70 protein-coding genes, 2 tRNA genes and 1 pseudogene are annotated in these 88698 nt (G+C 47.7%); 42 read left to right on the top strand and 31 right to left on the bottom strand.

What is annotated here, in order from left to right:
• Positions 1-1072: 1072 nt before the first annotated feature.
• The 5 genes from CIK89_RS12985 to rpmH all read right to left on the bottom strand — a co-directional run bounded on the left by CIK89_RS12985 (position 1073) and on the right by rpmH (position 5369).
• Positions 1073-2242 carry an acyltransferase gene (locus CIK89_RS12985; protein WP_094391777.1) on the bottom strand — a complete coding sequence of 390 codons (1170 nt, stop codon included), beginning with the start codon at positions 2240-2242 and terminating at the stop codon, positions 1073-1075.
• 10 nt (positions 2243-2252) lie between these two features.
• Entirely contained in the window at positions 2253-3242 is a 990-nt protein-coding gene (locus CIK89_RS12980) for a D-alanine--D-alanine ligase (protein WP_094391783.1), read from the bottom strand.
• A 15-nt stretch (positions 3243-3257) separates the two neighbouring features.
• Entirely contained in the window at positions 3258-4379 is a 1122-nt protein-coding gene (locus tag CIK89_RS12975; RefSeq protein ID WP_254046687.1) for an RluA family pseudouridine synthase, read from the bottom strand.
• Between the two features lie 33 nt (positions 4380-4412).
• The gene (locus tag CIK89_RS12970; protein ID WP_094391776.1) at positions 4413-5075 is read right to left on the bottom strand and encodes a PASTA domain-containing protein; all 663 of its coding nucleotides are present in this window, start codon (positions 5073-5075) and stop codon (positions 4413-4415) included.
• Between the two features lie 138 nt (positions 5076-5213).
• Positions 5214-5369, bottom strand: a complete 156-nt coding sequence (rpmH, locus tag CIK89_RS12965; protein ID WP_094391775.1) for a 50S ribosomal protein L34 — start codon at positions 5367-5369, stop codon at positions 5214-5216.
• Positions 5370-5561: 192 nt separating this feature from the next.
• On the opposite strand from rpmH, the gene efp reads away from it, so the two are divergent.
• From efp to CIK89_RS12935, 6 genes are all read left to right on the top strand, one after another.
• On the top strand, positions 5562-6128 hold the full coding sequence (gene efp / locus CIK89_RS12960; RefSeq protein ID WP_094391774.1) for an elongation factor P: 567 nt from the start codon (positions 5562-5564) through the stop codon (positions 6126-6128).
• Complete coding sequence (locus CIK89_RS12955) at positions 6129-7166, top strand: glycosyltransferase family 2 protein (protein ID WP_094391773.1); 1038 nt, start codon at positions 6129-6131, stop codon at positions 7164-7166.
• Between the two features lie 25 nt (positions 7167-7191).
• Positions 7192-7881 carry a DNA repair protein RadC gene (gene radC, locus CIK89_RS12950; protein WP_094391772.1) on the top strand — a complete coding sequence of 230 codons (690 nt, stop codon included), beginning with the start codon at positions 7192-7194 and terminating at the stop codon, positions 7879-7881.
• 524 nt (positions 7882-8405) lie between these two features.
• On the top strand, positions 8406-10745 hold the full coding sequence (locus CIK89_RS12945; protein ID WP_254046686.1) for a DUF3943 domain-containing protein: 2340 nt from the start codon (positions 8406-8408) through the stop codon (positions 10743-10745).
• Positions 10746-10863: 118 nt separating this feature from the next.
• Positions 10864-12867 (top strand): heavy metal translocating P-type ATPase, encoded by a 2004-nt coding sequence (locus CIK89_RS12940; RefSeq protein ID WP_094391770.1) that lies wholly within the window; start codon positions 10864-10866, stop codon positions 12865-12867.
• 96 nt (positions 12868-12963) lie between these two features.
• The gene (locus tag CIK89_RS12935; protein WP_094391782.1) at positions 12964-15282 is read left to right on the top strand and encodes a glycoside hydrolase family 3 N-terminal domain-containing protein; all 2319 of its coding nucleotides are present in this window, start codon (positions 12964-12966) and stop codon (positions 15280-15282) included.
• Between the two features lie 403 nt (positions 15283-15685).
• On the opposite strand, the gene CIK89_RS13660 is transcribed toward CIK89_RS12935, so the two are convergent.
• Entirely contained in the window at positions 15686-15841 is a 156-nt protein-coding gene (locus tag CIK89_RS13660; RefSeq protein WP_158215034.1) for a hypothetical protein, read from the bottom strand.
• 178 nt (positions 15842-16019) lie between these two features.
• Between CIK89_RS13660 and CIK89_RS12925 the strand changes: the two genes are divergently transcribed.
• Positions 16020-16340, top strand: a complete 321-nt coding sequence (locus CIK89_RS12925) for a metal-sulfur cluster assembly factor (RefSeq protein WP_094391781.1) — start codon at positions 16020-16022, stop codon at positions 16338-16340.
• Between the two features lie 97 nt (positions 16341-16437).
• The gene (locus CIK89_RS12920) at positions 16438-17202 is read left to right on the top strand and encodes a UDP-2,3-diacylglucosamine diphosphatase (RefSeq protein ID WP_094391768.1); all 765 of its coding nucleotides are present in this window, start codon (positions 16438-16440) and stop codon (positions 17200-17202) included.
• Positions 17203-17321: 119 nt separating this feature from the next.
• On the opposite strand, the gene CIK89_RS12915 is transcribed toward CIK89_RS12920, so the two are convergent.
• Positions 17322-18341 carry a sugar kinase gene (locus CIK89_RS12915; RefSeq protein WP_094391767.1) on the bottom strand — a complete coding sequence of 340 codons (1020 nt, stop codon included), beginning with the start codon at positions 18339-18341 and terminating at the stop codon, positions 17322-17324.
• 59 nt (positions 18342-18400) lie between these two features.
• Here CIK89_RS12915 and CIK89_RS13395 point away from each other — a divergent pair, with 59 nt between their 5' ends.
• The gene (locus tag CIK89_RS13395; protein WP_144007422.1) at positions 18401-18595 is read left to right on the top strand and encodes a hypothetical protein; all 195 of its coding nucleotides are present in this window, start codon (positions 18401-18403) and stop codon (positions 18593-18595) included.
• Here CIK89_RS13395 and CIK89_RS12910 read toward each other — a convergent pair.
• The 4 genes from CIK89_RS12910 to folP all read right to left on the bottom strand — a co-directional run bounded on the left by CIK89_RS12910 (position 18592) and on the right by folP (position 22503).
• Positions 18592-19782, bottom strand: a complete 1191-nt coding sequence (locus CIK89_RS12910; protein WP_094391766.1) for an acetate kinase — start codon at positions 19780-19782, stop codon at positions 18592-18594. The two genes, CIK89_RS13395 and CIK89_RS12910, sit on opposite strands and share 4 nt — an antisense overlap.
• Positions 19783-19802: 20 nt before the next feature.
• Complete coding sequence (gene pta / locus CIK89_RS12905; RefSeq protein WP_094391765.1) at positions 19803-20819, bottom strand: phosphate acetyltransferase; 1017 nt, start codon at positions 20817-20819, stop codon at positions 19803-19805.
• A gap of 89 nt (positions 20820-20908) precedes the next feature.
• On the bottom strand, positions 20909-21694 hold the full coding sequence (gene cdaA / locus CIK89_RS12900; protein WP_094391764.1) for a diadenylate cyclase CdaA: 786 nt from the start codon (positions 21692-21694) through the stop codon (positions 20909-20911).
• A gap of 11 nt (positions 21695-21705) precedes the next feature.
• Positions 21706-22503, bottom strand: a complete 798-nt coding sequence (gene folP, locus CIK89_RS12895; RefSeq protein ID WP_094391763.1) for a dihydropteroate synthase — start codon at positions 22501-22503, stop codon at positions 21706-21708.
• Positions 22504-22812: 309 nt separating this feature from the next.
• Here folP and murF point away from each other — a divergent pair, with 309 nt between their 5' ends.
• On the top strand, positions 22813-24138 hold the full coding sequence (gene murF, locus CIK89_RS12890; RefSeq protein WP_094391762.1) for a UDP-N-acetylmuramoyl-tripeptide--D-alanyl-D-alanine ligase: 1326 nt from the start codon (positions 22813-22815) through the stop codon (positions 24136-24138).
• Between the two features lie 90 nt (positions 24139-24228).
• Positions 24229-24304 (top strand) — tRNA-Pro (locus tag CIK89_RS12885).
• A gap of 81 nt (positions 24305-24385) precedes the next feature.
• Here CIK89_RS12885 and CIK89_RS12880 read toward each other — a convergent pair.
• A complete protein-coding gene (locus CIK89_RS12880) occupies positions 24386-25741 on the bottom strand; it encodes a sodium-dependent transporter (RefSeq protein ID WP_094391761.1) in 1356 nt (451 codons plus the stop codon).
• 88 nt (positions 25742-25829) lie between these two features.
• Complete coding sequence (locus tag CIK89_RS12875; protein WP_094391760.1) at positions 25830-27200, bottom strand: sodium-dependent transporter; 1371 nt, start codon at positions 27198-27200, stop codon at positions 25830-25832.
• A gap of 68 nt (positions 27201-27268) precedes the next feature.
• Here CIK89_RS12875 and CIK89_RS12870 point away from each other — a divergent pair, with 68 nt between their 5' ends.
• The gene (locus CIK89_RS12870) at positions 27269-27658 is read left to right on the top strand and encodes a VanZ family protein (RefSeq protein WP_094391759.1); all 390 of its coding nucleotides are present in this window, start codon (positions 27269-27271) and stop codon (positions 27656-27658) included.
• An 80-nt stretch (positions 27659-27738) separates the two neighbouring features.
• On the opposite strand, the gene CIK89_RS12865 is transcribed toward CIK89_RS12870, so the two are convergent.
• From CIK89_RS12865 to CIK89_RS12850, 5 genes are all read right to left on the bottom strand, one after another.
• Positions 27739-28221, bottom strand: coding sequence for a CYTH domain-containing protein (locus CIK89_RS12865; protein WP_094391758.1), 483 nt, complete (start codon positions 28219-28221; stop codon positions 27739-27741).
• Positions 28222-28224: 3 nt separating this feature from the next.
• A complete protein-coding gene (locus CIK89_RS13655) occupies positions 28225-28365 on the bottom strand; it encodes a hypothetical protein (RefSeq protein ID WP_158214658.1) in 141 nt (46 codons plus the stop codon).
• Positions 28366-28411: 46 nt separating this feature from the next.
• Positions 28412-29533 (bottom strand): peptide chain release factor 2, encoded by a 1122-nt coding sequence (gene prfB / locus CIK89_RS12860; RefSeq protein WP_094391757.1) that lies wholly within the window; start codon positions 29531-29533, stop codon positions 28412-28414.
• A gap of 35 nt (positions 29534-29568) precedes the next feature.
• Positions 29569-31377: a long-chain fatty acid--CoA ligase gene (locus CIK89_RS12855; protein WP_094391756.1), complete on the bottom strand. Its 1809-nt coding sequence runs from the start codon at positions 31375-31377 to the stop codon at positions 29569-29571.
• A 445-nt stretch (positions 31378-31822) separates the two neighbouring features.
• A complete protein-coding gene (locus tag CIK89_RS12850; RefSeq protein WP_094391755.1) occupies positions 31823-32356 on the bottom strand; it encodes a hypothetical protein in 534 nt (177 codons plus the stop codon).
• Between the two features lie 210 nt (positions 32357-32566).
• Between CIK89_RS12850 and CIK89_RS12845 the strand changes: the two genes are divergently transcribed.
• On the top strand, positions 32567-33634 hold the full coding sequence (locus CIK89_RS12845; protein WP_094391754.1) for a M20 family metallo-hydrolase: 1068 nt from the start codon (positions 32567-32569) through the stop codon (positions 33632-33634).
• An 879-nt stretch (positions 33635-34513) separates the two neighbouring features.
• Here the strand turns inward: CIK89_RS12845 and CIK89_RS12840 are convergent.
• Genes CIK89_RS12840 through dut form a run of 4 tightly spaced genes read right to left on the bottom strand, consistent with a single transcriptional unit; the run spans position 34514 to position 39202 of the window.
• Complete coding sequence (locus CIK89_RS12840; protein WP_094391753.1) at positions 34514-36130, bottom strand: murein hydrolase activator EnvC; 1617 nt, start codon at positions 36128-36130, stop codon at positions 34514-34516.
• A gap of 8 nt (positions 36131-36138) precedes the next feature.
• On the bottom strand, positions 36139-36990 hold the full coding sequence (locus CIK89_RS12835; protein WP_094391752.1) for a DUF4292 domain-containing protein: 852 nt from the start codon (positions 36988-36990) through the stop codon (positions 36139-36141).
• Positions 36987-38720 carry a tetratricopeptide repeat protein gene (locus CIK89_RS12830; RefSeq protein WP_094391751.1) on the bottom strand — a complete coding sequence of 578 codons (1734 nt, stop codon included), beginning with the start codon at positions 38718-38720 and terminating at the stop codon, positions 36987-36989. Before CIK89_RS12830 ends, CIK89_RS12835 begins: the two co-directional genes overlap by 4 nt.
• A 44-nt stretch (positions 38721-38764) precedes the next feature.
• Positions 38765-39202 carry a dUTP diphosphatase gene (gene dut, locus CIK89_RS12825; protein ID WP_094391750.1) on the bottom strand — a complete coding sequence of 146 codons (438 nt, stop codon included), beginning with the start codon at positions 39200-39202 and terminating at the stop codon, positions 38765-38767.
• A gap of 109 nt (positions 39203-39311) precedes the next feature.
• On the opposite strand from dut, the gene dgt reads away from it, so the two are divergent.
• A complete protein-coding gene (gene dgt / locus CIK89_RS12820; protein WP_094391780.1) occupies positions 39312-40652 on the top strand; it encodes a dGTP triphosphohydrolase in 1341 nt (446 codons plus the stop codon).
• Positions 40653-40821: 169 nt separating this feature from the next.
• Here the strand turns inward: dgt and CIK89_RS12815 are convergent, their stop codons facing one another.
• On the bottom strand, positions 40822-41826 hold the full coding sequence (locus tag CIK89_RS12815; RefSeq protein ID WP_094391749.1) for a GNAT family N-acetyltransferase: 1005 nt from the start codon (positions 41824-41826) through the stop codon (positions 40822-40824).
• 42 nt (positions 41827-41868) lie between these two features.
• Positions 41869-42693 (bottom strand): glycerol acyltransferase, encoded by an 825-nt coding sequence (locus CIK89_RS12810; protein WP_094391748.1) that lies wholly within the window; start codon positions 42691-42693, stop codon positions 41869-41871.
• A gap of 740 nt (positions 42694-43433) precedes the next feature.
• Here CIK89_RS12810 and mraZ point away from each other — a divergent pair.
• From mraZ to ftsZ, 13 genes are read left to right on the top strand one after another with little or no spacing between them, the layout of a single operon-like run.
• The gene (mraZ, locus tag CIK89_RS12805; protein WP_094391747.1) at positions 43434-43889 is read left to right on the top strand and encodes a division/cell wall cluster transcriptional repressor MraZ; all 456 of its coding nucleotides are present in this window, start codon (positions 43434-43436) and stop codon (positions 43887-43889) included.
• A 6-nt stretch (positions 43890-43895) separates the two neighbouring features.
• Positions 43896-44813 (top strand): 16S rRNA (cytosine(1402)-N(4))-methyltransferase RsmH, encoded by a 918-nt coding sequence (rsmH, locus tag CIK89_RS12800; RefSeq protein ID WP_094391746.1) that lies wholly within the window; start codon positions 43896-43898, stop codon positions 44811-44813.
• 12 nt (positions 44814-44825) lie between these two features.
• On the top strand, positions 44826-45314 hold the full coding sequence (locus tag CIK89_RS12795) for an FtsL-like putative cell division protein (protein ID WP_254046324.1): 489 nt from the start codon (positions 44826-44828) through the stop codon (positions 45312-45314).
• 8 nt (positions 45315-45322) lie between these two features.
• On the top strand, positions 45323-47467 hold the full coding sequence (locus CIK89_RS12790; protein WP_094391745.1) for a penicillin-binding protein: 2145 nt from the start codon (positions 45323-45325) through the stop codon (positions 47465-47467).
• 41 nt (positions 47468-47508) lie between these two features.
• Positions 47509-48963 (top strand): UDP-N-acetylmuramoyl-L-alanyl-D-glutamate--2,6-diaminopimelate ligase, encoded by a 1455-nt coding sequence (locus CIK89_RS12785; RefSeq protein ID WP_094391744.1) that lies wholly within the window; start codon positions 47509-47511, stop codon positions 48961-48963.
• 8 nt (positions 48964-48971) lie between these two features.
• Positions 48972-50243 carry a phospho-N-acetylmuramoyl-pentapeptide-transferase gene (locus CIK89_RS12780; protein ID WP_094391743.1) on the top strand — a complete coding sequence of 424 codons (1272 nt, stop codon included), beginning with the start codon at positions 48972-48974 and terminating at the stop codon, positions 50241-50243.
• The gene (gene murD, locus CIK89_RS12775; RefSeq protein ID WP_094391742.1) at positions 50240-51571 is read left to right on the top strand and encodes a UDP-N-acetylmuramoyl-L-alanine--D-glutamate ligase; all 1332 of its coding nucleotides are present in this window, start codon (positions 50240-50242) and stop codon (positions 51569-51571) included. Before CIK89_RS12780 ends, murD begins: the two co-directional genes overlap by 4 nt.
• A 33-nt stretch (positions 51572-51604) precedes the next feature.
• Complete coding sequence (locus CIK89_RS12770; protein WP_094391741.1) at positions 51605-52876, top strand: FtsW/RodA/SpoVE family cell cycle protein; 1272 nt, start codon at positions 51605-51607, stop codon at positions 52874-52876.
• Between the two features lie 33 nt (positions 52877-52909).
• Positions 52910-54025, top strand: a complete 1116-nt coding sequence (murG, locus tag CIK89_RS12765; RefSeq protein WP_094391740.1) for an undecaprenyldiphospho-muramoylpentapeptide beta-N-acetylglucosaminyltransferase — start codon at positions 52910-52912, stop codon at positions 54023-54025.
• Complete coding sequence (gene murC, locus CIK89_RS12760; protein ID WP_094391739.1) at positions 54015-55394, top strand: UDP-N-acetylmuramate--L-alanine ligase; 1380 nt, start codon at positions 54015-54017, stop codon at positions 55392-55394. Before murG ends, murC begins: the two co-directional genes overlap by 11 nt.
• Before the next feature lie 22 nt (positions 55395-55416).
• Positions 55417-56175 (top strand): cell division protein FtsQ/DivIB, encoded by a 759-nt coding sequence (locus CIK89_RS12755; protein WP_094391738.1) that lies wholly within the window; start codon positions 55417-55419, stop codon positions 56173-56175.
• A gap of 15 nt (positions 56176-56190) precedes the next feature.
• Positions 56191-57636, top strand: a complete 1446-nt coding sequence (gene ftsA / locus CIK89_RS12750; RefSeq protein WP_094391737.1) for a cell division protein FtsA — start codon at positions 56191-56193, stop codon at positions 57634-57636.
• A 19-nt stretch (positions 57637-57655) separates the two neighbouring features.
• Positions 57656-58969 carry a cell division protein FtsZ gene (gene ftsZ / locus CIK89_RS12745; protein ID WP_094391778.1) on the top strand — a complete coding sequence of 438 codons (1314 nt, stop codon included), beginning with the start codon at positions 57656-57658 and terminating at the stop codon, positions 58967-58969.
• 307 nt (positions 58970-59276) lie between these two features.
• Here ftsZ and recO read toward each other — a convergent pair whose 3' ends face one another.
• A complete protein-coding gene (recO, locus tag CIK89_RS12740; RefSeq protein ID WP_094391736.1) occupies positions 59277-60002 on the bottom strand; it encodes a DNA repair protein RecO in 726 nt (241 codons plus the stop codon).
• 105 nt (positions 60003-60107) lie between these two features.
• Between recO and CIK89_RS13650 the strand changes: the two genes are divergently transcribed.
• From CIK89_RS13650 to CIK89_RS12720, 5 genes are all read left to right on the top strand, one after another.
• Positions 60108-60179: transfer RNA gene (locus CIK89_RS13650), tRNA-Glu, on the top strand.
• 174 nt (positions 60180-60353) lie between these two features.
• Complete coding sequence (rpsT, locus tag CIK89_RS12735) at positions 60354-60608, top strand: 30S ribosomal protein S20 (RefSeq protein ID WP_094391735.1); 255 nt, start codon at positions 60354-60356, stop codon at positions 60606-60608.
• A 136-nt stretch (positions 60609-60744) separates the two neighbouring features.
• Positions 60745-62715: a DNA topoisomerase (ATP-hydrolyzing) subunit B gene (gyrB, locus tag CIK89_RS12730; RefSeq protein WP_094391734.1), complete on the top strand. Its 1971-nt coding sequence runs from the start codon at positions 60745-60747 to the stop codon at positions 62713-62715.
• 157 nt (positions 62716-62872) lie between these two features.
• Positions 62873-65302: a glycoside hydrolase N-terminal domain-containing protein gene (locus CIK89_RS12725; protein ID WP_094391733.1), complete on the top strand. Its 2430-nt coding sequence runs from the start codon at positions 62873-62875 to the stop codon at positions 65300-65302.
• Positions 65284-66162, top strand: a complete 879-nt coding sequence (locus CIK89_RS12720) for a helix-turn-helix domain-containing protein (protein ID WP_094391732.1) — start codon at positions 65284-65286, stop codon at positions 66160-66162. The genes CIK89_RS12725 and CIK89_RS12720 overlap by 19 nt, the downstream gene beginning before the upstream one ends.
• Before the next feature lie 41 nt (positions 66163-66203).
• Here CIK89_RS12720 and CIK89_RS12715 read toward each other — a convergent pair whose 3' ends face one another.
• The 3 genes from CIK89_RS12715 to gpmI all read right to left on the bottom strand — a co-directional run bounded on the left by CIK89_RS12715 (position 66204) and on the right by gpmI (position 69573).
• Positions 66204-66797 carry a DUF3109 family protein gene (locus tag CIK89_RS12715; RefSeq protein WP_094391731.1) on the bottom strand — a complete coding sequence of 198 codons (594 nt, stop codon included), beginning with the start codon at positions 66795-66797 and terminating at the stop codon, positions 66204-66206.
• Between the two features lie 16 nt (positions 66798-66813).
• Positions 66814-67479 carry a uracil-DNA glycosylase gene (locus tag CIK89_RS12710; RefSeq protein WP_094391730.1) on the bottom strand — a complete coding sequence of 222 codons (666 nt, stop codon included), beginning with the start codon at positions 67477-67479 and terminating at the stop codon, positions 66814-66816.
• Positions 67480-68052: 573 nt separating this feature from the next.
• Positions 68053-69573: a 2,3-bisphosphoglycerate-independent phosphoglycerate mutase gene (gene gpmI / locus CIK89_RS12705; protein WP_094391729.1), complete on the bottom strand. Its 1521-nt coding sequence runs from the start codon at positions 69571-69573 to the stop codon at positions 68053-68055.
• A 250-nt stretch (positions 69574-69823) separates the two neighbouring features.
• Between gpmI and CIK89_RS12700 the strand changes: the two genes are divergently transcribed.
• The 7 genes from CIK89_RS12700 to CIK89_RS12670 all read left to right on the top strand — a co-directional run bounded on the left by CIK89_RS12700 (position 69824) and on the right by CIK89_RS12670 (position 80593).
• Positions 69824-70657 (top strand): transketolase, encoded by an 834-nt coding sequence (locus CIK89_RS12700; RefSeq protein ID WP_094391728.1) that lies wholly within the window; start codon positions 69824-69826, stop codon positions 70655-70657.
• 33 nt (positions 70658-70690) lie between these two features.
• Positions 70691-71617: a transketolase family protein gene (locus CIK89_RS12695; RefSeq protein ID WP_094391727.1), complete on the top strand. Its 927-nt coding sequence runs from the start codon at positions 70691-70693 to the stop codon at positions 71615-71617.
• 8 nt (positions 71618-71625) lie between these two features.
• Complete coding sequence (locus CIK89_RS12690; protein WP_094391726.1) at positions 71626-73107, top strand: glycerol kinase GlpK; 1482 nt, start codon at positions 71626-71628, stop codon at positions 73105-73107.
• Positions 73108-73134: 27 nt separating this feature from the next.
• The gene (locus CIK89_RS12685) at positions 73135-74559 is read left to right on the top strand and encodes an L-fucose/L-arabinose isomerase family protein (RefSeq protein ID WP_094391725.1); all 1425 of its coding nucleotides are present in this window, start codon (positions 73135-73137) and stop codon (positions 74557-74559) included.
• A 173-nt stretch (positions 74560-74732) separates the two neighbouring features.
• The gene (locus CIK89_RS12680) at positions 74733-77072 is read left to right on the top strand and encodes a glycoside hydrolase family 3 protein (RefSeq protein WP_094391724.1); all 2340 of its coding nucleotides are present in this window, start codon (positions 74733-74735) and stop codon (positions 77070-77072) included.
• A gap of 5 nt (positions 77073-77077) precedes the next feature.
• Complete coding sequence (locus tag CIK89_RS12675) at positions 77078-78964, top strand: alpha-glucuronidase (protein WP_094391723.1); 1887 nt, start codon at positions 77078-77080, stop codon at positions 78962-78964.
• A gap of 3 nt (positions 78965-78967) precedes the next feature.
• Positions 78968-80593, top strand: a complete 1626-nt coding sequence (locus CIK89_RS12670) for a DUF5597 domain-containing protein (protein WP_094391722.1) — start codon at positions 78968-78970, stop codon at positions 80591-80593.
• 123 nt (positions 80594-80716) lie between these two features.
• Here CIK89_RS12670 and CIK89_RS12665 read toward each other — a convergent pair whose 3' ends face one another.
• Genes CIK89_RS12665 through CIK89_RS12655 form a run of 3 tightly spaced genes read right to left on the bottom strand, consistent with a single transcriptional unit; the run spans position 80717 to position 83654 of the window.
• Entirely contained in the window at positions 80717-81637 is a 921-nt protein-coding gene (locus CIK89_RS12665) for a DNA/RNA non-specific endonuclease (protein ID WP_094391721.1), read from the bottom strand.
• A 9-nt stretch (positions 81638-81646) separates the two neighbouring features.
• Positions 81647-82303: an HAD hydrolase-like protein gene (locus tag CIK89_RS12660; RefSeq protein ID WP_094391720.1), complete on the bottom strand. Its 657-nt coding sequence runs from the start codon at positions 82301-82303 to the stop codon at positions 81647-81649.
• A 58-nt stretch (positions 82304-82361) separates the two neighbouring features.
• Positions 82362-83654: a M18 family aminopeptidase gene (locus tag CIK89_RS12655; RefSeq protein WP_094391719.1), complete on the bottom strand. Its 1293-nt coding sequence runs from the start codon at positions 83652-83654 to the stop codon at positions 82362-82364.
• Positions 83655-83967: 313 nt separating this feature from the next.
• Between CIK89_RS12655 and CIK89_RS12650 the strand changes: the two genes are divergently transcribed.
• The 3 genes and pseudogenes from CIK89_RS12650 to CIK89_RS12640 all read left to right on the top strand — a co-directional run bounded on the left by CIK89_RS12650 (position 83968) and on the right by CIK89_RS12640 (position 88577).
• Entirely contained in the window at positions 83968-84882 is a 915-nt protein-coding gene (locus tag CIK89_RS12650; RefSeq protein WP_094391718.1) for a glutaminase, read from the top strand.
• An 81-nt stretch (positions 84883-84963) separates the two neighbouring features.
• Positions 84964-86766 (top strand): annotated as a pseudogene (gene recQ / locus CIK89_RS12645) (DNA helicase RecQ); the annotation flags it as partial.
• Positions 86767-88202: 1436 nt separating this feature from the next.
• Positions 88203-88577, top strand: coding sequence for a hypothetical protein (locus tag CIK89_RS12640; protein ID WP_094391716.1), 375 nt, complete (start codon positions 88203-88205; stop codon positions 88575-88577).
• Positions 88578-88698: the final 121 nt, after the last annotated feature.

Raw genomic sequence — 88698 nt, 5'->3', positions numbered from 1 at the left:
TCCTAAAAATCGACGGTTCGTAAATTCACCCAAGACTGTACTCATAAAAGTAAGTCTCGCTTCTTGTACTACTACTTCTCTGTTTTATGTAAATCTTTCAAAGAACTCTTCCTTCAGTGCTTGTCAGGTGTTGTATTCCTGAAAGCGGATGCAAAGGTACGGCTTTTTTCTGAACTACCAAACTTTTTCGAGAAAAAAAATGCAGATTGCATGAAACTTTTTTGCAGAGATTGATTTCTGTCAAGCCGCAAAACGGAAACTCCTTATTTATTATATATAAAGGACGTGTGGACGCGCACAAATCTTTTTCTTCATTTCCGATGGCTGAAAAAGCACCTGAAACGCACCAATGCCGCTATTCCTGAATTCCGTTTTTAGAGGGAAGCTTTGCGGAAATGTGCAAAAAACGGTGCGGTTGGAGAAGAGAAAATGAAAGTCATGATGATAAAATGATCAAGTCAGGGTTGCTTGAACGAAATGCTCATTTGACTTTGTAAGATGAGAATCTTGAGGCATTACGCACGCATGCACACACGCACGTGAGGTAGCAAAAATCGAACATTCGAACACCTTCGTTGGATAACAAGCTTTGAAACATGACGTTATCGTGGTGTTCGAAATGTATTGAGAAAGCGTTATAGAACATCAATTGAACAACAATCGGACACAAGCCGAACGGCAATCGAATACAAGCCGAACGACTATCGAATACCAATCGAACACGATCCGGATACTAATCATACGTCTGAAAGATGATATATAGAGTTGCCCAAGAGATCTGGAGACTACGAAAGAATATCCAGGGAGCTGTGAAAGACTATCCAGAGAGTTGTGAAAGAATATCCAAGAAGGTACATAAGAATATCCAAGAAACTGGGGAAAACCACTGAGAAGTCGGCGTTTGAATATCTGAAAATGACATTCAAACCATCTGGAAATCTTTTTCCTTCATTATATTGAAGTGATGGAGGTCGTATGATAGAAAAAAGAAATCTCTGAGGTTTTCTTCGGAAAGAAGCCCCAGAGATTTCCGTTTATTATATGTCATGCGCCAACTTATAGCTGCTGCAGTTTACTCCGCTTTGGCTTTGAGATAGTTGCGCAATGGATTTGCATACATGGTAAGCATGCGTTCCCGTAGGAATTTCTCGTCAGGATTAGCGATTTTCACCTTCTCCAATTGACCTTTGAGATAGTCTTCGAATCGTTTTTTGTCCGCCTCGGTATAATGTTGTGCATATTTTTTTGTTCCTTCCAACTCATCGAGTGCGATGTAATTGCAGGGGAACAGACAATAATTAGCATGTAGTTCACGGTCAATACGCTTACTGAGTGCTGCAAAAAACTCCGTTTTTGGCAGATCACCGAGTTCGTCGATCCATGTATTGATGGGTGCTGCACAATGATAATGCACACGTCCCTTATATCCAAAGATACCTGTTTTCATGTTATCGAGATCATCCTGGCGACTTTTCTTGAATGCCGGATTATCACGTTTCTGCTGAAATTCCTGTGCTTTAAGATAATCGCATGGGTCGAACTCATAGCTGATGGTGAGTGGAACGATATTGATTTCACGGAGGCTATCGATAGGTTTCCCCTCGCCTCCCATTGCCAACATCTTCAGTACAGAATCCTGCGTACGGTCGTCAGAATCCTTTGCTCTTCCTTCACGCTGTGCGATCCAGATATTTTCATGCTTTTGTGTTACCGCATAATGTATATATCTGCTCATGATTTGGCTAGAGCGCAACATCTCTTTTGGCGTGAGTCCCCGTCTGACCGTAAACGCCTTGTTCATGCGCACCAACCTTTTTATCCATGGGTAAATCAGGAGGTTATCGCCGATACCTATTTCCACGGTAGTAGGATATCCCGTTTTTACAAGCATGACGTCGAGTAGCGCCGAGTCGAGTACGATGTCTCTATGGTTGCTGACAAATGTATATCGGAGACTGAAATCGCGTGGCAAACAGTTATCATCGAATGTGCATCCGTCCGTATACTTCCGTATGATATGTCGCACGATAGGTTTCATAAACCTTTTCTGGAAGTCGAGTGGCGACTTAACCCCAATGAAAGCCATTTTCAGCACAGCGTTTCTCAATGATTTAGGCAGCCACGGCACGATGCCACGTAGCATGGTCGAGAATTGTCTGTCAGCAAGCAATTCATTGAAAGCCTGTTGCACTTCTCCCGTATCATAGGGTCTTATCTCGTCGAATTCAGCAGGAATAGCCATAATATTCGTATCAGAATTGGTTTTCAACAATATCGGTGAGCACGTCGCTCATTTTGAGTCCCGCAGCCTTAACCTGTTGCGGTATGAAGCTGGTAGGTGTCATTCCAGGAGTTGTATTCACTTCGAGCATAGAAATTTTTCCCTCCTTAGAGATGATATAGTCAATGCGTATGATGCCATTGCAGTGCAGAATATCATAGATATGACTGGTAATTTCTTTAACGCGACGTGTCACATCTTCTGACAGACGGGCAGGTGTAATCTCCTGTACCTGTCCATTATACTTAGCATCATAGTCGAAAAATTCGTTTGTTGTCACGACTTCTGTAGCAGGAAACACAACCGATTTCTCTTTAGTCTTATATACACCGATAGAAATCTCGGTACCTTCCAGATACTGTTCGACCATCACTTCCGAGCTTTCCATCATAGCTTTTCTGATAGCAGGAGCCAGTTGGTCACGGTTTTTCACTTTGGAGACACCGAATGACGATCCATCAGCAGCCGGTTTTACGAAGCATGGCATTCCGATACGCGCCTCAATTTCCTCGTCAGACACCAGTTCTTCATATTCTTGTCTGATGAGCAGGGAATCAGCCACGCTCACTCCGTATCCTTTGAGATACTGGTTGAGCACAAACTTATCGAAAGTCATAGCCTCAACGAGCACGCCACTTGTACTGTATGGCACCCCCACGAGGTCGAAATATCCCTGCATGATACCGTTTTCTCCCGGTGTTCCATGAATGGTGATATAGGCATAATCGAATGTTTTAGCCTTTCCGTTTTCCACAAAAGAAAAGTCGTTACGGTCGATGCGCGCAGTAGTTCCGTCGGGCAGTTCCACATTCCAGTTCTGTCCTTTTACATCGACGATATATACATTATACCGCTCTTTGTCGAAAAACGAAAAGAGTCCTTGTGCTGAGCGCAGCGATACGTCGTGTTCTGAAGAGTCGCCACCGCATACGATGGCGATGTCACGTTTCAAATTGTTGATCATTCGTGTATGTTGTTATATTGTTTGTTGTTCCGGTTTCATATATTTGCGCCATTTTTCAATCAGCGCCTCCATATCAGCTGCCAATGGCGAATTGAAGTCCATTTGCTGTTTGGTGACAGGATGCACAAATCCGAGTGTGCGTGCGTGTAGCGCTTGCCTTCCACATATTTTGAAGCAGTTTTGTATAAACGCCTTATAGGATGCAGAGCGTTCACCTCTTAGTATTTCCATTCCGCCATATCGTTCATCTCCGAAGAGCGGGTGTCCTATATGTTTCATGTGTGCACGTATCTGGTGTGTTCTCCCAGTTTCGAGTCTGCATTCGACGAGTGTCACATACCCGAATCGCTCCAGTACCCGATAGTGTGTGACCGCCGTTTTACCGATATCTCCGCCTGGTGTGAATACCGCCATGCGCAGTCTATCCTTCGGATCGCGTCCTATATTTCCCTCTATGCGTCCACTGTCTTCGGTAAGGTTTCCCCATACGAGTGCATTATAACTTCTGTGTGTATCGTGATTGAAGAACTGGGCACCGAGTTCTGTCTTTGCCTCTGGTGTTTTAGCCACGACGAGGAGTCCGCTTGTATCTTTATCTATACGGTGTACGAGTCCCACAGCGGGGTCGTTGGGGTCGTATGTCGGCAGATCCCGCAAGTGCCATGCTATGGCATTGACGAGTGTTCCTGTAAAATTTCCACATCCCGGATGCACCACGAGTCCTGCTGGTTTGTTGACCACCATCAGTTGGTCGTCCTCATATACCACATCGATTGGTATGTTTTCCGGCACGATTGACGTATCATGGTGTGGCCTGTCGAGCATCAGCGTGATGATATCACCCGGTCTGACCTTATAGTTACTTTTGACAGGATTGCCGTTCACATGTACATATCCCGCATCGGCAGCCTTCTGTATTCTGTTTCTGGACGAGTGCTGCACATGTTCCGACATATATTTGTCGATTCTCACGGGCACTTGTCCTTTATCGACTTCCATGCGCAAATGCTCATACAGTCCGTCGTCAGAAGGTCCGCCGTTGCTCCCTTGTTGGTCCGCATCGAGTCCGAAATCGTCATCCATTTCGATTTCGTCGTATCCTATTTCGTTTATTTCGTTGCTTTTATCTTTCATTACAGTCGTTATATCGGCGTTGGCGGTCAATGGTTATGGTGCTGTCACTTCTTGAAAATCATCGACATCTCCCCCACTTTGTGTTTCGTTGCCATATCCGGCATCGGGTCCCACATAGTTTATATCTACATCTTGGTCATCGTAGGTACCTTTTCCCACCATGAGTGTGAGTGGATATTCTATGGAGATGCGGTCTCCATTAGCCACTCTTCTTCCTCTGCAGAGTATGCCATAGACCCAATCTTTCTCTCCTGCTACTTTTTTTGCAGGCAGCACATTGAATCCGAGCGATTTGAGCTTCGCCTCAGCTTCTCTGTAGCTTGAGTTGTCAACAATGTCTGGTATTTCTATTGTAGGCGACGATGGCGAGTTGACCGTGACATAGATGACGCGGCCTTCTTTCACCTTTGTGCCATAGTCTGGGCTTTGTGCGAGAATGCAGTTGGCAGGCAGAGTCTTGACATAGCCAGAGTCGCTGACAGCAATTTTCAGTCCGTCTTGTTGCAGCAGTTGGTCTGCCTTGTTATAATCCATGTCTTTCAGGTCAGGCACGGGTATTCCCACTCCGTGCTTAGTATATATACTGAGTCCCACGTTGATGCCCACGACGATGAGTATGACCACTGCCGCCATAGCCAGCAGATGGAAGCACAGATAGGGACTGAACAGTTTTCCAAAGAATTCCTTGACGTTCATATATTATTAATAGGTGTAACCAATGGGCAAAAGTACGAAGAATAATCCATACTACCAAATGAATAAACAAAAAAAAGAGAGACAGCCTCATGGGTCGTCTCTCTATGTTCTTGTTTCGTCTCCTACTGAAACCGTCATTTACTTACCGTGATTCTCGTGAGATACGGTCAACTTCTTACGGCCCTTAGCGCGGCGTGAAGCCAGCACGCGACGACCATTCTTGCTTGCCATACGCTCGCGGAAACCATGCTTGTTCACGCGACGACGATTGTGAGGCTGAAATGTTCTTTTCATTGTCTTATTATATTTTTATTTTTGTTATTATTCCACAATTCGGGTTGCAAAATTACGCATTATTTTCGAAATACGCAAGTTTTATACGATTTTTAGCACATAAAAAGCCGTTTTTTTATATTTTCTTCGTAACTTTGCACCGCTTTTTACAAACTAAGCCATAAGAAGTTACAATTTTACAGATAAAACAATATGATTAAATCACAAGACATCAAGAAGGGCACCTGCATCCGCATGGATGGCAAGCTCTATTTCTGCATCGACTTCCTCCACGTGAAGCCAGGTAAAGGAAACACCATCATGCGTACTACTCTCAAGGATGTGGTAAGCGGTCGTGTATTGGAAAAGCGCTTCAACATCGGTGAAGCCCTTGAAGACGTTCGTGTGGAGCGTCGTCCCTACCAGTATCTTTATCAGGAAGGTGCTGACTACATTTTCATGAACCAAGAGACTTTCGACCAGATTCCCATTGCCAAGGATCTGATTACCGGTGTTGATTTCATGAAGGAGAGCGATATCGTAGAAGTTGTCAGCGACGCCGACACCAACACTATCCTCTTTGCCGAAATGCCTGTGAAGACCAATCTTCGCATCACTCACTCTGAGCCAGGCATCAAGGGCGATACCGCTACCAATGCTACCAAGCCTGCTACACTGGAGACTGGTGTAGAGATTCGCGTTCCCCTGTTTATTGACGAGGGTGACCTCGTACAGGTTGACACCCGCGACGGCAGTTACTTGAACCGCGTAAAGGAGTAAATGAAATATTCCATCATCGTCCCCGTCTATAATCGCCCCGATGAGATAGGCGAGTTGCTTGAGAGTCTTTGCTCTCAAACAGAGACCGATTTTGAGGTAATTGTAGTAGAGGACGGATCCCAAATCCCATGCAAGGATGTTTGCGAGAAATTCGCAAGCATCCTTGATTTGCATTATTACAATAAGGAAAACAGCGGTCCCGGCATGAGCCGCAACTATGGTGCTGAGCGATCTGCAGGCGATTATATCATCGTGCTCGACTCCGATGTGGTATTGCCCGACGGCTATCTTGCTGCCATCAACCGCGAGTTGAATCAGCATCCCGTCGATGCTTTCGGCGGTCCCGACGCTTCACATCCCTCGTTTACTGCCATCCAGAAGGCCATTTCCTACTCGATGACGAGTTTTTTTACCACCGGCGGCATCCGCGGTGGCAAAGCCAAACTCGACAAGTTCTATCCCCGTTCGTTCAACATGGGTATTCGTCGTGAGGTCTATGCACATCTGAATGGATTTGCCAAGATGCGTTTTGGCGAGGATATCGACTTCAGTTATCGCATAGTAGAAGCAGGCTATTCCACCCGACTCTTCCCCGAAGCATGGGTTTGGCATAAGCGCCGCACCGACTTCCGCAAGTTTTTCCGCCAGGTGTATAACAGCGGCATAGCACGCATCAATCTTGAGAAGCTCCATCCCGGCACGCTCAAATTAGTGCATCTGCTGCCTATGGTCTTCACCGTAGGCGTCATTGCCCTTATCCTTGCCAGCGCCGTAGGCCGTGCGCTGATGCACTATTGTCCCGAAGGCCAATGGCTGTGGCTGTTTGTCTGTCCGTGGATTCCCATCCTACTCTATTCACTCATCATTCTGATCGACTCCACCGTGTGCAACAAGAGTCTGAAGGTTGGCATCCTCAGTGTGCCCGCCGCCTTTGTCCAGCTTATGGGATATGGCTTCGGATTCATAGAGTCTTGGTGGAAGCGCTGTGTCAGAAAGCAAGACGAGTTTACGGCTTTCGAGAAGAATTTCTATAAATAAACTTACTCTGTCGAGTAGCATCCGTATGGACAAACTCAGCATCACCCAATGGGCAGAAGACGACCGACCGCGTGAAAAACTCATGCGACTGGGTCCCGAAGCATTGAGCAATGCCGAGCTCATGGCCATTCTCATCGGTTCGGGCACCCCTGAAGAGAGTGCCGTCGATCTGATGAAACGGGTGCTCAACGACTGTAACAACAACCTCAACACGCTGGGCAAGCGCAGCATTGCCCAACTCATGGAGTACAAAGGTGTGGGGCCTGCCAAGGCTGTCACCATTATGGCGGCATGCGAACTGGGCAAGCGCCGCCAGATGGAAAAGGCAGAAGTGCGTCCTAAGCTCGATTCGGCAGAGGCGATCTATCAATACATGCACCCCAAGATGCAAGACCTTGATGTGGAAGAGGCATGGGCATTGCTCATGAATCAGAATTTCAATCTCCTCAAGGCAGTGCGTCTCTCCCATGGCGGCATCAGCGAAACGGCGGTCGATGTGCGCATCATACTTAAAGAGGCCTTGCTTGCCAATGCCACTATAGTTGCCATCTGCCACAACCATCCCAGCAACAACCATCGCCCAAGTAGCAACGATGACCGCCTGACGGAACTGGTGAGAAAGGCTTGCCAGACCATGCGTATCTTCATGCTTGACCATATCATCATCACCGACGGACGTTATTATAGTTATCGAGAAGAGGGTCGTTTGTCTTGAATATCAGCCATATAGAATCATCGCGCAGCATACCTTTCTCAGCAATTTCAATGTATTTGCTCAGCAAATTCAATGAATTTACTCAGCAATTTCAATGAATTTGGTCAGCAAACTCAATGAATTTGCATCATCAACGAATATTTCGTTTACCTTCTATACATATCTTCAGACTACGTTGCGCAAGTTTCATAGCCTTGCAAAACAAATTACTTTCCTCAGCAAATCAATTTACTTTCCTCAGCAAATCAATTTACTTTGCTCGGCAAATCAATTTGTTTTCCTCGGCAAATCAATTTGATTTGCTAACAGATACGGCTTTCACATAACGGCAACGCGCTATTACTTAAAGATTTAGACTACGCTCTCAATACCTGTCATCGACTATGGTTAGTCGCATGATGCATATTCCCTTCCATGCAAAGCCTCATCAGCTTCAGCCTCAACGCTTAACCGCAATTACTAACAAAGTATAAAATGCGGAGGCAATCACGATGTTTATCCCGACAAATAGTTATATTTGCATCATGAAAACTACCATTTTCCATCACTTCAGCAAGATAGCCGCACTGGTCGTTGCCCTATGTGCAGCATGCGGGGCAAGCGCCCAAAACTATCCTATAGGTATTGTCAGTCACCAAGATTCCATGCGCTATGTGCAGTTTGGACTGGTGGCAAACATTGCCGACAGTTATGCCAACGGTGTGCAGTTCTCCCCCATTACCAATATGTCGGCGGCTCCTTTCCGAGGCATACAGCTCAGCGCCATCAGCAATATCGCTATGGGAGTGGAGAAAGGCATACAGCTGGGAGGTGCCCTCAACGTGTCGTCGGGATATATGCGCGGCATTCAGTTGGCTGCTGCCAACTATGCCGACTCGCTCAACGGTTCGCAGATAGGACTTATCAATGTGGCACTGGCACATCCAAGGGGATGGCAGGTGGGCATTGTCAACGTCACTCGCGACACCTTGGCACACAAGATAGGACTGGTCAATATCAATGCCAAGACCACCATCGACTATATGTTTTCTGCCGGATCGAGCACCAAGTTCAATGCTGCCGTGCGCTACCGCAACCGCAGCACCTATAACATTCTTGGTGCGGGAACCCACTATATGGGTCTCGACCGCGATTTCTCCGGTGCCATCTATTATCGCATCGGACAGTATTTCCACCTCACACCACGACTGACACTGAGTGGCGATGTGGGCTTCTACCATATAGAGACCTTCCAACACAAGGCCGACAAGCCTGAACGACTCTATTCCATACAGGCACGCATCAATGCCGACTACCAGTTGGGCAAGTATCTTGGTGCCTTTGTCTCCGTGGGTTATGGCGACACCCGATACTACAGCCACAACCGACACTACCGCAACCGCCCGCTCATCGAGGCAGGTCTGACCATACGCCACCAGCGTTCACAGCCGCAAGACATCTTCGACATCAGACGCAACGACGATGATATCATGGATCGCACAGATTCCATCATGGCACTGCCCCTCAAACCAAAACCTTGGCGAGCAGCTGTCGAAGCCACGGGCATCAACGTGTTTGTCCACTGTTTCGACCGTTTTGTGCTGGGCGAGGAATTTGCCAAAACCACGCTCAACTCCATTGGTCACAACATCCGCAACGGCTTTGTGTGGGACAACGACCAGTTTTCCACCAACCTTTTTGCCCATCCCTACCACGGCAACCTCTACTACAATGCCGCACGAAGCAATGGGCTCAACTTCTGGCAATCGGCTCCCTACTCCTTCTTTGGATCGCTCATGTGGGAAGTGGCAGGCGAGAAAGAACCGCCAGCCATCAACGATTTGATAGCTACAACCATGGGAGGCATCTGCATAGGAGAGGTGACACACCGCGTCAGCGACATCATTCTCGACGACCGCGCCTATGGTTTCCCGCGATTCCTGCGTGAGGCAGCAGCCACCATCATCAATCCCATCAAGGGTTTGAACCGCATCATCACGGGCGAAGCATGGCGCGTGAGGTCCACCCACTACCTGCACCACGACCGTGAGGCATTCCCCCTCGACTGTTCCATCAGTGTGGGCGACCGCTATCTGGCAGACAATGGTGCCATCTTCCGTGGCGAACACAATCCCTACGTCAATCTCTTTATGGAATACGGCGATGCCATGGATGGTGAAAACCACAACAAGCCCTACGATTTCTTTAGTGCTGAAGTGACCTTCGGACTCAGCAAAAACCAGCCCATCATCAACTCCTTGCACATTCTGGGACGTCTCTGGTCGGCACCGTTCAATTGGGGAAAATCCATGGATGTTGAGTTTGGCATCTATCAACACTTCAATTATTACGACTCGAAACCAGTGAAAAACGGGTCGGATCTCACCCCTTATCGCATCAGCGAAGCGGCATCGGTGGGACCGGGAGTCATCGTAGGATTTCCAAAGGTGGGAGCGCTGACGCGTCTCGAACAGCGCATTTTCCTCAGCGGCATACTGCTGGGCGGCACAAAGAGCGACTATTTCAATGTGATTGACCGCGACTACAACATGGGAAGCGGCTACAGCATCAAGGCCAAGACCCACATGGAGATAGGCAGGTTCGGCAGGTTCATCCTCAATGTGCATTATTTCCGCATCTTCACATGGAAGGGTTACGAGAATAAAGACCTCAGCACCATCGACCCGCTGTATCTCAATGCACAGGGAGACAAAGGCAATGCACACCTTCTGGTGGTCAGTCCGATGATAGAAATCGACTTGCCAAAGCGCTGGAGCCTATTGATGGCAAGTTCGTTTTTCGAGCGACAAACCCACTACAAATACTATGCCGACGTCAAGGCGAAGACCTTTGAAGTGAGAGCCGGACTTACCTATCATTTCTAATCCAACCGCCGTTTCTTGCAATCGGGTTGCAAGAAACAGCGGTTTTTCCATGTTTTCATATCATCGTGACACTGGTTTGTGTACCTTTGCCATCAGAAACAAACACGTATTATAATATATGGCACACGAACATCAACATCACAGTCACTGCAGCTGCAACTGTCATTCTGAGGCAGAAGCACACCATCATCATCACAATGAAGGTCAAGACCATCACCACCATCACGACCATAACAGCCTTCACCGACAACTGGCTGTCATCGCCACAACCATCATACTGCTCATCGGTGCGGTCTGCATAGAACATTATCTCACGTTGCCCACATGGCAACTGTTGCTCATTTATCTCGTGCCCTACCTCCTGGTGGGTCATAAAACGCTGGGCGAAGCCGCCGAAGGACTGCTCCATGGCGATGCGTTCAACGAGGATTTCCTCATGGCGATAGCCACTATCGGTGCGTTGTGTATCGGATTTCTGCCCGGTGCCGACACCGAATTTCCCGAAGCAGTATTCGTCATGCTGTTCTTCCAGATAGGCGAAATGTTTGAAGGCTATGCCGAAGGGCAGAGCCGCAAAAGCATTTCAAACCTCATGGACATACGCCCCGATGTGGCACACGTGGTGCGCAACGGTCAAACCGTCGATGCAAAACCGGAAGATGTGGCAGTAGGAGAAACCATCATCATCGCACCGGGCGAGAAAGTGCCCCTCGATGGAACGGTCTGCAAAGGCTCATCGGCACTCAACACCGTGGCACTAACGGGTGAAAGTGAACCGCGCGACATCCATGAAGGCGACGACATCACGTCGGGATGTATCAATCTCAGCGGTGTCATCAACGTCACTACGACCAAGACTTACGGCGACAGTACCGTGTCGAAAATCATCGATTTGGTGGAACATGCCAGCGACAACAAGTCGAAAAGCGAGGCTTTCATCACCCGCTTTGCACGCTATTACACCCCTGTAGTGGTCGTTGCTGCATTGATACTGGCGGTGGTTCCGCCACTCATTTCCGGCGATTTCATCGAAAACTTCCCCACATGGCTCTACCGCGCACTGATGTTCTTGGTGGTATCTTGCCCTTGCGCTCTCGTCATCAGCATTCCCCTCACCTTCTTTGGAGGCATCGGTGGAGCGTCGCGCCACGGCATACTGGTGAAAGGGGCATGCTATATGGATGCACTCGCCAACCTCCATACGGTGGTTTTCGATAAGACGGGCACCCTCACCCACGGTCAGTTTGCCGTAGAAGCGGTGCATCCCGACCATTTCAACGAGCGTCAACTGCTTCACCTCGCTGCCCACGTAGAGCATTTTTCCACCCATCCCATCGGAGCTGCCCTGCGTAATGCGTTCCCCGAAGAGGCTACCGACGGATGCCGCATCAGCCATGTGGAAGAAGTGGCAGGACAGGGCATTCGCGCACAGGTTGAGGACCACATCGTCTGTGTGGGCAATCAGCGCATGATGGAAGCCATAGGTGCACAGTGGCATCCATGCCATCACATCGGCACTATCATCCATGTGGCTATCGACGGACAGTATGCAGGCCACATCGTCATCAACGACCATATCAAGGACGACAGCATTGAAAGCATCAACAAACTCAAGCAGTTGGGCATCAAACGCACGGTCATGCTCACCGGCGACCGACAGGAAGTGGGACAACATGTAGCGGAGACACTTCATATAGATGAGTTTCACGCCGAACTCATGCCAGCCGATAAGGTGGCACATGTGGAACGGCTGATACAGGAAAAACCCGTCGATAAAGCCCTTGCCTTTGTGGGCGACGGTATCAACGATGCGCCCGTACTGGCACGAGCCGACGTGGGTATTGCCATGGGCGCACTGGGTAGCGATGCTGCCATAGAGGCTGCCGACGTGGTATTGATGGACGACCGACCTTCTAAGATTGCACTTGCCGTGAGCATTGCACGCCACACCATCGCCATAGCACGCCAGAATGTGGTGCTCGCCATTGGCATCAAGGTGGCTGTACTGCTATTGGCAACCTTCGGTATGGCTACACTTTGGATGGCTGTGTTTGCCGATGTGGGCGTCACCGTACTGGCGGTACTCAACGCCATGAGGGCACTGAGCGGAAAAAACAAATAAAAAAGAACGACTCTGTTTGGCACTCTGCCCACTATTTAGTAACTTTGCAGTCACTGAAAACATATTCATATATATAACTAACCATACTACACTATGATGAGAAAATACTTCTTGGCTGTGGTTTGCTGTTGCTCGGCATGGGCTGCTGCACAGACAGCTAAACCCGCCATTCCACGCGATGAACAGTTGGAAGCGAAAGTAGAAAAGACACTTGCCAAAATGACCCTCGATGAGAAAATAGGCCAGATGCTCGAACTCAACCTCGATATCATGGGGACATACGACGCATCGGGAAAATGGAAACTCAACGAGACGATGCTTGACACCTGTATCTCTAAATACAAAGTGGGATCGCTGCTCAATGCACCGGGAACACGCGCTGCTACCGTAGAACAATGGCAGGAGTGGATTCGGCTGATACAGAAAAAATCGATGAGACATATCGGCATCCCCGATGTGTTCGGTCTGGACCACAACCACGGAGTGACCTATACTCAAGGCGGAACGCTCTTTCCGCAACCTATCAATATCGCTGCTTCATTCAATACTGAGTTGGCACGCACCGGAGCACAGGTTACCGCATACGAAAGCCGCGCTGCCAACTGTCCTTGGGTATATAACCCTGTGACCGACCTCGGCAGAGATCCACGCTGGTCGCGCATCTGGGAGAGCTTCGGCGAAGACCCCATTGTCAATGCACGCATGGCTGAAGCTGAAATCATGGGCTATCAGGGCAATGACCACAACCACCTCTCACGCTATAACGTAGCTACCAGTTTGAAACACTATATGGGTTACGGCGCTCCCTTCACCGGCAAAGACCGCACACCGGCGTATATCGCTCCAAACGTGTTGAGAGAAAAGTATTTCGAGCCTTTCAAGGCTGCCGTACAGGCTGGCGCACTCACCATCATGGTCAATTCGTCAAGCATCAACGGTGTACCCGTGCACGCCAGCTACGAATACCTTACTCAATGGCTTAAGAAAGATTTGAACTGGGACGGAATGATTGTCACCGACTGGGCTGACATCAACAATCTCTTTACCCGCGAAAGAGTGGCAAAAGACAAGAAAGATGCGATCCGCATTGCTATCAATGCCGGTATCGATATGTCGATGGACCCATACAGCGTGGAGTTTTGCATACTGCTGAAACAACTCGTCAACGATGGCAAGGTGAGCCAAGAGCGTATCGACGATGCCGTGCGTCGCATCCTCAGACTGAAATACCGCATCGGACTGTTTGACGAACCAAACACCGGGGGCAAGGGCTATGAGAAGTTTGGATCGCAAGAACATGCTGATTTGGCTCTCCGTAGCGCCGAGGAAACTGAGATTCTGCTAAAGAATGAAGGCGTTCTGCCATTGGCAAAAGGGAAAAAGATACTGCTCACAGGACCTAATGCCAACCAGATGCGCTGCCTCAACGGCGGTTGGAGCTACACTTGGCAGGGTAGCAAAGCTGAAGACTTGGCAGAGAAATACAACACAATCTATGAAGCACTCTGCAACAAATACGGTCAGGAAAACGTGATTCTCGACCAAGGTGTGACCTACAACGAAAAGGGACAGTACTGGGAAGAAAATGAACCACAGATCGAAAAAGCTGTTGCTGCGGCTGCTCAGGCGGATGTCATCATTGCCTGTGTGGGTGAAAACAGCTACTGCGAGACACCGGGAAACCTCACTGACCTTTGGATGTCAGAGAACCAACGCAATCTGGTGAAGGCTCTGGCAAAGACTGGCAAGCCCATAGTTCTCGTGCTCAACGAAGGTCGTCCACGGCTCATCGCCGACATTGAACCGCTGGCTAAAGCCATTGTCCACATCATGTTGCCAGGCAACTACGGTGGCGATGCACTGGCAAACCTGTTGGCTGGCGATGCTAACTTTTCTGCGAAACTGCCCTACACCTATCCGAAAGAAATCAATTCACTGGCTAACTACGACTATAAAGTCAGCGAAGAAGTGGGCACCATGGCTGGTGCATACAACTACGATGCGAAGGTTTCGCTGCAATGGCCCTTCGGGTACGGTCTGAGCTATACTACTTTTGAGTATGCCAATCTAAAGGTGGATAAGGCAAACTTCACTGCCGACGATACGCTGACCGTTACGGTGGATGTGAAAAACACGGGTAGCCGTGCTGGCAAGGAGTCGGTATTGCTCTATTCGAGCGACCTCATAGCATCGATAGTGCCCGACAACAAGCGTCTGCGTTGCTTCACCAAGATTAGTCTCGAACCAGGTGAAACAAAAACTGTGACTTTCACTCTGCCGGCAAAAGACCTTGCCTTTGTAGGTGCCGACGGTCGCTGGACACTTGAAGAGGGTGATTTCCTGCTGCGCGTTGCACGCCTTACCGCTCCCACCACCTGCACCAAAACTAAGGTTTGGAATACGCCAAATAAATAAAAAGGCCTGATTTCAACGGAATTTCCCGTTCTCATACACAACGATTCAGCCGCATTTGAAAAATCAAATGCGGCTGAATCATTTTGATATCACAATGTCGTTTCAGTATAAGAGACAAACATATTCAACATGCCACGAATAGCCATTCTTCCCAAAAGTAGTCCGAGAATGCCCAATACAAACAATAATATCAAGGGAACAACTCCCCAGTTATCACAATAAGACAATATCACTGGAAACAGAAAAGACAACACCAAGAGACTATAAGACAAGAAGAACAGGCATCGAGGACGTTTCCATTCAACCTCCAGCTGTTGTTCTGTCCTCATCTTATCCACAAGCATAGGCACTACCGCCAACGACAAGAATCCAATGACATAAGTCAGAATGGCCAATATGAAAACTAAAGAATAGCCACACGATAATTATACGATTGGGCTGCCGTTGTTTCATAGGACTCCTGCATCACCTGCCCATCGATGATAATTCCAACTACCGCAATGATAAATCCTATTGCCATAAGAATGGCTAAATAGGATACCAAATTTCGCTTCTTCATAGGTTAGCAATATGTGACATAGTTAATATAGCTTATGTTCCTTCCTGTTCATCACTGCAAAGATACGATTTTTCTATGACACACCACTTGTTTACCCGTTCCTTTTTCATCCATGCACCCTATTTTTGGTGGTTTGGGAAAAAAGATATATCTTTGCAAGAAGAAAACAAATAAGACTATGACACAAGAAGAAAAGACACAAATAGAAGAACGCATCGTGGATGTGCTCAAAACTGTATATGACCCGGAAATACCCGTAGATATCTACAATCTGGGCATGATCTATAAGATTGATGTGAAAGATGACGGAGCTGTGGAACTCGACATGACATTCACTGCACCAAACTGTCCGGCTGCTGACTTTATACTGGAAGATGTACGCACCAAACTGGAAGGTGTGGATGGCGTGAAAACAGCCAACGTCAACCTCGTGTTTGAACCCGCTTGGGACCAGTCGATGATGAGCGAAGAGGCTCGTGTCGAACTCGGTTTCGACTGATGCTCTATAAACACAGACATGGAAACTGCAACCAATAGCGACAAGCTCCATATTGATTATCGACAGATACTATAATATATAATAAGGTGTAAAGCCCATGAAGAATGTATATTTCCTATCCGATGCCCACCTCGGATCGTTGGCAGTTCCGCATCAACGCACGCAGGAACGACGTCTGGTACGCTTTCTCGATTCTATCAAAGAGAAGGCGGCAGCCATCTATCTGCTGGGCGATATGTTTGATTTCTGGTATGAATACCGCTACGTAGTGCCACGCGGCTATACCCGGTTCTTAGGCAAACTCTCGGAACTGAGCGATATGGGAGTGGAAATCCACTATTTCACCGGCAATCACGATATATGGGCTTACAACTATCTGCAACAGGAATGTGGGGTGATACTGCATAAGAAAGAGGAGACAACAGAAATCTATGGTCACGAATTTTTCCTTGCTCATGGCGACGGACTGGGCGACAATGATGCCTCATTCAAATTGCTTCGTGCCATTTTCCATAATACGGTGTGTCAAAAGATGTTCTCTTCCATCCACCCACGATGGGGCATGGCATTCGGATTGACATGGGCAAAACACAGTTATATCAAGCACAAAAAGACCGACCAACCTTCCTTTATGGGTGAAGAGCGTGAACACTTGGTACGCTTTGCACGCGCTTATATGGTGGATCATCCCAACATAGACTATTTCATCTTTGGGCATAGACACATAGAACTCGATATAAAACTGGAACGCCACACACGCCTGATGATATTAGGCGACTGGATTAGCCAGTTCACCTATGCCGTATATGATGGCGAACACATGTTCTTAGAGGAGTATGTGGAGGGGGAAAGCCAACCCTAACAGCATATCACGATGTCCGACAAGCAGTTTTCTAATCGTTAGAAAACTGCTGTACGACTCATTTCATCCTATCCTGTAGCCAGCCGATCTAACGGGCTGTCGGATGAAGAAAATGGCTATCAACTGTTCATCAAGGCTTCAATCTCCTCTTCAGTAGAAAGGTTGAAGTCGCCCGATATCGTACTTTTCAGTGTACTGGCAGCCAGCGAGAAGTCAAGACAACGCTGGTCATCGTCGCGGCGCACCAGGTGTGCATGGAGATAGGCTGCCAGATAAGCATCACCAACACCCATGGGATCAATCACTGGATTAATGTCATAGACGCGAGTGGTATAGAGTTTTTCGCCATCGAAAAGTACACCACTGAGCAAATGGTGATTGGATGAGACCTCATTGCGCAATCCCATGATAAACTTCCTACAGCGCGGAAAACGGTCTGCTATCTTGCGAAACATCGCAGTATAGGCCTCCACATCAATGTGATAATCGGACGAAGTTGCTTCAAAGGGTATGCGTGGCAGTCCTGACACCAATTCCCATTCGCCAGCATCGCCAAAGACAATGTCGCTATAATGCATCAGTTGGGGCAACACATCGGCTGCCTTAGCGCCATAGTTCCACAGGTTTTTGCGGTTGTTGATGTCGCAGGCAATGACAAGTCCCATCTCGTCGGCAGTGCGCACTGCCTCAAAAGTGGCATCGGTAGCACTCTGCGAAAGGGCACAGGTGATACCGGAACAATGAAACACATCAGCGCCACGAAACACATCGCGCCAAGGTATCATACCGGGATGTAGATTATAGAATGCGGAATCCTTACGATCATAGACCACACGCGATGGGCGAAGCGATGCTGCCTGCTCGAAGAAATAGGTTCCGATACGTGGCCCACCCCAGTTGATGAAGCGCGTATTGAGTCCCATCTCGCGCAAACGCTGTTCGCAAGCCTTGCCCATTGCCGTTTCCGGCAGGCGGCTCACATAGCGCACCTCATTACCCAACATGGCAAGCGAAACTGCCGCATTGGCCTCACTGCCGCCAAAATGAGCTTCCATCTGTGCGCCTTGTGTCAGGCGGTAATCGTCTCTTTTGGAGAAGCGAAGTAATACTTCGCCGAATGTCACTACTTTCATCTTGATTCCTTTCTATATATTATAATTGGTGTAACACCTCTGTTTCTATTGAATCCACATGGATTATGAGGTCAAAACGACTTCAACAACCAGTTTTCCACCCCATCGACCACTACACCATTTCAGTTGGAATGGAGTATAACATCTATGGTCTCTGGAGTAATAATAATGGTGAAAGACCTCCTATCAAGCATCCCTTGCGGGCCACCAAGCGGTCTTCCACCATCAAAAAAATGTATTGCTGCGATGATAACGCTTAGAGCAGATTCATCGTATCGGTAGCAATCATGAGTTCCTCATCGGTAGGAATGACCACAACCTTCACCTTCGAATCGTCGGCAGAGATAACAGCCTCTTCGCCACGTACGGCATTTTTGGCCTCATCAAACTTCACACCGAGGAATTCAAGACCCTTGCATACCTCTGAACGCATGCTGACCTGATTTTCTCCGACGCCAGCTGTGAATACAATGACATCCACTCCGCCCATAGCGGCAGCATAGGCACCAATGTATTTCTTAATGCGGTAGAAGTACATGGCCTGTGCCAACTGGGCACGAGGCTCACCGGCTTTGGCTGCATTCTCTACATCTCTCATGTCTGATGAACCTCCTGTGATACCAGCTACACCGCTCTTTTTGTTGAGCAGGTTGCTCATGCCATCAGCATCGAGGCCCAGTTTCTTCTCAAGGAAAGTCACTGCACCACCATCTATATCGCCAGAACGGGTTCCCATCACGAGTCCTTCGAGTGGTGTAAGACCCATGGAAGTGTCGATACACTTGCCATCAACAACGGCTGCGACGCTACCTCCATTACCAATGTGGCAAGTAATCATCTTGGTACCTTCTGCCTTGATGCCTAAAAATTCGCAGGCACGAGCAGATACATAGCGGTGGCTGGTGCCGTGGAAACCATAACGACGCACGCCATACTTCTCATAGAGTTCGTAAGGGATGGCATACATATAGGCCTTGGCAGGCATCGTTTGATGGAATGCAGTGTCGAACACACCTACCTGAGGCAGTCCGGGCATAAGCTCTTTAACGGCATTGACACCCTTGAGGTTGGCAGGATTGTGGAGCGGAGCAAGGTCAGAGCATTCTTCAAAAACCTTCAACACCTCGTCGGTGAGCAGTACAGACTTGTTGAATTTCTCACCGCCATGCACCATACGGTGGCCTACAGCATCGATTTCCTTCAAGTCTTTAATAACGCCAACCTCAGGATCAGTAAGCAAAGAGAAGATGAATTTCACACCTTCAGTATGCTCGGGGATGTCGTGCATGATTTGCTTTTTCTCACCATTGGCCAGTTTCACCTTGACAAAGGCACCGTCCAAGCCTACGCGCTCTGCACCTCCAGAGGTCATCACGCTCTTGTCGTCCATGTTGTACAGTGCGTACTTGATAGAGGACGAACCGCAATTTAATACCAGAATCTTCATCTTTTATAGTTGTTTGCTAGTTATTTGTTTGCCTTAGCATCCATGGCCTGGCAAGCTGTGATTGCCACCATGTAGTAGATATCATCTACCGAACAGCCACGAGAGAGGTCGTTGACCGGACGTGCAATACCCTGGAGGATAGGACCAATGGCAATGGCATCGCCAAGTCGCTGCACAAGTTTGTAGCCGATATTACCAACTTCGAGGTTAGGGAATACCAGAACATTTGCCTTACCTGCGATATCTGAACCTGGTGCTTTCTTTGCAGCTACGCTGGGCACAAGTGCAGCATCAGCCTGAAGTTCGCCATCAAGCTTGAGTTCGGGATCCAGTTCGTGGGCCAGTTTGGTAGCCTCAACAACCTTATCCACTACTTCATGCTTAGCAGAGCCCTTGGTAGAGAAGCTCAGCATGGCAACGCGAGGATCAGTAAAGCCTGCTACAGAACGAGCAGTCTGGGCAGTACATACGGCAATCTGGGCGAGTTCGTTTGCATTGGGCATGGGAGTTACAGCTACGTCACCAACTACGAGAACACCGTCTTCACCATACTCTTTCTGCTTGCTGATGAGGAGCAGGCCACCGCTAACACATGAAACGCCAGGGGCACACTTGATGATTTGGAGTGCGGGGCGCAGGGTGTCGCCAGTAGTAGAGAGGGCTCCTGATATCTGACCATCGGCTCCTTCGGTCTTGATGATCATGCATCCGAGGTAAAGCGGATTCTTCACGAGTTCGCGAGCCTGTTCGATGGTCATTCCTTTCTTTTTGCGAAGTTCTGCCAGCAAAGTAGCATACTCTTCGCTCTTGGGATTGTTTTCCGGGTCGATGATAGTGGCCTTATCTACACTGTTCAGTCCCCATTGTGCAGCGAGCTGCTTGATTTCGTTGGGATTACCAATGAGAACGATGTCGGCCATGTCTTCTGCCAATACACGATCGGCAGCTCTAAGGGTGCGCTCCTCTGTTGCTTCAGGGAGCACGATGCGCTGTTTGTTACTTTTTGCACGCGCAACGATTTGACTTAATAAATCCATAGTTTGTTTATTAAAAGTTTGATTTTGCTATATCTAGTTTGCAAAAGTACTAAAAATATTCTGAATAAGTCCGTAGAATTCAGAATATTTTAGATTAATTGCATCATTTCCTCAGTTAATATGCTTTCAAGTTTCTCTGCAGTGAGCCGAAGTTGCAATTGTCCATCAATAGCAACAGTGATGCCACCGGTCTCTTCGCTGACCACAATGGCTATGCAATCGCTGTCTTGCGACATGCCCAAAGCAGCACGATGGCGCAGTCCGAGCGATTTGGGAATATTCTGTTCGTGACTGACAGGAAGTATGCAACCTGCCGCTTTCAAACGTTTTCCTTCCACGATAAGAGCTCCGTCGTGGAGTGGAGAGTTTTTAAAAAAGATATTCTCAATAAGCTGTTGACTGATATTTGCATCAATCATTTCACCCGTATTTGCCACATCATCAAGTGGCATAGACCGTTGCATCACGATCAAAGCACCAACCTTTTTCTTGCTCATGTTGAGTGCTGCCATCACAATAGGTATGATAATGGGTTTCAGATCTTCTTCCTTCTTACGTCCATCCTCGCCTGTAAAGAAGCGACGGATGCCTTTCACGCGTTGATGGGCACCCAGATTGTAGAAGAAACGACGGATATCGTCTTGGAAAAGCACGATAAGTCCGATGACACCGACACTCACCAACTTGTCCATGATACTACCCAGAAGTTTCATTTCAAGCACCTGTGAGACGACAAGCCATAGTACAATAAACACCAAGATACCCATAAACACAGGCAATGATCGCGACTCCTTCATCAACCGATAGAAGTAGTAGAGTATCAAAGCCACGAGAGTAATGTCAATGGCGTCTTTTATTCCAAACTCAAAAAACATAGGCAGGTAATTTATTGTTTAGGGTTCATCTGTCCAACAATACGCACACACTCCACTGCTTCTTTCACATCATGCACGCGAAGTATGGATGCGCCTTTCATCAATGAAATGGTGTTGAGCACCGTAGTGCCGTTGAGGGCCTGTAGCGGATCGCTTTCCAAGAATTGCCACACCATGCGTTTGCGTGAGATTCCCACAAGCACAGGCAGTGAAAGGGCATCGAGCTGATCCAATTGGTGCATCACGTCATAGTTTTGTTGCAGGTCTTTACCGAATCCAAAACCAGGATCAAGGATAATATCCTTCTGTCCACAGTCGCGCAACTGCTGTATCTCACGGGCAAAGCGTAGCATCATATCGCGGATAGTGGGAGCTATAGACATGAGGATATAGGGCACTTTAAGACGCGCCACCATGCGGAACATCTCAGGATCAGCACCTTCCGACACATCATTGATGATATCGGCACCAAACTCCTCAACGGTCATTCGTGCCACATCGGGACGGAATGTATCTATGCTTACAATGGTATCGGGTGCTTCACGACGTACTATTTCAAGGGCAAAGCGCAGTCTGCGTGATTCTTCTTCTTCATCCACAGGAGCACTACCGGGCCTTGTTGAGCATCCGCCCACGTCGATCATAGTACCTCCCTCAGCCAATATTTGTTGTGTACGTTCTGCTATTTCGCGTTCGGTTTGCTTTCTGCTTCCCGAATAGAAGGAGTCAGGAGTGACATTAAGAATTCCCATGACCTGTGGTGAGGACAAGGTTATCAGCTTCCCATTACAATTCAGAGTATATTCCATCTTATTTTACACGTATATTATATATATTTCGCAAAGGTACGATTAAGTGAGCAGAATACAAAAAGAAATATCAATTTTCTTTTTTATTCTCGAACGACAGTACCTAAGACCGACAGGTCAGAGGTACGATTAAGTGAGCAGAATACAAAAAGAAATATCAATTTTCTTTTTTATTCTCGAACGACAGTAACTTCGGTGTGTAGCGCTAGAGTTACGGTTAAATAAGGAAAATACAAAGAAAAAACGGCAATTCTTTTGCAGTTCACTCACATAATCGTACCTTTGCATCACCAAAACAACAACAAATATATGGATATCAAGGAACTCTACAAACTCTATCTCGCCCATCCGTGCATCACTACCGACTCGCGCGAATGCCCGAAAGACAGCATCTTCTTGGCTCTTAAAGGGGCTTCGTTTGATGGTAACCGATTCGCACAGGCCGCTTTGGAGAAGGGGTGTGCCTATGCCATTGTCAGCGAACTCACCAATCCTGAAACTCAAAAAGACGACTGCCGCTACATCTTAGTGAATGACACATTGCAAACTTTCAAAGACTTGGCACGCGAACACAGATGCCATTTCGATCTGCCCATCATAGGCATTACGGGTACAAACGGAAAGACTACTACCAAGGAACTCACAAAGGCAGTACTCGCTGAATGTTATAACGTAATGGCAACAGAGGGTAATTTCAACAACGACATAGGCGTTCCGAAAACTCTCTTCAGACTAAACGAAGACTACGATATCGCAGTAGTGGAAATGGGAGCAAGCCATCCGGGAGACATCAAAACACTGGTAGAAACGGCTGAACCTACATGTGGACTGATTACCAACGTGGGGCGTGCCCACCTACAGGGTTTTGGATCTTTCGAAGGTGTATGCCATACCAAAGGCGAGCTCTACGATTATCTCCGACAACACGAATGCCCTGTGTTTGTCAATCGAGACAATGAACACTTGATGGCTATGACCGAAGGTCTCGCAGACATCTATTACTATGGTCAGAGTAGCAACCCCGATATTCTGATACATGGCGAAGTATTATCATGCGCCCCATTTCTCAAGTTCCGCTGGCGAGAGCAAGACAGCGATGCAGGCTATGCCAGCGAATGGATGGAGGTGCAGACCAACCTCATCGGTGCTTACAATCTCGATAATATTCTAGCTGCAATAACCGTGGGCTATGTCAACAACGTACCATTCGAACTTATCAACAAAGCAATTGCCAACTACACCCCTACCAACAATCGTTCACAGATGACCATCACCGACCATAATCATCTCGTGGTCGATGCATATAACGCCAATCCATCGAGCATGCAGGCTGCTATCGACAACTTCAAACTCATGGATGTGCCTGCAAAAATGGCAATCCTCGGCGATATGCGTGAATTGGGTGATGTCTCTGCAGAAGAACACCAAAAGGTGGTGGAACAACTCAAACAAGCTGGTTTCCAACAGGTATGGCTCGTTGGCGAAGAGTTCGCAAAGACAGAATGCAGCTTCAAGAAATTCCACGATATAGAAGAAGTAAAAGCAGCCATTGCTGCCCAACAGCCGCAAGACATGTATATCCTTATCAAAGGATCTAATGGCATCAAACTATTCCAACTGCCCGAATTGCTATAGCAAATAAGTGGCATTTTGGGTGTAAAGGCAAAAAAACAATGTTTTTCTCTACGTTATTCATAAATAATTAGTACCTTTGCACCGCAAAATCGGGATGTAGCGCAGTTGGTAGCGCACTACGTTCGGGACGTAGGGGTCGGGCGTTCGAGTCGCCTCATCCCGACCAAAAGGCGGCAAGTGAAACGTTTCACTTGCCGCCTTTGTGTTTTTCATCACGTGGATATGCTCACCTGCATGACCTCTTTCATCAAACCACTCCCATTTGATGGAGGAAGATGATGAGGATGCAGATGGGACAAATATAGCGGACGGCAAAGAGATAAATCATAAACCAACGCTGATTGGTCATGCCACGATTAGTAAACTCAGCATAGACCGTACGCTTGGGAATATACCATCCGACGAATAGACAAGTGAGCATCGCTCCGATTGGCATCATAATGTTGGCAGTGATTTTATCACAAAAATCCATCAGCGCTACACCAGTGATTTGCAACCACGAACGCCCTCCTACTGACAATGAGCACAACACACAGATAGCTCCTGCAGCAACTGTCACCACCCAAGCAGAGTAACGGCGTCGTAAAGTAAACTCTTCAGTAAAGAAAGCAGTACCAATCTCGTGCATCGAAATGGTTGATGTCATCGCTGCAAAAACCAATAGTGCATAGAACATCACACTAATCACATAACCCACCACGGGCATCGACGCAAAGGCTTGCGAGAATACATTAGGCAAGGTGATAAATATGAGTGAAGGTCCACTATCGGGATTGACACCTACAGAAAACGCTGCAGGAAATATCATCAAACCAGCCAAAACAGCTATCATCGTATCGATGGTCACAATCTGGAATGCAGATTTCAAGAGGTTTGTATCTTTGGAGAAATAACTGGCATAGGTACATAGACATGCTGTACCCAACGACAAGGAGAAGAACGATTGGCCCAATGCTTCGAGCAATACGTCGCTCGACAACTTACCAAAGTCGGGATAGAACAGGAAACGGATGCCTTCTAAGGCTCCAGGCAACATGCACGATGCCACTACGATGATAATCAACAACACGAAAAGCACAGGCATAAGCAGTTTTGAAGCGCGCTCTATACCACCACGCACACCACGAACCACCACAAACTGGGTGATTAAGATGAACAAAACGCCTAAAATAGCCGGTTTCATCGCATCACCGGAAAAATCGGTGAAATACTCTCGAACGGCATCAACATTGCCACTCGTCATGCCAGTCAGTGCTATATACAGGTATTGCAGACACCAGCCTGCCACTACCGAATAGAAACCGAGGATGATAGTAGAAGTGAGAATACCAAGATAGCCGACAAACTTCCAGGGCCGACCTTTCGACAGTTTATCGTAGGCACGCGCTGCATTGGCTTGCGCATGGCGACCGATGATAAACTCACTCAACATGCCGGGCAATCCAAGCATTAGAATACATACCAAATATATCACTATGAAAGCAGCGCCACCATTCTCGCCTGCCATATAGGGGAAGCGCCATACGTTACCAAGGCCTACTGCAGATCCTGCCGTTGCAAGTATCACGCCAATCTTACTACCAAAGTTTCCACGTTCTGTCATAATGGTTTGTGTTTATATATAAATATGTAGATGGCAGACGAACATAGTCCTTATGCCCCAACAATACTCCGATGAAATGGACAAAATTCTATTTCAACAGTCCAAACTGATGAAGGAATATGAATAGAATCGCCATCGGACAGATGTATTTCACCAAGAAGAGGTAGATATGAAACAAACGGGCGTACCACTCGCTACGAAGCGTTCCCCAGTTGGTAAACTCCTCACGCACTACCTTATGAGGTACAAACCATCCGATAAAGATACAAGTCAAGAATCCCACAACAGGTAGGAATATTTGTCCTGTAATGAAGTCAAACCAATCAAAAAGTGCCTTTCCACCGAAGACAAGGATATCGGTCGCTCCCAGCGACAACGAGCAGAACGCACCGATGATAGCTGTTGATATGGTCACTATAAGGGCAGCTTTCTTGCGCGACAGGGTAAACTCTTCTTGGAAGAAAGCTGTACTTACTTCATGAAGCGACATGAGCGATGTCAGTCCTGCCAGACTCAGCAACACAAAGAATAACAACGACACAAAATAACCCACTATGGGAATGGCACCAAATGCTTGCGAGAAGACGTTGGGCAATGTGATGAATATGAGTGAAGGACCACTATCTGGATTGACACCAACAGAGAAGGCCGCAGGAAATATCATCAGTCCTGCAAGAATAGCAACAACGCTGTCGATGATAGCAATCTGCGTTGCTGACGTAGTGAGATTGGTGTATCTGGAGAAGTAACTGGCATAGGTACACAAACAGCCCATCGCGATACTCAGCGAATAGAAGCTCTGTCCCAATGCACTAAGGAAAACATCGCCAGTCATCTTCGACATATCAGGTTTAAACAGAAATTCTATGCCTTTACCCGCATTAGGCAACATACACGAAGCCACAACAATGATGAGCAGAAGGATAAACAGTGTGGGCATCATCATCTTCGATGCCTTCTCAATACCATCGCGCACACCATGTTCAATAATCAAATAAGCGATACCAAGCATGACGAAGGTCCATAAAACAGGGCGAACAGGATCAGAGGAAAGCTCGGCAAAATAGGTTTTGAAATAGTCTGGTGTGCCTTGCAACTGACCGATGAACGATGCCCAGATGTATTGCAGGCACCATCCGGTGACAACGGCATAATATCCTGTAATGAGGAATCCAGTAAGCACACCCATATAGCCTACAAGTTTCCAAGGACTACCACCCGACAGTTTGGAGTACGCACGCGCAGTATTAGACTGCCCATGACGGCCCACAATAAACTCGCTAATCATACAGGGTATTCCCAACAACAGAACACAGGCGAGATAGATGATGATGAATACAGCACCACCATTTTCACCAGCCATGTATGGGAAACGCCATACATTACCCAGTCCTACTGCTGAACCTGCCGTGGCAAGAATCACTCCGAGTTTGCTTCCAAATCCAGTTCTTTCTGTCATATAAATCAGTTTTTGCTTGCAAAATTATAAAAAATTTCCTACATTTGCGCTCAAATTGTTATAATTGTATGAATAAAACAGCACAAATCATAAGAAAATACCCATTATCGCTAATATGCATAGCCGTTATCTGGTATTTATCATTCTTCACTCCTCCAAAAACAGAGTTGGAAGATGTACCCTTGATTGACAAGTGGGTACACATGATTATGTATGGTGGAACATGGACATTGGTATGGTTGGAATATCTCAGAAGTCATACACACCTCAACTACCGCAAACTATTTTGGTGGGCATGGTTGTTACCCATCATGATGAGTGGTATGATAGAATTATTGCAGGAATACTGTACCAATGGGCGTCGGAGTGGCGATTGGCTTGATTTATTAGCCAATTCCATTGGAATCACACTTGCCACAGCAGTAGGCATGTTGGCCAAACGGTTGTTTTTTCGCTAACACCAACAACACTAACTGAAAGTGGATATATCGTAGCTAAACGACTATTTTTCCACCAGCAACAAGAACATGTCTTCGACCTATGACTTATCACCCCACTTACAATAGGGATGTTGGCGAAGTTGGCTATTGTAATAACGGCGATCTCCAGTGACTTCAACTCCGATGAAATCGGGCAATTCTGCACTTTCATCAACCGATGACAATTCTACTTCAGCCATAACAAGACCTGTATTGTCGCCATAAAATTCATCAACTTCAAACACATGTCCGCCATGACGCACAAGCCAACGAGTCTTATCGACAAGTCCCGGTTCACAGAGTAGCATCAACTGATGTCCCTCTTCAAGGGTTATCTCCTTCTCAAATTCATAGCGCGATAATCCACCATCGAGGCTCGGTCCCTTGATGGTGAGATAGGCACGTTCGTCACGTATGCGGACGCGAACAGTTCTTCCGCGCTCACTGCAGATATAACCCTGTTGGATATGACTATGAGCAAAAGCAAGTTTCTTGTAGGAATCATCCCTGACAAGAAACTTGCGTTCGATTTCTGTAGCCATCGTTTAAAGGACGGTTAATGCCCAAGCCATATAAAGCAAGCCGAGTGCAATAAAGCCACCGATAATCCACCATATCAGTTTAGAACCCTTTTTCTCTTGTTTCTTGGCCCATGCTTCACGCTTGGCCTGATGTTGTTTACTCATAATATTCAGTTTTTAGTGTTATATATTTCTATGTTCGAATATACGTTTATTCCTCATCGGTGGTAGGGAATTCCATGAGATAAGCCTTGATGAAACCGTCTATTTTTCCATTCATCACGCCATCCACATCAGATGTCTGATAGTTGGTACGATGGTCTTTCACTCGTCTGTCGTCAAAGACATAACTGCGAATCTGACTTCCCCACTCTATTTTCTTCTTACCCGCCTCTATCTTAGCTTGCGCTTCAAGACGTTTCTTCATGGCGCGGTCGTAAAGTTGTGAACGAAGCAAAGCCATGGCGCGCTCCTTATTCTTGGGTTGGTCGCGCGTTTCGGTATTTTCAATGAGGATTTCCTCTTCCTCCCCTGTATCAGGATCAGTGTACCAATAGCGAAGGCGCACACCCGACTCCACCTTATTGACATTCTGTCCACCTGCACCGCTCGAACGGAAGGTATCCCACGAGAGTTTTGCAGGATCCACATACACCTCAATGGTATCGTCAACCAATGGTGTGACGAAAACAGAAGCAAAAGAAGTCATTCGCTTACCCTGTGCATTAAACGGGGATACTCTCACCAGTCGGTGCACACCGTTTTCACTTTTGAGGTATCCATAGGCATATTCTCCACCTTCAATCTGCATCGTGACACTCTTGATGCCAGCTTCATCACCTTCTTGAAGGTTGGAAATGCTCACTTTATACCCATGAGCTTCAGCCCATCGTTGATACATTCGCATGAGCATCGACGCCCAATCCTGACTTTCCGTACCTCCAGCTCCTGAGTTGATTTTGAGTACACACTCCATAGGATCCTCCTTTTGACGGAGCATGTTCTTCAGTTCCAAGTCCTCAATGAGCGATATGGCGCGCTGATAGTCTGCATCTACTTCCTCTTCTGTAACCATCTCTTCCTTGTAGAAATCGAATGCCAGTTGGAGTTCGTCTGCTGCAGCTCGCACGTCATTATAGCCATCAATCCATTTCTTGATGGCTTTCACTTTCTTCATCTGTGCCTCAGCCCGCTTCTGATCCTCCCAGAAATCAGGTGCCTGTGTGCGCAGGTCTTCTTCTTCAAATTCTATTTTTTTCTCGTCGATCTTCAGATAATGACGCAGTTTGTCAGTCCTATCGAGGACATCTTTCAGTTGGTCTTGTGTAATCATCGTGTCTGTTGGCGATAATAATTATATGAGAGACATTAGTCTTCGTACATCTTGTCGATTTCTGCCTTATAGTTTTCGTTGAGCACCCGACGTCGTATTTTCAGCGTATTAGTCAACTCGCCCTTTTCCATTGAGAATTGGTGGGGCAAGAGTGTGAATCGCTTCACCTGCTCATAGTGTGCCAGCTGCTGCTGAAGGGTATCAATTCTTTCCTTCATCATGGCATAGATTTGCGGATTAGCGCAAAGCTGTTCTCGATTTTCAAAGGCGATATTATGCGCACGTGCATACTCTTCAAGCATGCCATATACGGGGATGATGAGTGCCGAAACGAATTTGCGTTGGTCGGCAATGACAGCAATCTGGTCGATATACTTATCTACCAAGATTTTCGACTCTATCATCTGTGGTGCGATATACTTACCGTTAGAAGTCTTGAAGAGGTCTTTGATGCGCTCTTTGAGGAAGAGTTCACCATTTTTCAGGTATCCTGCATCACCAGTACGGAAGTAACCATCTTCTGTGAATGCCTGGCGGGTGAGGTCTTCACGGTTGTAGTATCCCTTGGTGATAGTGGGACCTTTGAGCAGAATCTCGCCTTCATCGCTGATGCGGATATCGATGCCGTTGATGGGGCGCCCTACACTTCCCACGGTATATGGTTTGTTGAGATGATCGCAACTGACGGTGGCAAGCGATTCGGTGAGTCCGTATCCCACTATCATATTAAGTCCGATGGAATGGACAAATTCTTCCACATGCTCACTAACAGCAGCTCCTGCTGTGGGGAAGAAATGTGCATTTTCCAGTCCCAACTCTTTACGTACGAGCGAGAATACGGTGCGGTTGAGCAGTTCGTATTCGAGATGGAGTGCCATCGGTGGTTTCTTGCCAAGGCTGAGATACTCAATATTATGTTTTCTTCCTACTGCCAATGCATGATGGAACAGTTTGCGCTGCACACTACTGGCATGGTCTATCTTCTCCATCACACCCTGATATACCTTTTCCCAGAATCGGGGCACACTCGACATACAGGTGGGATGCGTCTCGCGCATCGACTGCTGCACTTCTTGAGGATGGGTGTTTACTATCAGTGTAGCACCTTCAGAGAGGCAGAGAATAGCCCATCCACGCTCAAAGATATGGGTATAGGGCAGGAAATTCATCACACGGTCGTGTTCATTGACATCAACACACTCGTCGTTGGCAATTATTGCCGCATGGAATTGTCCATGGGTCAGTATCACGCCCTTAGAGTCTCCTGTGGTTCCGCTGGTATAGAGGATATTGGCAATGTCGTCGTTGTTAGCCTCGCGCTGACGCTGTTCCACCTCGGTCTGACGTGGCAGTTTGTCACCAAGTTTGAGGAAATCATCGAAATAGATGGCATTGGTATCATGTTCTGAGATATGCACCATGGCATCATAGACAATGATACGTTCCAGTGTGGGGCAGAGTGATACCACTCGGCGTGCCCGGTCGTACTGTTCTTGTTCGCCCACAAAGAGGAAACGCACCTTGGCGTCGTTGATCATGAACTGTATTTGCTGCTCGCTACTGGTAGCATAGAAGGGTATGGTGACAGCCCTTACTCCCCATGCACCAAAGTCGCAGAAGAGATACTGAATGGAGTTTTGCGAGAATATACCTATGTTTTCCTGTTCTTTCACTCCGATGTTGAGTAGCGCATTGCTGACTTGTTTAACGGTTGCAGAAAACTTATTCCACGACAACGACTTCCATTCCTTGCCGCCAAAGTCCTGATAGATGAGTGCTTCGCGCTCGCCATATTTCTTAGCGAGGTCATGCACCAATACCGACATGTGGCTTCTTACTTGCATAAGCGTTTTTCCTTATTTATTATATATAATATGTGCAAAGGTACGATTAAGTGAGCAGAATACAAAAAGAAATGCCAAATTTCTTTTTGTATTCTCGAACGTGAGTACCTAAGATGCGCAGCATCAAAGGTACGAATAAGCGAGTGAAATACAAAGAAAAAAACACTTTTTTCTTTTATTTCCGAGCGTGAGTACCTAAGACGCATGGCGTCAAAGGTGGTGCAAATCGAGTGAAATACAAAGAAAAATCACAATTTATTTTGCATTTCCGAGCAAGAGAAGGAAAAGACAGAAGGAGATAAAAAGCATGGTCGGATGGTTATCTGTAGCGGTTTGATCTAAAACTTTTTCTCTCACACCACATGACAACCATCCGACATGCCGACTATCAACGTTCTCAAGTTTGAGACTTTTCGAACGTATATACTATATTTTTCTAACTGTATTATAGTGCAATACCGACCGACCAATACACAAAAACATGGTTTGGACTAAGTTCCGAACGTGAATTTACATAGCGGAAGCCCACACCAAGGTTCAGGCCAATAGCCTTACTATTCGCTGCATGAATATGATGTATGGACAGGTCGTAATAGTTATTATTCCAATCAGGATGTCCCACAGGCCATGCCATTCTAAAGCGCACAGGAGTAAAACTTGTTCGCTTCTTATTCTGTTGGATGTCATAACCCACGCCAACACCCAAGGTATTGGTATTCATATAGGTTTTCACGCCATCCTTTCCCAAATGATGACTCATTCTCTCATACGTGCCAAACAGCTCTACGCGCTTACATTTTAGTCCAAAGTTGAAGTCATAGCCATGCATGGACATACCCTTATTGCGTATAGAAAATACATGGTCAACATCAAGTGTAAGAAGCAGGGAATCTGGTTTTGCAGGTTTTGTGCATTGTGCATATAAAACATCACCCAGAAACACAATAAAAAAAAGAATAAATGATAGCTTTTTCTTCATAACTCTTCAAATCTAATTTTTTATTAATATTGTTTGTGTTAGGAAATGTCCTTTTGGCTCGCAAAATTAAACAAAAAACTGGAAATACACAATAACCGACAATTAAAATATCACACATTTTCTCATAGAAATAAAACATTTCGTCACTTCTCTCGCTGTTATATTAATAAAAAGGTGTAATTTTGCAAACAGGTTAATAACATACGAACGATGACAAACAATATACAGCAAATGACCGAAGAGGCAGTGGGACTGCTGCAACAACTCATCAAAACACCATCGGTGAGCCGTGAAGAGAAAGCCGTTGCCGACCTGATGGAACAGCAAATGAAGCTATGGGGACTGACTCCGAAACGTGTGGGCAACAACCTGATGCTTATCGGGAAACACACTGAAGGCAAACCTACCCTACTGCTTAATGCACATATCGACACGGTGAAACCCGTCAGCACATGGACACGCGATCCGTTTACGCCAACCATCGAAGACGGACGCCTCTACGGACTGGGCGCTAACGACTGCGGCGGCGGACTTGTCAGTCTGCTTATGGTGTATCGCGCACTCTGCAACGAAGACCTTGCCTACAATCTGGTTTATGTAGCCAGTGCAGAAGAGGAAGTCAGCGGCGCCAATGGATTTACGCTGATTCGCGAACAACTGCCACCTATTGATGTGGCTATCGTGGGCGAACCGACTGGCTTACAACCGGCTATTGCCGAGAAAGGACTGATGGTAATCGATGCCGTGGCACACGGAAAGAGCGGACACGCAGCACGCAACGAAGGCGAAAATGCGATTTACAAAGCTCTGGACGATATACAATGGCTGCGCAACCATGAGTTTGAAAAGGTCAGTCCACTACTTGGTCCGATCAAAGCCACGGTAACGATTATCGGCGCTGGCACGCAACACAACGTGATTCCAGACGAATGTAAATTCACCATCGATGTGCGCACCAACGAGTATTACCGAAACGAAGAACTCTGCCAATACCTACAGTCGCAGATGCAGAGCGAACTGAAAGCCCGTTCTTACCGGCTGTCCTCCTCGTCGATTCCCACCGACCATCCCATAGTGAGCCGTTGTATCGCCATGGGCATGACACCTTTTGGATCACCAACCCTGAGCGATCAGGCTCTTATGCCCTTTGCTTCGCTGAAACTCGGACCAGGCGAATCGAGTCGCAGTCATAGTGCAGATGAATATATAGGTATCGACGAGATTGGCAATGCCATTGCCACCTACATGGAACTGTTGCAATCCATTCATTTGAAATAGGCATCAATGTGATTTACGGCAATCAAACCGAGACAACATAAAAAACTCCCATTCCATCGGGTTTTACTTCGGCTTCAACCCTATTCGATTAGTATTTCAGACAGGCAAACCTCTTATAAATCACGCGCGCACACCTAACAATATACGCGCGCGTACGCACACGCGACGTCGCAAAATTTCGACCACTCGACCACCACAACGGCATAACACACTATGTGTATGCAGCTTACGTGGGTGGTCGATTACGCTAACTCGGCGGTTTTCGACCACCATTCGACCACCAGACCCTCTGCCGTTGCCACCATAAAAACAGTCCATCCGCATAGCCGACAATACATGATTTGTATATTCTGACGCCAGACAACATCCTTGTCAAACGTTGGGCAACACTATTGTATTATATTTGACACCACTCTCTTCCGATATTTGAAACAACTTATTTCCAACGTTGAAAAGGCTCTTGTCTAACGTTTGACAACACTCTTATCTAACGTTGGATAACACCTTTATCAAACGTTGGATAACACCTTTATCAAACGTTGGATAACACCTTTGTCAAACGTTGGATAATAACTTTGTCAGCCGTTTGAAAATGCCTGAAAATAATTTTTGTTTACTTCGTGTGAATATCCACGATAAGTATCGGGAAAAGCACGTGTGGTCGAAGTGTGGTCGAAAACACAGGGTTCTGACCAATCGACCACAGTCTAAAATACTATCTCATAGCAGTTTACGCCACATCTGTGGTCGTGTGGTCGAATTTTTTAGAAAACTAAAATTTAGAGTAGCTTACCTCTAATGCACTTTGGTAAACAACATCCCCCAATCAGCCAAACGACCAATTGGGGAATGCTATGTTCATCTATTGCGAGACCTCTACTATCTTCCGAGCCATGCTTCAGGATTGAGCTTAGCCGTTTCCTTACGCAATTGGAATTGCAGAATATTGTCTTGACCAATACGTCCAAGGGGTTGACGAGCAGTCACTTTCTGTCCACGGTGTACGTTGACCGATGACAAATTGCAATAAACAGAGATGTAACTGCCGTGACGCACCATGACAATGACCGTGCCTCCGAAGCTGAAGACACCACTCACTTCACCATCGAAGATGCTTCGTGCCTGTGCGCCAGCCTGACCTTGTATATTAATACCCTTATTGTCGAGGCGAACGTTGTTCAGTCCCTCTACATTATACTGACCGAAATGGCTGACGATGCGGTAGCCACCCGTGATAGGCATGGGCAGTCTGCCTCGGTTGCTCTCAAAGTTACCACTGATGCGCCGGTCGTCGCTGCTCATGGTATAGAGCACCTCATCCGATTTTTTCTTAGCTTCTGCCACCTCCTGTTTATGTCGTTTGGCATCTGCGGCAGCCTTACGCTCGGCAGCAATACGAGCCTGTGATGCTTCGTGGGCTGCACGATCGGCAGCATCACGCGCTTTCTTATCGCGAGCCGCCTTGACTTCTGCACGTGCCTTGTCCTCAAGAGCTTTAGCCTCGGCAATGCGTCGCGCGTTTTCGCGTGCAGCCTCTTCGGCCTCCCGCTTCTTGCGAGCCAGTTCTGCATCACGCTTGCGTGCAGCTTCGGCAGCAGCCTTGCGCTTGGCCTCTGCGGCGGCTCTTGCCTTTTGTCTTGCCACTTCTTGGGCAATCAGTCTGTCAATCTGCGCATTGATAGCAGCATCCTTCTTGCGTTGTTGGTCAATGACCCGTTGGATGGTCTTCTGCTGTTTTTGCAACGAAGATACCACATTCTGCTGTTCGGCCTGCTTACCTTCCAGCGAACGTTTCTCACTCTCACCACGAGTCAACAGTTTGTGTTTTGCATCGCGAGCACCAGCCAGTTCGCTGCGCTTGGCAGCAACTTCAGCCTGTTTCACTTTCACATCTTCACCCTGCGAACGCTGATAGGAGGCATATTCCCTCATGAATCGCAAGCGTCGGTACATTTGCGAGAAACTGCTGGCACTAAAGATAAACATCATCTGGCTCTGTACAGATCGATTGCGGTGCATATAGCGCATCGACTTGACATAGCGTTGTTTACACAGTTCCAAATCCTTTTGCAAGGCATCGAGCTCCCGGTTCATTGTCTGTATTTCCACATCAATATTGGAGAGATCGCGACGTATGGTGTCGATGGTGCGACGCTTCGAGGCAATCTCGGTATTGATGATCATCAGATTCTGCAAACGTTGTTTCACATCGCGCTCGTTGCTACGCAGTCGTTGTTCCTGCAGTTTGATCTGTCGCTGAATATTCTTTCTTTGATTCTGCAGACTCTGCACCGACTCTGGTTGGCGCGTTGTCTTACGTTTTGCCGCAGCATTTCCTGTTCGCTTCCGGGTAGATGTTGCTTTGCCCGACGCAGTTTTTTTGCGCTGGGCACTTGTGGTTGTAGTTCTTGCCTTAGGCTTTGCGGTGCGTTTCTGCTGTGCCGGCACTACCACAAAGGCAAAGGCAAGAAGAGTGAGTATAATAATTCGCTTCATTCGCTATATTAGAGAGCCATAAAGCGGCGGAGGATTTGATCAACCGTCACCTCACGGTATTTGGCAGAAACCTCTGTTCTGGTTTCCCAGTTATCATCATTCGACAGATAGTTGAGCGTCATTCCAAACTTCACTTCCTTATCTGGAGTGCGGAATGTGATGGCGTGTGTATAGGGGAAGAGACGCTTGCTGGTCTGCTTGAAGTTGCTATAATCCCAGTTCAACGAGTAGTTGCCACGGATTCTGTCTTCATAGACAATATTAGCCATCTTCACCTGTGCGCCCGCCTTATCAGCCAGCCAACGATAGCTGAGCTTATCTTTTGCAAAACTTATAACGGCATCGTCTCCATAGAGATCGGTAGTGAAATTCTTCAGCATCTCATCGGTCATCGCAGTATTGCCCGGCTGGAAGAGTTCATTCCAGAAGAGAGCCTGCAGCGAATAGAAGTTGAGTCCGCTATTGCGCATGAAGTCCAACTGATTGTAGTTGGCTTTGAGATACTGCTTGTTGATACGGTCCATGATGAGGACATAGTCTTTGGTGAATTCCAGTCTGCCTGCCTCCACAAATCCAAAGGCTGTGAGTTGCAGACGGATCACATCATCGCGCTTCATCTTGAGGTTGCCGGTGAGGGTGAGATGCTGATTGCCCACCTCTACAGAGAACTTCACTTTAGATGTGATAAACTTGGCATACTGCGCATTGTCAGTAACCTTTTGCAGGAATTCCTGCTGTTGGGCGGTAGCCACTGGTGCCTTCGAGGCATTGTCCTTGACTGCTTTTTTCTGAGTTCCGCAGGATGCGAGGGCAAATGCCACTGCCAGTCCTGCAAGTTTCATCATGCTGGTTGCTTTCATTCTTTTACGTACTTCTTTAGTTTAATTTTACGTGCTATGATTTTTAAACGGTTATCTTCTGATCCGACTGTTTGTCGGGTTCGTTCCAAAGCTTGCTTCCAATACTCGACCGCCTGCTGCTTATTGCCTACATGATAATAGATGTCTCCGGCATGTTCCAACAATACTGCCGATGTGTCGGAATCGCATTGCAGGGTCTGGTCTATATAGATTTTGGCTTCGGTATAACGTTTCTGCCGAAAGAGAATCCATGCGTATGTATCGAGGAACGTCGCGTTTTTAGGTTCAGCCTTTACGGTTTTGAGCGACATTTGCTCGGCTTTATCGAGCTGCTGGCCGGTTTCTGAGAGATAATAGGCATAGTTATTGAGACATCCCACATTATCTTCTTTCCATTGCAGACAGGAGTCATAAGCCGCATAAGCCTCTTTGTCGAATCCTTTCTGATGGTAGATATCCCCCATGACAGCATAGAAATCGCTGACAATATCAGGATCGCTGTCCTGTGTGATCACTCCGATGCCATTCTGGAAGGCATTGAGCGCCTCGTCAAGTTTGTCTTGTTGATAGTAAGCCACACCCTGATAATAATAAAATGCCATTTCATCGGGATTGTAGAGGCGTGCCCCCTGACACAGACTGACCACTCGCGGCATATCCTGATCTCGCCAAGCATAATCAACGAGTTGCAATCTTGCTGCTGCATTATCCGGTGTTTCTGCAATAACACGGTCGAGCACAACGGTAATCGTGTCGCGTGGCATATTCTTTAGCGTCATATAAGCGACACAAAGCATGGCAACATCAGCATCGAGAGGCTTTTGCTCAAGCATGCGGTCAAAGAGGTAGAGCACACGAGTGGAGTCACCGCCATTCTGTTCGCTCTCTGCAATTTCTTGTCTCATGAGCGACACCCTATCCTGCGAAGTAGCATTTTTACTGACCAGGACACGCTGCATCAGCGAGTCAACCACATCTGGGTCTCCATGTTTCTGCTCGTATTGCAACAGGGCAAGGAGTGTGAAACGGTTGTCGGGATCCTGTTCAAGGATTTCATCATAGATGTCGAGTCCTTTTTCTTCCTGCCCATTATTGATAAGCGCCTGTGCATAGAGTCCCCTGTAATTCAAATCATTAGGATACTGATTGGCAAGTTTCTGCATCTCACGGATGGCCGCTTTCTTATTGCCGAGTTGGGTATAGTATCCGCTTTTCTTCAATGAGAACTGTGTACTTCTGCCTTCCATCACCTCCAAGCGGTTGAGTGTTTGGATGGCAGATTTGTAATCTTGCTGGTCTTCATAAATAGACACCAGTGCGCCAAGCACATCCTCTCTATCGTGGTTAGCCTCATAGATACGGTTCAACACCTCGATGGCTTTGGGGTAATCCTGCTTGCTGAGATACAGATTGGCGAGTATTTCTTGATAGGTAGAAATATCGGGATCGAGCGAAGCAGCCTTTTCCACACAACGTTGTGCCTTGTCGTTTTCCTTCAAAGCATCATAGTATTGTGCCAGAAAATACCATGCTTCAGACTTGGTAGAGTCTATATCGACACAATGGCGCAACAGGTCGAAGGCCGCATCGTTGTTGCCTTTGACACGCTGGTTGATGGCTTCAAGAAAGAACGCATCGTATTTTCTCGATGTATCCTCATCGGTCTGTGCTGTTACAGCCGTGCAGATCAGAGCCACTACCAATAGAATGATTGTATATCTGCGTTTCATGTGTCTTCTTTACATTAACATCTCGTCTGTTACTGCGCTACTAATTACTTCACGCCAGTATGACCATACCCGCCTTCGCCACGCTCGGTTTCATCGAGTGTTTCTACGAGCGAGAACTCCACTTGCTCATATCGTGCCACTACCAACTGGGCAATGCGCTCTCCGTCGTTGATGGTGAAGTCTTCCTGCGATAAGTTGATAAGCACCACACCAATCTCACCGCGATAGTCGGCATCGATAGTGCCAGGGGCATTAAGTACGGTCAAACCATGCTTCAGCGCTAATCCGCTACGGGGTCTTACTTGTGCTTCATAACCCTCAGGCAATGCAATATGCAGTCCGGTGGGTATGAGCCGACGCTCCATAGGATGGAGCACAACAGGCTCTTCAAGGTTGGCACGGAGATCCATTCCCGCACTTTGCGATGTGGCGTATGTGGGCATAGGTTGGCGTCCACGATTGATAGCGTTAATTTTCAGCATTTGTTGGTTTATTTATATTAATGTGCAAATTTACAGAATTCCTATCAAACTGCCATCGTTTTTTGCAGAAAACTTTGTAGGTTTCATACTTTTTAGTAACTTTGCCATCATGGAATGGACTAAACTCATATCAAACAAACGCCTCGGACAGGAGCATCGCCACACCGAGCGCCACGACGACCGTACTGAATTTAAGCGTGATTACGACCGACTGATATTCTCGGCGCCCTTTCGACGACTGCAAAACAAGACGCAAGTATTTCCTCTGCCGGGTAGCGTCTTTGTTCACAATCGCCTTACCCACTCGCTGGAAGTGGCAAGTGTAGGAATGTCGTTGGGCAACGATGTGGCGCAAAGACTTATTGCCGAGAAGCGTCCCGAACTGAAAGATACACTTTTTGAACAGATTGGGCAGATTGTTTCAACGGCCTGTCTGGCACACGATTTGGGCAATCCGCCATTTGGTCATAGTGGCGAGAAAGCCATTCAAACCTTCTTTACCGAAGGCGAAGGACTGCAACTGAAACCGTTGGTAAGTGATGCATTTTGGGACGACATCACCCATTTCGAGGGTAATGCCAATGCTTTTCGCCTGTTGACCCATCAGTTTAAGGGGCGGCGCACAGGTGGTTTCGTCATGACTTACACCACGCTGGCAAGTATCGTAAAGTACCCTTATGCCTCATCGGCAGCTGGCAAGAAGGGCAAATTCGGCTTCTTTCAGTCAGAACAGGATTTCTACCAACGAATTGCCGATGAAATGGGGATAATTCGCTTATCTCACACAGAAGAGCCCTTGCGGTACGCACGCCATCCATTAGTCTATTTGGTAGAGGCAGCCGATGACATCTGCTATGAAGTCATGGATATTGAGGATGCTCACAAACTGAAGATTCTATCATACGAAGAGACCGAGCGCTTACTGCTCAACTTCTTCGACGAAGCCACCCAGGCGAAGATTCGCCAACGCATCGACGACGAGGCGTTGCAGGACACCAACGAAAAGATTGTGTATTTGCGTGCTTGCGTGATAGGAAAGTTAGAAAACGAATGTGCCAACGCATTTGTCGAAAACGAAGAAAACATTCTCAACGGTACGTTTACCGGCTGTTTGATAGACCACATCCATCCCACTCAAAAAGAGGCCTACCGCCGGTGTGCTGAACTTTCAAAGGTGCGCATCTATCGCAGCCGACCGGTTCTTGACGTGGAGCTTTCGGGTTATAAGATTATGGAAACGCTCATGAAACAAATGACCGAAGCCGTCATGCATCCCGAGCGTTACTATTCACAACAGCTCATCAGTAGGGTTTCCAGCCAATACGATATTCAGGCCGACAACCTTGAAACACGCATCATGGCGGTTATCGACTATATTGCAGGAATGACCGATGTTTATGCACTCGATGTTTATCAGAAGATCAACGGTATTTCACTACCTATCGTATAAGCCAAACTTGATTGACGCATCGGGAGTGGGCTAAAGCAATCAGCTTCTTTCTCGATCAGACCTTTGAGCCAAAACAGCAAAAAACATCGGTTCCATCGCAATTCTCCCACCATCATTCAAGGATATTTGCAATGGAACCGATTATCTGAAAATCCATAGAAGGCGCTCCTTATTCTCCTTGGGGCGTCTTCTCTTTATAGATGACATTATTAGCGCCGCTTGTAATCTTCAAAGCCTCAGGATGCGACTGAACAAACGAGTCGATATGGCGCTGACGCTTCTCTTCAAGTATTTCGTCAACGGCTATAAGGATTCCCGTTTCCTCCACATCGCCAAAACCATAATTGATGGCTGTGCCAAAGAGTTTCATGGTGGGCGACAAACTCATATAAGCATTAACCAATGGGGGAATATTATAGCCCAACTTTCTAATCTCCCGATTGAGGATACGATAGTCATCTTTAAAGTCCTTGCCAGAGAAGAGCGTCTCAAATTCGCGCACGTCAGACTCCAATTGCAGCGGTTTCATCGGGATAATGAGATGTTCTTTATCGTCGAAATGCTTTTTCAAGAAATAGAGAATCATGTCGCGTCCCTTACGGATATAAGAGGGGTACATGGTCATTTTTCCGAAATAGTAGCGTATATTAGGACGAATAACCGTGAGTGCGCCAAGTCCATCCCACAGGTTATCGAGTGCGAAGAGACTCTTGGCGCCCATGCGAGACGACTGATAAGGAAGCGAGACAAACGACCGACCGAGTTCTACGGTCTGGGGTGCATAGTCTTTGATAAACTTTTCAGAGAAATGGAACATGTGACTGGTGGCAAGAATAGGTTGTCCCTTGTCATCATATTCCCAGTCAGTACCCAGCAAATAACGGTAACCTCCGATAATCTCTTCCGCCTCCGGATTCCACACGATGAGCTGTTTGTAGCATCGCTCGCACGTATCAAACTCGTCGATATCGACTTCCTTGCCAGTTCCTCCGCCAGCCTCGCGGAAAGCAATCTCTCGCAGTCGCCCGATCTCCTGCATCACGTTGGGTGCATTGTGTGCGGTAATGACATAGATTTCATTGTTGCTCTTGTTGGTCATGCGAAGGCGCTTGTCGGGCGTCAGTTCGCTTTTGAGCACTTCCTTGTCAATGGGTTGAATAATTGGCTGTTCCATTTGCTTATCTGTCTGTTAGCTATAAGTTGTTCTTCTGTTGGTTTATAGACTATACACGATATCTTGCACATATTGTGCCCATTCCATCGGTGTTTTCGATTTATCAAAGGTTTGCCAGGGAATAGGCTTGCCTATTTTTATTTCGAAGTTTTTGCCTACGTTCTTATACATTTCATCTACAAGGAAAAGCATGGCAAGGTTAAACTTCAGATGTTTGTCGCTAAAATTAGCCAAACGATAGAAGAAATCAGAATTTTGCCCACTGAAATGGATGGGCACAATATCGCGCTGATACTCCACACTCTTGACAATAAAAGTCTTGCTCCATGCCACATCGCGAATCACACCGTTTCGGCGACGTGAACAAATGCCTGCAGGATACATCAGCATGTGGTTGTCGCTTTCAAAGCCAGCTTTCACCATTGCCGGGAAGTTACGGCCTTGTTTACCTGTTTTGTTGATAGGAATGCAAAGCGGAGCCAGTCCTGGAAGATTCATCAGCAGGTCATTGACGAGATAACGGAATCGACTGTCGTAATGACGACCGATAATGGCGCCGAGCGCTACACCATCTTCTCCGCCCAACGGATGGTTGGAAACAAAGGTATAGAGGCGGCCGTCGTTGGGATCGGGAAGATTCTCTTTACCCACGATTTTGATGGTCATTTGCAGATATTCGACACAAGCTTCGAGCCATTCGGTACCTGTTTTATGGCGGCTTTCCCACAGGAATGCGTTGACGCGATCCTGATGCACAATACGTTTCAGCCACGATACCAATGGGCGGGGCACCCATTTGGATTTGGCACCCAACTTATTCTTGAGTATCTGGTCAATATCAATCGTTTTCTCTGTTATCTGATTCATTTCTCTCTTACATACATACTAATCAGATGCAAAATTAAGAAATTAGTTTGAGAAACAGCACATTTTTTCACGAAAAACTTTTAATCTTCGTGTTTTTGTAATCACATTGGGCGTTTTTGCAACATTACACAAATAGCAAACAGCATAAAATAACCACAAAAACGAGCAAGAAACTGTCTGCCTTACTCGGTTATCAACCAACTTTTTGATTTGTTCTGCATCGATAAGTTTCCCATTTTCTTCCCATCATTCTCCCTTCACTTTCGCATAATCAACCGCAAGTTTTGGGACTTACTTGGGACTTTCATCGGACTTCCATCGGACTCAGTTGAGAATTTCATCGAAAGAATACAAGACTTTCATCTGACTCTGTTTTGAGTTGCCCACATGCTCCTGCGGGCGACTTCATCCCGAAGGCATCCCGAACATATCCCGAAGACAAAGGGTTTGATGAAGTTCGTCAAAATGCAAGTTGAAGTTTCGCTTGCGAGAGCTTAACGCCAAGACTTCAAAAACACAATACGCTTTACTGTAAAACCGAACCTCAATATTACAAAAACGCTCCACCGGAATGTCACTTACGAATATTTAAGAATACCACTATAAATCAACCACTTACACACTATTAACATTATACCCACAAAAATAATCATAAAAAAAGTGGGGAAATGTGGGGAAATATGGAGGATTTTGTTTAATTTTGCAAGCGAGAATTAAAATCATATTATAAATAAGTACGCATGCGTTTTTTAGGTAATATAGAAGCAAAGGCTGACGCCAAGGGGCGTGCATTCCTGCCTGCAACATTCAGAAAAGTATTGCAGACTGGGGGTGAAGAGCGTCTTGTGCTAAGAAAAGACGTGTTTCAGACCTGCCTCGTGCTCTATCCAGAATCTGTATGGAACGAGCAAATGGACAGCATGCGCCAACGACTGAACCGCTGGAATAAGACCCAACAGCAAGTGTTTCGACAGTTTGTGAGCGACGTAGAACTTGTCAGCCTCGACGGAAACGGTCGTTTTCTCATACCCAAACGCTTCCAACGGATGGCTAATATCGAACAAGAAATCCGATTCATCGGCATGGGCGACACCATCGAAATATGGAGCAATAGCGAGGCAGAACAGCAGAAAATGAGTGCCGAAGACTTCGGAAACGCACTCGAAGAACTGATGACAGACAACGATAAACTCTAAACCGACATGGCAAAAACGGCAGAAACATACCACGTACCTGTGCTCCTCAACGAGAGCATCAACGGACTTGACATCAAGCCCGACGGCATCTATGTAGATGTGACATTCGGCGGAGGTGGACATTCGCGCGAAATACTGCGTCATCTCGGTCCCAATGGACATCTCTACAGCTTCGACCAAGATGCCGATGCAGAGCAAAACATCGTGAATGACGACCGTTTCACCTTTGTCAGAAGCAACTTCCGCTACCTCTGCAACTGGATGCGTTACTATGGCATTGACCATATCGACGGGCTGTTGGCTGACCTTGGCGTATCAAGCCACCACTTCGACGACGAGACCAGGGGCTTTTCCTTCCGATTCGATGCACCATTGGATATGAGAATGAACAAACGCGCAGGTACAACTGCAGCCGATATTCTCAACAACTATACAGAAAGTCAGTTGGCAGACATCTTCTACCTCTACGGAGAAATGAAGAGTGCACGACGCATCGCCGCCGCCATCGTCAAGGCAAGAGCCGCTCACCCCATCGTCACAACAAGCGACCTGACCACCGTCATCGAACCGCTAATGCGCTCCGAGCGGGAGAAAAAAGACATGGCAAGACTCTATCAGGCACTTCGTATCGAAGTCAACCATGAGATGGACGCCCTGCGCGACATGTTGCTGGGAGCAACCCGAATGTTGGGAAAAGGCGGAAGACTGAGCGTCATCACCTACCACTCATTAGAAGACCGACTCGTGAAAAACGTGATGAAAGCCGGTAATGTGGAAGGAAAAATAGAACAAGACTTCTTCGGACGCATCACCAGCCCATTCCGGTTGGTCAACAACAAGGTCATCACACCCTGCGATGAAGAACTTCAAAACAATCCCAGAAGCCGTAGCGCAAAACTGAGAATAGCAGAGAAAACAGAATAACACCACAAGAAAATGACAAATAAAGATTCAGACATCATTCTCGACGAGAATAAGGAAACCACAGAAGACGCCGCCGTCAGTAAAAAACAGATGCGTGCCGAAAAGGCAGAACAGCAGCTGCAAGAGACGCTGAAGAAGATACAGGAGACGGCACAGGACAGCGATACCCATCCCGGACAACAGCTCAGCATGAAGAGCGTATTGGGTGGCGACTTCCTGACGGCAGACTTTGTGCGCGCTCAAGTCGGACTGATTCTCCTCGTGGTGGCATTCACACTCGTCTATATCGCATTCCGCTATCAATATCAGCAAGACATGGTAACCATACGAAAACTGGAGATTCAGCTCAAGGATGCTAAAAACAAAGCATTGGCAGCATCGAGCACGCTCACCGAAAAATGCCGTGAGAGCCATGTACTCGAAACACTTCAACAGAACAAGGACTCGGTATTACACATAGCCGACCAGCCACCATATATTATACAAGTGCCCGAAAACTAAACCCGTCAATGAGTAAAATAAACAATAGCAGCATAGCACAGCGGTATTTCTGGATCGCTTTCGCACTGGTAATCGTATTCATTATGATTATCGGAAAGGCATTCTATACCATGACGGCAAAGAAACAATACTGGATAGAGGTGGCAAGCAGACTCAAGAGCGACAGTATTACCGTCAAGCCCAACCGAGGAAATATCCTCAGTTGCGACGGACAACTCATGGCAAGTTCTATTCCCGAATACAAAATCTATATGGACTTCGGTATAGATAACGAGGACCAAGACTCGCTATGGAACGACAAAGTGGATTCTGTCTGCACAGGTCTCAGCAAGATATTCCCTGAGCGTTCGGCTGCGGAGTTCAAACGACATCTCGAAGAAGGACACAACAAAAAGGCACGCCACTGGCCCATTTGGCCCAAACGCATCACCTACAACACCTATACGGAGGTGAAGGCGCTGCCGTTCTTCTCACTCTCGAAAAACGCAAGCGGATTCCACGAAGAGGAATTTAATGCACGCCGGCGCCCATTCGGATCACTGGGCGAACGCACCATCGGTTCTATGTATGGCGCAAAAGACAGCGCCAGACTCGGACTGGAACTGGCTTACGACACAATTCTCCGCGGAACACCTGGTCTCAATAAGCGACGCAAAGTGCTCAACGCACAACTGAACATTCCGGTCACGCTACCCATCGACGGATGCGACATCGTCACAACTATTGATGTCAACATGCAAGACTTGGCAGAACGCGCACTCGTGGCAGAACTGAAAAAAGACAACTGCGACCTCGGCGTTGCCATCCTCATGGAAGTGGCGACGGGCGATATCAAGGCTATTGTCAACATGGAGCGTTGCCCAGGCGACGTATTCCGCGAAACAAAAAACTTTGCCGTGGCTGACCTGCGCGAACCTGGATCGGTATTCAAAACCGCATCTGTCATGGTGGCGCTCGACGACGGAGTGGCTGATACCGCACAACACATAGAAACAGCTGGAGGCATCTGGCCCATGCACGGCGCACAGATGAAAGACCACAACTGGCGAAAAGGCGGTTATGGCTACATCTCTCTCGGACGTGCGATGGAAGTCAGTTCGAACATCGGTATCAGCCGAGTGATCGACGAAAACTACGGCAACCGACCTGAGAAATATGTGGAAGGAATCTACCGCACAGGACTTGCAGCCGACCTCAAACTGCCCATTCAGGGATATGCAAGACCTCACATCCGCATGCCCAAGAAGAACAAGCGAGGACAATGGCTCAACTGGAGTAAGACCGCACTACCGTGGATGTCGATAGGATACGAGACTCAGCTTCCACCAATATCCACACTCACCTTCTATAACGCCATTGCCAATGATGGTGTGATGATGCGCCCACGCTTTGTGAAATACATCATGAAAGAAGGGAAAGTCGTTGAGGAATATCCACCGACGAAGGTCATGGAAAAACGAATGGCTAAAATGAAAACCGTGAAAATCGTGCAATCGCTACTCGAACGAGTGGTCAGCAAAGGCACAGGTAAGAAAGCCGGATCGAGAATGTTCCATGTGGCGGGAAAAACCGGAACCGCACAAGTGGCACAGGGTGGCGGTTATAAAACAGGAGGTATTGCCTATTGGCTTTCATTTGCAGGTTATTTCCCCGCAGAAAAGCCACGCTACTCCTGCATCGTCTGCATCAAAAGATCAGGATACGGTGGTTCTGGCGGTATGAGTGCCGATGTGTTCCACCAGATTTCAGAAGGTGTAATGGCGCGTAACCTCAAACTCGGTATCAACGATGCCCATGACGAAAACTCCATCGTAATACCCGATGTAAAACGAGGCGATATGGGAGCCGCCGGCTATGTATTGAGCCATCTCGGCATTAAAACCTCAGAAAACTGGAGCGGATCGTATGCAGATGGCAACCCGATATGGGGCTCAGCCGAACGTCATAGTAACAAAGTGGCTCTCCACAAACACGACGTAGGCAAGGGTATCGTACCCGATGTTGTGGGCATGGGCGCCAAAGATGCAGTTTATCTGTTGGAGTCAACAGGAATGAAAGTAAAGCTCCAAGGCCGTGGGCATGTCAAACGACAAAGTTGCCAAGCAGGACAGAAACTACAAAAAGGAACCGTCTGCACCCTGATATTGGAATAAATAAACATATGTTGAACTCTTATATTAATATAATAAGGTATATGAAACTTAGCGAACTGCTGAAATCCGTCAGCATCCTGCAAATAGCAGGACCGGCAGAAACCGAAATTACAGGCGTGAATATCGACTCACGCAAAATAGAGAAGGGACATCTCTTTGTGGCTATCAAAGGCACACAGACTGATGGACACAAGTTCATAGCCAAAGCCATAGAACTGGGAGCAACTGCCATTCTCTGCGAGGATATGCCTGAGGAAAAAATCGAAAGCGTAAGCTACTTGCAAGTGGCTTCAACCGAAGATGTGGTAGGTCAGGTGGCAACCAATTTCTACGGCAATCCTTCTAAGAAGCTCAAACTGGTGGGAGTTACTGGCACCAACGGTAAAACAACCATCGCCACATTGCTCTACAACATGTTCCGTAAGTTCGGACACCGTTGCGGACTGCTCTCAACCGTCTGCAATTATATTGAAGACGAAGCCATTGCAGCCGATCATACCACTCCAGACCCCATCGAACTCAATCATCTGCTCCACCGCATGGTTGAAGCTGGATGCGAATACGCCTTCATGGAGTGTTCAAGCCATGCCATTGCGCAAAAACGTATCGGCGGATTGACATTTGCAGGAGGCATCTTCACCAATCTCACACGCGACCACCTCGACTATCATAAGACTTTCGAAAACTATCGCAACGCCAAGAAGGCATTCTTCGACGGACTGCCCAAAGAGGCTTTTGCCATCACCAATGCCGATGACAAAAACGGTAGCGTCATGGTTCAAAACTGCAAAGCCAATATCAAGACCTACTCCATACGCCAAATGGCTGACTTCCGCGCACACATTATCGAATGTCACTTTGAAGGCATGTATCTCGAAATCAACGGTCGAGAAGTAGGCGTGCAATTCATCGGTAAGTTCAACGTCAGCAACCTTTTGGCTGTCTATGGCGCTGCTGTCATGCTGGGCAAGAATCCCGAAGACGTTCTCGTTGTGATGAGTACGCTGAAAAGCGTGGCTGGACGCTTGGAGCCGATTCGTTCCAAAGACGGAATCACAGCCGTAGTAGATTATGCACATACTCCCGATGCATTGGAGAATGTACTTAATGCCATCCACGAAGTACTCGAAGGCAAAGAGGGACACGTCATCACAGTTTGTGGCGCAGGAGGCAACCGCGACAAAGGCAAGCGCCCGCTCATGGCACAAGAGGCTGTCAAACAGAGCGACCGCGTCATCATCACCAGCGATAACCCACGCTTTGAGGAACCACAAGATATCATCAACGACATGTTGGCGGGCCTCACTCCTCAACAGATGAAAAAGGTCGTGAGCATCGTCGATCGCAAAGAAGCCATCCGTACCGCCTGCATGATGGCACAAAAAGGCGATGTCATCCTCATAGCAGGTAAAGGTCATGAAGACTATCAAGAGATAAAAGGCGTAAAACATCATTTCGACGACCGCGAAGTGGTCAGAGATATTTTTAACTCATAATTCAGACTATGTTATACTACCTGTTTAGATTTTTAGAAGGATTCGACATCCCAGGAGCACATATCTGGTCGTACATTTCCTTCCGTGCACTTCTGGCATTAATTCTATCTCTGGTCATCTCGGCATGGTTCGGCGAGAAATTCATTCGCTGGATGAAGCGACACCATATATCAGAAACTGCTCGCGACGCCAGTATCGATCCCTTCGGTGTGGAAAAGAAAGGTGTTCCTACCATGGGCGGTATTATCATCATCGTAGCCATTCTGGTACCTGTCCTACTGTTGGGCAGAATGCGCAACATCTATCTCATTCTGATGATTGTCACTACGGTATGGTTGGGATTCCTTGGATTCCTCGACGACTATATCAAGATCTTCAAAAAGAACAAGGAAGGTCTAAAGGGCAAATATAAGATTGTGGGACAAATCAGTATTGGCTTCATTGTGGGATTAACACTTTGGCTGAGTCCTGATGCTGTAGTACGGGAAAATATATCTGTACAACAACAGAATCAAGAAGTTGTTATCAAGCATAAGACTGAAAATGTCAAGTCGCTGCAGACGACTATTCCATTCTTTAAGAACCATAATCTCGATTATTCCAACATCATGGCATTCTGCGGAGAACATAAAGTTGCAGCCGGATGGATTCTCTTTGTCGTTATGACAATTATAGTAGTAACCGCTGTGAGCAACGGCGCAAACCTCAACGACGGTATGGACGGTATGTGTGCCGGCAACTCGGCCATCATTGGTGTGGCACTTGGAATCTTTGCATACGTCAGCAGTCATATTGTCTATGCGGCATACTTCGACATCATGTATATTCCCGGTTCACAGGAACTTGTAGTATTCCTATGTGCCTTTGTCGGAGCCATGATAGGATTCCTATGGTATAATGCCTACCCTGCACAGGTCTTTATGGGCGACACAGGTTCGCTGACGATCGGCGGCATTATCGGTGTATGCGCAGTCATCATCCATAAGGAATTGCTGTTGCCTGTTCTCTGTGGCATTTTCTTCATCGAGAGTCTGAGTGTCATCATCCAGACCCAATGGTTCAAATGGCAGAAACGTAAGGGCAAGCGCGTACGTGTGTTCCGTGCCACACCAATCCATGACACATTCCGCCGACTTGATTCACAACTCGACAGTACCAGTACCTATCTGTTGCGCAACTGGCCACATCGTCCGTTCCATGAATCTAAAATTACCATCCGTTTCTGGATTACAACCATTATATTAGCAGCAATAACGATTATAACATTAAAAGTAAGATGAGCAGAATCGTAGTATTAGGTGCCGGAGAAAGCGGTGCAGGCGCCGCTGTACTGGCCAAGAAAGAAGGTTTCGACGTGTTCGTCAGCGACATGTCGAAAATTAAAGACAAGTATAAAAAGCTGATGGACGACCACCATATCGAATGGGAGGAAGGTCAACACACAGAGGAAAAGATTCTCAATGCCGATGAAATTATCAAAAGTCCTGGCATCCCTGACACAGCACCAATGATAGTTAAAGTGAAGGAGAAGGGCATTCATATCATCAGCGAGATAGAATTTGCTGGTCGATACACCGATTCGAAAATGATATGTATTACTGGTTCAAATGGTAAAACTACCACAACGAGCCTCATCTACCATATCTTCAAAGAGGCTGGATACGATGTAGGATTGGCAGGCAATATCGGAAATTCGCTGGCACTTCAAGTGGCAGAAGATCCACATGCCTATTACGTTATCGAACTGAGTTCATTCCAGTTGGACAACATGTATGACTTCCGTGCCAACATTGCCATTCTGCTGAACATCACTCCAGACCATCTCGACCGATATGACTTCTGCATGCAGAATTATGTAGATGCAAAGATGCGCATCATCCAGAATCAGACGCCTCAAGATGCCTTCATCTTCTGGAACGATGATCCCATCATCCATAACGAACTGAGCAAATATGACATCAAAGCCATACTGTATCCTTTCTCCGAACTGAAAGAAAAAGGAAGCATCGGTTACATCGAAGAAGGAGAATACAAGATTGAGAAACCCGAACCATTCAACATGGAGCAGGAGTCTCTCAGTCTGACGGGCAAACACAATATCTACAATTCGCTGGCTGCAGGTATCGCTACCAACATAGCAGGTATCAAGAAAGACATTATCCGCCAGTCGCTCAGCGACTTCCCCGGCGTAGAGCATCGCTTGGAAAAGGTTTGTTCGGTACGTGGCGTCCAGTATATTAACGATTCAAAAGCCACCAATGTGGATGCATGCTGGTACGCATTGGAATCAATGAAAAACAAGACCATCCTCATCATTGGCGGAAAAGACAAGGGCAACGACTATAGTCCTATCATCCCATTAGTAAAAGAGAAATGTGCTGGCATTGTATATCTTGGAGCCGACAATAAGAAGTTACACGACAATTTCGACAATCTCGGAATACCAGTACGCGACACCCATTCTATGAAAGAATGTGTAGAAGCCTGCTACGAAATGGCAGAACCGGGTATGACTGTTCTGCTGAGTCCGTGCTGTGCATCATTCGACTTATTCAAAAACATGGAAGACCGCGGCGAACAGTTCAAGACGCTGGTCAGAAATTTATAACACATCATAGAAGCTATATCAACAACAAAAGCAATGAACTTTAAGATCAGCAATATCTTCAAAGGCGACAAGGTCATCTGGATGGTCTTCTTCTTCCTCTGCATGGTCAGTATCGTCGAAGTTTTCTCGGCTTCAAGTCAACAAACCTACAGAAGTCAGAACTACATCGGCCCTATCGTGTTTCATGCAGGAACCATCATCGCTGGCTTTGCTGTTGCACTCGTCATGCCACTTATACCTTGTCGTTATTTCAAACTGATGATAGTACCGCTATTATTCCTAAGCGCATTATTGCTGATTGTTGTATTAGTTGGCGGAGAAACCATCAACGGAGCAAATCGAAGTCTCAATATCATAGGACTGTCGTTCCAGCCATCCGAACTGGCAAAAGGAACGGTAGTGCTTGCAACTGCACAAGTACTGGCAGTCATGCAACGAGAAGACAGGGCCGATCTCAAAGCCTTCAAATACATCATGTTCTATACCGTTGGCATATGTATTCTGATTGGTCTTGAGAACCTTTCAACAGCCATGTTGCTCTTTTTCGTTGTAGCTTTGATGATGATAATCGGTCGAGTACCATGGAGACAACTGTTCCGTCTCTTTGCTTTATGCGCCAGTCTGGGAGTTGCTGTTCTTACTTTCGTCATGGTGGCGGGACATCAGGAAGAACCTGCCATGGAGAGTAAGGCCAAGACCGAAAAAGTAGAAGCCCCGAGAAAGAAAAATTTTGCCGACAAGATTCTCCACCGTGCTGATACTTGGAAAGGACGTATTCTGAGTTTCAATAAACCAGACGTAGCCCCAAAAGACTTCGATATACAAGGTAAGGATGCCCAGGTAGCACACGCCAACATAGCTATTGCCACCAGCAATATCATCGGCATCGGACCTGGAAAATCGGTAGAGCGCGACTACCTACCACAGGCATATTCTGATTTCATCTTTGCCATCATTATTGAAGAATTGGGATTGTTCGGAGCTATTGGCGTCATTTTCCTCTATACGGTATTGCTTTATCGTGGCATCCGCATTGCCAACCGATGTGAGAACTATTTTCCTGCATTTCTCGTCATGGGACTCACCTTATTGCTCGTAGTACAAGCCATAGCCAACATGGCTGTGGCAGTAGGTCTGGGACCTGTCACAGGCCAACCGTTACCATTGGTATCAAAAGGTGGTTCGTCAACGATCATCAACTGCGCTTATATTGGTGTCATCCTCAGCGTCAGCCGTACGGCTAAAATCAAGAAAGACAAGAATGTTGATAAAAAATGCAACGAGAATTCGGCAATGACGAAATAAAGTTGTAATTTTGCAAAATACTATATATAAGGTATGAGTAAAGAGCTTAGAGTTATAATCAGCGGCGGCGGAACGGGAGGACACATTTTTCCTGCCGTGTCCATAGCTAACGCTTTAAAGACATTACGTCCAGATGCAAAAATTCTATTTGTAGGAGCATTAGGACGCATGGAGATGCAACGTGTGCCTGCTGCAGGCTACGACATCAAGGGTCTTCCCATCTGCGGTTTTGACCGTAAGCATCTACTAAAGAATTTCAAGGTGCTCTACAAAATATGGAAGAGCCAGCGCATGGCCAAGCACATCATAAACGACTTCAAACCGCAAGTAGCTGTAGGAGTTGGTGGATATGCCAGTGGCCCTACCCTCAACAAGGCTGCTGCTATGGGCATTCCCTGTCTTATTCAAGAACAGAACTCGTATGCTGGTGTTACCAACAAACTTCTCGCCAAGAAAGCCGAGAAAATTTGTGTAGCATATGACCACATGGAACGTTTCTTCCCAGCCGACAAGATTGTGAAGACGGGCAATCCCGTGCGCCAGTCTCTACTCGACACTACGACATCTCACGAAGATGCCGTACGTTCATTCGGTTTGGATGCCAACCGTAAAACTATTCTGTTGGTAGGTGGTAGCTTGGGTGCACGCACCATCAACGATAGTGTGATGCAGCATCTCGACCTCATTCGCAAGAGCGACGTACAGTTTATCTGGCAAACAGGTAAATACTATCATGCCGCCATTATGGATCAGTTAGCTCATGACGGTAGGCCTGACAATCTCATCGTTACCGACTTCATCAGCGATATGGGAGTAGCTTACAAAGCAGCCGACCTCGTCATCAGCCGTGCCGGAGCAAGCAGCATCTCTGAATTCTGCCTCATAGGCAAGCCCGTCATTCTCGTCCCCAGCCCGAATGTAGCCGAAGACCACCAGACTAAAAATGCCATGGCACTGGTAGATGCCGATGCGGCACTCTATGTAAAAGATGCCGAAGCAGCAACCAAGCTCTTGCCTTTGGCCATCGAGACAGTAGGCAACAATGCCAAGCTCACATCGCTTAAAGAGAATATATTAAAACTCGCACTGCCCGATTCGGCAGAAATCATCGCCAAAGAAGTGATAAGATTAGCAAACAATGGAAATTAAAGACATCAAAGCTGTATATTTCATCGGAGCTGGTGGCATAGGCATGAGCGCCATCGCCCGTTATTTCATACATCGTGGATTGGTTGTTGCCGGCTACGACAAAACCCCAAGTGCCTTAACTCTACAATTGGAACGTGAAGGCATGCTCATTCATTACGAAGAAAATATCGATGAGATTCCCCATGCCTGCAAGCAACCACAGACATGTCTAGTAATCTACACACCAGCCATACCTTCCGACCATCAGGAACTGCAATATTTCCGTCAAAACGGTTTTGAAGTAGAAAAGCGTGCACAAGTGCTCGGTACATTGACTCGTGAACACAAAGGCCTCTGTGTGGCAGGTACTCATGGTAAGACCACCACATCTACCATGTGTGCACATATCATGCATCAGAGCCATTTAGACTGCAATGCCTTCTTGGGTGGTATCTCCAAGAACTATGGCACCAATTACATTCTTTCCAATTCCGATTATGTGGTAATAGAAGCCGATGAGTTCGACCGTTCATTCCATTGGCTCAGTCCATGGATGACAGTCATCACCGCTACCGACCCTGACCATTTGGATATCTACGGCACTAAGGAAGCCTATCTTGAGAGTTTCCGCCATTATACCGAACTGATACAGCCAGGTGGCAATCTCATCATCCATCGCGACCTTGAGATGAAGGAAAACCTGCAAGAAGGTGTAAACCGGTACGATTATTCCCTTCATGAAGGTGACTTCCATGCAGAAAATATTCGTATCGCCAACGGCGAAATCACCTTCGACTTCATATCACCCATCGAATGTGTGAAGGATGTACAATTGGGACAACCCGTGCCCATCAATATCGAAAATGGTGTGGCAGCCATGGCCATGGCACAGCTCTCAGGTTGTACAGCCGAAGAACTGCGCTACGGCATGCAGACCTATGGTGGTGTAGAACGTCGTTTCGACTTTAAGTTGAAGAACGACAAGATAGTATTCCTCAGCGACTATGCCCACCATCCTAAAGAGATTTATCAGAGTGCCAAGAGCATTCGCGAACTCTATAGCGACCGTAAGATTACTGCAATCTTCCAGCCGCACCTTTACACTCGCACAAGAGATTTCTATAAGGACTTCGCCAATGCGCTGAGTCTTTTGGATGAAGTCATTCTCACCGAGATATATCCTGCACGTGAACAACCTATCGAAGGTGTGACTTCACAACTCATCTACGACAACCTGCGTCCTGGAATAGAGAAGCACATGATAGCCAAATCAGATGTGCTCCAATACATCAAGGACCATTCGTTTGATGTACTCATCGTGCTTGGTGCCGGTGACCTTGACAATCAAGTGCCACAAATCACCAAGATACTGAAAGAGAAACAACAATAATAAACAACGTCAACAGCAAGTAATGAACATCAACTGGAAGAAATCCGCCATTATCGTGATAGATATCGCTCTGGCTGTCTATCTGTTTCTGGCCATCACGGTTTTCAATGAACCGCAAGACCAGAAAGCAGTATGCACCCGTGTGGATATCCGCATCACCGACGGAATGGCGGAGGGATTCCTTGGTGAGTCAGAAATAGAATCGCAACTGAAGGCCAATAAACTCTACCCACAGGGGCAGCCCATGTCGCAAGTCAACGTGCGAGCTATCGAAGAGTCGCTGTTACTCAATCCTTTTGTCAAGGAAGCACAATGCTATAAGACGCAAGGCGGTAAAGTCATCATTCTACTCAACCAGCGTCTTCCTGTCATGCGCATCAAAGCAGAGAATGGCGATGACTATTACCTCGACGAAAAGGGAAATGTAATGCCCAACACGCACTACACCAGCGACCTCGTCATTGCCACAGGTCACTTCAACAGGAATTACGCAAAGAGATATTTAGCACCTATCGGAGAGAACCTGTTGCATGACCGTTTCTGGAACAACCAGATAGAACAACTCAACGTATTGCATGACGGAACAATAGAGATGGTGCCTCGTGTAGGCAACCATATAGTCTATCTGGGACCACCCACCGACATTCCCCAGAAACTTACACGTCTGGAGAAATTCTACCGTTACGGCCTGAATGTCGCTGGCTGGAATAAATACTCCTACATCAATCTGGAATTCAACAACCAGATTATCTGCAAAAAGAACAAAACAAGCAAACCGTAAAATATAGATATAGAGATGCCAAAAGATTTTATCGTCGCAATCGAACTAGGATCATCCAAGATGACTGGTATCGCAGGAAAGAAGAACCTGGATGGCAGCACACAAGTGCTGGCCGTGGTGAAAGAAGATTCCTCTTCGTTCATCAGAAAAGGTTATGTGAACAATATCGACAAGACAGCCAAAAGCCTAAACAGCATTGTCAAAAAGCTCGAAACCCAACTCAAGACAAGCATCAAATGCGTATATGTCGGCGTAGGTGGGCAGTCTATCCGTTCTGTACATAACGTTATCACTAAAGATTTGCCTGCAGATACTATTGTGACGGAATCAATGGTCAACGACCTTTTGGATTCCAACCGCAATATGGAATATCCCGATTTGGAAACCATCGACGTTGCAGTACAAGAATACAAGGTTGATACACAAAACCAACTTGATCCTGTAGGCATTCCCTGTAGTCATATTGAAGGAAACTTTTTGAACATCCTTCAGCGCAAGACCCTCAACAATAATCTCAACCTCTGCTTCAAGACCGCTAAGATTAATGTTGCCGAACTATTCCTTGCCCCTCTTGCACTTGCCGATGCAGTACTGACCGAAGCAGAAAAGCGTTCAGGTTGCGTCCTGGTAGATCTTGGAGCCGACACCACCACAGTTAGTGTCTATTGGCAAAATGTGCTGCGCCATCTGGCAGTCATCCCATTGGGCGGCAACAATGTCACCAAGGACATCGCATCCCTGTCAATAGAAGAAAACGATGCAGAGGAAATGAAGCTGAAATATGCCTCAGCCTTTACTGATCCCAATGAAATCGACAATGAGAAGAAATATCCCATCGACAGTGACCGTCAGGTAGAAAGCAGTAAGTTTATCGAGATTGTCGAAAGTCGCATAGAAGAGATTATCGCCAATGTATTGTATCAGATACCCGACAAATACTGCGACAAACTGCTGGGTGGCATCATCCTCACCGGTGGCGGTTCTAAGATGAAGAATATAGAAAAGGCATTCCGTTCCTATACCAATATCGAAAAGATTCGCATTGCTAAGACCGTCAACATGACCATCACAGGCAACCAGCCCGAGATAACAGCCAAAGACGGAACAATGAATACCGTACTTGGAATATTGGCAAAGGGAGACATCAATTGTGCCGGTGGCGATCTCGCAGACAAGACCGACCTCTTTAGCACCGGCGAACATACCGCCACTGTCACACAAGGCATCCATCGTCCAGTACGCACAGTCGGCGAGATTCCTCCTGGAGTAGTTCCTACAGCAGACGAAAGAGCCCTTGCAGAAGAAGCCAAGCGAAAGAAGCAGGAAGAAGACAAAAAACGCGAGGCAGAAGAAGCAAAAGCCCGTGCTGCAGCCGAAGAGCGCAAGAAGAACAATCCTGTCGGCAAGATGATGGGATGGCTGAAGAAAGTCGGCCAGGAGTTTACCAAGGATGAAGACTAAACCACAAAATCAAAGAATTATGAGCGAGACAAATAATACAAACAATATATTGGATTTTGGCGATCCAGACAAGAGCAACAGCATCATCAAGGTCATCGGTGTAGGTGGCGGAGGCGGCAACGCAGTCAACCACATGTATCGGAAAGGCATCCACGATGTAACCTTCGTGCTCTGCAACACCGACAACCAAGCCCTCAACGACTCTCCCGTCCCTGTCCATCTGCAGTTGGGCAAAGAAGGACTCGGTGCCGGCAACAAACCCGAAAAAGCCCGAAAGGCTGCCGAAGAGAGCGCAGATGACATTCGAGAAATGCTCAACGATGGTACCCGCATGGCATTCATCACTGCCGGAATGGGCGGTGGTACAGGTACAGGTGCCGCACCTGTCATTGCACGCATCTCCAAAGAGATGGACATTCTGACTGTAGGTATCGTGACAATTCCCTTCCGTTGGGAAGGCACGCAAAAGATAGACCAAGCCCTCGACGGCGTAGAAGAAATGGCCAAGCATGTTGATGCCCTGCTTGTCATCAACAATGACCGCCTTCGCGAGATATATCCCGACCTGTCCGTACAGGACGCTTTCGGAAAAGCCGACGACACATTGTCAATAGCAGCAAAGTCCATTTCTGAGATTATCACCGAGCATGGACTGATCAACCTTGACTTCAACGATGTGAAGACCGTATTAAAAGACGGTGGTGTGGCCATCATGTCAACAGGTTACGGTGAGGGCGAAGGTCGTGTAAAGAAAGCCATCGAAGCCGCAATCAACTCACCTTTGCTCAACGAGAAAGATGTTTTCAACTCCAAGAAGATTCTTCTCAACATCACATTCGCAGGTGGAAAGAATGGCAACGGCCTGATGATGGATGAAATGGGCGATGTCAACGAGTTCATGGAGAAGTTTAGCGACTTTGAAATCAAGTGGGGACTTGCCATCAATCCTGAATTGGAAAAGAAGGTAAAGGTCACTATCCTTGCCACTGGTTTTGGTGTAGAACATGTGGAAGGCATGAAAGACCACATAAAAGACCGCTTCGCCCAAGAAGATGCCGATGCCATCGAAGCACAAGCCAAGAGGGAAGATCGCCGAGACCGATACTATCACGACACCCCCAACAAGACACGCTACCGTCGTCGCCCGCATATCTATCGCTTTAATGCCGAAGACCTCGATAACGAGAATGTCATCTCAGCAGTAGAACAAAGTCCCACCTACAAGCGCACACGCGAGATACTGGAAAACATCCACAATCAGGCAAACGGACATCCCACTACTGTAGATGAAACCCCTAAGGAAGACATACAGGGAACTATCGTGTTTGCATAACACCACATATCATATACAACCATCGGCGGACACCTTGTTGATAAGGGTGTCCGCCGATTGTATAATAACCAAGCTATCGAAATCCCATAACCATCACATTAATGATATACGCGCGCACACACGTACATATACGCACACGCGCAAGTCATTCATTTTGTCAGCACCAAACATCTTCCTTGCTTAATCTTTTAATTGACAAGCCATTACACAGATGTTCGATACATTTTCAACAACGTCTATCAACACCTATCGAACATCTATCCAACACCAGTCAGAGTTCGTTTAAACCCATGACACACACCAGCAATCAGTCGAACAATTGTTGCAACACCTCAAGACTCTTAAGCATAGGGAATCCCGGAATATGTATTCTGTAATATTCCACGAGCACTTCCGCAATACGATTTCGTTCATGTCTCGACATACGGAAAAGCCGCATGGTGGCAAAATTCATCCGCATCAACTGTTGCAACAATGCCGCATCGTCAGCCGCAATAAAGTCGTGATGCATAGGAACCGTCATAGAGAAACAACTGTTTCTCATATCAAACACACATCCTTCATGATAATCTTCAAGATTAGGAAAGAAACCCAGAAATCTTGAAATGCGCATGAGAAACGTCAGATGGAAGTTGGCATAACCGTCATTTGCAGCATCCAACCACTGCAATGAGTCACAAATATAATCATAGAGCGTCACATTGCGTTGCTCCGATCGGAGACTGTAATACAGGAACTCAGCAACAAAGAGCGCAATAGCTAACTTATCAGCACAGAGGCAAATGGAAGATGCCGGAGCCGTCAACCTCACGTCTTTCAGTCGTTGCAACTGCTGTCCAGGCCTGAGGTCACAAGTCAGTTCCAACATAGTCATCGGTTGGAAATACTGCTTCTTCATCTTTCCCGTATTCTTGCTGCTTACAGTCACGGCAAACGCCATTCTACCCATTTCTTTGGTAAACATATCGACTATAATTTTCTTATCACCATATTTAATGGTATGCAGCACTATTGCGTCTGTTTTTGCTATCATGAGGGCGAAATTACAAAAAAAACACGAATAAAATGCATTTTTTTGCGAGAAAGTTTTGCAGAATAAAAAAAATACCGTACCTTTGCACCCGCTAAGAAAACGCATGGTCCCTTCGTCTATCGGTTAGGACGAGAGATTTTCATTCTCTAAAGAGGAGTTCGACTCTCCTAGGGACTACAACATTTAAGTCCGCCATCTGCGCAGCGATGCGCTACTGATAATAATCGGGAAAAGGTGACGGAGGTTTTTATTTTAGGTACATCCTTAATAGAGACCGCCCAGGGCAGTTATTTTAACGCAAGACCCAGAAGCTTTAAATCAACATTATCAATTTTAAACAATTCAACAACAATGGCAAACCACAAGTCATCTCTTAAGAGAATCCGTCAGGACAAAGTTAAAGCCCTGCACAATCACTACTATGCAAAGACCATGCGCAACGCTGTTCGCAAACTGCGTGCCATAACCGACAAGGACGAAGCTACCAAGCTGTATCCTTGCGTACAGAAGATGCTGGACAAGCTCGCAAAGCGCAACATCATCCATAAGAACAAGGCAGCTAACTTGAAGTCAAGCCTCACCAAGTACATCAACAAACTCGGATAAAAACAATCCAAGAATATTCTCCCAAAGACCACATTCTGCAAAAAGGATGTGGTCTTTGTTATTTTTGTGCGCAAAAGATTCTGATAAGTCGCAGATTTTTTGTATCTTTGCAACCTATAATAGCTCTAAAATAACAATGGCAGAAGACATTACGAAAGAAAGCAACTATTCCGCGAGCAATATTCAAGTGCTCGAGGGACTTGAAGCCGTGCGCAAACGCCCAGCGATGTACATCGGCGATATCAGTGAAAAGGGTTTGCACCATTTGGTGAACGAGACCGTTGACAACTCCATCGACGAAGCGATGGCAGGCTATTGCACACATATTGAAGTAACGATCAACGAAGATGAATCTATAACCGTGCAGGATAACGGTCGTGGTATCCCCGTTGACCAGCACAAAAAAATGCACAAATCGGCCCTTGAGGTTGTTATGACCGTGCTCCACGCCGGTGGTAAGTTCGACAAGGGAAGTTATAAAGTCAGCGGTGGTCTGCATGGTGTAGGTGTAAGTTGTGTGAATGCACTTTCTACCCACATGATGTCACAGGTGTTCCGCAACGGTCATATCTACCAGCAGGAATACGAGAAGGGCAAGCCCCTTTACGACGTTAAGATTGTGGGCGACACCGATAAGACCGGAACTCGCCAGCAGTTCTGGCCCGATCCCAATATCTTTACCACCACCATCTACAAGTATGACATCATCGCCAAGCGTATGCGCGAGTTGGCTTATCTGAATGCCGGTATCACCATCACGTTGCGCGACATGCGTCCCGACGAAGAAGGCAAGACTAAGGAAGAAGTATTCCATGCCAAAGACGGTTTGAAAGAGTTTGTGCGCTACGTTGATCGCCATCGCACCCACCTTTTCGACGATGTAATCTATCTGAAGACTGAAAAGCAAGGAGTCCCCATTGAGGTTGCCGTGATGTACAATACCGACTATACCGAAAACATTCACTCCTACGTCAACAATATCAATACCATCGAAGGTGGTACCCACCTGACAGGTTTCCGTATGGCATTGACCCGCACGCTGAAGGCTTATGCCGATGCCGATCCGCAGATTTCCAAGCAAATCGAGAAGGCAAAGATAGAAATTGCAGGTGAGGATTTCCGCGAAGGTCTTACCGCTGTTATCTCTATCAAGGTAGCCGAACCACAGTTTGAAGGTCAGACCAAGACCAAGTTGGGCAACTCTGAAGTAGCAGGTGCCGTTCAGCAGGCAGTTGGCGAAGCATTGAGCAACTATCTGGAGGAGCATCCCAAGGAGGCAAAGCTCATCTGCGACAAGGTTGTTCTGGCTGCCACAGCACGTATTGCAGCCCGCAAAGCCCGCGAAAGTGTACAGCGCAAGAACCCCATGACGGGTGGTGGACTCCCTGGCAAACTTGCCGACTGTTCCAATAAAGACCCGAAGGAGTGTGAAATCTTCCTTGTCGAGGGTGACTCAGCCGGTGGTTCTGCCAAGCAAGGTCGCGACCGTCACTTCCAAGCCATCCTACCTTTGCGTGGTAAGATCCTTAATGTTGAGAAGGTTCAGTGGCATCGCGTATTCGAAGCCGAATCAGTGATGAACATCATCCAGAGTATCGGTGTACGCTTTGGCGTTGAAGGCGAAGGCGACCGTGAAGCCAATATCGACAAGCTGCGCTACGACAAGATCATCATCATGACCGATGCCGACGTCGATGGTTCACACATCGACACCCTCATCATGACATTGTTCTATCGTTTCATGCCCCAGATTATTCAGGGCGGTCACCTGTATATTGCTACTCCACCACTATACAAGTGCACCTACAAGAAGATATCAGAATACTGCTATACCGACCAACAGCGCCAGGCTTTCATCGACAAATACGTGGATGGTCGCGATGACGATAAGAGTCTGCACACACAGCGTTACAAAGGTCTTGGTGAGATGAATGCCGAGCAACTGTGGGAGACGACAATGAATCCTGCCAACCGTTTGCTCAAACAGGTTACTGTCGAGAATGCCGCCGAGGCAGACGAAATCTTCTCCATGCTTATGGGCGACGACGTAGAACCACGTCGCGAATTCATCGAGAAGAACGCCACCTATGCCAATATTGATGCATAAAGGCCAACTACCATATCAACACGAGGGCGGAACCAGCAATGGTGTCCGCCCTCGTGTGTATCATTTTGGAGGTCTATCACACAGATTACAGATGTGTCAAAGACTAACATAACAACTTATACCAACATCAAAATTACGCCTGAATAAGACTGTAAATATGAAAAAAATCCTATTGCTCCTGTCGCTGTTCACAGCCATCAGCACTTCAGCCCAACAACTCCCGATGCGCCTCACCTACAACCGTCCAGCACAATTCTTCGAAGAATCGCTGCCTATCGGTAATGGTAAAATGGGTGCATTAGTATATGGCGGCACCGACGACTGCCTTCTCTATCTCAACGATATCACGCTTTGGACCGGCAGTCCTGTAGATCACAACGAAGGAGCAGGTGCCTCCAAGTGGATTCCCGAAATACGCAAAGCCCTCTTTGCCGAGGATTATCAGCGTGCCGACAGCCTGCAGTTGCATGTGGAAGGCCATAACTCAGCCCACTACCAGCCGCTTGCCACGGTTCATCTCTACGATTGGAACGAAGGCAAAGTGAAGCGTTATCAGCGCACACTCGATATCGACCGAGCCATTGCCTCCGACCGTTTCGACCGTAACGGCGTGACCTTTACACGCGAATATATCGCATCAAATCCCGACCGCACTATTGCCATCCGACTGACAGCCAGCGAGAAAGGAGCGCTCAACTTCCGTATTGCCCTCGGTTCGCAACTGCCTCATGAGGTGAAAGCCAGTCAGGGCGGACAGCTCACCATGACTGGTCATGCCACTGGCGATGCAAAAGAGAGTGTCCACTTTTGCACCATTGTGCGCCTCTGCGAGACCGATGGCGCCGTCACCGCCGATAGTGAGGGCCTGACACTGCGTCACGGCAGCGAAGCAACCATCTATTTTGTCAATGCCACAAGCTACAACGGTCCCCGCAACCACCCCGTCACAGCCGGAGCACCCTATTTGGAAAATGCTGCCGACGATGCTTGGCACACTGCCAACACCAACTACGAACAAGTGCGCAGCGCCCATGTCAGCGACTATCAGCAATACTACAACCGCGTGAAACTCAACCTCGGTGGCGAGCTACCCACCGTCACTACCGATAGCCTGTTGCGGTCACAAGTGCCACAACTGCCTCCCGCCGATGGAAAAACTGCCGATGGAAAACCATTGCCCATACCTCGCGGCAATGCCTATCTCGAAACGCTTTACTTCCAATATGGTCGCTATCTGCTCATCAGCAGTTCGCGCACGCCCGGCATACCTGCCAATCTGCAAGGCCTGTGGACGCCACATTTGTGGTCGCCATGGCGCAGCAACTACACCATGAACATCAATTTGGAGGAAAACTACTGGCCCGCCTTCACCACCAACTTAGCAGAAATGGCGCAACCGCTTGATGCTTTCATACAAGCACTGGCAGAAAACGGCAAGCATACCGCCCACCATTTCTATGGCATAGACCGTGGTTGGTGTGCCTGCCATAATAGTGATTTATGGGCAATGACCAATCCTGTGGGAGAAAACCGCGAGAGTCCGATGTGGAGCTGTTGGAACATGGGTGGCGCATGGCTTGTCAACACCCTGTGGGAGCGTTACCTCTTCACTCGCGACCGCAACTATCTGCGCCAGATTGCCCTGCCACTGATGGAGGGTGCCCACGATTTCTGCGATGCCTGGCTGATAGAAGATCCCAAGCAATCCGGTAAGCGCCAACTCATCACAGCGCCTTCTACTTCTCCCGAAAACGAATATATCACCGACCAAGGCTACATGGGTGTGACCTGCTACGGCGGCACAGCCGACCTCGCCATCATACGCGAACTGAAAGTAAACCTCATGGAGGCACTTCGCACCATTGGTGCCAAATCATCGCAACTGTCGGCCATGCAGCGCCGCCTGAACCAGTTGCGCCCCTATACCATCGGTAAGGATGGCGATCTCAACGAGTGGTATTACGACTGGCGCGATAAGGATCCGAAACATCGCCACCAGTCACATCTCATCGGCCTCTATCCCGGCCACCATCTGCAAGATGCCCGTTTGCAGGAAGCATGCCGCCAAACGCTCATCCAGAAGGGTGATGAAACCACAGGTTGGAGCACCGGTTGGCGCATCAACCTATGGGCACGTCTCCACGATGGCGAGCGCGCTTACCGCATCTATCGCAAGCTGCTCACTCCTGTGCGCTCTGAAGAAGACCGCAACTCTACGTTGCCCCATGCTGGCGGCACCTACCCCAACCTGTTCGATGCCCATCCCCCGTTCCAGATTGACGGTAACTTCGGTGGAACAGCCGGTGTTGCCGAGATGTTGGTGCAAAGCAGTTATGAGGGCGGCAAGGCAACCATCGAGCTGCTACCTGCCTTACCTTCCGCTTGGAGCAACGGCAGTGTGATTGGACTCTGCGCTCGCGGAGGCTACGATGTGGCAATGACCTGGCAGGAAGGACGCCCCACCATGGTGACTGTCACCGCCAAAGCATCAGGCAAAGTAACATTGGTTTGCGGTCAAGACCAAGCCGTACTGACACTGAAAGCCGGTGAAACAAAAACAGTAACAACATGGAAAAGCAAAAAATAGTAGAAACCAACCTGCAGAATACCAAGCATTGGCAGAACATACATTTCTTCGACGACGACATTGTGTTGAGCGAAGAGATTGCCGAAGCGCCTATTCCGAAAGAGGCTAAGCGCATGAACTTCATCCTGATAGCCCTTTGTCAGGAGGGTCATGCCGTATGTTCTATCGACACCCAAGAGGTCACTGTCAATCCTGGCGACCTCATCATGATTTCCGACCGACATATTGTCGAGCGCTTTGTGCCATCGGCAGACCTCAAAGCGCAGTGTATCATGCTGTCCAAGGATTTCTACTATGAGTTTATGAAAGACATCACCGACATGTCGTCGTTGCTGCTTTTCTCGCTCAACAACCATGTGGTGAGCCTGACTGAATCAGAGATGACCACCTTCAGCAACTACTACAACTTCATCAAGGGTAAGTTGGAGAACAAGGGGCACCATTACCGCAAGAAGTTAGTATCCACCCTTCTGCTTGCCATGTTCTACGATTTGAGCGACTTGGTCTATCACACGCGCAAGCCAACCGAGCACCGTGTGTTGCGCGGCAGCCAACTCTTCACACAGTTTATCCATTTGCTCGAAGCCAATTTCCGCAGCGAGCGCCGTGTCAGCTGGTATGCAGAGCAACTCTGCATCACGCCGAAATATCTGTCGGAAGCCATCAAAAAGGTGAGCAAGCGTACGCCTTACGAGTGGATCAACAGTTATGTGACCCGCGAATTGCGCGTGTTGCTGAAGAATACGAATATGAATATCAAGGAGATTGCTGAAGCATTGAACTTTCCCAATCAGTCGTTTCTCGGAAAGTTCTTCAAGGAGCACGTCGGTATGAGTCCCTCGGAATACCGCCGTTCATAGCGACCTGCTCCCTCCAACAAGTGGCATGGGCTACCTGAATGCTATTCGGCAGCCAACAACTGCTGTGCCACTTCACAGAGTTCTTTATACCACGCTTCGCCAAAGCGACGTGTCAACGGACCTTCGAGGAAACGATAGACAGGAAGTTGCAACTCGTTTCCTTTCTTCACCGCATCTTTACACACCGCCCAACGGTTGTAGTTCAGTCCTACGAGTCCACTGGAGAATCGTTTCTCGCGAATGGGATAGAGTGCACAACTGATGGGTTTACAGAATTTCGCCTTACCATTGCGATAGGCACGTTCCAGTGCACAGAGACAACATCCGTTGTCGTAACAAGTAAACACGCAGTCTTTTCCGCCCACAATACTCGTCACCAAGTCGCCATCGGGATCGCTGTAAGCCACGCCCTGACGGTCGATTACGGCTTGTGCCGATGCCGAAAGGTCTTCCCAAACGGTATCGAGACTGTCCTCAATAGCCATCACTTCATCGGTAGTGACCGGTGCACCGGCATCACCTTCCACGCAACAGATACCCTTACAGGCATCGAGGTCGCAACAAAAACACTCTGTCAGTATGTCCGACGACACCAGTATGCCGTCAATATCTATAATAGGTGGTATCTTCATCATTTATCTATTTTCGGGTTTACCATACGATAGGTTGCTGTCCATGTTCGGTCAGATAGGCATTGCAACGCGAGAACTGATGTTGTCCAAACCATCCGCCGCGGTTGGCGCTAAGTGGAGAAGGATGGACAGACTCCAATACAAGATTGCGCTGCTTATCTATCATATAAGCCTTGCCGCGTGCAAATCCGCCCCACAACATATAGACCACGCCCTCGCGTTCGGTAGCCAGTGCACGGATGGCAGCGTCGGTAAACTGTTGCCAACCAAAGGCAGCATGGCTGTTGGCTTGGTGCGCACGCACGGTAAGTGTGGCATTGAGCAGCAACACACCCTGTTGTGCCCATCGCGTCAAATCGCCCGAAAAAGGCATATCCGTACCCAAATCATCGTGAATCTCCTTAAAGATATTCTGCAATGAGGGAGGGAAACGCACACCGTCGAGCACCGAGAAGCTCAGTCCATGAGCCTGTCCTGGCTCGTGATACGGGTCCTGGCCGAGAATGACCACCTTCACTTTGTCGAACGGACAAAGGTTGAAGGCATTGAATATCAGTCGTCCTGGGGGAAAACATGAATACTGGCTGTACTCCATGCGCACCGTTTGGGTGAGTTGTTGAAAATAGGGTTTGTCAAATTCCGGCTTCAACCGTTGCGCCCATGATGGTTCTATCTCTACGTTCATTGCTTGTTCTGCATTTATGGCCGATAGGTCGTGCGGTTGAATCGTGGTGCTGACAAGATGTCATCCTATCGTTTCAGTCCCCGTTCAGCCCATCGGTCAGGGTGTATATTTCTGGCTGCGAAGTTACGCAAAATATTTCATAATGCCAAATCAGCATCTTTGTTTCTTAGTCTGCCAGCCTCGCTTTTCCGATGCTCGCAACCGCCGTGACGGTCGTCAGTGCGTGGTGTTGATGGGCTTCTGTCGGCAACTTTTCTGTTGCTGAAAATTCGCTAATATACAAGCTTTTATTTCGCAGCATGAAAAGACAGCGATTTTTCATGGTCTGAAGATATGATATAAATCACTCTCCTACTGCATTTTACAACATCAAAAACGTCATACAGATCAGCAAATCAATTTGAATTGCTCAGCAAATCAATTTACTTTGCTCAGCAAATCAATTTGTTTTCCTCAGCAAACCAATTTACTTTGCAGAGCGATGTGGCTTTCAAATGGATCATCTATAAAAGGCAAAGAGCACAAAACCCATAGGGCTTTGCACTCTTCGGAATGTTTTATACTTGATATAGATTAGTCTTCTATCAGGTTTTCACCCGTCATATCGGCAGGCTTCTCCAGTCCCATAATGTGGAGGATAGATGGAGCAACGTCAGCCAGACGACCGTCTTTCACGGTAGCGCTGTTGTTGTTGGTCACATAGATGAATGGAACGGGATTGAGTGAGTGTGCTGTGTTTGGTGTGCCATCGGGGTTGATAGCATTGTCAGCATTACCGTGGTCGGCAATAATGATAGCCTCGTAGTCGTTGGCTTTAGCAGCCTCAATCACGTCTTTCACGCAGTGGTCAACAGCCCATACTGCCTTAGCGATAGCGTTGTAAACACCGGTATGACCCACCATGTCGCCATTGGCGAAGTTTACCACGATGAAATCATACTTGTTTTCATTGATGGCTGCCACCAATTTATCCTTCACCTCGTAGGCACTCATCTCTGGCTTGAGGTCGTAAGTAGCCACTTTAGGAGATGGCACGAGTATGCGGTCCTCACCTTCGTAAGGTTGCTCGCGTCCGCCGTTAAAGAAGAATGTCACGTGTGCATACTTCTCTGTCTCTGCAGTGTGCAACTGTTTCTTGCCTTGGCGAGAGAGATATTCGCCGAGTGTATCTTCCACATTCTCTTTGGGGAAGAGGATGTGTACACCCTGGAACGATGCATCGTATGGAGTCATGCAGTAGTATTGCAGATTCTTCACGGTCTGCATACCCTGTTCGGGCATATCCTGCTGGGTGAGCACAACGGTAAGTTCCTTAGCGCGGTCGTTGCGGAAGTTGATGAAGATAACCACATCGCCTTCTTCAATCACACCGTTGACGCTACTGTTGTGGATAGGTTTGATAAATTCGTCGGTCACGCCCTCATCGTATGACTCCTGCATGGCAGCCACCATGTCAGCCGACTGTTTGCCTTCGCCCTTCACAATCAGGTCGTAAGCCTCTTTCACACGTTCCCAACGCTTGTCACGGTCCATGGCATAGAAACGTCCCACGATGTCGGCAATGGCAGCATCATTGTCTGCACACACCTTGGTGAGCTGCTCAATGAATCCCTTACCACTCTTCGGGTCGGTATCGCGACCATCCATAAAGCAGTGGATGAAGGTCTGATTCTTCAGTCCGTATGCTTTTCCCACTTCAATGAGTTTAAACAAATGATCGAGGCTTGAGTGTACGCCGCCATTTGATGTCAATCCCATGAGGTGGAGCTTTTTACCGTTTTCCTTGGCATAGGTATAAGCTGCCTTTACCTGTGCGTTGTCCATGATAGAGCCATCTTTGCATGCACGGTTAATCTTTACGAGGTCTTGATATACCACGCGTCCTGCTCCGATATTGAGGTGTCCCACCTCAGAGTTACCCATTTGTCCGTCGGGCAGACCTACATCTTCGCCTGAAGCAGCGAGTTGTGAGTGTGCCGAAACGGCTGTCAGATAGTCAAGATACGGTGTTGGTGTGTTGTAGATTACGTCACCTTTACCATGTTTGCCGATTCCCCATCCGTCGAGAATCATCAATAATGCTTTCTTTGCCATAATATTATCTGTTTTCTTATACCTTATTTATATAGACTGCAAAGGTACGAATAAGCGAGAGAAATACAAAGAAAAAATTCGATTTTTCTTTTATTTCCGAGCGAGAGTACCATTGAAGCAACACGCTAAATCTTACATATAAGACTTGAAGATGCCCCTAAGACATCGTTTTTGTCGTTTTTCCCCCTTCAAGTGATTACATTTCGTCCTTTCGTGCATCATTATATAAAGCAACTACTAAGACAATATTATGGATACAAAACAACTGCAACTCATCGCCGAGCAAAACCGCAAACGACTCGTCGAGGTGGTGTATGCCGCCAAAGCGGGACATATTGGAGGCGACCTGTCATGCCTCAACGTGATGACGGCACTCTATTTCCATGTCATGAACGGACTCAATCCAAAAGATCCGAAAGCACCCCTACGCGACAGATTCGTACTCAGCAAGGGGCATTGCGTGGAATCACTTTATGTCACGCTGGAGGCTAAAGGCTATCTGAAACCCGAAGTTCTCGACACCTTAGGACAATTCGGTTCCATTCTCAGTGGTCACCCCACCATCGAAGTACCAGGTATCGAGGTCAACTCAGGAGCACTCGGCCATGGACTGTCCATCGGCGTGGGCATGGCTATCGCTGCAAAAATGGACCAACAGCCATGGCGCACCTATGTCATGATGGGCGATGGTGAACAGGGCGAAGGGTCTATCTACGAGGCGGCAATGGCTGCCAATCGCTATCATCTCGACAATCTCGTGGCAATCATAGACCGCAATCACCTGCAGATCAGTGGCAACACAGAGGATGTAATGCCTATCGACAATATCCACGACAGATGGACTGCCTTCGGTTGGGACGTCATTTTGATGAACGGTGACAGTATGGATGACATCATACGCACCTTCGACAACATCGACTATAACAACGGAAAGCCTCATCTCCTCGTATCAGACACTACGAAAGGTAAGGGGGTCAGCTTCATGGAGGGCATTGCCAAATGGCACCACGGCGTGCTCAATGCCGAACAGTGTGAGGCTGCTGTGGCTGAAATACAACAGCGTATAGACGCCCTCAAGAGTTGATTTCTATATAATTAACGCATTAAACCATCAGATATGATTGCTTGCAGAAAGATGTTTACCGATACGTTGCTCGAACTGGCACGTAAGGACAAAGATATTATAGCCGTTACCACCGATGCACGTGGTTCGGTCACACTGGGCGACTATGCTACCGCATTGCCCCAACAGTTTGTGGAATGTGGCATCGCCGAACAGGATGCCGTGGGTATTTCGGCTGGACTTGCACACAGTGGAAAGAAGGTATTCTGCTGCGGACCGGCATGCTTCTATGTGGCACGATCACTCGAACAGGTGAAAGTGGATTTGGCGTATAGCGAGAATCCTGTGACCATTCTCGGTGTTAGCGGCGGCGTGGCATACGGTGCTCTCGGTGCTACCCACCATTCGCTCCACGATATTGCCGTGTTGCGCACATTCCCTGGCATGACCATTTGTCTGCCCAGCGACTGGCGAGTGACTCGCAAACTGGTCAACACACTGGTCGATTTCCAACAACCGTGTTATGTACGGGTGGGACGTGCGGCTGTGCCCGACGTCTATGCCGACGATAATTTCGATTTTGAAGTGGGCAAAGCCATCACCGTACTCGATGGTTCCGATCTCACCATCATAGCCACTGGCGAAACTGTCTATCATGCCTGGCAGGCTGGACTGCAACTCAAAGCACAGGGCATCAGCGCCCGTGTGCTCGATTGCTCATGGCTGAAACCATTCGACGAAGCTGCCATTCGACGCGCAGCTGCAGAGACTGGACGCATCATCACCGTTGAAGAACACAGCCAATATGGTGGATTGGGTGCCATGGTCTGCGAAACATTATCAGAAAATCCTGTTCCGGTGCGCATCATCGGCATTCCCGACAAGAACGTAGTACACGGTTCCAACACCGAAATATTCCATCACTACGGACTTGATGCCGCAGGCATAGTGAAGAAAACCCTCGATTTCATCCGTAAATAACAACCATCATGAGCCAGCGTATCATAGCCATCGACCAAAGCACTTCATCGACCAAAGCACTGCTGTTCGACGATCAGTGCCGACTGTTGGCACGCACCAACGTGGATCACCAACAGTACTATCCACAGACAGGATGGGTGGAACACGATGCCGAAGAAATATACCGCAACATGGTAGAGGCTATCCACCAACTGGTGGGTGACGAGGCAAAGACCAGCCAACACACCTACTCTATCGCTATTACCAATCAGCGAGAGACGGCTGTGGTATGGAATAAAACGACCGGACACCCCATCGCCAATGCCGTAGTATGGCAGGACACACGCGGTATAGACTGTTGCAACGACCTGCGCCAACGGGGCATGACCGAGATGGTGATGCAACGCAGCGGACTACTCATCGATCCAAACTTCTCGGCAAGTGGTGTGAAATGGTTGCTCGACCATATCGACGGGGCTCGGCAACAAGCCGAAGCGGGACTCTTGCTGATGGGAACCATCGACACATGGCTCGTGTGGCGGCTCACCCAAGGCAAGGTATTTGCCACCGATCATACTAACGCATCACGCACCATGCTATTCAATATCCATACCATGGACTGGGACGACGAACTGCTCCGACTGTTCAATATTCCACGAACAATGATGGCGGAGGTGCGCCCATGCGATGCTTGTTATGGCGAAACAACCGTGGAAGGCATCTTCACTGCACCCATCAAGATTGCAGGAGTACTCGGCGACTCTCACGGTGCACTGGTGGGACAGATGTGTTTCAATACCGGACAGGGAAAAGTAACCTATGGCACAGGGTCGAGCGTGATGGTCAACATCGGAGAAAATCCGTTGCCGGCACCACAAGGACTCGTCACCAGTGTGGCATTCACAGCATTGGGACGCACCTTCTATGGCTACGAGGGAAACATTTACAGCACAGGAGCCACACTCAAATGGATGGCTGACCAACTGCAACTCGTAGATCATCCGGCTGAAATGGAAGCCATCGCCACATCGGTAGATAATAACGGCGGAGTCTATATAGTACCGGCTTTTGCAGGTTTGGGCGCTCCATGGTGGAACAGCCAAGTGAAAGGTGCGGTCTTCGGACTGACCTTTGCTGCCACAAAAGCCCATGTGGTGAGGGCAGCACTTGAGTCTATTGCCTATCAAGTGAAGGACTTGGCTGACGTTATGGCACAAGCCACGGGGGGCGCACTCACTGAGATATGTGCCGATGGTGGACCTACGAGAAACGCTTTCCTCATGCAGTTTCAAGCCGATATGCTGCGAACTCCCATCGTTTGCACCGAGGTGGAAGATGCTTCGGCACTGGGAGCTGTAGTGATGAATGGGTTTGCACGCCAACTGTGGAACAGTTTCGACAAGGTCGCATCACTACGAAAAGTGACGCGCACGGTATTGCCTCACCACACAACAGAACACGACAGACTCTATGGCGAATGGCGAAAGGCTGTCGGACAACTCTGCAAATAAGAATTACTAAACTAAAACCACTACTATATGAGAAATGGAAAAACATGCTTTGGAGTGATTATTGGCACACGAGCATACTTCAATTCAGAACTGGCACGCGATGTTCGCAAACAATTACTGGCTACTCTCGATGCCAATGGTTATGAATATGTCATCCTTCCAGAGGATGCTACACCCACAGGAAGCAGTAGCATTGAAACACGCGAAGACGGTCTGAAGGTGTCAAAACAGTTTCGCGAACACCGCGACGAGATAGATGGTATCATCGTTTCACTGCCAAACTTCGGTTTTGAAATCGGTATCATCAATGCCATCAGCGATGCTGATCTCAACGTGCCCGTCATGGTTCAAGCCTGCGACGATGATAACGATAAAGTGGATTTGGATAGCAGACGCGATGCGTTCTGCGGTAAAATATCGGTTTGCAACAACCTCTATCAGTATGGCATCCCCTTTACCGACACCTCGCTGCATACTTATTCCATCTACAGTCCACTACTCTTACAGGACATCAACCGCTTTGCTGCCATCTGCCGCGTGGTCAACGGACTGCGACACTGCCGTATCGGACAGATTGGTACACGTCCCTTAGGATTCAATACATGCCGCGCCAGCGAGAAACTCCTACAGCGTTCAGGCATTACCGTAGTGCCTGCCGACCTCTCGGAAATTCTCTTTGCGGCACAACGCATCAGCGATGACGACCCGAAATTCAAAGCCATGTGCGACCGCATACGCCACTATGCTGAAGTGCCTGAGGCTTACAACAGCAAACTGGCACTGCAAGTGAAGTTTGGAGTGGCAGTGGAAAACTGGATTGCTGACAACGATGTGCAGGCTGTTGCCATTCAGTGTTGGGATTCGCTGGAGCAGAATTATGGTTGTGCAGCGTGCGTCACCATGTCAATGCTCAGCGACAAACTCATTCCTGCGGCTTGCGAAACAGACTTGGCTGGCGCTGTATCGATGTATGCACTCAGTCTGGCATCAGGACAAGCTCCTGCCCTGCTCGACTGGAACAACAATTTTGCCGACGACCGCAATAAGTGTGTATGTACCCACTGCGGTAACTTCCCACGCTCGTTTATCGGCAACGACCAACTCCGGCTCGGTCCTCTCGGTGTGCTCGGACGCACCTTGGGCAAGATCAACACCTTTGGTGCGGTCTATGCGAAAGTGTCGAAGGGCGACTTCACCTTTTTCCGACTTTCCACCGACGATACCAAGGGCTGCATCAAAACCTATCTGGGCAAGGGCGAACTGACCGACGATCCCTACGGAATGGACGGTTGCATCGCTGTAACAAAGGTAGATAACCTGCAAAAACTGATGAAATACATCTGCAAAAACGGTTTCGAACACCACGTTGCCATGTGTCGCACCGATGTTGTTGATATTCTGCAAGAGGCCATCGAGACCTATCTCGGATGGAACATCTACGTCCACGAATAAGAGAGACATACGGGAACCTCCTACCATACATCATGTCCGCAGCATCCCTGCGGACATTTTATTTTTTAGGGAAACACTATCGGAAATTTGCGAATATGACAGAAATATCGTAATTTTGTAGGCAATATACACCTACAACAATTACGATAATAACCAAAATTCCAATAACATCTATGAAGAAAAGAACACTGATGACAGGTATTGCAATTGCCATGACGGCTGCATCGATGACGGCGCAGCCCAAACTAACTGCTAACAACATCGACGAAATCGTTAAAGCCATGACGCTGGAAGAAAAGGCACAACTGCTGGTAGGCGGCGGCAACGACGGCTTCGTGGGTAGTGGTGCCATGTTGGGACACCAGAAGAAATTCGTACCTGGAGCGGCTGGTTACACCGTAGCCATACCACGACTGGGCATTCCATCGACAGTACAATGCGATGGTCCTGCCGGCGTACATATCGATGCACACCGTGAGGGCGATAGTAAAAACTATTTCGCTACGGGATTCCCCATCGGCACTTGTCTCGCTTCCACATGGAATACCGACCTCGTAGAACAGGTGGGACAAGCCATCGGCAACGAGACTCGGGAATACGGATGTGATGTGATTCTGGGTCCTGGCCTCAACCTTCACCGCAATCCGCTATGCGGACGCAACTTCGAATACTATTCAGAAGATCCTATCGTGACGGGACTCATCGGTACTGCCTTCGTCAAAGGTGTGCAGAGTCAGGGCGTTGGTGTCAGTGCAAAGCACTATGTTGCCAACTCACAAGAAACTGACCGCACCCGTGTGGATGAGCGCGTCAGCCCACGTGCACTGCGAGAACTCTATCTGAAAGGATTTGAGATGGTGGTGCGCCGCAGCAATCCTTGGACCATCATGTCGGCTTACAACAAAGTGAATGGACACTATGCACAAGGCAGCAAAGACCTCCTTACCAAGGTGCTCCGCGAGGATTGGGGCTATAAAGGTATTGTAGAAACTGACTGGATTGGCAAGCGCAAAGACCTTCCCGTAGAAACAGAGGTGGCTGCCGGCAACGATTTGATGATGCCGGGATTCCCTGCTCAGGTGGAAGATATCGTGGCTGCGGTGAAAGCTGGACGTCTCGATGTGGCTGATGTAGATCGCAATGTACGCCGCATGCTGGAGTATATCGTGAAAACACCACGCTTCAAAGGTTATAAATTCAGTAGCGAACCCGATCTCAAAGCTCATGCTGCCATCACCAGACAAAGTAGTACTGAGGGTATGGTACTGCTGAAAAACGACAATACACTGCCTATACGTTCGCTGAAAACAGTAGCGCTGTTTGGTGTCAGCTCCTACAACTTCATGTCGGGTGGCCTCGGTAGCGGCTGTGTCAACGTAGGATATTCTGTCGATATGGTAACAGGACTGAAGAATATCGGCGTCAACACCACACCACAACTGACGGAGATTTACCAGAGCTATGTGAAGTATGCCAAGGCAAAACTTGAAGCTGACAAGAATCCGATGATGTGGTTCCTCAATCAGGGACAGCCCAAATACGATGAAATAGAGATTACTGAGCGGTGTGTAGCCCATGAAGAACCATTGGCTGATGCGGCTATTATCACCATCGGACGCCAAGCTGGCGAGGGAATGGACCGCAACATCAACGGCGAGTTTAATCTCACCAAGGACGAGCAAGACATGATTTTCCGCGTTTCAGATGCTTTCCACGCTAAAAACAAAAAGGTTATTGTCATCATCAACTCTGGTTCTGTCATGGAAACTGCCAGTTGGCGCGACCGTGTAGATGCCATTCTCGTGGCTTGGCAACCGGGTATTGAGGGTGGAAACTCTGTGGCTGACATTCTTACAGGTAAGGTAAATCCTTCTGGACGCCTCACCATGACATGGCCCATCGCTGCCACCGACCATCCTTCAACTGCCAATTTCCCACAAGACTACGATATGTACACCTATAAAAATATGGAGGGAAGTGGTCATGTGAAGAATGTGGATTACACGAACCACGAGGAAGATATCTACGTGGGTTACCGCTATTTCGACACATTCAACAAGCGGGTGGCTTATCCTTTCGGTTTCGGTCTGAGCTACACCACCTTCGAACTCACCAAACCGGTAGTGAAACTCAACGGCAACACCATCAATGTGAGCATCAATGTGAAAAACACGGGTGACGTTGCTGGTAAGCAGGTGGCTCAGGTCTATGTGAAAGCACCTAAAGGCAACTATGAGAAACCAACTCGCGAGTTGAAGGCTTTCGGCAAAACCAAAGAGTTGAAGCCAGGCGAGAGTCAGACCCTCACCATGCAAATTGACAAGCGCGACTTGGCAAGCTACGATGAAGCTGGATGCCAATGGAAAGTTGATGCTGGCGTTTATACCTTCCAAATCGGTACTGATGTAGAGACCATCAAGGCTTCTGCCACATTGAAACTCACAGAATATACTGAGAAAACAACCGATGCTCTGCCACTGCAACAACCCATGAACCTGTTGAAACAACAATAAAGCAAATGAAAAAAAAACTATTCACACTACTTACTCTGACTGTCTTCACCCTATCTTCATGGGCTGAAGACGGCCATCGTTTATGGTTGCCGGCACAGAAAAGCCAAACAGCACACGTGAGCACCAATGCACAATCGGCAACGATAGACTTGGCAAAACAAGAACTTACCGACTATTTCGCTGGTACAAAGGCAACATTACTCATCGACCCTGCTCTTACAGACGACGAGGGTTTTACCATCAATGGCAATGAAGACAGTGTCGTGGTACGTGCCCGACGCGACATCGGTCTGCTCTATGGCGCTTACGATGTACTGCGTCGTCAAGCCACACAAGGCAACATGAACCACGTGGAACAGCACCCTAGGTTTCGTTTGAGAATGCTCAACCACTGGGACAATCTTGACGGAAGCATCGAACGTGGCTATGCAGGAGAGAGTATCTTCGAGTGGTTCCACCTCGATGAAGCATTGCTTCATCAGTATGCACGCGCCAATGCCTCTATCGGCATCAATGGTTCGGTGCTCAACAATGTCAACGCTTCGCCTAAGATGCTAACGCGTGAATACCTCGACGAGGTCAGAAAGATTGCCGATCTGTTGCGCCCTTACGGCATTCGCGTCTATCTCTCTATCAATTTCGCCACACCAATGGCACTTGGCGATACACGCACCGCTGATCCAAAAAACAAGCGTGTGCGTCAATGGTGGAAGCGAAAGGCAAAGGAAATCTACAGTATCATCCCCGACTTCGGCGGTTTCTTGGTGAAAGCCAATAGTGAAGGACAACCCGGACCGGGCGACTATCATCGCACACATGCCGAAGGTGCCAATATGTTGGCTGATGCTTTAGCACCTTTCAACGGTAGCGTCATCTGGCGTTGCTTCGTCTATGGCGCTAACCATAAAGGGGAAGACCGCGTGAAACAGGCGGTGTCGGAGTTTAAACCGCTCGACGGTAAGTTCCGCGAAAACGTCATTCTGCAAACCAAAAACGGTCCGCTCGACTTCCAACCACGTGAACCTTACAGTCCTGTATTCGATCAGATTAGCGAGACGCCCAATATGGCTGAACTGCAAATCACACAGGAATACACTGGTCAGTCACACCATCTGGTCTATCTCGGTCCTATGTGGAAAGAGTTTTTCCAGTATGTGGAACCCGAATGGCTGGCGGGCATTTCAGGCGTAGCCAATATCGGCAAGGACCGCAACTGGTGTGGTCACCATTTCTCGCAAGCCAACTGGTATGCTTTCGGACGTTTGGCATGGGATCCATCACTATCGTCTGAGGATATTGCCAAAGAATGGTTGGGACAAACTTTCAGTACCGATGAGAATTTCGTCTATATGATGTCAACCATCATGGAAGAGAGTCGTGAGACCTGTGTCGATTACATGATGCCATTGGGCTTACACCATATCTTCAAGTTCGACCACCATTATGGTCCAGAACCCGATGGCTTCAAGGCTGAATATCCATTGGAATGGTGCCCGGTATATTATCATCAGGCTGACGCCAACGGCATTGGTTTCGACCGTTCGTCTAAGGGTACCGATGCTGTGAGCCAGTATCGCGAACCCTATGCGTCGATGTACGATAAGTTGGAGACCTGTCCGGAGAATCTCCTGCTGTGGTTCCATCATGTGCCTTGGACTTATCGAATGAAAGACGGAAGCACCCTGTGGGAGTCGCTGCAGTATCACTACAACCAAGGTGTCATCAACGTAGAGACCTATCATAACATCTGGCACAACAAAATGCGCCATTATGTTGATGAACAGCGATGGCGCGAAGTGGATGATCGCTTGGAAGATCAGCTACAGAATGCACGTGAATGGCGCGATGTTTGCTTGAAGTATTTCGGTGGATTCGCAAATAAAAAACAATAGTATATGAAGATTCCACTCTCCTTTATATTATTCTTATGTCTGCTGTCGCCTGTTCATGCACAGCAGAAAAACGATTTCTTCATGCTCGGCGGAGAGCTCAGCAACTCGGCAACCACATCGGTTGCCGACATTGACAAGGTCATGCCTCGCATGAAAGCCCTTGGACTGAACACCGTACTGGCGCCCATCTACTGGGAATTTCTTGAACCACAAGAGGGAAAGTTAGACTTTACACTCTTGGACCGCACTATCGACCAAGCACGTGAGAATCAGTTGCAACTCGTATTATTGTGGTTTGGAGCATGGAAAAACTCCATGTCGTGTTACGCACCACTATGGTTCAAACAAGACACCAAACGTTTCCCTCGCGCCACAACAGCCGATGGCAAACCATTGGAAATTGCCAGTTGCTTCTCCGAAGAGGTGTTCCAAGCAGACCGCCGTGCCTTCGAAGCACTGCTCAAACGAGTGGAAGAACGGGGCAAGGATGTGGTCATCATGATTCAAGTGGAGAATGAAATAGGTATGTTGGAAGATGCTCGCGACCATGCACCATTGGCAGAACGCGAATGGCAAAAGCCTGTGCCCGACGAATTGATAAGTTATCTGAAGAAACACCAGAAGTCGCTCCACCCTTGGTTGACGAATCGTCTCAACCTCAAGGAACGCACATGGAATGGCATGTTTGGCACCGATGTCTATGCCGACGAGGTCTTTATGGCTTACAACTATGCGAAATACGTAGGCAGACTGTGTGAGGCTGGCAGAAAAATCACGCAACTGCCGTTCTATGTCAATGCTGCCATGAACAGCCGAGGACGTCTGCCGGGACAATATCCTTCGGCAGGACCGCTCGCCCACCTCATCGACCTCTGGCATGCTGGAGCTCCACAACTGTTGTTGCTGGCTCCCGACATCTACGACACGGGCTTCAAGGGTTGGGCAAGTCAATATGCGCTTGCCAACAATCGTCTGTTTATTCCCGAAACACGTTGCTGCGTCAACAGTGGTGTGCGCGCCATGTATGCCTTCGGCGAACATCAGGCATTGGGATTTTCACCCTTTGCCATCGACCAAGCCAGTAAGGCAGAAACCAATGGCATCAGCAAGTCGTACGACCTCTTACGCCAGTTGCGCCCCTTGATGAACAAACCTTCGTGGGGACTGCTCTTCGACCAAGAGGACAAAGAGCGCATCATCAACGATAAAGGCACGATGATTACCGCGCGCCATTACTACACCTTACCTTGGGACGCTCGTGCCACCGATGGTTCAACATGGCCCGAAGGTGGTGCTATGATCATCCGTTTGGCAGCCAACGAATATCTGTTGGCGGGTTCTGGCATCGTCGTGAGCTTTGCCACCGAATACGAGAAGAACCGCGAAGAACAGAAAGTACTGGGTGAAGATGGTTTTGCCTTGGCTGGTCAACAGACCGCCAAACAACAAAAAGGTCGTTTCACTGGCAAGCGCAAAGGTATCGGTTTTGTGGATGAGGTAACTATTGCTTCCGATGGAAGCCTACAGTTCTTGCGCCGCCACAATGGCGACCAAGACCATCAGGGCCGTCACGCTCGCATCTCGTGCGACGATTGGAAGATTCTCCACATCCGTCTTTACGACTACTAATCGCCAATCGTTAACATCACATCTCGATAATAAAGCAGCGAAGGCAAAGTGAAAATTCAATTTCACTATGCTTTCGCTGCTCTATAATATCTATATGGCATTCAACTTATCCACGCGAATAAGTTATTGCCAATCGGCTTGCGTTCCCCATGCCGCCTCTATTTTGTTTTCTATCGAATCAGGCAATTCATAGAAGAAATCATGGCCTGTCAACGCTTCAACTTGATCTACCGAACAAGCATAGCGAAACATACTTCCCTTGCAATCACTGTTAGGAACAACAAAGCCGATGGCTTGCCATTTACCGTTGCGCTGCATACAAACCACCTTGAAGAATCGTTCCGGAACAGCCACACCGTTTCTACCGATGCGCTCTGGACGTTTGCCCATGATAGGACCTGTACAGATAAAAATCTCAGTCTCTTTTGCCAACTGCCTGCATTTGCGCTCCACATGTTCCCATACACCACCATTCATGGCTTGCACCTGCGGACACACATTACTCAGATAAAAGCTCTCGTTCATCGCCCGCTCACTCCATTTCATATCGGCAGCAGGAGCCATGTGGCCACGACTATACCCTGAATGCGTATAGTCACTATGTTCTGCCGAACGACCCTTCACCTGTGGATCGGGTTCAAACTGGCGTTTAGGACGTTTCACGATACCAGCCACCTTCCTTGGATTCAGACTATACGCCACCCAGTTGGGGATAAGCCAATCCGAGTTCCAACAAGTCAAATAGCCAAAGTGACGTATCTCCTGCGCCTTCACTCCCTTGGCAGTACGCGTCAGGGTATATGTAAGTTCCTCCCTTGACATAGCCCTTTGCTTGTCAGGAGGCAGAGAAGCCATCGTAGCTTTCAGCGCTTTACGCTCTTGATGCAGATTACCTCCCATAAGTGGGCGGCTGGCAGAGCGCGGTTGTTGGTCACTACCGGGCAGTCGCTTGATACAAGATGACCACGACATTGCCGTCAGCAGCATGATTGTCACCGTCACCGCCATCAGCCTCATTCCATGATTATTCTTTGTCTTCATCATTGTTGGAGTTTAAAGGTATTGCAGCATTTCGTCATACGATTCGCAGATATAATCGGCACCGGCTTGCTCCATCTCAGGACGATCACCATAACCAAAGAGCACACCCATGGAATCGAGTCCACAGGCCTTCGCCCCTTCAATATCGAAACGGCGGTCGCCTATCATCAACACCTCATGGAGGTTGGTAATCTGCAACTGTTTCAGTCCGTCATTGATCACGTCCGCCTTGGTGTGGAGCAGTCCTTCATCATCTCTGCCAAACACATCATCGATATAAGGAGATAGTTCTGGAAAAATCTCCTTCACGACGATATCCGCCTGAAAGCGCATCTTACTCGTGGCAATAGCGGTGGTATAACCCCTGCGTTTCACCTCACGCAGGAAATCGAGCACACCGGGATAGAGTTCCTCTTCATACATACCGATGGCAGCATGGCGTTCGCGATAGACCTCGACGGCCTCAGCAGCCTGTTCTGGAGTGAAGCCGTAGAAATCTATAAACGAGTCTTCGAGTGGCGGACCCACAAAGGGTCGCAACGTACGGTAGTCGGCAACCTCAATGCCGAAATGGTTGAGTGCATGTTCGGCACTGCGCATAATACCTTCGCCACTATCCACCAAGGTTCCGTCAAGGTCGAATAGCAGCGTGGTGTATTGTTGTTTCATCTTTTAGTGTATCGTTGTCGTTTATTGTGTGAAAGGGTTGTTCGTTCGGTCTGAGATATTATTCCATACCATAGAACGCAGTGAAAGCCTTCACGCAGTATTCATGGTCGGCAACACTTCCGGTCTCCCTGCAACTGTGCATAGCGAGGATGGCATTGCCCATATCCACTCCCTTCACAGGAATGCTCGATGCCAGGATATTGCCGAGCGTGCTTCCTCCTGCCACATCACTATGGTTCACAAAGCGCTGGCAAGGCACTCCTGCCTCCTGACAGATGCTGGCGAAGATAGAAGCCGACACCGCATCGCTGGCATATTTCTGCGCTGCATTAAACTTAATGACGGGACCACCGCCCAGTTTAGGATGATTGGTGGGGTCGAATTTCTCACTGTAGTTAGGATGCCAAGCGTGTGCATTATCTGCAGAAATCATAAACGCACGCTCCACCGCCTGGTAGTATGCTTCCTCGCTACCGCTTTGTGCCAGGGCAATGCGCTTCAACATATAAGATAGGAACGGACTGCCCGCACCCTGTTTGGTCTGTGATCCCGTCTCTTCGTTGTCGAAGATGGCAAGTACCTGCGTGGTCGTGGTGGGTTGTGATGCCAGCAAAGCCTCAAGGCCGGCATAACACATCGACAGGTCGTCGAGCCTGCCAGAGGAGATAAACTCATCGTGTGCACCGAAAGTGCAGGCAGGTGTGGTGTCAGCCAGATAGAGGTCGAAGTCGAGAATATCGCTGGCTTTCACTCCGTCGAGTGCTTCCACAATGATATTCATCAGCAGATTGCCACGTTCCAACTCATTGTTGATGATACCAAGGATAGGCAGCACATCTTTCTGTTTGCTCAGTTTCACGCCGTCGTTCACCTGTCTGTTGAAGTGGATGGCGAGATTACTAATCTGCAACAGAGGCCGTTTGATATGCAACAGCCGAGTCTGTGGGTGCATCGCATCCTCACCTTTCACTATCACGCGACCCGCAAGAGTCAGCGGACGGTCAAACCATGTGGACATGATAGGTCCACCATACACCTCAGTATTGAGTTTCACGATACCGCCTTCACAGTCCATCTCAGCATTCGGTTTGATGCGGAAGGTCGGTGAATCGCTATGCGCACAAATCATGTGGAAGCCCCGATCAGCCATCGGCATACTTCCGATTTGGAAGGCAAAGACCGCAGAATCGTTCTTAGTGACATAGAATCTGTCACCAGCCACCAGTTTTCCCAGTGGTTTCTTAGGATTGATACGGCGGAAACCATGACGTTCGAGTTCATCAGCAATGTTCTTCACTGCCAGAAAATTCACTGGCGAAGCATCGAGAAAGGATAATAGTCGTTGAATCATAATACTTCGTTTTTTTAGTTTATGTCACAAAATTACAAATAAAATCTGTAATGTCACACATCTCTCGCGAAATTCTTTCGTTCATCAGCCATCATACACGGAACCGAAATCCACAGAGCATACAGATTTGTACAGATTTTCCATATTTTCTATATCTCCGTAGTTTCATAATTCCAAAAATCCGTTTAGATTCTGTTTAAATTCCGATGATAAAAACCTCTCCGATGGCGAAAAAACAGCAATACTGTTTTGAGGATTGAAAAAAAATGTTTAGCTTTGCAATTGCAAGACTCACCAACAACCGAAAAGGACTATGGACTATCAGCCTATATTAGACAGAATAAGGAAGGAAATAGAGGTATATGCACACGAAGGTAAACAAGCCGACTACATCCCGGCACTGGCTCGTGTCAACCCCGACCAGTTTGGCTTATGCCTCAACACGCTCGATGGTAAGACCTACCGCTTAGGAGACTCCGCCACGAAGTTCTCTATACAAAGTATCTCGAAAGTATTCTCCCTCGCCATTGCCCTGAGCATCATGGGTAAAGACCTATGGCAGCGCATGGCGAAAGAACCTTCTGGGTCTGCCTTCAACTCATTGGTGCAGTTGGAGTATGAGCACGGCATTCCTCGCAACCCCTTCATCAATGCAGGAGCTCTGGTCTCTGCCGATGTGTTGCTCTCCAATCTTGACGATCCCGAAGCATTCTACCTGAATTTCGTGCGCACCATCAGCGGCAACCCCACCATCGACTATTCCGACGAAGTGGCGCAGTCTGAGCAGAGTTGCAGTTACCTCAATGCCTCGATAGCCTACCTGTTGAAGCATCACGGCAATCTGCACAACGATGTCAACCAAGTGTTACACCTCTATTGCAGGATGTGTTCGTTGGAGATGAGCTGTGAGGATCTCTCACGCGCCTTCATGGCATTTGCCAAGAGCAACGAGCCCTTCTCCCATGCAGGTGTCAATCTCACCATATCGAGAGTGAAGCGCATCAATGCCATCATGCAAACCTGTGGTTTCTATGACGAGGCTGGCGAGTTCTCCTTTCTGGTCGGTTTACCTGGCAAGAGTGGTGTTGGCGGAGGCATTGTTGCCATCTATCCCTCCCGCTATTCCATTGCCGTATGGAGTCCGCGCCTCAACGCCAAAGGAAATTCTATCATGGGCATGAAAGCCCTCGAACTCTTCACCTCGGAAACCGAGGAATCTATATTCTAACCCCAATCGATCATTGGGACTGAATAGGTAGGTACATAGGAGGGAATGACAAGATACAAACAACACAAGTTCTTTACAACGATGAATACAGCTTTAGAAACGCTCAAGTCATATTATGGTTACGATTCCTTCCGTCCTTTACAGGAAGAAATCATCAATCACGTGCTGCAACACAAGGACGCACTGGTACTCATGCCCACTGGAGGTGGAAAATCTATCTGCTTTCAGATACCTGCCTTGATGATGGAGGGCACAGCCATAGTAGTCTCCCCACTCATCTCGCTGATGAAAGATCAAGTGGAAACGCTGGTAGCCAACGGTATTGCAGCAGAGGCACTGAATAGCGCAAACGACGAGATTGCCAATCGGCAAATTACTGAAAGGTGTCTGCGAGGTGAAATAAAGCTGCTGTACATCTCGCCCGAACGACTCATCACGGAATTGGGATGGATGAAAACCATGCTGAAAGTTTCTCTCTTTGCTATCGACGAAGCACACTGTATCTCACAATGGGGTCACGACTTCAGACCAGAGTATAGTCAGTTGGGCAATCTGCACGAACTGTTTCCTGATGTTCCCATAATGGCACTTACGGCTACTGCCGACAAAATTACGCGATCCGACATTATAGAACAGTTACGTCTGCAAAATGCCGAAACCTTTATCAGTTCATTCGACCGGCCTAATCTGAGTCTGGATGTCAGAAGGGGATACTCTGCCAAAGAGAAGCTACGCACAATAACCAATCTGATTCAGCGCCATCAGGGCGACAGCGGCATTATCTATTGTCTGGCAAAGAAGACCACCGAGACTGTTGCAGAGAAACTCAGGAAAGAAGGTTTTTCCGTTGGTGTTTATCATGCAGGGTTACCCACCGACGAACGCAATCGAATACAAGAGGACTTCATCAACGATCGCATTCAGGTGGTTTGTGCTACTGTTGCATTCGGTATGGGCATCAATAAGAGCAACGTGCGCTTCATTGTCCACTACAATCTGCCCAAAACTATAGAGAACTACTATCAGGAGATTGGACGTGGCGGACGTGACGGTCTGCCTTGCGAGACTATCTTGTTCTACAACTTGCAGGATATTATCACGCTACGCCATTTCGCAGAGGAAAGCGGACAACGGGAAATCAACACCGAAAAGCTACAACGCATGCAGGAATATGCCGAAGCACAAATATGTCGCCGACGCATTCTGTTGAACTATTTTGGAGAAACAAGCGACATGAACTGTTGCAACTGTGATGTCTGCCAGACTCCACCAACGACATTCGACGGTACAGAACTGGTACAAAAGGCGCTTTCTGCCATTATCAGAACCGATGAGCAAATAGGATTCACGCTGACCATAGACATCCTGCACGGAAACTTCTCGCCGGAACTCGTGTCACGTGGTTATAACCAAATCAAGACCTTTGCAGCCGGCAGAGATGTTCCAGTAAGAGACTGGCGCGACTATCTGCTTCAGATGTTACAAATGGGATATATAGAGATTGCCTACAACGAAGATAATCATCTACACGTCACCCCACTCGGACAGGATGTGCTTCACGGAAAAGCCAAAGTGCAATTGGTAGTTGTCAATAGGGAGACTCGCACAAGAGGTCGTCAGAAACAGACTGCTGAAGAGGCAACGACAACAGCATCTGCAACAACAGAGCACATGGAACTGTTTGAACAACTGAAAACGCTGAGAAAGGAAATTGCCAATGAGAACAACTATCCTGCGTATGTCGTGATGTCCGACAAGTCTCTCCATGCCCTGGCCACAGATATGCCCACAACACTATCAGCATTCGGCAACACCTATGGCATCGGTGAACACAAATGCAATACTTACGGCGAACGGTTTATCGAACTAATCCAACAATATGTATCAGCACATCAGAAGTCTCAGACTCCAGACGTTTCTGTCACGCCCGAAACACCTGCAGAACCCAAAGAAAAGAAGAAGAAAATCAAAAACCAGATTACCATAAAAGGAGTCTGCTACAATATCGACCTTGATATCTGGGAGTCAATAGACTGGCGAAAGGTGCTGAAAGAGATCACAACGAAAGCATATTGGAATTATCAAAACGCCCTTGAAATTCCATTAAGTGACTATGTAGTTCCAGGCACAGAGCATCAGGATCGGATTATCGCTACCCTATGCCAGCTACTGAAGGATGCCTACAACATGAACGTTGATGAGCAGACTCACAAAGTGATAATACCTCAAAAATACGATTACGACCAAGACGGACAAGCAGTACCGTTCCCCACAGGATCATTTTATGAAATACTTTCCCGCTTCCGTCTCTTTGTCATCCAAAACAAGCGTTATCCTTTCATGGATGGCGATCGCAATGAGATTGAATTGCGAAAATGGTTCAGAGAAGTGGGCCACGGACTCGTCGCACTTACCGACGAGCAAAAGATTCTGTTCGACAATCTAAGTTCCGAATTTGCCGACATGCCCAAAACCAGAAGTCAATTAGAAAAGAAGCCATCGGATGTTTAGGCGCTGCACGAAGGACTGCAATTCTTCCCATGTAGGCAGAAAGACTGAGGCAACAGGTTCCTATCCTATATAAATAGGTACGCGCATGTATGCACGTGCGCACGCGATGTTGCAAAATTTCGACCACTCGACCACCACAACCGCATAACGCGCTATATATATGCAGCTTACATGTGTGGTCGATTACGCTGACTCGCGGTATTCGACCACCCTTCGACCACAAGGTCCTCTGCCGTTGCCATCACAGAACCAGTCCATCCACAACAGCCGCTAATACATGATTTGTATGTTCTGATGTCGGGCAACACCCTTGTCAAACGTAGGGCAAAACTATTACATAATATTTGACGTCACTCTTTTCCGATAGTTGAAACAACTTTTTTCCAACGTTGAAAAGCCCCTTATCTAACGTTTGACAGCACTCTTATCCAACGTTTGATAACACCTTTATCTAACGTTTGACAATACTCTTATCTAACGTTTGACAACACTCTTATCTAACGTTGGATAACACCTTTATCCAACGTTGGACAATAACTTTGTCAGCCGCTTGAAACGGCTTGAAAATATTTTTTGTTTACTTCGTGTAAATATCCACCATGATTATCGGAAAAAGCATGTGTGGTCGAAGTGTGGTCGAAAGCACGGGTTTGGAACAATTGACCACAGCATAAAGATGCTGTCTCATAGTCGATTACACCACATCTGTGGTCGTGTGGTCGAAATTTTTAGAAAACTTATTTTTTTTATTTCCTTCTGCAAATTTCCAGTTTTTTCGTACCTTTGCCACAAACCAATAACAAAGTGCAATGAACAGAGTGATACAATTCTTTAACTATGATCAGTGTTATCAATACTATACAAAGCGGATTACGAATATTAGACAGGCCAAAATTCATGGAGAAACCATCGTTGCCAAACCTGTGCTATTGGTGGCTCTGATTGATGGCATTGAAGAAAATGTGTTCACTAACAACCAGTTTGTTCTCAATGATTGGATAGAAGAACATTATAACAAACTGATGCGGGAATATACCAAAGACTCACAGTTCGACGGTACTACAGAAATAACGAAACCTTTTTGGCATTTGGAAACTGACGGTTTCTGGCATTTGAATTACTCAGGAGAACAAATCAGCAAAGGCCACACACCATCAAAATCATGGTTGAAAGAGAATCACTAGTGTCCACTAAATAAATTTAAGACTTAATTCTCTTACAGTTTGTAACTTCTCGGCAGGTTCGCTTTTGCCGAGCAAATCTACGAGAGGGGTTCTGTCCAACAATGAGACAGATAAAATTCTT

This window comes from Prevotella sp. P4-119 (genome assembly GCF_002251345.1).
Classification (GTDB): domain Bacteria; phylum Bacteroidota; class Bacteroidia; order Bacteroidales; family Bacteroidaceae; genus Prevotella.
The sequence above is the reverse complement of the archived record's forward strand: the minus strand, read 5'-3'. Positions and strand labels throughout refer to the sequence as shown.

Bases quoted from the DNA above. Each gene is read 5' to 3' on its own strand.
- CIK89_RS12670 (WP_094391722.1), top strand. From the start codon at position 78,968: ATGAAGATTCCACTCTCCTTTATATTATTCTTATGTCTGCTGTCGCCT.
- CIK89_RS12925 (WP_094391781.1), top strand. From the start codon at position 16,020: ATGACACAAGAAGAAAAGACACAAATAGAAGAACGCATCGTGGATGTG.
- CIK89_RS12770 (WP_094391741.1), top strand. From the start codon at position 51,605: ATGAACTTTAAGATCAGCAATATCTTCAAAGGCGACAAGGTCATCTGG.
- CIK89_RS12755 (WP_094391738.1), top strand. From the start codon at position 55,417: ATGAACATCAACTGGAAGAAATCCGCCATTATCGTGATAGATATCGCT.
- CIK89_RS12945 (WP_254046686.1), top strand. From the start codon at position 8,406: ATGAAAACTACCATTTTCCATCACTTCAGCAAGATAGCCGCACTGGTC.
- CIK89_RS12785 (WP_094391744.1), top strand. From the start codon at position 47,509: ATGAAACTTAGCGAACTGCTGAAATCCGTCAGCATCCTGCAAATAGCA.
- CIK89_RS12835 (WP_094391752.1), bottom strand. From the start codon at position 36,990: ATGAAAGCAACCAGCATGATGAAACTTGCAGGACTGGCAGTGGCATTT.
- murD (WP_094391742.1), top strand. From the start codon at position 50,240: ATGAGCAGAATCGTAGTATTAGGTGCCGGAGAAAGCGGTGCAGGCGCC.
- CIK89_RS12680 (WP_094391724.1), top strand. From the start codon at position 74,733: ATGAAGAAAAGAACACTGATGACAGGTATTGCAATTGCCATGACGGCT.
- CIK89_RS13395 (WP_144007422.1), top strand. From the start codon at position 18,401: ATGAGGTCAAAACGACTTCAACAACCAGTTTTCCACCCCATCGACCAC.
- recO (WP_094391736.1), bottom strand. From the start codon at position 60,002: ATGATAGCAAAAACAGACGCAATAGTGCTGCATACCATTAAATATGGT.
- CIK89_RS12695 (WP_094391727.1), top strand. From the start codon at position 70,691: ATGATTGCTTGCAGAAAGATGTTTACCGATACGTTGCTCGAACTGGCA.
- CIK89_RS12865 (WP_094391758.1), bottom strand. From the start codon at position 28,221: ATGGCTACAGAAATCGAACGCAAGTTTCTTGTCAGGGATGATTCCTAC.
- CIK89_RS12690 (WP_094391726.1), top strand. From the start codon at position 71,626: ATGAGCCAGCGTATCATAGCCATCGACCAAAGCACTTCATCGACCAAA.
- murG (WP_094391740.1), top strand. From the start codon at position 52,910: ATGAGTAAAGAGCTTAGAGTTATAATCAGCGGCGGCGGAACGGGAGGA.
- CIK89_RS12880 (WP_094391761.1), bottom strand. From the start codon at position 25,741: ATGACAGAACGTGGAAACTTTGGTAGTAAGATTGGCGTGATACTTGCA.
- CIK89_RS12685 (WP_094391725.1), top strand. From the start codon at position 73,135: ATGAGAAATGGAAAAACATGCTTTGGAGTGATTATTGGCACACGAGCA.
- CIK89_RS12780 (WP_094391743.1), top strand. From the start codon at position 48,972: ATGTTATACTACCTGTTTAGATTTTTAGAAGGATTCGACATCCCAGGA.
- radC (WP_094391772.1), top strand. From the start codon at position 7,192: ATGGACAAACTCAGCATCACCCAATGGGCAGAAGACGACCGACCGCGT.
- murF (WP_094391762.1), top strand. From the start codon at position 22,813: ATGGATATCAAGGAACTCTACAAACTCTATCTCGCCCATCCGTGCATC.
- CIK89_RS12715 (WP_094391731.1), bottom strand. From the start codon at position 66,797: ATGATGAAGATACCACCTATTATAGATATTGACGGCATACTGGTGTCG.
- ftsZ (WP_094391778.1), top strand. From the start codon at position 57,656: ATGAGCGAGACAAATAATACAAACAATATATTGGATTTTGGCGATCCA.
- dgt (WP_094391780.1), top strand. From the start codon at position 39,312: ATGGAATGGACTAAACTCATATCAAACAAACGCCTCGGACAGGAGCAT.
- CIK89_RS12955 (WP_094391773.1), top strand. From the start codon at position 6,129: ATGAAATATTCCATCATCGTCCCCGTCTATAATCGCCCCGATGAGATA.
- murC (WP_094391739.1), top strand. From the start codon at position 54,015: ATGGAAATTAAAGACATCAAAGCTGTATATTTCATCGGAGCTGGTGGC.
- CIK89_RS12795 (WP_254046324.1), top strand. From the start codon at position 44,826: ATGACAAATAAAGATTCAGACATCATTCTCGACGAGAATAAGGAAACC.
- prfB (WP_094391757.1), bottom strand. From the start codon at position 29,533: ATGATTACACAAGACCAACTGAAAGATGTCCTCGATAGGACTGACAAA.
- folP (WP_094391763.1), bottom strand. From the start codon at position 22,503: ATGGAATATACTCTGAATTGTAATGGGAAGCTGATAACCTTGTCCTCA.
- CIK89_RS12650 (WP_094391718.1), top strand. From the start codon at position 83,968: ATGGACTATCAGCCTATATTAGACAGAATAAGGAAGGAAATAGAGGTA.
- rsmH (WP_094391746.1), top strand. From the start codon at position 43,896: ATGGCAAAAACGGCAGAAACATACCACGTACCTGTGCTCCTCAACGAG.
- CIK89_RS12840 (WP_094391753.1), bottom strand. From the start codon at position 36,130: ATGAAGCGAATTATTATACTCACTCTTCTTGCCTTTGCCTTTGTGGTA.
- CIK89_RS12970 (WP_094391776.1), bottom strand. From the start codon at position 5,075: ATGAACGTCAAGGAATTCTTTGGAAAACTGTTCAGTCCCTATCTGTGC.
- CIK89_RS12810 (WP_094391748.1), bottom strand. From the start codon at position 42,693: ATGAATCAGATAACAGAGAAAACGATTGATATTGACCAGATACTCAAG.
- rpmH (WP_094391775.1), bottom strand. From the start codon at position 5,369: ATGAAAAGAACATTTCAGCCTCACAATCGTCGTCGCGTGAACAAGCAT.
- CIK89_RS12975 (WP_254046687.1), bottom strand. From the start codon at position 4,379: ATGAAAGATAAAAGCAACGAAATAAACGAAATAGGATACGACGAAATC.
- CIK89_RS12815 (WP_094391749.1), bottom strand. From the start codon at position 41,826: ATGGAACAGCCAATTATTCAACCCATTGACAAGGAAGTGCTCAAAAGC.
- CIK89_RS12700 (WP_094391728.1), top strand. From the start codon at position 69,824: ATGGATACAAAACAACTGCAACTCATCGCCGAGCAAAACCGCAAACGA.
- CIK89_RS12855 (WP_094391756.1), bottom strand. From the start codon at position 31,377: ATGCAAGTAAGAAGCCACATGTCGGTATTGGTGCATGACCTCGCTAAG.
- CIK89_RS12920 (WP_094391768.1), top strand. From the start codon at position 16,438: ATGAAGAATGTATATTTCCTATCCGATGCCCACCTCGGATCGTTGGCA.
- cdaA (WP_094391764.1), bottom strand. From the start codon at position 21,694: ATGTTTTTTGAGTTTGGAATAAAAGACGCCATTGACATTACTCTCGTG.
- rpsT (WP_094391735.1), top strand. From the start codon at position 60,354: ATGGCAAACCACAAGTCATCTCTTAAGAGAATCCGTCAGGACAAAGTT.
- dut (WP_094391750.1), bottom strand. From the start codon at position 39,202: ATGCTGAAAATTAACGCTATCAATCGTGGACGCCAACCTATGCCCACA.
- gpmI (WP_094391729.1), bottom strand. From the start codon at position 69,573: ATGGCAAAGAAAGCATTATTGATGATTCTCGACGGATGGGGAATCGGC.
- pta (WP_094391765.1), bottom strand. From the start codon at position 20,819: ATGGATTTATTAAGTCAAATCGTTGCGCGTGCAAAAAGTAACAAACAG.
- CIK89_RS12665 (WP_094391721.1), bottom strand. From the start codon at position 81,637: ATGATGAAGACAAAGAATAATCATGGAATGAGGCTGATGGCGGTGACG.
- CIK89_RS13660 (WP_158215034.1), bottom strand. From the start codon at position 15,841: ATGAAGAAGCGAAATTTGGTATCCTATTTAGCCATTCTTATGGCAATA.
- CIK89_RS12710 (WP_094391730.1), bottom strand. From the start codon at position 67,479: ATGAACGTAGAGATAGAACCATCATGGGCGCAACGGTTGAAGCCGGAA.
- CIK89_RS12830 (WP_094391751.1), bottom strand. From the start codon at position 38,720: ATGAAACGCAGATATACAATCATTCTATTGGTAGTGGCTCTGATCTGC.
- CIK89_RS12985 (WP_094391777.1), bottom strand. From the start codon at position 2,242: ATGGCTATTCCTGCTGAATTCGACGAGATAAGACCCTATGATACGGGA.
- CIK89_RS12875 (WP_094391760.1), bottom strand. From the start codon at position 27,200: ATGACAGAAAGAACTGGATTTGGAAGCAAACTCGGAGTGATTCTTGCC.
- CIK89_RS12720 (WP_094391732.1), top strand. From the start codon at position 65,284: ATGGAAAAGCAAAAAATAGTAGAAACCAACCTGCAGAATACCAAGCAT.
- CIK89_RS12850 (WP_094391755.1), bottom strand. From the start codon at position 32,356: ATGAAGAAAAAGCTATCATTTATTCTTTTTTTTATTGTGTTTCTGGGT.
- CIK89_RS12845 (WP_094391754.1), top strand. From the start codon at position 32,567: ATGACAAACAATATACAGCAAATGACCGAAGAGGCAGTGGGACTGCTG.
- CIK89_RS12640 (WP_094391716.1), top strand. From the start codon at position 88,203: ATGAACAGAGTGATACAATTCTTTAACTATGATCAGTGTTATCAATAC.
- ftsA (WP_094391737.1), top strand. From the start codon at position 56,191: ATGCCAAAAGATTTTATCGTCGCAATCGAACTAGGATCATCCAAGATG.
- gyrB (WP_094391734.1), top strand. From the start codon at position 60,745: ATGGCAGAAGACATTACGAAAGAAAGCAACTATTCCGCGAGCAATATT.
- CIK89_RS12935 (WP_094391782.1), top strand. From the start codon at position 12,964: ATGAGAAAATACTTCTTGGCTGTGGTTTGCTGTTGCTCGGCATGGGCT.
- CIK89_RS12675 (WP_094391723.1), top strand. From the start codon at position 77,078: ATGAAAAAAAAACTATTCACACTACTTACTCTGACTGTCTTCACCCTA.
- CIK89_RS12940 (WP_094391770.1), top strand. From the start codon at position 10,864: ATGGCACACGAACATCAACATCACAGTCACTGCAGCTGCAACTGTCAT.
- CIK89_RS12660 (WP_094391720.1), bottom strand. From the start codon at position 82,303: ATGAAACAACAATACACCACGCTGCTATTCGACCTTGACGGAACCTTG.
- CIK89_RS12870 (WP_094391759.1), top strand. From the start codon at position 27,269: ATGAATAAAACAGCACAAATCATAAGAAAATACCCATTATCGCTAATA.
- CIK89_RS12655 (WP_094391719.1), bottom strand. From the start codon at position 83,654: ATGATTCAACGACTATTATCCTTTCTCGATGCTTCGCCAGTGAATTTT.
- efp (WP_094391774.1), top strand. From the start codon at position 5,562: ATGATTAAATCACAAGACATCAAGAAGGGCACCTGCATCCGCATGGAT.
- CIK89_RS13655 (WP_158214658.1), bottom strand. From the start codon at position 28,365: ATGAGTAAACAACATCAGGCCAAGCGTGAAGCATGGGCCAAGAAACAA.
- CIK89_RS12725 (WP_094391733.1), top strand. From the start codon at position 62,873: ATGAAAAAAATCCTATTGCTCCTGTCGCTGTTCACAGCCATCAGCACT.
- CIK89_RS12910 (WP_094391766.1), bottom strand. From the start codon at position 19,782: ATGAAGATTCTGGTATTAAATTGCGGTTCGTCCTCTATCAAGTACGCA.
- CIK89_RS12790 (WP_094391745.1), top strand. From the start codon at position 45,323: ATGAGTAAAATAAACAATAGCAGCATAGCACAGCGGTATTTCTGGATC.
- mraZ (WP_094391747.1), top strand. From the start codon at position 43,434: ATGCGTTTTTTAGGTAATATAGAAGCAAAGGCTGACGCCAAGGGGCGT.